The 92,073-nt window shown below is 61.6% G+C and carries 85 protein-coding genes and 2 pseudogenes (1 of these 87 only partly in view); 44 read left to right on the top strand and 43 right to left on the bottom strand.

Annotation, left to right across the window (positions count from 1 at the left end; translation table 11 throughout):
- Positions 1-172: 172 nt before the first annotated feature.
- Both AC0L24_RS25755 and AC0L24_RS25750 read right to left on the bottom strand, forming a co-directional pair.
- Positions 173-697, bottom strand: coding sequence for a YciE/YciF ferroxidase family protein (locus AC0L24_RS25755; protein WP_127807842.1), 525 nt, complete (start codon positions 695-697; stop codon positions 173-175).
- A 537-nt stretch (positions 698-1,234) separates the two neighbouring features.
- Positions 1,235-1,408: a hypothetical protein gene (locus AC0L24_RS25750; RefSeq protein ID WP_127395301.1), complete on the bottom strand. Its 174-nt coding sequence runs from the start codon at positions 1,406-1,408 to the stop codon at positions 1,235-1,237.
- A gap of 453 nt (positions 1,409-1,861) precedes the next feature.
- Here AC0L24_RS25750 and AC0L24_RS25745 point away from each other — a divergent pair, with 453 nt between their 5' ends.
- From AC0L24_RS25745 to AC0L24_RS25735, 3 genes are all read left to right on the top strand, one after another.
- Positions 1,862-2,359 (top strand): zinc-binding metallopeptidase family protein, encoded by a 498-nt coding sequence (locus tag AC0L24_RS25745; protein WP_292136836.1) that lies wholly within the window; start codon positions 1,862-1,864, stop codon positions 2,357-2,359.
- Positions 2,360-2,370: 11 nt separating this feature from the next.
- The gene (locus AC0L24_RS25740; protein ID WP_292630728.1) at positions 2,371-2,925 is read left to right on the top strand and encodes a M20/M25/M40 family metallo-hydrolase; all 555 of its coding nucleotides are present in this window, start codon (positions 2,371-2,373) and stop codon (positions 2,923-2,925) included.
- 98 nt (positions 2,926-3,023) lie between these two features.
- Entirely contained in the window at positions 3,024-3,992 is a 969-nt protein-coding gene (locus AC0L24_RS25735; protein WP_127395302.1) for a manganese catalase family protein, read from the top strand.
- Positions 3,993-4,242: 250 nt separating this feature from the next.
- Here the strand turns inward: AC0L24_RS25735 and AC0L24_RS25730 are convergent, their stop codons facing one another.
- Complete coding sequence (locus AC0L24_RS25730) at positions 4,243-4,428, bottom strand: hypothetical protein (protein ID WP_127332018.1); 186 nt, start codon at positions 4,426-4,428, stop codon at positions 4,243-4,245.
- Positions 4,429-5,008: 580 nt separating this feature from the next.
- On the opposite strand from AC0L24_RS25730, the gene AC0L24_RS25725 reads away from it, so the two are divergent.
- Together AC0L24_RS25725 and AC0L24_RS25720 are read left to right on the top strand one after the other, a co-directional pair.
- Complete coding sequence (locus AC0L24_RS25725; RefSeq protein WP_127807839.1) at positions 5,009-5,797, top strand: alpha/beta fold hydrolase; 789 nt, start codon at positions 5,009-5,011, stop codon at positions 5,795-5,797.
- Positions 5,798-5,804: 7 nt separating this feature from the next.
- Positions 5,805-6,911 (top strand): PAS domain-containing sensor histidine kinase, encoded by a 1,107-nt coding sequence (locus AC0L24_RS25720; protein WP_127807838.1) that lies wholly within the window; start codon positions 5,805-5,807, stop codon positions 6,909-6,911.
- A 1,159-nt stretch (positions 6,912-8,070) separates the two neighbouring features.
- Here AC0L24_RS25720 and AC0L24_RS25715 read toward each other — a convergent pair.
- Entirely contained in the window at positions 8,071-8,364 is a 294-nt protein-coding gene (locus tag AC0L24_RS25715; RefSeq protein ID WP_127319055.1) for a helix-turn-helix domain-containing protein, read from the bottom strand.
- Positions 8,365-10,045: 1,681 nt separating this feature from the next.
- Here AC0L24_RS25715 and AC0L24_RS25710 point away from each other — a divergent pair.
- Positions 10,046-10,921 (top strand): ATP-dependent DNA ligase, encoded by an 876-nt coding sequence (locus AC0L24_RS25710; protein WP_473564275.1) that lies wholly within the window; start codon positions 10,046-10,048, stop codon positions 10,919-10,921.
- Complete coding sequence (locus AC0L24_RS25705) at positions 10,905-11,240, top strand: ArsR/SmtB family transcription factor (RefSeq protein WP_245481790.1); 336 nt, start codon at positions 10,905-10,907, stop codon at positions 11,238-11,240. The genes AC0L24_RS25710 and AC0L24_RS25705 overlap by 17 nt, the downstream gene beginning before the upstream one ends.
- Before the next feature lie 386 nt (positions 11,241-11,626).
- Here the strand turns inward: AC0L24_RS25705 and AC0L24_RS25700 are convergent, their stop codons facing one another.
- A complete protein-coding gene (locus AC0L24_RS25700; RefSeq protein ID WP_245481789.1) occupies positions 11,627-12,217 on the bottom strand; it encodes an FAD-dependent oxidoreductase in 591 nt (196 codons plus the stop codon).
- Positions 12,218-13,442: 1,225 nt separating this feature from the next.
- A complete protein-coding gene (locus AC0L24_RS25695; protein ID WP_127807836.1) occupies positions 13,443-14,120 on the bottom strand; it encodes a GntR family transcriptional regulator in 678 nt (225 codons plus the stop codon).
- Between the two features lie 133 nt (positions 14,121-14,253).
- Here AC0L24_RS25695 and AC0L24_RS25690 point away from each other — a divergent pair, with 133 nt between their 5' ends.
- The 9 genes from AC0L24_RS25690 (at position 14,254) to AC0L24_RS25650 (ending at position 25,101) form a co-directional block, all read left to right on the top strand.
- Positions 14,254-14,841 (top strand): amino acid synthesis family protein, encoded by a 588-nt coding sequence (locus tag AC0L24_RS25690; protein WP_127268589.1) that lies wholly within the window; start codon positions 14,254-14,256, stop codon positions 14,839-14,841.
- Entirely contained in the window at positions 14,834-16,642 is a 1,809-nt protein-coding gene (locus AC0L24_RS25685; RefSeq protein WP_127807835.1) for an alpha/beta fold hydrolase, read from the top strand. Before AC0L24_RS25690 ends, AC0L24_RS25685 begins: the two co-directional genes overlap by 8 nt.
- Positions 16,639-17,676: an LLM class flavin-dependent oxidoreductase gene (locus tag AC0L24_RS25680; RefSeq protein ID WP_127397114.1), complete on the top strand. Its 1,038-nt coding sequence runs from the start codon at positions 16,639-16,641 to the stop codon at positions 17,674-17,676. The genes AC0L24_RS25685 and AC0L24_RS25680 overlap by 4 nt, the downstream gene beginning before the upstream one ends.
- A gap of 10 nt (positions 17,677-17,686) precedes the next feature.
- The gene (locus AC0L24_RS25675; protein WP_127397115.1) at positions 17,687-19,156 is read left to right on the top strand and encodes an aldehyde dehydrogenase; all 1,470 of its coding nucleotides are present in this window, start codon (positions 17,687-17,689) and stop codon (positions 19,154-19,156) included.
- Between the two features lie 59 nt (positions 19,157-19,215).
- On the top strand, positions 19,216-20,220 hold the full coding sequence (locus tag AC0L24_RS25670; RefSeq protein WP_127397116.1) for an ABC transporter substrate-binding protein: 1,005 nt from the start codon (positions 19,216-19,218) through the stop codon (positions 20,218-20,220).
- A 59-nt stretch (positions 20,221-20,279) separates the two neighbouring features.
- Positions 20,280-21,140 carry an ABC transporter permease gene (locus AC0L24_RS25665; RefSeq protein WP_127807834.1) on the top strand — a complete coding sequence of 287 codons (861 nt, stop codon included), beginning with the start codon at positions 20,280-20,282 and terminating at the stop codon, positions 21,138-21,140.
- A 1-nt stretch (position 21,141) separates the two neighbouring features.
- Entirely contained in the window at positions 21,142-21,942 is an 801-nt protein-coding gene (locus AC0L24_RS25660) for an ABC transporter permease (RefSeq protein WP_473564274.1), read from the top strand.
- Complete coding sequence (locus AC0L24_RS25655; RefSeq protein WP_473564273.1) at positions 21,939-23,015, top strand: ABC transporter ATP-binding protein; 1,077 nt, start codon at positions 21,939-21,941, stop codon at positions 23,013-23,015. Before AC0L24_RS25660 ends, AC0L24_RS25655 begins: the two co-directional genes overlap by 4 nt.
- A 313-nt stretch (positions 23,016-23,328) precedes the next feature.
- Positions 23,329-25,101 carry an SLC13 family permease gene (locus AC0L24_RS25650; RefSeq protein ID WP_127807832.1) on the top strand — a complete coding sequence of 591 codons (1,773 nt, stop codon included), beginning with the start codon at positions 23,329-23,331 and terminating at the stop codon, positions 25,099-25,101.
- A gap of 297 nt (positions 25,102-25,398) precedes the next feature.
- On the opposite strand, the gene AC0L24_RS25645 is transcribed toward AC0L24_RS25650, so the two are convergent.
- The 3 genes from AC0L24_RS25645 to AC0L24_RS25635 form a co-directional block, all read right to left on the bottom strand.
- Positions 25,399-25,995, bottom strand: a complete 597-nt coding sequence (locus tag AC0L24_RS25645) for a general stress protein (protein ID WP_127398531.1) — start codon at positions 25,993-25,995, stop codon at positions 25,399-25,401.
- A 22-nt stretch (positions 25,996-26,017) separates the two neighbouring features.
- Complete coding sequence (locus AC0L24_RS25640; RefSeq protein WP_127807831.1) at positions 26,018-26,761, bottom strand: DUF4142 domain-containing protein; 744 nt, start codon at positions 26,759-26,761, stop codon at positions 26,018-26,020.
- Positions 26,762-27,564: 803 nt separating this feature from the next.
- Positions 27,565-27,942 carry a low affinity iron permease family protein gene (locus AC0L24_RS25635; RefSeq protein WP_127320400.1) on the bottom strand — a complete coding sequence of 126 codons (378 nt, stop codon included), beginning with the start codon at positions 27,940-27,942 and terminating at the stop codon, positions 27,565-27,567.
- 510 nt (positions 27,943-28,452) lie between these two features.
- Here AC0L24_RS25635 and AC0L24_RS25630 point away from each other — a divergent pair.
- On the top strand, positions 28,453-28,752 hold the full coding sequence (locus tag AC0L24_RS25630; protein ID WP_127266845.1) for a DUF1236 domain-containing protein: 300 nt from the start codon (positions 28,453-28,455) through the stop codon (positions 28,750-28,752).
- Positions 28,753-28,940: 188 nt separating this feature from the next.
- Here the strand turns inward: AC0L24_RS25630 and AC0L24_RS25625 are convergent, their stop codons facing one another.
- Both AC0L24_RS25625 and AC0L24_RS25620 read right to left on the bottom strand, forming a co-directional pair.
- The gene (locus tag AC0L24_RS25625) at positions 28,941-29,258 is read right to left on the bottom strand and encodes an ArsR/SmtB family transcription factor (protein WP_164873700.1); all 318 of its coding nucleotides are present in this window, start codon (positions 29,256-29,258) and stop codon (positions 28,941-28,943) included.
- Positions 29,259-30,057: 799 nt separating this feature from the next.
- Positions 30,058-30,639, bottom strand: a complete 582-nt coding sequence (locus tag AC0L24_RS25620) for an amino acid synthesis family protein (RefSeq protein WP_128287425.1) — start codon at positions 30,637-30,639, stop codon at positions 30,058-30,060.
- Positions 30,640-30,802: 163 nt separating this feature from the next.
- Here AC0L24_RS25620 and AC0L24_RS25615 point away from each other — a divergent pair, with 163 nt between their 5' ends.
- The 10 genes and pseudogenes from AC0L24_RS25615 to AC0L24_RS25570 all read left to right on the top strand — a co-directional run bounded on the left by AC0L24_RS25615 (position 30,803) and on the right by AC0L24_RS25570 (position 42,896).
- On the top strand, positions 30,803-32,596 hold the full coding sequence (locus tag AC0L24_RS25615) for a helix-turn-helix domain-containing protein (protein WP_127807827.1): 1,794 nt from the start codon (positions 30,803-30,805) through the stop codon (positions 32,594-32,596).
- Between the two features lie 176 nt (positions 32,597-32,772).
- Positions 32,773-33,750: a flavin reductase family protein gene (locus tag AC0L24_RS25610; protein ID WP_127807826.1), complete on the top strand. Its 978-nt coding sequence runs from the start codon at positions 32,773-32,775 to the stop codon at positions 33,748-33,750.
- Between the two features lie 22 nt (positions 33,751-33,772).
- Positions 33,773-35,284, top strand: coding sequence for an aldehyde dehydrogenase (locus tag AC0L24_RS25605; RefSeq protein ID WP_127807825.1), 1,512 nt, complete (start codon positions 33,773-33,775; stop codon positions 35,282-35,284).
- A gap of 27 nt (positions 35,285-35,311) precedes the next feature.
- Positions 35,312-36,388: an LLM class flavin-dependent oxidoreductase gene (locus AC0L24_RS25600; protein WP_127807824.1), complete on the top strand. Its 1,077-nt coding sequence runs from the start codon at positions 35,312-35,314 to the stop codon at positions 36,386-36,388.
- Between the two features lie 2 nt (positions 36,389-36,390).
- The gene (locus AC0L24_RS25595; protein WP_127811247.1) at positions 36,391-37,218 is read left to right on the top strand and encodes an alpha/beta fold hydrolase; all 828 of its coding nucleotides are present in this window, start codon (positions 36,391-36,393) and stop codon (positions 37,216-37,218) included.
- 265 nt (positions 37,219-37,483) lie between these two features.
- Entirely contained in the window at positions 37,484-38,317 is an 834-nt protein-coding gene (locus AC0L24_RS25590) for a transporter substrate-binding domain-containing protein (protein WP_127332357.1), read from the top strand.
- A gap of 56 nt (positions 38,318-38,373) precedes the next feature.
- A complete protein-coding gene (locus AC0L24_RS25585) occupies positions 38,374-39,348 on the top strand; it encodes an amino acid ABC transporter permease (RefSeq protein ID WP_127332355.1) in 975 nt (324 codons plus the stop codon).
- Entirely contained in the window at positions 39,345-40,088 is a 744-nt protein-coding gene (locus tag AC0L24_RS25580; RefSeq protein WP_127807823.1) for an amino acid ABC transporter ATP-binding protein, read from the top strand. The genes AC0L24_RS25585 and AC0L24_RS25580 overlap by 4 nt, the downstream gene beginning before the upstream one ends.
- Positions 40,089-40,374: 286 nt before the next feature.
- Positions 40,375-41,860: pseudogene (locus AC0L24_RS25575) on the top strand (ATPase domain-containing protein).
- Positions 41,860-42,896 (top strand): annotated as a pseudogene (locus tag AC0L24_RS25570) (sensor histidine kinase). Before AC0L24_RS25575 ends, AC0L24_RS25570 begins: the two co-directional pseudogenes overlap by 1 nt.
- 86 nt (positions 42,897-42,982) lie before the next feature.
- Here AC0L24_RS25570 and AC0L24_RS25565 read toward each other — a convergent pair.
- Complete coding sequence (locus tag AC0L24_RS25565; protein WP_473564272.1) at positions 42,983-44,374, bottom strand: phospholipase D-like domain-containing protein; 1,392 nt, start codon at positions 44,372-44,374, stop codon at positions 42,983-42,985.
- 1,076 nt (positions 44,375-45,450) lie between these two features.
- Here AC0L24_RS25565 and AC0L24_RS25560 point away from each other — a divergent pair.
- A complete protein-coding gene (locus AC0L24_RS25560; protein ID WP_127807822.1) occupies positions 45,451-46,797 on the top strand; it encodes an NAD(P)/FAD-dependent oxidoreductase in 1,347 nt (448 codons plus the stop codon).
- A 57-nt stretch (positions 46,798-46,854) separates the two neighbouring features.
- Here the strand turns inward: AC0L24_RS25560 and AC0L24_RS25555 are convergent, their stop codons facing one another.
- The 6 genes from AC0L24_RS25555 to AC0L24_RS25530 form a co-directional block, all read right to left on the bottom strand.
- Positions 46,855-48,123: a D-tagatose-bisphosphate aldolase, class II, non-catalytic subunit gene (locus AC0L24_RS25555; RefSeq protein WP_127807821.1), complete on the bottom strand. Its 1,269-nt coding sequence runs from the start codon at positions 48,121-48,123 to the stop codon at positions 46,855-46,857.
- Positions 48,123-49,109: a tagatose kinase gene (locus tag AC0L24_RS25550; protein WP_127807820.1), complete on the bottom strand. Its 987-nt coding sequence runs from the start codon at positions 49,107-49,109 to the stop codon at positions 48,123-48,125. The genes AC0L24_RS25555 and AC0L24_RS25550 overlap by 1 nt, the downstream gene beginning before the upstream one ends.
- A 153-nt stretch (positions 49,110-49,262) precedes the next feature.
- Entirely contained in the window at positions 49,263-49,892 is a 630-nt protein-coding gene (locus AC0L24_RS25545) for an HAD family hydrolase (protein ID WP_127807819.1), read from the bottom strand.
- Complete coding sequence (locus tag AC0L24_RS25540; RefSeq protein ID WP_473564271.1) at positions 49,892-51,412, bottom strand: FGGY-family carbohydrate kinase; 1,521 nt, start codon at positions 51,410-51,412, stop codon at positions 49,892-49,894. Before AC0L24_RS25540 ends, AC0L24_RS25545 begins: the two co-directional genes overlap by 1 nt.
- Before the next feature lie 162 nt (positions 51,413-51,574).
- Positions 51,575-52,375: a BtpA/SgcQ family protein gene (locus AC0L24_RS25535; protein WP_023809131.1), complete on the bottom strand. Its 801-nt coding sequence runs from the start codon at positions 52,373-52,375 to the stop codon at positions 51,575-51,577.
- A 39-nt stretch (positions 52,376-52,414) separates the two neighbouring features.
- Positions 52,415-53,275: a DeoR/GlpR family DNA-binding transcription regulator gene (locus tag AC0L24_RS25530; protein ID WP_292679216.1), complete on the bottom strand. Its 861-nt coding sequence runs from the start codon at positions 53,273-53,275 to the stop codon at positions 52,415-52,417.
- A gap of 165 nt (positions 53,276-53,440) precedes the next feature.
- On the opposite strand from AC0L24_RS25530, the gene AC0L24_RS25525 reads away from it, so the two are divergent.
- The 6 genes from AC0L24_RS25525 (at position 53,441) to AC0L24_RS25500 (ending at position 59,422) form a co-directional block, all read left to right on the top strand.
- Positions 53,441-54,241 carry an SDR family NAD(P)-dependent oxidoreductase gene (locus AC0L24_RS25525; RefSeq protein WP_127318852.1) on the top strand — a complete coding sequence of 267 codons (801 nt, stop codon included), beginning with the start codon at positions 53,441-53,443 and terminating at the stop codon, positions 54,239-54,241.
- 174 nt (positions 54,242-54,415) lie between these two features.
- Positions 54,416-55,591 carry an ABC transporter ATP-binding protein gene (locus tag AC0L24_RS25520; protein ID WP_473564270.1) on the top strand — a complete coding sequence of 392 codons (1,176 nt, stop codon included), beginning with the start codon at positions 54,416-54,418 and terminating at the stop codon, positions 55,589-55,591.
- The gene (locus tag AC0L24_RS25515) at positions 55,588-56,418 is read left to right on the top strand and encodes a carbohydrate ABC transporter permease (RefSeq protein ID WP_013530271.1); all 831 of its coding nucleotides are present in this window, start codon (positions 55,588-55,590) and stop codon (positions 56,416-56,418) included. Before AC0L24_RS25520 ends, AC0L24_RS25515 begins: the two co-directional genes overlap by 4 nt.
- Before the next feature lie 95 nt (positions 56,419-56,513).
- Positions 56,514-57,809, top strand: coding sequence for an ABC transporter substrate-binding protein (locus tag AC0L24_RS25510; protein WP_128307608.1), 1,296 nt, complete (start codon positions 56,514-56,516; stop codon positions 57,807-57,809).
- A gap of 105 nt (positions 57,810-57,914) precedes the next feature.
- Positions 57,915-58,829, top strand: a complete 915-nt coding sequence (locus AC0L24_RS25505; protein ID WP_127395315.1) for a carbohydrate ABC transporter permease — start codon at positions 57,915-57,917, stop codon at positions 58,827-58,829.
- A 59-nt stretch (positions 58,830-58,888) separates the two neighbouring features.
- Positions 58,889-59,422, top strand: a complete 534-nt coding sequence (locus tag AC0L24_RS25500) for a hypothetical protein (protein WP_292136929.1) — start codon at positions 58,889-58,891, stop codon at positions 59,420-59,422.
- An 11-nt stretch (positions 59,423-59,433) separates the two neighbouring features.
- Here AC0L24_RS25500 and AC0L24_RS25495 read toward each other — a convergent pair whose 3' ends face one another.
- The 10 genes from AC0L24_RS25495 to AC0L24_RS25450 all read right to left on the bottom strand — a co-directional run bounded on the left by AC0L24_RS25495 (position 59,434) and on the right by AC0L24_RS25450 (position 67,590).
- Complete coding sequence (locus tag AC0L24_RS25495; RefSeq protein WP_473564268.1) at positions 59,434-60,027, bottom strand: hypothetical protein; 594 nt, start codon at positions 60,025-60,027, stop codon at positions 59,434-59,436.
- Positions 60,024-60,614 (bottom strand): L,D-transpeptidase, encoded by a 591-nt coding sequence (locus AC0L24_RS25490; protein ID WP_473564267.1) that lies wholly within the window; start codon positions 60,612-60,614, stop codon positions 60,024-60,026. The genes AC0L24_RS25495 and AC0L24_RS25490 overlap by 4 nt, the downstream gene beginning before the upstream one ends.
- Positions 60,598-61,761 carry a CpaE/TadZ family protein gene (locus AC0L24_RS25485; protein WP_473564266.1) on the bottom strand — a complete coding sequence of 388 codons (1,164 nt, stop codon included), beginning with the start codon at positions 61,759-61,761 and terminating at the stop codon, positions 60,598-60,600. The genes AC0L24_RS25490 and AC0L24_RS25485 overlap by 17 nt, the downstream gene beginning before the upstream one ends.
- Positions 61,758-62,354, bottom strand: coding sequence for a TadE family protein (locus AC0L24_RS25480; protein ID WP_473564265.1), 597 nt, complete (start codon positions 62,352-62,354; stop codon positions 61,758-61,760). Before AC0L24_RS25480 ends, AC0L24_RS25485 begins: the two co-directional genes overlap by 4 nt.
- A 41-nt stretch (positions 62,355-62,395) precedes the next feature.
- Positions 62,396-62,890 carry a TadE/TadG family type IV pilus assembly protein gene (locus AC0L24_RS25475; RefSeq protein ID WP_473564264.1) on the bottom strand — a complete coding sequence of 165 codons (495 nt, stop codon included), beginning with the start codon at positions 62,888-62,890 and terminating at the stop codon, positions 62,396-62,398.
- Positions 62,891-62,897: 7 nt separating this feature from the next.
- Positions 62,898-64,409 (bottom strand): TadE/TadG family type IV pilus assembly protein, encoded by a 1,512-nt coding sequence (locus tag AC0L24_RS25470; protein ID WP_292693896.1) that lies wholly within the window; start codon positions 64,407-64,409, stop codon positions 62,898-62,900.
- Positions 64,410-64,480: 71 nt separating this feature from the next.
- The gene (locus AC0L24_RS25465; RefSeq protein WP_245486495.1) at positions 64,481-64,753 is read right to left on the bottom strand and encodes a hypothetical protein; all 273 of its coding nucleotides are present in this window, start codon (positions 64,751-64,753) and stop codon (positions 64,481-64,483) included.
- Positions 64,754-64,757: 4 nt separating this feature from the next.
- Positions 64,758-66,203 (bottom strand): type II and III secretion system protein family protein, encoded by a 1,446-nt coding sequence (locus AC0L24_RS25460; RefSeq protein ID WP_473564262.1) that lies wholly within the window; start codon positions 66,201-66,203, stop codon positions 64,758-64,760.
- 50 nt (positions 66,204-66,253) lie between these two features.
- Positions 66,254-67,282 carry a Flp pilus assembly protein CpaB gene (cpaB, locus tag AC0L24_RS25455; RefSeq protein WP_473564261.1) on the bottom strand — a complete coding sequence of 343 codons (1,029 nt, stop codon included), beginning with the start codon at positions 67,280-67,282 and terminating at the stop codon, positions 66,254-66,256.
- Between the two features lie 92 nt (positions 67,283-67,374).
- The gene (locus tag AC0L24_RS25450) at positions 67,375-67,590 is read right to left on the bottom strand and encodes a Flp family type IVb pilin (RefSeq protein ID WP_473564260.1); all 216 of its coding nucleotides are present in this window, start codon (positions 67,588-67,590) and stop codon (positions 67,375-67,377) included.
- Between the two features lie 529 nt (positions 67,591-68,119).
- Between AC0L24_RS25450 and AC0L24_RS25445 the strand changes: the two genes are divergently transcribed.
- The 5 genes from AC0L24_RS25445 to AC0L24_RS25425 are packed head-to-tail and all read left to right on the top strand — an operon-like array spanning position 68,120 to position 72,583.
- Positions 68,120-69,508, top strand: a complete 1,389-nt coding sequence (locus tag AC0L24_RS25445) for a CpaF family protein (RefSeq protein WP_473564259.1) — start codon at positions 68,120-68,122, stop codon at positions 69,506-69,508.
- Positions 69,508-70,479 carry a type II secretion system F family protein gene (locus AC0L24_RS25440; RefSeq protein ID WP_473564258.1) on the top strand — a complete coding sequence of 324 codons (972 nt, stop codon included), beginning with the start codon at positions 69,508-69,510 and terminating at the stop codon, positions 70,477-70,479. The genes AC0L24_RS25445 and AC0L24_RS25440 overlap by 1 nt, the downstream gene beginning before the upstream one ends.
- Positions 70,480-70,497: 18 nt before the next feature.
- Positions 70,498-71,448, top strand: a complete 951-nt coding sequence (locus AC0L24_RS25435) for a type II secretion system F family protein (RefSeq protein ID WP_473564257.1) — start codon at positions 70,498-70,500, stop codon at positions 71,446-71,448.
- A 54-nt stretch (positions 71,449-71,502) separates the two neighbouring features.
- Positions 71,503-72,042, top strand: coding sequence for a tetratricopeptide repeat protein (locus tag AC0L24_RS25430; protein WP_128287470.1), 540 nt, complete (start codon positions 71,503-71,505; stop codon positions 72,040-72,042).
- 1 nt (position 72,043) lies between these two features.
- Positions 72,044-72,583, top strand: coding sequence for a prepilin peptidase (locus AC0L24_RS25425; RefSeq protein ID WP_473564256.1), 540 nt, complete (start codon positions 72,044-72,046; stop codon positions 72,581-72,583).
- Positions 72,584-72,769: 186 nt separating this feature from the next.
- Here AC0L24_RS25425 and AC0L24_RS25420 read toward each other — a convergent pair whose 3' ends face one another.
- The 6 genes from AC0L24_RS25420 to AC0L24_RS25395 all read right to left on the bottom strand — a co-directional run bounded on the left by AC0L24_RS25420 (position 72,770) and on the right by AC0L24_RS25395 (position 79,420).
- On the bottom strand, positions 72,770-73,705 hold the full coding sequence (locus tag AC0L24_RS25420) for a nucleoside hydrolase (protein ID WP_473564276.1): 936 nt from the start codon (positions 73,703-73,705) through the stop codon (positions 72,770-72,772).
- A gap of 8 nt (positions 73,706-73,713) precedes the next feature.
- On the bottom strand, positions 73,714-74,727 hold the full coding sequence (locus AC0L24_RS25415; protein WP_473564255.1) for a nucleoside hydrolase: 1,014 nt from the start codon (positions 74,725-74,727) through the stop codon (positions 73,714-73,716).
- 11 nt (positions 74,728-74,738) lie between these two features.
- On the bottom strand, positions 74,739-75,725 hold the full coding sequence (locus AC0L24_RS25410; RefSeq protein ID WP_473564254.1) for an ABC transporter permease: 987 nt from the start codon (positions 75,723-75,725) through the stop codon (positions 74,739-74,741).
- On the bottom strand, positions 75,713-76,753 hold the full coding sequence (locus AC0L24_RS25405) for an ABC transporter permease (RefSeq protein ID WP_127272241.1): 1,041 nt from the start codon (positions 76,751-76,753) through the stop codon (positions 75,713-75,715). Before AC0L24_RS25405 ends, AC0L24_RS25410 begins: the two co-directional genes overlap by 13 nt.
- Positions 76,750-78,279 carry an ABC transporter ATP-binding protein gene (locus AC0L24_RS25400; protein WP_292679279.1) on the bottom strand — a complete coding sequence of 510 codons (1,530 nt, stop codon included), beginning with the start codon at positions 78,277-78,279 and terminating at the stop codon, positions 76,750-76,752. The genes AC0L24_RS25405 and AC0L24_RS25400 overlap by 4 nt, the downstream gene beginning before the upstream one ends.
- Before the next feature lie 136 nt (positions 78,280-78,415).
- Positions 78,416-79,420, bottom strand: coding sequence for a BMP family lipoprotein (locus AC0L24_RS25395; RefSeq protein ID WP_292137832.1), 1,005 nt, complete (start codon positions 79,418-79,420; stop codon positions 78,416-78,418).
- A gap of 255 nt (positions 79,421-79,675) precedes the next feature.
- Here AC0L24_RS25395 and AC0L24_RS25390 point away from each other — a divergent pair, with 255 nt between their 5' ends.
- Both AC0L24_RS25390 and AC0L24_RS25385 read left to right on the top strand, forming a co-directional pair.
- Positions 79,676-80,260 carry an amino acid synthesis family protein gene (locus AC0L24_RS25390; protein ID WP_023809103.1) on the top strand — a complete coding sequence of 195 codons (585 nt, stop codon included), beginning with the start codon at positions 79,676-79,678 and terminating at the stop codon, positions 80,258-80,260.
- A complete protein-coding gene (locus AC0L24_RS25385) occupies positions 80,257-80,841 on the top strand; it encodes an amino acid synthesis family protein (RefSeq protein WP_127329177.1) in 585 nt (194 codons plus the stop codon). The genes AC0L24_RS25390 and AC0L24_RS25385 overlap by 4 nt, the downstream gene beginning before the upstream one ends.
- A 3-nt stretch (positions 80,842-80,844) precedes the next feature.
- Here AC0L24_RS25385 and AC0L24_RS25380 read toward each other — a convergent pair whose 3' ends face one another.
- From AC0L24_RS25380 to AC0L24_RS25370, 3 genes are read right to left on the bottom strand one after another with little or no spacing between them, the layout of a single operon-like run.
- The gene (locus AC0L24_RS25380) at positions 80,845-82,038 is read right to left on the bottom strand and encodes an amidohydrolase family protein (RefSeq protein WP_127399212.1); all 1,194 of its coding nucleotides are present in this window, start codon (positions 82,036-82,038) and stop codon (positions 80,845-80,847) included.
- 44 nt (positions 82,039-82,082) lie between these two features.
- Entirely contained in the window at positions 82,083-82,625 is a 543-nt protein-coding gene (locus AC0L24_RS25375; protein ID WP_127807798.1) for a MarR family winged helix-turn-helix transcriptional regulator, read from the bottom strand.
- Between the two features lie 48 nt (positions 82,626-82,673).
- On the bottom strand, positions 82,674-83,318 hold the full coding sequence (locus AC0L24_RS25370) for a cysteine hydrolase family protein (protein ID WP_127399136.1): 645 nt from the start codon (positions 83,316-83,318) through the stop codon (positions 82,674-82,676).
- Positions 83,319-83,550: 232 nt separating this feature from the next.
- Between AC0L24_RS25370 and AC0L24_RS25365 the strand changes: the two genes are divergently transcribed.
- Together AC0L24_RS25365 and AC0L24_RS25360 are read left to right on the top strand one after the other, a co-directional pair.
- The gene (locus AC0L24_RS25365) at positions 83,551-84,408 is read left to right on the top strand and encodes an NAD-dependent epimerase/dehydratase family protein (RefSeq protein WP_473564253.1); all 858 of its coding nucleotides are present in this window, start codon (positions 83,551-83,553) and stop codon (positions 84,406-84,408) included.
- Positions 84,405-85,211, top strand: coding sequence for an SDR family NAD(P)-dependent oxidoreductase (locus AC0L24_RS25360; protein WP_127397087.1), 807 nt, complete (start codon positions 84,405-84,407; stop codon positions 85,209-85,211). Before AC0L24_RS25365 ends, AC0L24_RS25360 begins: the two co-directional genes overlap by 4 nt.
- Here the strand turns inward: AC0L24_RS25360 and AC0L24_RS25355 are convergent.
- From AC0L24_RS25355 to AC0L24_RS25330, 6 genes are all read right to left on the bottom strand, one after another.
- The gene (locus tag AC0L24_RS25355; protein ID WP_127807796.1) at positions 85,208-86,278 is read right to left on the bottom strand and encodes a Gfo/Idh/MocA family oxidoreductase; all 1,071 of its coding nucleotides are present in this window, start codon (positions 86,276-86,278) and stop codon (positions 85,208-85,210) included. The genes AC0L24_RS25360 and AC0L24_RS25355 overlap by 4 nt on opposite strands.
- Position 86,279: 1 nt before the next feature.
- A complete protein-coding gene (locus tag AC0L24_RS25350; RefSeq protein ID WP_127397089.1) occupies positions 86,280-87,179 on the bottom strand; it encodes a carbohydrate ABC transporter permease in 900 nt (299 codons plus the stop codon).
- A complete protein-coding gene (locus AC0L24_RS25345; protein WP_127807795.1) occupies positions 87,179-88,114 on the bottom strand; it encodes a carbohydrate ABC transporter permease in 936 nt (311 codons plus the stop codon). The genes AC0L24_RS25350 and AC0L24_RS25345 overlap by 1 nt, the downstream gene beginning before the upstream one ends.
- The gene (locus AC0L24_RS25340) at positions 88,111-89,049 is read right to left on the bottom strand and encodes a sugar phosphate isomerase/epimerase family protein (RefSeq protein ID WP_127807794.1); all 939 of its coding nucleotides are present in this window, start codon (positions 89,047-89,049) and stop codon (positions 88,111-88,113) included. The genes AC0L24_RS25345 and AC0L24_RS25340 overlap by 4 nt, the downstream gene beginning before the upstream one ends.
- A 110-nt stretch (positions 89,050-89,159) precedes the next feature.
- Positions 89,160-90,512: an extracellular solute-binding protein gene (locus tag AC0L24_RS25335; RefSeq protein ID WP_473564252.1), complete on the bottom strand. Its 1,353-nt coding sequence runs from the start codon at positions 90,510-90,512 to the stop codon at positions 89,160-89,162.
- A 256-nt stretch (positions 90,513-90,768) separates the two neighbouring features.
- Complete coding sequence (locus AC0L24_RS25330; protein WP_127807792.1) at positions 90,769-91,554, bottom strand: SDR family NAD(P)-dependent oxidoreductase; 786 nt, start codon at positions 91,552-91,554, stop codon at positions 90,769-90,771.
- A gap of 98 nt (positions 91,555-91,652) precedes the next feature.
- Between AC0L24_RS25330 and uxuA the strand changes: the two genes are divergently transcribed.
- Positions 91,653-92,073: the beginning of a mannonate dehydratase gene (gene uxuA, locus AC0L24_RS25325; protein ID WP_127807791.1), read on the top strand. It continues 764 nt past the right edge of the window; the window shows 421 of its 1,185 coding nt (coding positions 1-421); its start codon is at positions 91,653-91,655; its stop codon lies off the right edge, out of view.

Below are 92,073 nucleotides of genomic sequence, written 5' to 3'. Positions count from 1 at the left end.
CCTACTAAGCTCACGGTTGCGTGCACTGGGGGGGGTTTTTGGGTTTTGGGGGTCTCGGGGGGGGGGGGGGGCGGCGCCGGGGGGGGGGGGGGGGGGGGGGCCCCGCCGGGGGGGGCCACGTTTCCGGCGATGTTCATGGACTGGGTCTCCCAGCAGACTGAAACGGGTCCAGCTAGGCGGCTTCCTGCAGCGCCCTTTCGTTTACGCCGGCTTGTCCGAGTTGAGTCAGCGCCTCGTCAGTTGCCTTCTCTTCCTCGAGCGTCTGCTGAAGCAGTTGGACGGCGTCATTCAAGCCGAGCAGCCCTGCCCAGGTCACAAGCGTGCCATAGCGGGCAATTTCATAATGCTCAACGGCCTGGGCCGCGGCGACAAGTCCGGCGTCGAGGGCCGGCGCCTCCTGGAACTCCTCCAGAATCTCCTGGCCTTCCTCAAGAATGCCGTCGATGGCCGGACAGGTCTTGCCCTGCGCGCGCTTGCCGAAAATTTCGAACACCTGCTGCAGCCGCTCGACCTGGCCCTCAGTCTCGTCGCGGTGCTTCTCGAACGCGGCGGTCAACTCTTGCGATTCGGCACCCCTGGCCATTTTCTTGAGGGCACTTAAGATCTTACGCTCGGCGTAGTATATGTCCTTCAAGGCTTCGTAAAAGAGATCTTCCAAGCCCTTTGTGCTGCTCTGGGCGCTTTTTTTCGTCGCCATCTCCATCTCCCACTTCGAGTTCAATGCGTCGCGGCATATGGGCTCTAACAACCAAGGCCATCCGTTGTTCCTCGCCCTCAAAGACATCGTGGGAAGCACGAGCAAGGACCCGTGGGCATCTCGCTCCGTTATGGTCGGCACAACCGGCGCCAAACGGCGCCATGTCGCCTCTGCGCTAGCCTAGCCTCGCGGCCGCTTGTTAAGCCGCCTGCCGCGCCTTAACGGCGTTCTCGCCTGGACGATCGAAGTCGATTGCAGGCCACGCTTTCGGCGATCATGTTGACAAGACGGTAGTCGGGGGGCCGCGGCGCCGGAACGACCTGCTCAGAGCTTTGTGGGCAACTGTTGTGAGAACCAGATCGCGCGGCTTTTCGGCACATATTGCATGCCGCAATGGTCGCTCGGCTGCCTCTGCCGGTCTAAACGGGACCCCGGCCTGCGCATCCGGATCGTTGAAGCGGATTGTCGAAAAGGTGTGTCGGGGGTGAAGTAGATCATGCGCTGCCATCGGTTGCGACGATCGAGCGACGATTTCTTCTACTGGTCGCCTGACCGCCGTTTCGCTTGTTCATCGATCCTGCGACACGCGTTCTTGAGAATCTTGAGTGCCTCGTCCTTGGTGAGGCCGCACTTTCGGGCAAAGTAGTTCGCTTCGATGGCCCGTTCGCGATCCGCCCGAGACCCGGTGTTCTGCTTGGCCTTCTTGCCCATCGAGCTATCGTCCCGATTATATCGCCTGCTGGTGATCGAGCGCCGGCGCCGTGGGAGGGCCACGCGCGATCGGGTCACAAATCTTGCAGCTCCACTGCCTGGCTGGAACTGTGGTTTGGCGCGATTGTTCCGAGATCGCAAAACTTTTCAAGAGATGCCTGGCGCCGGACTTAGCTGTGGCCATTCGGGATCTGTCATCCCATCGCTGTGACCTGCAGACGAATTCAGAGCCTCAGCAGTTTTTCGCCGCTTTCATCCCTGACCTCGACGAATAATTGCTGCCTAATCGCGCTCCTTCAGCGCCGCTCTCGCCAGATCTTTTCAAGCCTTCCAGGCCGGCGCGGCTCGCCTCCTCCAGGCCCGTGCAATCTGTCTTGCTGCTCCGATTGGAACCAACACATCGGGCGTGGATTAGCTCAGACAACATGTTCTTTCCAGCACCCGGAGGAAAACGTGCGCGCCCAGTCTTTTTCCTATCTGGAGGCGCTCATTGCGACGCCTTCCCCAAGCGGATTCGAACAGCCCGTCGCCAAGCTCTATCGGGACAACGTCCGCGAGTTTGCAGATAAGGTGACGACCGATGTGCTGGGCAATGTGAGCGCAATCCTGAACCCGGAAGCCGGCTTTCGCGTCATGTACGCTGGGCACATGGATGAAATCGGCTTCATTGTTCATTACATCGATGAAAATGGCTTCCTGTTCTTCAACACAATTGGTGGCACCGACGTCGCTACAGAGATCGGGCAGCGGGTCTGGATACACGGTGCTGAGCGGGTTGCGGGCGTGATTGGTCGCAAGGCCATACAGGCATTCAAATTGTCCGATAGCAGCCAGACTCCCAGCTTGAAGGATCTGTGGATCGATATTGGCGCCAGGTCGCGGGAGGAGGCGGAAAAAGTCGTGAAAATTGGCAGCCCGGTCACTCTGAATGCAAGCTTCACGATGCTTTAGGTGATCGCGCGATGGCACGCGCTTTCGACAATAAGGCGGGCCTCTTTATTGGCACGGAGATCGTAAGGCGGCTCAAACAGGATGGCGGCCTGCATCCCGAGGTGGGCGTATACGTGTTGGGGACGGTTCAGGAGGAGATAGGATCAAGAGGCGCCCAAACAGCAGCCTTCAATCTCGGCCCGCATGCTGCGCTAGCGGTAGACATGGGGGTGGCCATGGATTACCCGCTCGCCAGGGCAGAAGACCAAGGTAAGTTGGACCTTGGGAAAGGTCCCGGACTCTCGCAAGGCCCAAGCACCAACCCCTTAGTGTTCGACCTTCTCAAGGGAGCCGCGGATCGTAGGGGTCTTCCGTATCAGTTGCAGGCCTACGGAGACAAAAGCCCGACCGATGCCCGCCTCCTGCAAACTAGCCGCGGAGGTGCCGCCACGGGACTCTTGTCCGTGCCTCTACGCTACATGCATACCCCATCCGAGGTTTTGTGTCTCGCCGACATCGAAGCGACGATCGAACTAGTGTGCGCGTTTTGCCGCGATGTGCGTCCCGACACGGATTTCACCCCATAGCGCGCCATGGCCTCGCGGATCCACTGCGTCACTCGATGCAATGTGGAACAATCCTCGTAGGCGGATGTTGGGCAAGCCAACCCCCTGGAGGACTGCCGATGTTCATGCACAACAAGCGCCTGCAATACACCGTCCGCGTTTCGGAGCCTAATCCCCGCCTGGCCTGCATGATCATGGAACAATTCGGTGGCGCCGATGGTGAGCTTGCGGCGGCGATGCGGTATTTCACGCAAGGCCTTGGCGAGGATGATCTTGGCCGTCGCGACATGTTGCTCGACATAGCCACTGAAGAACTCAGCCACCTTGAGGTGGTGGGATCGATCGTCACCATGCTGAACAAGGGGCTCAAGGCACAACTTGCCGAGGGCCAGATGAAAGAAGCGGACCTTTATCTGATGATCGGCGCCAGCGGTACAACAGCCAAGGAATCGATCCTGTTCGGCGGTGCTCCCGCGCTGTGCGACTCAGCCGGCGTTCCCTGGACCGCGGCCTATGTCGACTCACGCGGTGAACCTACGGTGGATTTGCGGTCGAATATCGCCGCTGAAGCGCGCGCCAAGATCGTTTACGAACGCCTCATCAACATCACCGATGATCCGGGCATCAAGGACGCGCTCGGCTTCCTGATGACACGCGAGATCGCTCACCAAAAGTCGTTTGAGAAAGCACTCTACGCCATCGAAAACAATTTCCCGTCAGGCAAGCTCCCAGGCATCGAGAAGTACGCCAGCATGTACGTCAATACCTCTCAAGGTGACGGCGATACCAATGGTCCATGGAATTCCGGCGAAGAGTGGGATCGGATCGATGACCTTGAAGAGGTGATGCCCGTCGACGGCGGAGACGGCTTGGCAACCGTCAAGATGGGCGCCAGAGACATGAAGGTTGTGGCCAAGATGGCCGACCGTACTCTTTCTGATCCGGCCTCCGATCCGATCACAGGCGCTGATCTGGGCGCTGGCCCGGGAGCTGGCCGAACCAAGAACGCGGATTTTGGCGGCCCGGCAAGCATTCAGGAGGCCCCGGCCGTGGCAGAGGCTGCTGTCAAACGCGCACGTAAGCGTTAGTTTAGAGCAGCGATGGCGCGCCGAGCAGCGCGGCGGCAATGGCGAGTTTGGCCCGAGTGCCGAATGAATATTCGGAGATCGACCGCTCGATCCCAGCGCCCCAATTCAAGCCGTCCGACGACATCGGCGACAGGCCAGTCGTTCTCGGCGCAGCCGCGGATCGAGGCCACAGCTGGAGGTATTGCCGGCCGATCCGCGCCCCCGGCAGATCGAACGGATCGATGGCGGCTGTGGCGCTGGCCTCGCTCTCTCAGTTCTCCGCGTGACTAAAGACGACGGCGCCGTTGTCTTTACGAACTTCAACTGAAACGATCCCATCGTCACCCTTACGGGTCGGGAACATCGCGATGGCATGGTCTTTTGCCGCCTTCTCCGCGTCGAAGGACACTTTGTCGACGATGCCGCGTCTTCCATACCAGATGACAGTGAAGGGCATTGGCACTCACATGCTTTCCGCTAAGCATATAGGAGATCGGCCCGTCGTGCGACAGATAGGGCGGATAAACTTCAACCGAGACAGTGCCCGGCCTAGCAGGCGGGGTAATTGTTGAGCGATATGTTACCGGCAGACGTCTCGCTACCAATAGCATCCCCAGCTCTTTTGCGCTTCACGCCTCATGTCCAAGCGTGCCTCAAGCGGAGAAGGTATTTTCCCCATGGACGAACTCCACACCAATGCGCGTGAGCGAATTTTCCGCTATCCGTATCCTCGCATCGTCTCCCGACAGCATTCAAACCGATGGATGTTGTTCCAGAAGCAGAATCCTCGTCCGCACCGGCTGCCTCGTAATCGACGAACCCCTCATGCCCAAGGAAGTCGACGATATCGATCCGGATGAGTTCGTCGTCCTCGACAACGAGCACCGGAATGAGCTGCGCCATATGGTTATACGAACAACTTCATCAACTCCACGTGCAGACTAGAGATACGCTCCGAGTGCGGGCGTCATTTCGTTGCCATTTGAAGTTTTTTTCAGACGGGCTATTTAGGTGTCGATTTCCTCTGGTCTGAAGACATGTACGTTCTGAAGCGCAACAATGTTCTGGCTCATGGCACGGGACCTAAAACGATGGTGTTTGCCCACGGCTTCGGCTGTGATCAAAACATGTGGCGTTTTGTCGAGCCTGCATTCCGCCACGATTTTCGCACCGTACTTTTCGACCAGGTAGGGGCTGGGAAGTCCGACCTGTCTGCGTACGACAGCGCTAAATACGCCTCGCTGGACGGCTACGCGGATGACCTCATTGAAATCGGTCGGGCTCTCGAATTGCGGAAAACGGTATTCGTCGGGCATTCCGTCAGCGCAATGATCGGGGTGCTCGCATCCTTGAAGGCACCCGAAATATTCGAGACCCTTGTTTTGGTTGGTCCGTCTCCGCGCTATATAAACGATGACGGCTATGTCGGCGGCTTTTCAGAGGCTGATGTCGAGGGCCTGCTTTCATCTCTAGCCGACAACCACATGGGCTGGTCGGCCGCGATGGCGCCAGCAATCATGGGGAACGCGGATCGGCCGGAACTTGCTGAGGAGCTCACCAACAGCTTTTGTCGAACTGATCCCGACATCGCTCGTGAATTCGCGCGGGCCACATTCACATCCGACAACAGAGCCGACCTGCCGAAAGTCACCGCGCGGACGCTAGTGCTGCAGTGTTCCGACGACATCATTGCCGGCGATCAAGTCGGTGAGTACGTCCGCGACCACATCGCGGGCAGTAAATTGGTTCACCTCGACGCGGTCGGCCACTGCCCAAATCTCAGCTCGCCGCACGAAGTTGTTGCGGCGATACGGTCGTTCGTCTGACTACACAATGAACGCTGGTAACAGATACCTCGACCTTTTTGAGAACGCGCCTTGTGGCTACCTCGTTGTAGCTGCCGATGGGCGCATCGACGACGCAAACACTACTTTCTACAAATGGACCGGGTTTTCTAGGGAGGCAGTTGTCGGGAAACGCTTCCGTGACATCCTCAATATCGCCGGAAGAATGTTCTATGAGACACATTTCGCTCCCTTGTTGAGGATGCAGGGCTCCTTTGATGAGGTTGCGTTGGACGTGATGAAGTCGGATGGCGAGAGCCTGTCAGTCCTAGCCAACGCCTGGGAAAAGCGGACGCCCACTGGAGAATTAATTGAGACACGCGTGGCGCTCTTTCGCGCGACGCAGCGTCGACGCTACGAGCGAGAGCTGAGTGAGGCCAGACGCGAGCTGCAGATCGGCCTGAATTCCGCACAACAGACTGCGGAACTGCGCGAGCAGTTCATAGCGGTGCTTGGCCACGACCTTCGAAATCCCCTGGCTTCGATATCTGCTGGCGTCCACATGCTGGCCCGAAGCTCTGACACCAGCGACGAAAAAACCTCCCAAGTCCTGCGCCTCATGCTGGCCAGCGTTTCCCGGATGAGCGGTTTGATCGACAATGTCTTGGATTTCGCGAGAGGTCGACTTGGAGGGGGGCTCGGACTATCGAGGGACCGCGATAACCCGATCCAGCCCGCATTGCAGCAGGTGCTTGACGAGATAAGATCAAGCTACCCGGAGCGTCAGATCGAGGTGTCGTTCAATCTGGACGGACGCATGATCGATGCTGATCATGCGAGGATCGCGCAGCTTTTCTCGAACCTAATGGGAAACGCCATCGCCCATGGCGACCCTGAAACTCCGATCAAGGTAGCCGCGCAGGTTCAGGACGGCCTCTTTAGCCTGTCGGTTGCGAACGGCGGTAAGCCTATTCCGGAATCGGCGCTGCAACGCCTCTTTCAGCCATTTTATCGAGGAGAGGCAAAGAGCCGCCAACAGGGCCTGGGATTGGGGCTCTTCATCGCGTCAGAAATTGCCCGCGCCCATGGTGGAAGCTTGGACGTAGTCTCCGATGTGGAGCAAACGCGCTTTAGTCTCCGTATCCCCGCAAATTGATCGCACAACTATCTCATGGCTGCTCTCCACCCCCGCTGCCGGAAGGTGACGGGCTCTTTTGTGCGTTAGCGGAACTTGATAGTCGGAACAGGTTCGAAACGGCGGCAGCGTCCCCGCTGCCGGTCGAGGTCCCTCGGCCGAGTCCGCCTCTGCCTGCCAGTGGGGCGGACCCACTTTCGATTCAAGGCAACCTTGCTCCCAGGATGGAAGTTTGGATCGCGCTTGGTTTTCCTAGCCGAGCAGGACACCGGAAGGCCGTCACCCTCCTTCCTCACTGGCGGCCGCGAAGTCAGTCTACGATTGATGGGAAATTTTTTACCAAACTGTAAATTCAACGGTATTCTGGTAGGAGGCCAAACTGTCCAGGCGCGGATCCGCAAATATCGCCCTTGGCGTGCTACCATCCGAGGATTGGGCTGACTGGTCACTACAACCCGAGCCGCTGGCGAAGGCCATCATTGAGACCGTGGAGCGTCTGACGAGTAGACCGGCCGCTGAAGGCACGACTAGAGGGGGCCTTGGCTTTGAGACCTGCCCGAAGCCGAGCTGCAAACGGGTTCCAGCCTTACGAAAAGGTTGCATGGGTTTCTCCAGGTTGGCCCGCCGCTGAGGTCACAGCGACGGGCCCTGCACCAGAGCTTGGACTTGAGGGAGGGAGTTCTCACACCAAGCACGTTCCACAACTTAGATTCCGGATGCATGTTCCTAAGGCCGGCGCAAAAACTTTATGACCCACCAAATACAACAATGCCCCTGCCAGACTCCTGGCGATTCTGCGAAAGGCCGGCATCTCGATTGAGACGTCCGCGCAGGCGGCTAGGACTCGCCGTCACACGGCGCGATGTTATCTGAGCGCGTCAAGAATCGCCGGGAAACGCGGAGCTTCAGTTCGATGCGATGGGCCCGACACGAACGTCAGGGATCTGTAAGCCAGGTCCGAATACAGGGTGGCTGCGGCATATGCCCCAAGCGAGGGCTGGATGGGGTGACAGCGAGCCGTTCCGATAAAAGCGGTAACCAAAGCGGCATACAGAATTGTGGCGGCGATGCCGACCATGCCGAAGCGTGCCAGCAGCTTGAGCGCGTCGTCGCCGGCAGACCGATGCTCAGGCACGCGCACTAGACACATACTCTCTACGCGGATGAAGGACCCTTATCGTTATGCTTGTCTCTGCCGGCGGCGCCACATTCTATTGGTGGTGGCGAGACCGCTATGACCTTCAGGGCGGGCTAGCGACTGAGCGCCTTCGAAGGTGAAAGTAATTCCCGCGTCCTCAAACGCTTGGCGCATGGCCGCGATCTTGTGGGGACGCGGATTTCGAATACCGTTCTCAAAATCTCTGATCGCCATTTCGCTGAGACTGGCTTTTGCGGCAAGGCGCACCCGCGACCAGTTCAGCAGGGCGCGTGCTGTTCTCGATTGAGCTGCTGAGAGTTGGGTTCGGCTGTCCATAGGATGTGAACATTCGATAACTCTAAAATGTTCCTTCGATCTGTGCGACATCGGATGATCGATCTTCCCCGCGAGGGGACGGTCGTTACGAGCGATGTCTCAGCGATGCATGTGACAGGCTACAGGCGGCGCCGGGACGAGAGTGTGGGACAAGCAGCGGGCGGGTGAAACGAGGGCTGCCGCTTGGCGGCGTCCGCCCGCTATCGGGACCAACCCTGTCGCGGCTTGTTGACCTATGCTGGTTGGTCCCAGCACACTCCAGAACCTGCCCGCCATCTTCCCGGTGGGCTTTTTGTGAATCAGCGGAACCTGATATGCTGCGGCAGGTTGAAAAAGCGGCAGCGTCCCCCGCTGCCGGTCGAGGCCCCCAAGCCTCGGTCGGGTCCGCCTCTACCCGCAAGTGGGGGCGGACCCACTGAGTCTTGCGGACCAGGCAACCTGATTTCCGAAATCCATCATTGCTGGTCAGTGACGGGGCCTTCGCGCTGGCGCTGCTACACACCTTGCAGGCACTCTATCGTGTCTGGGCCCGACTGAAGCCCGACATGGACTCGCAAAGGTCCGACCCTGAAACAACGGAGCCTTTTCTACATTTGGAAATGTGACCGTCGATCATCGTCCCTTCGTCGGCGGTTGGCTGAGTACCCGCCACGGCTCGGTGGCGTGGTGGGTACTCATTCATGGAGAGCGCATGTGAGGTGCAGCGTGGTGAAGGCTGATGAGCCGCCTACCTTATCTAGATCGCCTGGACGATCTCGTTCAAGCAATTTCCCATCGAAGGGGAGATCCTGCGTGCGGAGTGCCAATTATTCGCTACGTCTTGGCGAAAATCGAAGAAGATCTACGGGAATGGTTGGCGGGGCCTGGGAGTTCCGAGTAGCGCGGCTTCGACTTATACTGTTTCCGGGATCCGGAAACTGGACTATCCTCCCACGGGTCTTGCGACTCCAGCCGCTCGGGCCAAGCCGTTCCTGTCCGAGGCAGCTAGTTTTTTCATGGCGACGAAAAATCACCGCAGCATAACAAGTACCCGCTTCAGCAAAAGCTAACGGAGCAATCTTCAGCAGCCAAGGTTCGGAACGCTGGAAGCCTCGTACTGGGTGGAAGCTTCCGCAGCCCGTCTCGCGGCATCGGCAAATGAGTGCGAGACGGCTGTTTCGCGTTCGATTTGAGCGCCCTAGGACCTGCGGCCCGCCGCCTATTGAGGCGCCGGCGGCGGACCCTGTATAAGCGGTCCATAGGGGATCGACCGCTCAGAGGGTCAATGTGCAAGATCGCTTAGCGAAGCTTCGCATTGTCTGCTCACCGCACGTCAGGCAGGTTAGAGCTATCCTGCATGCCGCTTGCCGGGATTACGGGCCCACGATCGGGTAGCTTCGTCCTCTCCATCGAACTTTCATCGTCTAGAAGCGTTCGGTCCGCTCGGTCAACAGTGTAACGATCAGGGAAGCGCAGAGGAAAGCACGTGCGGTAACGGTTGATTCAACCATTGCTGGTATATTAGGTGTGAGTGGCGGCTCCGGCATTCGGGCGGGCGCTTCAGTGCCGGAGCCGCCTGCGCAGTCCGGTTGGGTTTTGACCGCGCCGTCCTATAACGGGGCAGCGCGGTCAATGACTCGTTAAAATGCTACGAGACTAATTAAGCGTGTGCTAAATTGAATCGCAGTTTGCGAGTCAGTTCATGCGTTTGAAGTTCATCAAGCCGCAGGAGCCTGTCCTGGCGCTGAAGCCGCCGGTTAGCAACGGCTGGCTGTGCGAAATCAAAGATGATGGCTGTTGCACCCAGATCATTCTCGATTGGGCCGGCGCGCTCACCTTCACCCGCATGGGGATAGACCGGCTGAAACGTCACCGGCCTGTCGTCACTGCCGCCGAGCAGCTGAAAGCGAAATCCTTCATTCCCGGCGGCGAGATGATCGCGCCGCAGCCGGGCGGCCGGCCGAACTTTCACGCGATGCATTCGCGCATGGCGTGGAATGCCGAGCTGCTCGCCTTCGTCGCCTTCGATATCCTGCACAAAAGTGGCGAAGATCTGCGCTGGCGGCCAGCGGTCGAGCGCAAGGCAATCCTGCGGGAGCTCATCCAGCCGGCCGAAGGCATCGTCCAGTGCAGCCAGCATGTCGAAGGCGGTGTCGAGATCTACGAAGCGGCCGATCGGATGAGCCTCAAAAGTATCGTCTCGAAGCGCAAGGTCACCCCTTACCGCAGCGGGGCAAAGGATGCAGTCTGGCTGAAGTGCTGGGACATTGATTTTGAACTTATTGGGATCAAGCGGCAGCCCGGCGAGTGGACAGAGAGGCTGTTCGCACGACACGTCAAGAATGTCGGCAAGGCGGTGATCGCCAAAACCGATGCAATCAAGAACTGGCTCTGGACACGCGAGCAGAAGGCCAAGGCCGGGCCACCGAATGGCGTTCCCACGGCGCAGGTCACGCCTGAGGTCGAATGGGTGAAGCCGGACATCAACGCTCGCGTCCGGACGCTACGCGGCGAGCCCAAGCTGCGCAATGCTCCCGTGCAGGATCTGTGGGAGATCAACAGTGGTGGCGCTGGCTGAGGAAGACAGATCGGAAAAGTTGCCCAGTTATGCCGCATCCGCGGCCGGGCTCCTCGCGGCCATGGGCAACGAGAAGCGACTTCTGTCTCTGTTCATAATGGCCAAAGGCGAGATACGGGTCCGCGATCTGGCATTTCGGGTTGGACTGAGCCAACCCGCTCTCTCTCAGCATCTTGTCATGTTGCGGAAATTTGATTTGGTTGCCAAGAGACACGAAAGGAACACAACCTTTTATTCGTGCACCGACCGGGCTCTGAAGCTCATTCAGCTTTTGGAAAGATGGGTAGAAAACGACATGCTTTCTGACCTCAATCCGTGACAGCCAGTCGGTTCGGTGATGGCCTGTGGCAAGGGAGTTCGACTGTTCGTTTGCAAGTAGTTGGACCGCGCATTACGGCAGCGTATCAGTTTGAAATTTGACGCCGCGCTTATCGCGAACCGGGGCAGATCGTGGGCGCCCCGTCGCGACGACGTGTGCGCTCAACAGTGCACATTTTGACAGCGACGGATCGTCGGGGAGGCGCTATCGCGGAATGGCCGACGGGCTACCTAGACCATCAGGTTTAATTGCTGGATTCCTATTGTGCCGGTAGCGTAACTGAGCTGGGGCGTCCAGCACTGGCCGGCACGGCGTGATCCACCCCCAAATTCGCAACCGTGCCGGCCTTCGTTAGGTCAGACGCTACCCCATGGCAGGGTGGCCGGTCAGCTTCCCGGCCTAGACTGAAGTGCGTTGTCGATAGGTCTTGCTGCGGTGGCGGCATGACCAAACGCAACGGCAATTTGATTGAGGCCCTCAGCCACGTCTCCAATGGCATAGAGGCCCGCAGTGGACGTTTCGAGGTGTCGGCTGACCAGAACATATCCTTGCGCGTCACACCCTGCACCGAGTGCGACGGCAAGTTTCAGAGCGCACATCAGAGCCCATTGCGGGGTACACCACATCCACGTCCCGCATTGGCGCACCGTCGGCCATGACAACGTCGAACCCGGTTGCCCGAGCGACCAGATTCTCGACGGTGTCCCAGATTCGATGACGCCTGCCGAGGCCATGCCGCGAGCGTCCTCGGAAATATCCTCCGGATAGCTGGCGAGCAAGGTGACCTGACCCCTGTACTCCTTCAAGAACAGGGCCTCCTTGAGTGCCAGATGCACTGGGCCTACGACGCCGATGCGCTTGCCCACGGGCTCGTAGGCGTCGCAGACCGGACACAGTCGGACGGTGCCGGCCGCCACCGCCTCCTCCAGCTCTTCTATTGCCGGGGCCTTGTCCACAATCCCGGTTGCAAGAACCATGCGCTGTGCTCGGATGGTCCCGAAGGTGGTCGTCAGCAGAAAGGTCCCGTCGCGCTTCTCGGCGCCCGCTACACGACCGTCCACAACGCCTGCACCGTGCCTGGGCTTTGAGACGGCCGAGCAACTCTGGCGCGCCTACGCCGTCCGGGAAGCCAGGACAGTTATGCGATTTTGGAATGAGCTTGGCTCGTGCGTCGCCAGCGTCGACCAAGATCACCGAACGCAAGAATCTCGCCAGATACATGCCTGCCGCAAGTCCTGCGGGGCCGCCGCCGACAATCGCCACGTCAAACACATGACCGGAGGAAGAACTTGGCATTGCGCCTAACATTGCCCAAAGGATCTTGTTCCCTGCTTTGGCAGGGGGATGAGTAGCTGACGGTCAGGCCTTCAAGGTGGATTTTCGCGGCAACTCGTCGAGGTGTCTCTCACCGGGCGGCGGTGCGCGCCTCGATTTGATTTGCGCGGTCTGCGACACCGAGGGGTTCCAGCTTTTGCAAGGCTTCAATTCCAGGTGCCCGAAAATGCCGACATGGCATTTCACCGGCCAACTTGCCATTAGACGAGCGACCGTTCGCATTACCCGGGCCCACGCGATTGGACCGAATCGACCTAACGGGAAAACCTAGCCTGATAGTTCTGTCCTTCCGACTCGGAGTGGCGCGATGCCCACCGTCTGAAGGTCGCTCAGATTTTCTGACCAGTCGAGGTGCAGACTATCATAGTTGATTGTTGCTGCCGGTGACCTAGCGTAATCAAAGGCTCACGTAGCTTTCCAACAGAGGACGGTATGTTGTATCCAGGTGGATTTTTAGAACCGAGCGACATTGTGATGCTTGCCCGTGTTTGTGAGACGGTCTGCAAAGAGCGCGGCGTACCTGTTGCTTCGCGGGCGGGAGAGCGCACGGCTGCGCACGTACTCAGGCTGTTCATGAACGGTTTGAGTGGGGAGAATGAGCTGCTCGATGCTGAGAGGAACTGGGCTCGACGGAGTGATCTGGCTTTCGAGAAGTCTGCTGTCAGCTACGATGACACAAGAGAGGCCGCGTGATTAGCTTCCTGAGAATCGAAGTAGCGAAGAAAACCGCTCGCTCCACGCGACGAGCCCCAGAGGCACCCTCTGCATAGAGCGGGGTGTTGCTGCGGCACTCTTAAGGTGATGTAAAGCTTCCGCACGCAGCCCGATTCGTGGGCGATCGGCTCTGTTGGAAATTTGGTGGTGAGACTAAGGACAATCGACGCGTAGTGTGTTCCGGGCGATCTTCCAGGCGGACTCGACATGCCGCCGCGCTGCTGCTTCCGCCGCTTCCGGCTTGTGTGCGCGGATCGCATCCATGATCTCGTTCATCTCGGCGATCGCCGCTTCGCGCCGGTTGGTCGAGACGATTGTCATCGAACGAAGCTGGTTGATGCGGACATTCAGCCCGGAGACGATTTCCCAGGCGACACGCTTGTCGGCGGCCTCGAACAGTGCCTCGTAGAATTTGGTCGTCGCCCGCATCACCGCAGGCGGCGTCGCCGACGCCCACGCATCGAACAAATCCGCCAGCGCCCCTTCGAGCGTTGCCAACTGCTCGCCGGTGGCCGACAGGGCACAGGCTCGGGCCGCGATGCCTTCAAGCAGAGCCCGAAGCTCGTAGATCTCGTCGGTACGGCCGAGGTCCGGCCTGGCGACGGCCGGCCCATGCCCAGGGATCATCTGCACGAGCCCCTCTGCCTCCAGCTGCCGCAGTACCTCACGCACGACGGAACGGCTGACGCCGAGCTGGTCGCAAAGCGGCCGTTCGACAAGCCTTTCGCCAGGCTGGAAATGGAAATCCATGATCGCTTCGCGCATGCGCTCCAGCGCCAGCGTCCTCAAGGTCTTGGAGCTGCGGTCGATGCGAAGCGTGTCGTCTAGCATGTATGCCTCCTGCGCCGCTACGAAAACAGATTCGATGCCCGGTTGACAAGGCACTTGGCGCTCCATAGCATGGTATACCATAAGATGATAGCGGGATTGGATGTCCCGAGGCGCCACCTACCCGAGGAATTCCATGCAGCCCGCCATTCGTAAGATCGTTACCTATACCGAGAACACGCTGATCGAAGGCGGCAAGGCCGCCCCCCGGCCGCTGCGCCTTATCGGCGTCGCAGCGGTGCTGACCAATCCTTGGGCCGGTCGCGGCTTCACCGACGATCTGTCGCCCCAAATCCGAGCCTGTGCGCCGGTGCTGGGAGAGATCCTGACCCACGAGATCGTTGCCGCCGCCGGTTCCGGCGAGGCTATCGAGGGCTATGGCAAGGCCGCCATCTGCGGTACGTCGGGCGAGATCGAGCATGCGTCGGCGTTGATCCATACGCTGCACTTTGGCAACCACTATCGGCGTGCCGTAAGCGCCAAGACCTACCTTGCCTTCACCAATCTGCGCGGCGGGCCGAACACCCCGATCATCATTCCGCTGATGGACAAAAATGACGAAGGGCGGCGCTCGCATTACCTCACCGTGCATTTCCAGATCGGCGATGCACCGGCGCCCGACGAGCTGGTTGTGGCGCTCGGCGCCTCGATCGGCGGCCGCCCGCATCATCGAATCGGCGACCGCTACCAGGACCTCAAAGAGCTTGGGGACGTGCATGGCTGACGCTTCCGCATCGGCATGGGTTCGACGGGGTGCGGCGCCCGACGGCACCGGCTTCATCCGTGTCGGCGCGGGCGCACCGGTGCTTTTTATTCATGGCGTTGGTATGAACGCCGAGATCTGGCAGCCGCAGATCGAGCGGATGTCCGATAGCTTCGACGTCATCGCCATCGACATGCTCGGCCACGGTCAGTCGCCGCTGCCGCCGCAGAACCCAGAACTCGCCGACTATGCTGATCAGGCCATTCGCCTGCTCGACCATCTCGGCCTCGACAAAGTATCCGTCATCGGCCACTCGATGGGCGCGCTCGTTGCCCAGGAACTCGCGCTACGCGCAGCCGAGCGCGTCCGCCGCATCGTCTCGCTGAATGCCGTGTTCCGGCGGCCACCTGAACTGGCCGAAGCTGTTCGCCAGCGCGCGGTGGCGCTTACCGGCAAGAGTGACGTGACCGGCACGGCACAGACCATTGCCCGCTGGTTCGGAGATCCGGTGCCGGTCGAGCTCGAGGCGGCTGCACGGAAGACGGCCGCCGTACTGGGTGCCGTCGACCCGGAAGGTTATGCTCGCACCTATCGCCTGTTCGCTCGTGCCGACAGCGACCACGCTGACCGCCTGCCGAGGCTAGCCGTACCGGCCCTGTTCATGACCGGTTCCGAGGACAGGAATTCTTCGCCGGCAATGTCGGCCGCGATGGCGCGGCTGGCGCCGCATGGCCGCTGCACAGTGCTCTCAGGCGAGCGGCATATGATGGCGGTGGCGGATCCCGGCCTGACGACGCGCCATATCGTCGACTTCCTCAAAGAAGGCGAAGCGATCGAGCAAGACAGCGCTGCCGCGGCGAACACCGGGTTCGACGGCAGCGAGTTCCGCCGTGCGCTGGGTTCCTTCCTCACCGGCGTCACCATCGTCACCACCATCGGGCCCGAAGGCGAGCCGCGCGGCTTCACCGCCAACTCCTTCACCTCGGTGTCGCTTGATCCACCTTTGGTGCTGGTCTGCATCGCTCATAAGGCGGTTGGCCATCCTGTCTTTGCGACATCGAAAAGCTTCGCCATCAACGTCCTCAACGAGGATCAGAAGGCAGCGTCCGGCATATTCGCCTCGAAAGCGGCCGACAAGTTCGCCGCCGTTGCCTGGCGACCGGGACGAACGGGCAGCCCCGTGCTGGACGGCTCCGTCGCATCCTTCGACTGCGACATGGAGCGGCTGGTCGATGCCGGTGATCATTCGATCCTCATTGGCCGCGTCCGCGATTTCGAGCACAATTCCGCGCAGCCGCTCGGCTATTGCCGCGGCGCGTATGTCGCGCCCGGCCTCAGCCAGGACGCGCTGGCAGCCACCCAGCCCGGCACCGATGTCGGCGCCATCCTCGAGAATGGCGGCCGGATCCTGTTCCTGGACACGGCGGATGGTTTTGAACTGCCGCGCGGTCGGGGTCTGGGTGCGGCTGGCGATGGGAAAAGCCTGCGAGGGGTGCTTGCCGCGAGGGCCATCGAGGCCAAGCTGGGCTTCCTTTTCGCCGTCTGGGACGATGCCAGAGATGTTTCGCGCACACATGTCTACTATCGCGGCACGTTCGACGTGCCCGCTTCCAGCGATCGCGGCATCAGGCTGGTCGAGATCCACGCGATCGAGGAGTTGAAAATCGCCGATCCGGCGATCCGCTCGATGCTCGCACGCTATGTCAAGGAATGCTCAGTGGATGCATTCGGCGTCTATGTCGGCAACGATGTCGAAGGCGAGGTCCGGCCGCTCGCCAGGACCGCCGGTTCCACAGCACCCAACACAGGTGACCAGCGATGAAATTCTCGCTCTTCGTGCATATGGAACGGTCGGACCTCGCCAAGCCGCATTCCGAGCTCGTGACCGAGCTCGAGGAGTTGGTCCTGATGGCCGAACAGGCCGGATTCGAGACCGCCTGGATCGGCGAGCATCACGGCATGGAATTCACCATTTCGCCCAATCCTTTTATCAATATCGCTTATCTCGCGGCCAAAACCAGCCGGATCCGTCTCGGTACCGGAACCGTGATCGCGCCCTTCTGGCATCCGATCAAACTTGCCGGCGAAGCGGCGATGGCCGACGTCATTAGCGGTGGTCGGCTCGACATCGGCATCGCGCGCGGCGCCTACAGTTATGAATATCAGCGTATTTTTCCAGGCCTCGACGCCTGGGGCGCCGGCCAGCGCATGCGTGAGATCATACCGGCGATCCGCGGCCTCTGGGAAGGCGACTTCGAGCTCTCAGGCGAGTTCTGGCAGTTCCCGCCCACCACCTCCTCGCCCAAGCCGCTGCAGAAACCCTACCCCCCGATCTGGGTGGCGGCGCGCGATCCGAACTCGCACGATTTTGCCGTTTCCCATGGATGCAAGGTGCAGGTGACGCCGCTGGCTTCTGGCGACGACGAGGTGGCGACCCTGATGCAGCGCTTCAACGGAGCCTGCGCCGCGCATCCCGAGATCGAACGGCCGGAGATTATGCTTTTGATGCACACCTTCGTCGCCGAGGACGCAGCCGATGCCGATCGCCTCACCCAGGACCTGTCGGCCTTTTACTGCCAGTTCGGCGCCTGGTTCCAAAACAAGAAGCCGGTGCACCAAGGCATATTGGAACCGCTGACGGAGGACGAGATCGCGGCCATGCCGCAATACGCGCCGGACAGGATCAGGCAGAATCTGGTGATCGGCGAAGCCGACGAAGTCCTCGCTCGACTGAAGGCTTATGAGGCGCTCGGCTACGACCAGTATTCGATCTGGATCGACAGCGGGCTTTCGCATGAGCGCAAAACGAAATCGCTGAAACTGTTCATCGACCGGGTAATGCCGGCTTTCCTCTGATCGCGAGCCCATGACCGACGCTGTTTTCAGGAACTTCATCGACGGCCGCTTCGACGAGCCATCAGCCACGTTCGACAGCGTCGACCCGTCGACCGGCGCGGCCTGGGCCAGGATGCCGGTGGCGAGCGAAGCCGATGTCGACCGCGCCGTCGAGGCGGCGCACCGCGCATTGCGCTCAGACCCATGGCGAAGGATGACAGCGACAGAGCGTGGAAAGCTGCTTGTCAAGCTCGGTGACCTCGTCGCCGCCAATGCCGCGAGCCTTGCCCAACTCGAGACACGCGACACCGGCAAGATCATCCGCGAAACGCGCGCCCAGATCGCCTATGTCGGCGACTACTACCGCTATTATGGCGGGCTCGCCGACAAGCACGAAGGCGCGCATGTGCCGATCGACAAGCCGGATCTCGACGTCACCATTCGTCGCGAGCCGATCGGCGTCGTTGCCGCCGTCGTGCCGTGGAATTCGCAGCTGTTCCTTTCGGCCGTCAAGCTCGGCCCGGCGCTGGCCGCGGGCTGCACAATCGTGCTCAAGGCCTCCGAGGATGGTCCGGCGCCGCTGCTCGCTTTTGCCGAACTCGTCGAGGAAGCCGACTTTCCCTCCGGCGTCGTCAATATCCTCACCGGCTTCGGCCATGAGTGCGGCCAGCGCCTGACCAGCCACAAACTGGTCTCGCGCGTCGCCTTCACCGGCGGCCCCTCGACGGCGCGCGCCATTGTCAGGAATACGGCGGAGAACCTTGCCTACACGACGCTGGAGCTCGGCGGCAAAAGCCCGATCGTCGTCTTTGCCGACGCCGACCTCGACAGCGCCGCCAATGCGGTTGTCGCCGGCATTTTCGCCGCGACCGGCCAGAGCTGCGTCGCCGGGTCACGGTTGCTGATCGAGCGTTCGGTAAAAGATGAGTTCCTCGTCCGGCTGAAGCGCAAGGCCGAAGCGATCCGCATCGGCGACCCACAGGATCCGGCCACAGAAATGGGGCCGCTCGCCACGCTGCGCCAGCGAGACTGGATCGAGAAGGTGGTCGCGGAGAGCCTTGCCGCGGGCGGCAGACTGGTCACCGGTGGAACGCGGCCAACCGGCGACGGCTTCTACTACGCGCCGACTATCATCGACGCCGGCGGCAGCGACCTGCCTTGCGTGCGCGAGGAATTGTTCGGGCCGGTGCTCAGCGTGCTTGCCTTCGACAGCGAGGCGCAGGCACTGGCGCTCGCCAACGATACGCCCTTTGGCCTGGCTTCGGGCGTGTTCACCAGCAATCTCGGCAAGGCGCATCGCATGGCGCGTGACATCCATGCCGGTGTTGTCTGGGTCAACACCTATCGCGCCGTATCGCCGCTCGTTCCGTTTGGCGGTTACGGCCTGTCGGGTCTCGGCCGCGAAGGCGGGCTCGACGCCATCAGAGATTACACGCGCTCGAAATCCGTCTGGATCAAGACGTCGGACGAGCCGATCCCGGATCCCTTCGTCATGCGCTGAGGGATGTGGGGCGCAGGTGCATTGAGAAAAACAAGAACAGACCAACAGAGGAGAATATCATGAAATTGTTTCTGACCGGCTTGCTGGCCGGACTGCTCGCCGCCACCGCTGGCAAGGCCGATGAAATGGCCTTCACAAGTTGGGGTGGCACCACGCAAGAGGCGCAGACGAAATCCTGGGCAGCCCCCTTCGAGGACAACTCCGGCATCAAGGTCCTGCAAGACGGACCAACCGACTACGGCAAGCTCAAGGCCATGGTCGATGCCGGCAACGTTACCTGGGATGTCGTCGACGTGGAGATGGACTTCGCCATCAAGGCCGCCAAGGACGGGCTGCTGGAACCGATCGACTATTCCCTGGTGCCCAGGGCCGATCTCGACCCGCGCTTCAGCAATGAGCATGCCGTCGGCAGCTTCTATTATTCCTTCGTGCTCGCGTGGAACAAGAGTGCCGTAACGGGCGAACCGACCGGCTGGGCCGACATGTTCGACACCAAGAAGTTTCCCGGCAAGCGGACCTTCTACAAATGGTCGGCGCCCGGCGTCATCGAGATCGCGCTGCTCGCCGACGGCGTGCCGGCGGACAAGCTCTATCCGCTTGACCTCGACCGTGCCTTCAAGAAACTCGACACCATCAAGTCCGACATCGTCTGGTGGGGCGGCGGTGCTGAGTCACAGCAGCTGATCGCTTCCGGGGAGGCCGCCTTCGGGCAACTGTGGAACGGGCGCGTCTTTGCCCTTCAGCAGGATGGCACCGATGTCGGAGTCTCCTGGAACCAGAACCTCACCGCCGCCGACGTGCTCGTCGTGCCGAAAGGCGCCAAGAACAAGGGCAGTGCGATGAAGTTCCTTGCCGCTGCGTCCAGCCCGACCGGCCAGGCGAAATTCGCCGAGGCAAGCGGCTATGCGCCGATCAATACCAAGGCCAAGGCTGAGATGCCCGCCGATGCCGTCAAAGCACTCCCCGATGCCCATGTTGAGGGACAGATCAACCTCGACATGAACTACTGGGCCGAGCATCGAGATGAGATCGCCACGCGCTGGTATGCCTGGCAGACCAAGTAACGCCGTTGCAGGTGACGGGCGCGCGGCTTGCGCGCCCCGTTTCGGGACAGGACCGCTCGATGCAAGGAATTTCTTTCAGACGCAGCTCAGTCGCCGGCCTGCCGGCCGGCAGCGGCAGCGCCTTGCCGGCTCTGCTGCTGGTCGGCCTGTTCTTCATCATGCCGGTGGTGGCCCTGCTGCTGCGCAGCGTAACCGATCCTGAACCGGGCCTGCAGAACTACGCGACCCTGTTCGGCAGCGGCACCTATGTGCGGGTGTTCCTCAACACTTTCCTGGTCGCATCGGTCGTAACCGCCGTCACCATCCTGGTGGCCTTTCCCGTTGCCTGGATGCTGGCGATCATGCCGCCGGCCATGGGATCGATCGTCTTCGGCATCATCGTGCTGTCGATGTGGACCAACCTTCTCACCCGCACCTATGCATGGATGGTGCTGCTGCAGCGTACGGGGGTGATCAACCGGGCACTGATGGGGCTCGGCATCATCCACGAGCCGCTACCGCTTATCAATAATCTGGCCGGGGTCACCATTGGCATGGTCTACATCATGCTGCCCTTCATGATCCTGCCGCTGGTGGGCACTTTGCGCGCCATCGACCCTATGACGCTGCGCGCCGCCGCCCTTTGCGGCGCAAGCCCGTTCGAGGCCTTCCGCCGCATCCTCTTGCCGCTGTCTCTTCCGGGCGTCGCCGCCGGCGGTCTGATGGTCTTCGTCATGTCGCTCGGCTACTTCGTCACGCCGGCCCTGCTCGGCGGCACATCGAACATGATGCTGGCAGAGATGATCGCCCAGACGGTGCAGTCGCTACTCAACTGGGGGCTCGGCAGTGCGGCCGCCTTCGTCCTGCTTGTCTTCACCATGGCGCTCTACGCGATCCAGCTTCGCCTGGTTGGTGCCAGGCGCGCCGGGGGAGGGATCTGACATGCTGCTCGACTATGAACGGCTCGGATGGCTGCGGGTGGCGCTTGTCGGCTTCACGGCGGCCGTCGCGGCATTCCTGCTGCTGCCGGTGGTCTTCATCGTGCTCCTGTCGTTCGGTTCGTCGCGCTGGCTGGCCTTTCCGCCACCCGGCTGGACGCTGAGATGGTATCAGCAATTGCTGGGTGACCCGACCTGGATCGATGCCGCGCTGACCAGTGCCCGAATTGCCGCCATGGCCGCTATGCTGGCCGTCATCATCGGCCTGTTCGCCTCCTTCAGCCTGGTCAGGTGTGAGTTCCGGGGACGCCAGGTCCTGCGCGGATTGCTGTTGACGCCGATGGTGCTGCCGGTCGTCGTTTTCGCCATCGCCATCTACGCTTTCTTCCTGCGCATCGGCCTTGCCGGCACCACGGTCGGCTTCGTCATCGCCCACACCATCCTGGCGCTTCCCTTCGCCATCATCCCGATCACCGCTGCGCTCGAAGGTTTCGATAAATCCATCGAGGATGCAGCCATCGTCTGCGGCGCAAGTCCGTTTCAGGCGCGGCTGAGGATCACCTTGCCGTCGATCAGGATCGGCATCTTCTCGGCGGCGATCTTCTCGTTCCTGGCCTCGTGGGATGAGGTCGTGGTAGCGATTTTCATGGCAAGTCCGACCTTGCAGACCTTGCCGGTTAAGATCTGGGGCAGCCTGCGCGCAGACCTCAGCCCGGTGGTCGCCGCCGCCTCCAGCCTGCTCGTTGGCCTGACGTTTTGCCTGATGATCGTGACCGCACTCCTTCGCAGAAAATTGTCCAGATGACCCGATGCTTCCTGTCCATACGCGCGCTAAGAAAGACGTTCGGCGCCTTCGTCGCCGTCCACGACGTCACCATCAATGTGCCCAAAGGTGAATTCCTGACGTTCCTCGGCCCGTCCGGCTCCGGCAAGTCGACGACGCTCTACGCCATTGCCGGTTTCCAGGATCCGAGCTCAGGCGATGTGCTTCTGGAGGACATGTCGCTGCTTTCGGTGCCGTCGCACAAGCGCAACATCGGCATGGTTTTCCAGCGCTACACGCTTTTTCCGCATCTGAGCGTCGCCGAGAATGTCGCCTTTCCGCTGCGCGTGCGCCGCCGGCCGGATGCTGAGATCAAGCGCAAGGTTGCCGACATGCTGGCGCTGGTGCGTCTCGAAAACTTCGCCGACCGCCATCCGGGCGCGCTGTCTGGCGGCCAGCAGCAGCGCGTGGCGCTTGCCCGCGCGCTCGCCTACGACCCGCCGATCCTTTTGATGGACGAGCCGCTATCGGCGCTTGATAAGAAGCTGCGCCAGGAAATCCAGGCCGAGATCCGCCGCATCCACCGGGAGACAGGCGTCACCATCCTCTATGTCACCCACGACCAGGAGGAGGCGCTGCACCTATCCGATCGGATCGCGCTGTTCAGGGAAGGCCGCATCGAACAGATCGGCACCGGCGAGGATCTTTACCTCCGGCCGGCGAGCGAATTTGTTGCGGGCTTCATCGGCAACTCGAATTTTCTGCCGGCTGAGCATTTGCAAACCGCGCGTGGCGCATCCACGATCCGCCTGGCCGACGGCTCAATCGTGACCGGTATCAAAACGACAACATCGTTCGGCCAGGGTCAGAGGGTCCGGCTGATGGTGCGCCCGGAAGCCTTCCGCCTCGCGCCTGGAGCCACGAGCGCGGCGCTCGCCGTCGAGATCATCGACACGGCGTTCTTTGGCGACCGCCGGCGCGTCATGGCGCGCACGGCCGCCGGCGACGAAATTGATGTCAGGCCAGCCTCTGACGCGGAGGGAGCAGACAGCGCCACAACATCAGGCAAGCGTATCTTTTTTGATCCCGGATCGGCCTTCTTGTTTCCGGCCTGAAGGGCCGGATTGGTCAGGTCACGTCGATGTCTGTGAAGGCCCGAAGAACCGCTTCTTAAAATCCGTGTCTGAACGCTGCCGATCCGCTCCTGCCCAACGCCGCCGGACTGCTTTGCACCTCATGGTCGTAAGGTCGCTTTTGCCATCGCCTGAAAGCTGACGATCGCAGGCGACTGCGCTGGAAGCCGTGGGACAGTGGCCATCGCCCGATGGCGTTCAGGATCGTGCTGGCAAAGCCGCAATCAGCGAAGCAACAAAAGGGGCGGTTTGGCCGTTCTGATGAGTCGCATTGGCGGCTGGGGCATTCGAAGACATGACGACGCAGCAAATTTTGTCATTTGCCGTAACCTTCGTGATGATGGCAGCGTTCGTGTGGGGTCGCTATCGTTATGATCTGGTCGCGGCCGCGGCACTGTTGCTTGCTCTCGCGGTTGGCATTGTGCCTCTTGACGAAGCCTTCAGCGGGTTCAGCGACGATATCGTGGTTATTGTTGGCAGCGCTCTGCTGGTGAGCGCAGGGATATCGCGCTCGGGTATCATGGAGGCCGCCATCAAGCGCTTTGCTCCGAAATTATCGGGAGTTCGGTCGCAACTGGCGCTGCTGGTGATCGTGGTCACGATCCTCTCTGCCTTTGTAAAGAATATCGGGGCGCTCGCTATCATGATTCCGATCGCCTTCCAGTTCGCGCGCCGGTCTAACATTTCACCCTCGATATTTCTGATGCCTATGGCGTTCGGGTCACTGCTCGGCGGTCTCATGACGCAGGTGGGAACATCTCCCAACATCGTTGTGTCCCGAGTACGAGAGGAACTGACCGGAACCGCCTTCACAATGTTCGACTTCACACCCGTTGGAGTTGCCATAGCCGCTGCCGGAACGATCTTCCTTCTGTTTTTCTATTGGTTGTTGCCGGTGCGCGAAAAGCTTGGCGGATCACTGAACGAAGCCCTCGACATCAAGAACTACCTTACGGAGGCTCGAATTGTCGCCGACTCCACGGTGCTTGGGAAAACCGTCGCAGACCTCATGAAGCTCGCCGGCGGCGATGCAATCGTGACGTCGATTCTGCGCAATCGCACGATGCGGATGACGCCACTGCCCGACGCGATCCTCAAGGTGAATGACATCCTGTTGCTCGAGGGCGACCCAGAAGCGCTGGATCGCCTTGTCTCCCAGGGCAGGCTCAGCGTGACCGGGGATAGGGTTGGTGGTGACGACACCACCAACGAAATGGTCGCTATCGAAGCCGTAATCGGTGAAAGCTCCTCTTTGATCGGCTGGACCGCCCAGCGCCTTGCCCTTTACGATCGCTTCAATGTCAACCTCCTGGCTGTCAGCCGTCGCGGGGAGCGCCTCGACCGCAGGCTGGCCGAAGTCGAGCTGAGGCTCGGGGACGTTGTCGTTTTGCGGGGCATTGCAGCCAGGATGCCTGAGATACTTCGTGAACTCGGCTGCTTACCACTGGCAGAAAGGGCAATCCTTCTTGGTAGCGTCCGCAAGGGTATCGTGCCGGTAGTAATCCTTGCTCTCGCCATGGTGGCGACGGCGTTTGGGATGCTGCCAGTCTCCGTCGCTTTCTTCGCGGCCGCTGTCGCGGTTGTGCTTTTCAAGGTCATTCCGCTCCGCGACGTCTACCAATCGCTCGATGGGCCTATACTCGTGATGCTGGCCGTTATCATTCCAGTAAGCGATTCGCTACGCAGTACAGGGGCGACGGGAGTAGTTGCCGGCGAGCTTGCCAAACTAGGGACCATTCTTCCGGCGTCCGGCGCACTGATGCTCATCCTTGTCGCCGCCATGGCCGTTACGCCATTCCTCAACAATGCCGCCACCGTCCTTGTCATGGCGCCTATCGCCGCCGAATTTGCTAGTGATCTGGGCTACCGGCCGGAAGCATTTTTGATGGCTGTCGCCATTGGCGCCGGCTGTGACTTTCTCACCCCGATCGGACATCAGTGCAACACGCTTGTCATGGGGCCGGGTGGCTACCGCTTCAGCGACTATCCCCGTCTGGGACTGCCCCTATCTTTTCTCGTAGTCATTGTTGCCGTGCCGATGCTTATGATCGTTTGGCCAGTGGACTGACATCGATATTCGGATGCCCTCCTTGGAAATCCCACATGACACTACATTCCGGTTGGTGTCGCCAACGGTGGCCCTCTCGTCCCGCCCGCGGCGATAGACACTTTGTTCCAGCCGTTTATCGGGGCGAAGGGAAAGCAAGCAAAAGTCGGCACAAGGAGTGTTTTGCGCAGCGGCAGGGCCATGGTGAACTGCAAGCCGTCACAACGACATTCGATCTTGCCGCTAACCTGAGATACGAGCGTTGCACATCGCGCAGGGCGGACGAGGGCGGCCTGTTAGCCGCCCAGTCATTTCATCTCACACGTTGCGACGCCCTCTGGCCCCCTCCAGGTCATCACCTGTGTAGACATCAGCCGTTGGATCGAAGCCGGTCCAACCGCCTGCTTCGTATTCGTTTCGACGGCGGGCGATGTCGACGGAATTATATTGCTTCAGTATCTCTTCCGCGTCGGGGACTAGGTCGTCTTCGACCCTGGCTGTGACCATTGTTCCCCCACGCCGAACGCCTTCGGCATAAACATGTGCGTCGTTTTCCGGCACACCGGACTCTGTCATCGCGCCGATGATGCCACCAGCTGCGCCACCGACCACGGCACCGCCGACAGCGCCGACCGCAGTCGCTGCCAGCCAGCCCGCGGCAACCACGGGGCCGACACCAGGTATGGCCATCAGGCCGAGGCCGGTGAGCAGGCCGCCGGCCCCTCCGATAACGGCGCCGACACCAGCCCCCGCCGCCGCATCCTCGCCAGCCTCCGACGCTTCGCCCGTAAGCCGGCCGCTCGAATTGCTCGCCACGATGCTAATATCGTCGTGCGGAACGCCGGTGGCTTCAAGCTCACCCACAGCGTCGCTTGCTTGATCGTAATTGTCGAAGAGTCCTGTTACGGTTTTCATCTGATTTTTCCTTGCTTGGTGATCAATTCTTGCCGGCAACGACGTTGCCTTGAAAGTCGAGGGCGATGGGCGCTGCTTTGCCGTCCTTGCTGGCGGTTCCACGCCAGATCCCCTTGTCGTCCTTCGTCAGGGCGGAGACGTCCGAGTAACCCGCCTTCTCGATGGCGCTCTTGGCCTGGTCCTCGGTGAAGCTGTTGGCACCAGGCACCGGCGCCGCAGAATTTGTGGTGTCTGCATCGGAGGCGGCTGGCGCGGAACTGTCGGGGGCAGGAGCGGCAGCCGCGACCTTGCCGATCATCTCCTGATGCATCTTAAGTGTCGGCAACGTCTCGCTTGCAAACGACTTGAGAGCGGAATTGTCGCCATCCTTGGCGTAACTTTCAAACATGCTCACAGCGTCGGCATGCGCCGTCCTCTGCATGTCGGCATAGGGTGCATCGACTGGCGCCGCAGCTGACTGCAACTTGTCGACGTCGCTCTTGTGGGCAGCGTCGAGGTCGGCGGGCACCTGCAATTTCTGTTCGCCGGCAATACTCTCGAGCTTGGCGTTCGCAGTGCCATGGTCGGAGATCATCCTCTGGGCGAAATCCTTAAGGGTCGGATCTTGGAGCTTGTCTTGAGCGACCTTGCTGGACTGCACTTCGAACATCCCGCCGATCGCGGCCTTCGTGACGAAGTCCTGTGCCCTCTCTGCTGACAAGGCAGGCAGTACAGCGGTCATTACGGTCGCGATCGAGAGCGATGCCATGCGTAGTTTGGTTCTCATGCTGAGGTTCCTTGGTTGAGGAGGACGATGAACCCCAATCTCCTGGCGCTACCTTTGTTCCGGACGTTGACAAATGTCGGACATTTCGGGGCGCCGTTCCCGTCGTCGTGAAGCTGGCGGAGCGTCACCGATCCCATTGTCCGGGACCTCAGACCGATCGAAGAGTTGCCATTGCGCGCAGAGGGAGCCTGATGGCGAAAAATCCAACGGTGAAAAGTTCGGTGTGCGATCCGGCAAGAGCCTGAAGCAGACGCGCCCGGTCAGAAAAGCACCACAAAGGCGGAAAGACGTCGGTCGCGCCCCAGACTCCGCCTAACCGGCATGCCGGCGGGTAGGCAGGTCGACATGCGTGACCTCCGCCAAGTGATCGCGCGAACGGCCAAGGCACCCGGCGCTGCTCGTTTCTGATTATGAAAGCCCGCCGCCCCATTTGCGAAGCGGCGGGCTTCATCCGCCCCAACTTGTCAATGCAACTTTGATGCCAAACCTTTTTGGCTCTCTATAGGACAATGGGCCTGTCCGACAGCGATCAAACAGACATCCAAAATGCCAGCAGCAGGGCGCATATGGATGAGACGAAAGCAGCGGTGGCAAAAAGCACGCCCTGCCAATCTGGCGGTGGATCGGACACCAACTTGTCGGGGGGCGGATGATTGTCATTCATGATAAGCAATTTTGCGATGCCAAGTTTGGTCCCGATAATCCTTCAGGTTGTCGGCGGAAATGGCCGCCCTACCGAAGGCCAAAGAAACTCAAAATCGCCAAGACGACGACCACCGGACCGACTAGCCAAATGATATTGTTCATGATCTCTCTCCTGTTGCTTTCGAAAGTTCGCGCCTGGCAGCGCCGATCGTTCGGGACGCCTCTGCTTCGAGTTCTACAAGCTTGTCCCGGATCTCCTCCGGCTCGGCGTGCTCCAATCCGACAACGTCATTTCTGGTTTCATTCAGTGAAACGATGATCTCATCGAGTTTGGCGTGAATGGCGGCGGTGTCGCGATAGCCTTGTAGAAGGACAACACCAGTGATCACGATGGCGGCAACCGACAGGGCGTAGGTAACCGCACTTGTCAGACCAAAGGGCACCAGGGCGGTGCACAAAACCATTGCTATGAGAATGACATAGAAGCCCGGCGGCCGAGATAGGAAGTCGGAGGCCGCGAAAAGGAACCGATTCATATCCGGGCCAAAGTCATCAAGGCGACCAGTGCGGTAATGGCCACACAGATAGGCACTGCTGCCAGTAAGTCTGCCTCTAAGATCCGACTCTCTTTGTCGCGCAACATCAGGTCACCTACTCCAAGTTAAAGATATAGGGTTCGCGAGCAGCTGGGCGGCTCGCGAACCCTGCTATCGGCGTCGGAAGGGACGTTGCTGCGCCGATCCACCACATGTCAGCCAAGCACGAGTGCCATCACGAGAAAGGGGACAGCTGCCAATAACAGCGTGCTTGGCCAGCACTTTTATCCATCTGGGTTTATCCCAAATTCGAGAGACAACAGCCGCGGGGGGCAGGCGTTCCAGTCGCTGTCTCTGACAGGACCAATGCGTGTTCTAGGACCAGACTTAGGCCCCAAAGGGCCTAGACCTAAGTGCCTCAGGCGGAACGTTTAGGGCGGCTCCATGTTCAAGTTGCCGGGCGGCGCGGGACGATGATCGTGTTGCGCCCGTCCCCACGGGAGTGCAGATATGAACATGCTTCTAAAGAACACCGCAGCAGCGATGTTGCTCTTGGCTGGGATCGGCTCAGCCGCCGCGGACGACATCATTATCCAGCCGGAACAAGACACCGTCATCCGCGAATATGTGAAGCAGCAGCCCCTGGCGTCGGTCAAGCTCCCCGGCGTGGAACTGAATGTCGGGACAGCTCTGCCAGACACGGTTGAGATACATGAGGTCCCCAACGTCAAATACCGCTATGTGGTGGTCGACAACCGCACGGTGCTGGTGGACCCGGGCACCCGAAAAATCATCAAGGTTTACGACTGAACGAACCAATCCAACCCCGCCGCCATCGCTGGCGGCGGGGCTGAAGCTATAAATCTCCACGTCCGGACGAAGATGATGAGCCTTAAAGTCGCGACATCGCAAGCGTTCTTGGCACGCCTCTCCGGCACGAATGCGGAAAGCACGTTAGAGCGAAGGCCGAGAGGAAACCCCTCCAAAGGTCTCGGGCTTTATGGATGATGGTCGCGGCCAGGCAGAGTTTTCCGCTCAGCAAGCCAGTCCAGGAGTTCAAGGACCTTCAGGGCACGATCAGTGCACGAGTAATACGCTTTTTGACGCTCCTGCTTCCGCGTGACCAGCCCAAATTCTCGCATTATGCTAAGGTGTTGGGAGAGTGCGGAGTTGCTAAGCCCTAATCGCGACGCCAGATCAGAAACGGATATTTCTCCGTTGGCAAGAATGACTAGAGCGAGAAGGCGCTTTTCATTAGCCATGGCAGCGAGCAGCTCCGCGGACGGCGCATAAATGCTGTGGTTTTCGGGATCCATGATGTCTCCCTCACTCACGCGTCGAGCGGGCCTTGCGCAGGCCGAAATGTAAAGAACTCTGAACTCGCCTCCCATTTACCGCAGCGGCGGGCCAAGGATGACGTGCCGGGATCGTCGGGCGCTCCGGCGCGTTAGAACTATTAGCGTAGCGTAATGTTCCATCAGAAGGGCGTCGCTGTCTGACGGCCGGCGTCGGCGGCTAAGCGCCTTAGCTCCTGGATCGACCCTTCTTCGAAGCCTGGGAACCTTTGGCTTCGGCAGCAAGGCGTTGTTCTCGAAGTCGCGCAGTTTTTAAAAAACGCGCCTCTCTCTCGGCCGCGTTAGCAACTTTTGCCTCGCGGTCTGCGCGATCCAATCGGTCTTTGTCGATGCTTCGCTGGGACACTTTGGCCTCCTACCAGAAGACCGTTGAATTTACTTTTCGCTAAATTGTTCCCGTCAATTCGGCGACTGCCTTCCTGACGCTTGCGGCACCAACAAAGCAAAACACCGCCACCGGCGTAGCGGGCTCTTGAAGAGGCAGGCAATTGGAGGGTACTGACAAACTAGGTACCGCCACAGTGCTTCCGGCATCAAAGGTGCCGGATCGCAACGCCGCATGCCGACAGCATCGATGGGCCGGAGATGAACGGCAAGGACCCCTGTGCAGTTCGCCAAGCACCTTCGGGTCCGGAGAGCCTGCACTGCAGCCTAGCAAGCTCTTCGAAATAGGCCGCGAGATCGTCATCAGCATTCGCCGGCTCTGAACATTGGTGATGTTGTGGAACCCACGGTGATGTTGTGGAACCCAGCGCAAGCCTCACATCGCTGCTTCCTGCTCCATCTCTTTCATGTCCTGAAAGCGGTCCGCAATCCGTGGGTGAACCCGGCCGCCGTCCGCAGCACCGATGGCAACGACAATCTCGTCGGCAGCCGGGCCGTCGGCGATCTGGAAGTTGGCGGTGATGAAATGCGAGCGGCGACCGTTCTCGCTCTTGTGCATCATCGGCAGCGATAGCAGCGCGCCCGGCGCGTTGCGGGTGTTACAGAATTCGAGATAGGTCGTGCCGCCGACGGCGTCGCGGAAGACATTGCCGAAGCGCAGCGTATGGATCATGGCGGAGGCATGCTCGATCTCGCCGGCGGTTCCGACGGCGGCCGCCTTGCCGTAGCTTTCGACGCGTTCCGCCTGCATCAATCCAATCAGGCGGCTCGTGAGTTCCTGCCCCAGCCGGGGCGCTATGGCGACAATCTCCGGCTGCAAATCCTCGACGAAGCCGCGCCCGGCCCATGGGTTGCGCAGGACGGCTGCCACCACGATCGACGTTACCGGCCTTGCACCCGCTTTGCCGCCTTCGATGTGCACTTCCTCGATGAAGGTGCTGACTTTTCGCAATTCCATGATTTGGCCTCTCCAGGTGGAAGCTCAAGCTAATGCACGCCAACCATCGGGTATTCCTCCGGTTCGTAGGAAGAAACGGCGTGCGTCCCGCTTGGAAGCGGTGTAGCGTTCGTATATCCGCGACGGCTTAAATTCGCCCTTCGCGAGCGGCGGAAGATCAGGCGTGGACCACGAGTCGCAAATTCTCTCCTTGCGGGATGCCGCCAGCCTCATCAATTCGGGCGGCGATCTCCAGTCCGTGCTGCGCCATCTCGTGCTGGCGGCCTGTCGTCATGCCCAATGGACTCTAGGCTCGATCATGGGCATCGACGCCCCCCACGGCCACGCCTATGTCATCGTGCGCCACGACCCGACGCTCATTCACCGCACGTTGCCGGACCGTTGGGAGCTGGCCACCAGTCCCTCGATCGTCGCGCTCAACCGCAACGAGCCGGTCTACATCAGGGACGCGCGCGTATCGGAGGAGTTCCCGGGCTACCGCCGAGAAGCCTTCGAGCGCGACTACCGCAGTGTTCTGGTCATGCCGATGAACTGCGTCGACGAAGACGGCCGGCCGATGGTGCTGACCGTCGTTTCCCGCGAGATCACCGAAGTGACGGCGCAGGATATCGCCTTCATCGGCATGATCGTGCATCTGGGTGAGATCGCGGTCGAGAAGCAGCATCGGCTGCGCCAGGAGAAGCAGGCCGGCGAGCGTCTGCAGCGCGCCCTCTCGGCGCACACCTCGCTTCTCCAGCAAGCCTTGTCGGACGGATCGGTGGCCTCGCTCGCCGAAAAAGTCAGCGAGCTGCTACCCAATCCTGTGGTGGTGATCGATTTCCATGCCAATCTGGTTGTCGCCGGCCGTTCCCCGAGCGAGGCGCATTTCGACACCGCCTCCTGGCAGCAGGCGGTGAGCGGAACGCTCAGCCGGCAAATCTTCAAGATAGCTCGCGGCGCGTCCGACGGGCGTCACACCGAGACGCTGTTCGTCGATGACGGCAAGCGACAGCTCAAGCTTTCGGTGCGCATCGAGCCGCTTAGCATCGACGCCGAAGTGGTTGGCGCACTGATGATTTTCCCGACGCCTCACGAGTCTGGTCAACTCGATCAGATGCTGCTCGACAGCACCAAATTCGCCCTCAGTGTGCAGATGATGCGCAGCTTCGTGCGCTTCCGTTTCGAGACGCGCTCGCTGACCGAGCTTTTCCTGGAGGTGGCGGAGCGCCGCTGGCGCGACGAGGCCGATATCGTCAATCGCGCCCGCCGGCTGGGGCTCGACTTGACCGTTGCACAGAAGATGATCGTCGTCGACCTCGCCGAACAGGACGGTGCCATCGGCCTTGCCGATCCGCATCATGAGGTCATGCGTCTGCTGCAGCAGGCCGGCATTGCCGGCACGGCAATCGCGGTGGAGGATGGGCTTGTCTGTCTTGTCCCGGCCGATACCGGGCAGGATGGCGCGCGCTTCGCGAAATTGCCGCACAAGATTGCGGCCGGGCTTGGCCGCTATTTCGAAGGTGAGCCGGTGGTTGTGCTTTCCGAGGCCTGTGCCGCGCTGGTCGATTATCCCATCGCCTGGGAGCGGTGCCGCCGCATGATCCGGATCGGCCGTTCCTTCGGACGCACCGGCGTTTTTGCCGGCCAGGATTTCGGTCCGTTGCCGATATTGGTCGCCGCTGCCGACGCTCCGGACGTGCGCGGCTTCGTCGACGAAAGTGTCGGCGCCCTGATCGCGCATGACCGCGAGCACGGCACGCCCTATCTGGAGACGTTATTTGCCTATCTGCGCGAGGGCTGCCGCAGCCAGGCCTGCGCCGACGCCATCGGCCTGCATGTCACCACCTTACGCTATCGCCTGTCGCGCATGGAGGACCTGTTCGGCATCCGTCTCGACACGCCCGAACAGCGCTTCGCGGTTGAACTCGCGATCCGTCTCAGCGGCATCATCGACAGCCGCACGCCGACAGCCCGTTAGACTCTGTTGACCTCGCCACCACTGTTTCGACGCGGCAGCCGCCGCAAGTGCAGGCGCGCTGCGCCTGCACTTGCTCGGGATGGCAGCAGCACGCCCCGACATCTTTCCTACAGACCGGAGGAAGAAGGCCGGCCGTCTCTTGCCTAGCTTTCATCCGACACTATGGGAGGAAAGCAATGGCGGACGCGGTGGTACACAGGACGATCGACCCGATCGCCTTGCGTCGTGCCTTCGGCACCTTCGTCACCGGCGTGACCGTCATCACCACGCGCGACTGCGACGGCAATCCGCGCGGCATGACCGCGAACTCCTTTACCTCGGTCTCGCTTGACCCGCCGTTGCTCCTGGTCTGCGTCGCCAAGGCGGCGGCGAGCTTTCCCGCATTCAACGAAACACGGTCCTTCGCGGTCAATTTCCTCCATGAAGGCCAGGTCGACGTTTCTTCGGTGTTCGCATCCAAAGCGGCGGACAAATTCCAGTCGGTCAACTATGACCGCGCCCACACCGGCGCGCCGATCCTCACCGACAGCCTGACATGGTTCGACTGCACCGTTCACAACCGCATCGAGGCCGGCGACCACATCATCCTGATCGGCCAGGTCCAGGCTTTCGGAACCAGCCCATCGGCGCCGCTCGGGTTTTGCCGCGGCCGTTACGCCAGCGTAAAGGATCCGCTGCCTGCCGGCTGGCTGGCCTCGCAGGACATGATCATCGGCTATCTTGTCGAAGCCGGCGACCGCATCCTCTTGCGCACCGATGGCAAGGGAAGTTGGGTGCTGCCGACGGCGCGGCGCCGCAAGGCCGACAGTCAGCTCGTCCTCGATGGCGGCGAGGCGCTGACCCTCGTCCCTGAAAACACCTTCCTCTATTCGGTCTTCGACGTCGCCGACAGCGACCCGGGCTATCTCATCTACCGCGCCGAACTGAGCCGTGAGAGCGCTGAAGCAGCACTTCCGGATGGCCACGCCTTCTTTTCCGTCGACGTGCTGCCCTATGAGCGGGTCGCCACCCATGAATTGCGCGCCATGCTGCGCCGCTATGCGCGGGAGCGCCAGGACAAGCGCTTCGGCATTTACATCGACACCGGCGACGGCGGCCGCGTCGCCATGATCGACGGCCAGTCGCAATCGTGGACGCAAGCCGCATCCGAATGATGCTTCACCCAGGACAGACAGCATGAAAACGACGGTCGAATCGCTCGAAGGCTCACGCCAGAACCTGTTCATCAACGGCGCGTTCGTGGCGCCGAAAGGTAGCCAGTACATCGACAGTTTCGATCCGACCACCGGCAAGCCCTGGTACCAATTCGCAGAGGCCAATGCCGAGGATGTCGGCGCGGCCGTGGAGGCGGCGCGCCTAGCTTTTGCCAATCCAGTCTGGCGACGCATGACCCAGACCGACCGCGGCACGCTGGTGCGCCGTTTGGGGGAACTGGTGCTGGAGCACGCCGACGAGTTGGCGCTGATCGAGACCCGTGACAACGGCAAGCTGCTCAAGGAAATGCGGGCGCAGATGCGCGCCATGCCCGACAGCTACACCTATTTCGCAGGGATGGCCGACAAGCTGCTCGGCGACACCATTCCGGTCAACAAGCTCGACATGCTCAATTTCAACCTGCGCGAGCCGATCGGCGTCGTCGGCATGATCACGCCATGGAACTCGCCGCTGATGCTGCTCACCGGCACGCTGGCGCCATGCCTGGCGCTCGGCAACACGGTGGTCGTCAAGCCGTCCGAGCATGCCAGTGCCTCCACGCTCGCGCTGGCCGAGCTGATCATGGAGGCCGGCTTCCCGGCCGGCGTCGTCAATGTCGTGACCGGCACCGGCGCCGTGGCGGGGGACGCGCTGACCCGGCACCCTGGCATCGCGAAATTCGTCTTCACCGGTTCGACGGCGACGGGCCGGCGGATTGCCGCCAATGCGGCTGAGAACCTCATCCCCTGTTCGATGGAACTCGGCGGCAAGTCGCCACATGTCGTCTTCGACGACGTCGACATCGACCATGCCGTCAACGGCGTCGTGTCCGGTGTGTTCGCGGCGGCTGGGCAGACCTGCGTCGCCGGTTCGCGCTGTTTCGTCGAGGCCAGCGTCTACGATCGGTTCGTCGAGGCGCTGGTCGAACGCACGCGGCGCGTGCGGGTCGGGCTGCCGATGCTGGAGGAAACCGACGTCGGACCGCTGGCGCTGTCGGTGCAACTCGCCAAGGTGGAAGGCTACGTCGCCTCGGGCGTGCGCCAGGGCGCGCGGATTGCGGCCGGCGGCAAGCGGCCGCAGGCGGATGAGCTTGCAGGCGGCTGGTACTTCGAGCCGACCGTGATGACCGATGCCGACAACGGCATGGACTTCATGCAGGAGGAGCTGTTCGGTCCTGTCGTCGGCGTCATCCCGTTCTCGTCGGAAGACCAGATGATCCGTCTCGCCAACGACACCCGCTATGGCCTCGCCTCCGGCATCTGGACCCGGGACATCAACCGCGCGCTGCGTTTCGCCAGGAATGTCGAAGCCGGCACCGTCTGGATCAACACCTACCGCGCCTCGTCCTTCATGTCCGCCAATGGCGGCTTCAAGGAGAGCGGCTACGGGCGGCGCGGCGGCTTCGACGCCATGGAGGAGTTCTCGCGCCTGAAGAACGTCGTCATCGACTACTCGGGCGCCATGCAGGACCCCTTCATTATCCGCCTTCGCTGACCAACCCGACGCACTGGGGAGACCGACATGAAATTCGCCGTTTCGCTGACCATGGAACGCTTCTCGCCCGACATGCCGATGTCGAAGGTGAAGAGCAATCTCCTCGAGTTGGCGCGCCTGGCCGACGAGGGTGGCTTCGAGACGCTGTGGACGGCGGAGCATCACACGATCGAATGCACGATCTCGCCCAACCCCCTGATGACGCTGACCTGGCTTGCCCAGCATACCGAGCAGATCCGCCTCGGCACCTCGACGCTGGTCGCGCCCTACTGGAGCCCGATCCGGTTGGCAGGGGAGGCGGCACTTTGTGATCACCTGACCGGCGGGCGGCTGGAGTTCGGCATCGCGCGCGGTTCGTACCAATATGAGTTCGACCGCATGGCCGGCGGCATGCCGCAGCAGGAAGGCGTTGCCTATCTGAAGGAGCTGGTGCCGGCGGTGAAGAAGCTGTGGGCACAGGATTATGCCCATGACGGCGATTACTGGAAGTTCCCGCTCGCCGCCGGCGTGCCGAAGCCGCTGCAGACGCCGCATCCGCCGATCTGGGTGGCCGCGCGGGACCCGGGAACCTTCGACTGGGCGGTCGGCATCGGCGCTTCGATCCTGTCGACGCCCTTGTCGGCGCCGGCGGCCGAGATCGCCGTGCTCGGCGAGAAATTCCGCAAGGCCGTCGCCGATCATCCAGAGGTGCCGCGCCCGCGCCTGATGATGCAGCGGCGCACCTGCGTCTACGAACGAGCGCACGACTGGGAGATCGCGGTCGGGCATGCCATTGACTATGGCCGCGCGTTCGAGAACCTGTTCCAGAACATCGGCACCGTGCAAAACGGCTTTCCCGAAGCTATCCCCTACGAGAGCGTCAAGGGCAAAGACAATTACAATCCCGAGAACATCCGTCGCAACCTGATGTTCGGCACGCCCGACGAGGTGATCGAGAAGCTGCTCGACTATGAAGCCGCGGGCGTTGACCAGTACTGCCTCGGCCTGACGTTCAACCTGCCGTTCGAGCTGCAGAAGAAGACGATCAAGCTGTGGGTCGACGAGGTGATGCCGGTCTTCGCCGCGCGCGAGCGCGAAAGGGCGCGCCAGGCGGCGAGGGCGTGACCATGGCGCGCTCCGGCCAGCTCGATGTCGAGGGCGTACTGCTCAACTGGCGCCTTGAGGGTGAGGGTGGGTTGCCGCTGGTCTGCATCCATGGAGTCGGCTCCTATCTCGAAGCCTGGAGTGGCGTGGCGGGCCAACTGAAAGATCGCTTCTCGGTTCTCACCTTCGACCTGCGCGGCCATGGCCGCTCCAGCCGGATCAAGGGCCGTTACGAGATCGATGATTTCGTCAAGGAAACGCTGGCGCTGGCCGACCATGTCGGGTTTGCCACCTTCCATCTGGCCGGGTTTTCACTGGGTGGCCTGATCGCACAGCGCCTGTCGCTGACGCATGCCGAGCGCCTGAAAAAACTGGTGTTGCTGTCGACGGTCGCCGGCCGCACGCCCGAGGAACGGCACGCGGTGCGTGGCCGGCTGGCGGCGCTGATGGCGAGCGATGCCTCAGTGCATCATGCAGCCTCGCTGTCGCGCTGGCTGACGGAGGATTTTCAGGACAGCAACCCGGAGGTCATCGCCGAGTTGCGCCGGCGTGACGCTGAAAACGACCGCGACTGCTATGCGGCCGCCTATCGCGTTCTGGCCGAGACCGATTTCGGCGGCATTCTCGACCGCATCACCTGCCCGACGCTGATCGTGACCGGGGAGGACGATCAGGGCTCCAGCCCGCGGATGGCACGGCTGATGCACGAACAGGTGCAAGGGTCGCAACTCGCCATCCTGCCCGGACTTCGTCATTCGATCCTGATCGAGGCGCCGGCTCGGGTTGCCACCCTGATGGGCGATTTCCTGATGGACGCTGACCGCGGGAAAGGGGGCGGCGCCGATGAATAGCAGCCTTCGCGATGCGAAAGCGAACGCCGGACATCACTGGCTGCACGACACCTCGCAGGGAGCGGGCCGAGACCTTCCCTGTGATCGGGGGAATGGCGACGGCAAACATCCTCCGCGACATCGGAAGACCGGACCGGCCACGACGTCGCTAAATCGGCGGGCCTTTGGGAGAGGACGCCGACCAGGTCGGCACGAAATTGGGACGTCATGACCGGCTGAACGGAAGTGACTGCAAGGAACTGAACAACAACAGGGGAATACGGATATGACATTCTGGAACAGACCACAGCTGACGTTGGCCGCGATGGCGCTTGCGCTTGGCGCATATCCTGCTCACGCAGGCGCGGTGCTCGACCGCGTTTTGGCGGCCGGCACGCTCAAGGTGGCGACCGATGCCAACTGGGCGCCGCAGTCCTTCGTGAATTCCAGCAACGAGCTGGACGGCTTCGATGTCGACGTCGCCAAGGCCATCGGCAAGCACCTCGGCGTCAAGGTCGAGTTCATCACGCCCGGCTGGGACATCATCACCGCCGGCCATTGGGCGGGGCGCTGGGACATGCATGCCGGCTCGATGACGCCGACCAAGAAACGCGCCGAGATCTTCGATTTTCCGGCGGTCTACTATTACACGCCGGCGGCCGTTGCCGTGCACAAGGACAGCAAGGCCAAGACGCTGGCAGATCTCGACGGCAAGGTGGTCGGCGCCACCAGTACCTCCACCTTCGAGGCCTATGCCAAGAAGGATCTGACGCTCGACGCCGCCGGCGCGCCGCCATTCGAGTACAAGCTCAACCCGAAGGAGGTCCGCTCCTACGAGAATTCGACGACCGCCTTTGACGACCTCCGCCTCGGCGACGGCGTGCGCCTGGACGCGGTGGTCTCTTCGCTACCGTCGATCCTCGACGCCGAGAAGGCCGGCTACCCGATCAAGCAACTAGGCGATCCGGTGTTTTACGAGCCGCTGGCGATTGCCATCGAACGCGGCGATCCCGAACTCTCCGCCAAGATCGGCGACGCCGTGAAAGCGATGAAGGAGGATGGCACGCTGAGCAAGCTCTCCGAAAAGTGGTACGGGCAGGATTATTCGAAGACCAACTAGCCCCTTTCAAAGGCGGCCTGCCCCCCGGCAGGCCGCCGAACAGCCGGTGCTCAAAGATGCTCTATCCCGATACCGTCGAAGCCGAAATCCTCGTCCACAAACCCTGGTTCGTGGCTACGATGTTCGGCGTCGTTCTGCTTCTCTTCATGGCTTTCAACATGTCGAGCACCAGCTTTGCCGAACTAATGCGCCCCGTGATCGGCGAACCGTCGGTGAGTGGCTTCTACGGCCGCTTTGCCATTGCTTTCGCCATAGCGGTGATCTTCACCTTGAACGTCGTGCTGATCGGCTTCGCGCCGCTCAAGTTCCAGATCGGCATCGTCTGGCTCGAACTGCTGCTCCTGTTCATCGCCTTCTTCGAAACGTTCCATCTCAGCCTGCCCTTTATCAGGGAGAAGCTGCCGTTCCTGATTAGCCAGGGCGTTGTCACCACACTCTACGTCTCGGCCATTTCGATCGTTATCGCTTCCGTCATCGCCGTCGCCGGTGCGGTGGCCAAGCTTTCCAGCAATGGCTTCGCCTACGCCATCGCCAGCTTCTACACCTCCTTCTTCCGCGGCCTGCCGCTACTCATGCAGGTCTATCTGATCTATCTCGGGCTGCCGCAGCTCGGCTTTGTCATTGATGCGGTTCCGGCCGGCATCCTGGCGCTATCGCTCTGCTACGGCGCCTACATGACCGAGATCTTCCGCTCCGGCATACAGAGCATCGATCGCGGCCAGTGGGAGGCGTCGCGCTCCATGGGCTTCGGCTTCACGCTGACCATGCGTCGCATCATCCTGCCGCAGGCATTGCCGGTCATCATTCCGCCAACGGGCAACCAGTTCATCTCGATGCTGAAGGATTCCTCGCTGGTCTCGGTCATCGGCGTGTGGGAGCTGATGTTCCTGGCGCGCACCCTCGGACAGAAGACCTTCCAGCACATGGAGATGCTGATCTCGGCAGCCATGATCTACTGGATGCTGTCGATCTGCCTCGAACTGGTCCAATCGCGGATCGAACGGCATTACCACAGGAGCAAGGTGCGATGAGCGCTCCGGCCATCATTGAAGCCAAGTCCGTTTCCAAATGGTACGGCAAATTCCAGGCGCTGAAGAACATCAACCTGATCGTCCACAAGGGCGAGCGGATCGTGATCTGCGGGCCCTCGGGTTCCGGCAAATCAACGCTCATCCGCTGCTTCAATCGCCTGGAGGCGCATCAAGAGGGCGACATCGTCGTCAACGGCGTTGCCTTACATGGCAAGATGACCAACGTTGCCGCCGTGCGCTCCAACGTCGGCATGGTCTTCCAGCACTTCAACCTGTTTCCGCACATGACGGTGCTGATGAACTGCATGGCCGGCCCAATGTGGGTGAAGGGCGTATCGGAAAAGCAGGCGCGCAAGACCGCACTGAAGTTCCTTGAGCGGGTCCGCATTCCCGAGCAGGCGAACAAGTTCCCCATCCAGCTGTCCGGCGGACAGCAGCAGCGCGTGGCGATTGCCCGCAGCCTGTGCATGGAACCGGCTGTCATGCTGTTCGATGAGCCGACCTCCGCCCTCGATCCGGAAATGGTCTCCGAGGTGCTAGAGACGATGACGGGATTGGCTCGGGACGGCATGACCATGGTGTGTGTGACGCATGAGATGGGTTTTGCGCGTGCGGTTGCCGACCGGGTGATCTTCATGGACGCTGGGCAGATCGTCGAGGAGGGCACGCCCGACGGGTTTTTCGGCCACCCGCGCCATGATCGAACCAAGTTGTTCCTCAGCCAGATACTGAAGCATTAAACTTCCAGAAAAAAGCTGCGTGGATGCGCTGGACGAACGGCCCGTGCCTTTCCTCAACCAGCAGCGCGCGGGTGCCGCCGATCCTTGCGGATCGTGTCTGCCAGCGCGACGCTGACGTCGGACGCTTTGCTAGCCTCAATGCCAATCACCAAGCTGCTCAACAATATCGATGCGGTAGGCGCCGGATTTTGCGTACCCACAGTGTTGCCGATGCCTTGCAAGTCAGCCGGGGAACCATTGAAAATCCTGGCCGTTACGGTGGTCCTGGTCCGCGCGAGAGGGCACTTTGGAAACAGATGATGCATCACCGATCACTTCTGGCGTCGAGGGTCTCGATTACATCCTGAGAGGTGGTTATGCCAAATACCGGTCACACCTGATCGAGGGCAGGCCTGGATCCGGCAAGACGACGCTCGGGCTGCAGTTTCTGATCAACGGCGCACAGAACGGAGACAGGTGCCTTTACATCACACTCCGAGAGCAAGCGTGAACTTCTGTCGGTCGCCAATCGTCATGGGATGTCACTAGACGGCGTAGACATTCTGGAACTGGTACCCCCGGAGCTCAGCCTCGATCCGTCTCAACGCCAGACACTGGTGCACTCCTCCGACCTTGAACTGGGTGAAACGGTCCAATCCGCACTGGATGAAATAGGCCGTCTTAAGCCGGATCGTGTCGTTTTCGACTCCCTGTCGGAGATACGCCTCCTATCCCAGGGCTCCTTGCGCTACCGGCGGCAGGTGCTGGCGTTGAAGAGCTTCTTCCTTCTTAACGACGCAACGGTTCTGCTCCTTGACGACCTGACCGCCGAATTTGACGATTTGAACCTGCATTCTATCAGCCATGGGGTCATTCGCATGGAGCAGCTGTCACCCGTGTATGGGGGGGAACGCCGCCGCTTGCGGGTCATCAAGATGAGAGGTGTGGAAATTCGTGGCGGATACCATGACTTTGTCATCCGGCCAGGTGGGGTATCGGTCTTCCCCCGGCTCGTGGCCGGCGAACACGACGAAGGGAAGCAGGGCCCGCCAGCCATAAGTGGCACTTCCCTCGACAATCTATTGGGCGGCGGGCTGTCACGAGGCACCAGCACCTTGTTGATCGGGCCATCAGGTGTAGGCAAGTCTACGATTGCTTCAACATTCTGCCACGCCGCGCTTTTGCGCGGCGAGACGGTGCTGGTGCTTCTTTTCGATGAAACGAAGCGTATCTTCCTGGCGCGCGCAGCCGGGCTTGGATTGGACCTGGAACCGTTCATCAAGAGTGACATGCTTCTCCTGGAGAAAGTCGAGCCTGCTGAACTGTCACCCGGAGAGCTGTCGTCTCGGATCCAAGCCGCCGTGGACCATTCGAATGCGCGGCTTGTGGTGATCGACAGCCTAACCGGCTACTTGAATGCGATGTCCGAGGAACAGCATCTGGTGTTGCAAATGCACGAGATCCTTACCTACCTCAATCAAAAAGGCGTCGTCACAATCCTTCTGCTCGCCAACCACGGATTGCTCGGGCAAATGGTGGCGCCCGTGGACATGACATACCTCTGCGATTCGGTCATGTTGTTGCGCTTCTTTGAGAATGACGGGAGGTTGAGGCGCGCGATCTCAGTAGTGAAAAAGCGCGTCGGCGCCCATGAAGACACCATTCGCGAATTCAAGATCAGCCCCGCCGGCCTCGCCGTGGGGGAACCTCTTGAACAGTTCCGAGGCATCCTGACGGGGGTGCCCTCCTATCAGGGCAAGCAGGGCGATCTTCTCAAAGATAAATCATCGTGATGGCAACGGATCCCGGAGTGCTCATCCTCTCACCGACCGGCCGTGATGCAAAAATCGCGGCATCAATCCTCGCGTCGAAGGGCATTGTAACGCATATCTGCAGCACTCTTGCTGAGACGTTGCCGCTGCTGGATATGGCACAGTGCCTAGTCGTTGCAGAAGAAGCATTGCTCACTTCGGATCGCAATCCATTCGCCGCCTGGCTTGAAAGCCAGCCGGCCTGGTCTGATTTTCCGATCGTTCTGCTCACGAGCGTGGCGCTGAGTTCGACGAGCGGCTGAGATTTCTCGACCGCTATCTCATCGTTCTGGAGCGGCCGTTTCTGGCATCAAGTCTAGCCAACTCCGTGCGTTCCGCGCTGCGCGCCCGCACGCGGCAGCTCGAAGTCAAATCCTTGCTCGAGCACAAAGAGGAAGTGGCGCATCGTCAGAAGCTGTTGATCCGGGAGCTTCATCACCGCGTCAAGAATACTCTCGCTAATGTGAGAGCGATGATGGGGGCAACAGCCCGCTCAAGCAGCAATGTGGATGATTTCGTGCGCAATTTCTCGGCCAGGCTGGTATCTCTGGCTGACACCCATTCGATGCTGACAGATGATTATTGGCAGACCGCATTTCTGCACAAATTGCTGGAAACCGAGCTTCGGCATTACGACACGACGGACAGGTCACGCATTCTCTTGGAAGGGCCTGATGTCGCGCTTGTCGCGGATCTCGCAATACCCGTGGGCATGGCTTTCCATGAGCTGGCGTCGAATTCGTCGAAATTCGGAGCGTTGTCCTGGCCTCGGGGACGGCTTGAGGTACGCTGGTCGGTGGCGCAATTCAAAAATGCTCAAGTGGTTCATCTTGACTGGCGTGAACGCGATGGCCCTGAGGTGCACCCGCCCCAGCGAAGTGGTTTTGGCACAACCTTGCTAGAGAGGGTTGTCGCCGTGCAGTGCGACGCAAAGGTTGAGCTGCAATACCACCCCAAGGGGTTAAGATTTGCAATGGACTTGCCCCTTCGGGACACCAGGCTTGTCCCTGCCTACTAGTCTGCGCGGGCCGTTTCGGGGGCGCCCTATTGGCGGCAAAAGGCCTATCTGGCGAGCAATCGCGGGGACTTTGCATCTCCACACTATTAGAGCTGGGAGCGTAGCCTGCTGGCAAAGTAGTCGGTGACCTTTTCGCTCACCGGACGTGCTTGCCACTCTTCCAGCCTGACTTGCCTTGATCGTTTCAGGTCCTCGTTGAAGATGTCTATTTGCGTTCGCGCGAATTCCATGCCGTAGACGTTCAGACTGGCCTCATCGTTGAGGCGCAAGGAACGCTCATCCAGATTGGCCGAGCCAACGCTCACCCAGACATCGTCGACGATCAAAAGCTTGGGGTGGTACATTGTGGGTTGAAACTCAAAAATGCGCACACCGGCTTTGAGCAATTCGCCCCAGAAATAACGTGAACCCTTTCGCACTATGGGCACATCCGTCAGCCAATTGGGAACGATGACATCGACCGAGACGCCTCGCTTCCTTGCATCAAGAATCTGCTGCAGGGCTATGTCGTCGGGCACGAAGTAGGCCATGCCGATGCGCAGATGATCCTTGGCCGCGGCTAGTGCTGCCAACATCATCAACTCCATGTTCTCCGAGCCGTTTGGCTGCGAAGAAAGTATCAACTGGGCATCGAGCCCACCAGCGGGCGCAACTGCAGGGTAGAACTTTCCGCCCTGCAATGTCTCGCCGGTCGTCTCAAGCCAGTTTTCCGCGAACGCCGCTTGGAATGCGGACACGGCGGGTCCTTCGATCCGGTAGTGCGTGTCGCGCCATTCATTTGAGTTGCGTGCGTTCCCGCGCCAATTATCGGCAATGCCGGCGCCGCCAGTGAATGCTATCCGGCCATCGACGATCAGCAGCTTGCGATGAGTTCGGTTGTTTACACGGTCCAACGTATACCAGCGTAAAGGCCGATAGCGTTCGAACTTCACACCGGCAGTGGTCATGATGTGGATCAAGTCCTCGTCGAAGGGAAGGCTGCCAACCCAGTCGACGTTCACACGGACTTCGACGCCTTCGCTGGCCTTCGCCGCCAATGCGATCGCGAACTCGTAGCCGATGGCTCCTGACCAATAAATATATGTCTCCATGTCGACGCTGGATCGAGCCGTCCCGATTGCTTGCAGCATAGACGGAAATATTTCGTCTCCGTTGATGAGAGTTTGGACCGCATTGGAATCGAACATCTGCCCTTGCGAATAGCTGCTCATCGTCTCGGAAAATTGGGGATCCGTAGCGTCGAACCGATGGGGGACGATTGATCGTAGAACGCGCGGCTCTGGAGTAAGACTTATGATCAACACCGTGAGCAGGCTGGCCATGGTGGCGATGGCCAGATAGATGAGCACCTTTCGCCAAAGCTCAATGCCGGAGGTCTTCTTGCGGGCGCCTGACGCGACGGAACCGAAAGGCTGCACGTCAATCGCCCCGCTGCTGGCGATGGCGATGCTTTTCGATCTCCTCGGGCTCTTCATCATCGATCCGCGTGATTGCGGCTCCGTGCCAATCCAAGCTCTGTCGCTCGAAGATCATCCAAAGAATTGCGTAAGCCAACAAGATCAGGAACGCAGCGGGACGAGAGGTCAATGTGCCAATTGAGGTAAGCACGCTTGTGACCGTATGGTTTGCCATTCCAAAGAACTCGCGGCAGTGCCCCTGGTTCCCATGAGGCATCATACCGCCCCGCCGTGCCTACAGTGGCTTATGGGTAGGCCACTTGAGTACATCGCCTCTGGCCAGTCGTTACTTTCGATCGAGCACCTTTCGGACCTTCTCGGCCAACTAGTCGATCGTGTAGGGTTCGTCAAAAGCTCCGTTCCAAAATCGAGCGTGCCATTGTGACAGCGATACATTGTCCTGCCCATTCGTTCGAGCATCAAAAATCCCGGAGCATTCTGGCAGCCTGGAAAATGCGAAAATGAATTCGTGGTCCAATGCCGTCGGTATTTAACTTGGGCGATGCAGCTATGTTCCTGCTTTTGCAAAAATTGCGCAGCCTCGTACGCGATGCAAGGTGCGTCTGTCCGTGTCGCCGGCGGAATATCCGCTGCCGAGATCGTGTTACCTATTGTGATACGTATTGTGATACAAACGACACCCGGCAAGATGGAAAATGTAACAAAAACAGCTAGTGACGGGCTGAGTGATCCCAGCCAACGGTACCATCGGGTTTTTCCTGTAAGTAATTGATTGGTTGGACGAATTTACGAAATTGCTCTGGCCCTTGAGCCATTTTGGCGGTTTTGTGATACCTATTGCATTCCGGCCTTCGCGCTCAAGGTTCAGACCAGTTGGGCCGGCCTGCGAATAAGCATGCTCGCCAACGATTTCTCGGGAACTGCTTGCAACACTCGCCAGGCCGGCGGTTTCAGGACTCATTGTCCAGGGCTCTTCCAAACCCGCGATCTGCCGCCGTCCTTGTCGGCAAGCACTAGCTGACGATCAATCTCCTCGCGTGGTATCGACATTTCACGGCGGCCAGATATCGCTGCCCAGATCTCGCTGCCAGCGTGGACCGGATGTCGCCGCAGCATACCAAGAAGGACGGTGCTCTTTGACAATCTTCCCCTTCACCGAAGCCACCCCGATCCAGTTCCAGCAGCCCCTGCCGAAGACTTCGGACGTCGTGATCATCGGCGGCGGGGTCATTGGCGTGAGCACGGCACTGTTCCTGGCGCGACGGAACGTCTCGGTGACGCTGCTGGAAAAGGGCCGCATCGCCGCCGAGCAATCCTCGCGCAATTGGGGCTGGATCCGGCAGCAAGGCCGCGATGCCGACGAACTGCCGATCGTCATCGAAGCGCAGCGCCTCTGGCGGCAACTGGCGCAGGAATGTGGCGAGGACATAGGACTGAAGCAGACGGGCGTTACCTATCTTGCGCGGACAGACAAGGAGATGGCCGGTTTCGCCAAGTTTCTCGATATTGCCCAGGCTCATGGCGTCGACACGTGTCTCCTCGACCAAGGTGAGTTGGCAAGCCTGATCCCTGCCATGTCGCGACCGTTCAAAGGGGCAATGATCACCCCATCGGACATGCGGGCGGAACCTTGGGTCGCGGTGCCCGCGCTTGCTCGCCTGGCGGCCCGCGAAGGTGTGACGATCATCGAGAATTGCGCGGCACGTATGCTCGACATCTCCGCGGGACGCATCAGTGGCGTCTGGACCGAGAAAGGGCACATCGCGACCTCGAGCGTCGTCGTCGCCAGCGGCGCGTGGACGTCGCTCTTTCTGCGCGCCCACGGCATCTCGATTCCGCAGCTCAGCGTCAGGGCGACCGTCGCCGCGACAGCACCGATGCCGGAAATCCACACCGGTGCCGCCGCGGATGAATGCATCGCTTTCCGGCGCAGGCAGGATGGCGGGTATACGCTCGCATCGGGAGGCAGTAGCCAACTCTACATAGGGCCGGACGCATTTCGCCATGCGGGCAAATATTTCAGCGCCCTGATGGCCAATCCCTTCGGCACGCGCTACCTGCCGGCCGCGCCGCGAGGATACCCGGATGGCTGGTCGACGCCGCGCAGATGGAACGCGGATGAAGAAAGCCCTTTCGAACGGATGCGGGTCCTCAATCCCGCTCCCGAGACGTCGGCGCTTCGCGCCATCGACCGCGGGTTCAGGGAGCTTTTCCCTCAGTTCACGACTGTGCCGATCAAGGCGAGCTGGGCGGGCATGATCGATGCGATGCCTGATGTCGTGCCCATCGTCGATCGCGCCGCTGCGATCCCAGGTCTCGTCATAGCGACCGGGATGAGTGGTCACGGCTTCGGCATCGGACCCGGCATTGGCCGTGTGCTGTCCGACCTCGTCCAAGGCAACGAGACCGGGCACAATCTCTACAGGTTCCGTCAATCCCGTTTCAGCGACGGCAGTCCGATCCGATTGGGGCCATCGCTGTAAGCGTTCCTGCCGCCCGCCAGCCCATCCGCTCTGGCCTTGAACAACCGGACGAAGGGTTCAGGTGCCGCATGCCCCGGCGTAGGCCTCGATGCTCCGCCGGACGTGACCGATCGCGATCTCCTCGACGTCGCAGGCGCGGTCAGCCCATGTGACTGCAGAAGGCAGGTGCTGGAGAAACAGCGTCACCGGCACCTTGCGGCCGTTCAACGTATCGAAGAGACGGTTGCAGGCGGCACGGGCTTGCGGGATCGCCCAATAATATCGGATGCGATCGGAATAGGAGTAGTGGCGCAGCGTCCGCTTGTCGGCATCGCTTCCATGATAGTGGCTTGCCCAATTCTTGGGGGTGGCTTGCATCTGCTCTTCCATGGCGTGGTAAAGCGGCCGCTCGCCATAGCCAGGCACCAGGTCGGAAGCGATCAGGTCGAGCGCGTACAGCGCCTCGCGCAGTTTGAAGGTCAGCTCGGGGCCGACCTTGAGGATGGCGAAGCCGTCCTCGACGAGTTCACGCAGCGGCCTCTCGCCCTGATAGTCCGTCGAATGAGCTTCGAAAATGAGCGACGGCAATGTGCTCAGAGTTGCCGCCAGGTCGCTGGCCTTGGTCCGATCGTAGAAAATCACATTCTGGTTGCCGAACTCCACGCCCGGCTGCACGACAAGCCCGATGACGCGGGAAAATGCGCTTTCAAGCCCGGCGGTTTGGAATGCCTGGGCGTGAATGGCATGTGTCTGGCGAGCGGCCTCCGGACTGGTCGGGGTGATCGCATCCAAAGCGTGATCGGCGCCGCCGGGCGGCGGCACCTCCGTGCCGATGATGTAGACCGGGTTGGCCCCGCCGCTCTGCGCTGCCGCCTGCTCCGCGACGCCCGCCAGCCTGACCGCGCGCCCGGCCACCGTGTGGTCGTCTAGCGCCGCCGGTTCACCCGCGCAGCCCATCGAGGCATCGAGGTGGATCTTGCGGAAGCCGGCGCGGACATAGGCATCGATCATCGTCCCGGCCTGCGCCATCGCCTCCTCGGCGGGCCGGTCTCTCCAGGGATTGGGGCCGAGATGATCCCCGCCAAGCACGATCAGCTCTTGCGGGCACTGCTCGGCTGCCGCGAGCGCTTCCACCATCGCCGCGAAATCGGCCGGCGTCATGCCCGTATAACCACCCAGATGATTGACCTGATTACACGTCGCCTCGATCAGGACGGTGGTGCCGGTTTCCCGCCCGTGGCGCAGTGCGGCTTTCAGCACCAATGGGTGCGCCGAACACACCGAGGTCACCCCGATTTTCTTCCCGTCCCTGTGCAGGTCCGGCAAATCGTCGATCGCCACACGCATCAATTTCTTCTCGCCGTTCTTGCCATGAAATCTTCCAGCTCGGCCGGCGTGCCGGCTCCCTCCATGGGACCGAGGCGTGTGACGTTGCGCGCCCCTGCCGCGTTGGCGAATTCGAGCGCCGTCTGCAGCGCCATCCCCAGCCGCCGGCATGCGACATAGGCTCCCCCGAAACAGTCGCCGGCGCCGGTGGGGTCCGTTTCCTCGACGATGAGGCCGGGGCAATCGGCGCGGGCTCCGGTGCTTTGACGGGCTGACGCGCCATGTTCGCCGCGCTTCACGGCGATCTCCTTGACCCCTCGTCTGAACAGCGCCTCGATTGCGCGTTCCTCGCCGTCCATGCCGGCGGCCAGGAACAATTCATTGCCCGACGGCAGCAGCAGGTCCGCTTCGTCCACCAGGCCGGCGAATTTCTCCTCGGTCTGGCCGTGCGCCAGCAATTCCTTGCGCAGGTTCGGATCGAGCGACATCGTGCCGCCGCGTGCCTTGATCAGCGGGATCGCGCGTTCGGTGATCGCCCAGGCTGCGGGACTTGCGAACACCGTTCCCATGACGTGGATATGCCCGCAACGCGCGATCAGCGCCTCGACCTGCGGGGTCCATTCCAGCCGGGCGGCGGCGGATTTGGCGATGTTGTAGACAAAATCGCGGCTCCCGTCCGTGCGGTAGCGAACGAAGGCGCTGCCGGTCGGATAATCCGCGGAAACAGCGATGGCGGAAATGTCTACGCCGTCCCGCTTCAGGCGCTCCATGTTGACCACGCCGAAATCGTCGTCGCCCACCACGCCCACCATTGCCGCCGCTCCGCCCATACGCGCGCATTGATCGATGAAGATGGCGGGCGCGCCGCTCGGAAAGGGGCCAATGAGGTCGATCGGTTCCCGGAAACCGGTGCCGGTCTGCCTCGCGACGATCTCTACCAGGATTTCTCCAATCGTCACGGTTGGCCCGAGCGAGTCCGCTGCAAGTGTTTGGGGGAGGTCGTTCATCAAGCGTCCAATCCTGGGTGTGGTGTCGTTCGCGGTTTCACGACGCCGAGGCGCAAGAGGATTCCTACCGGATCGATGTGAATCGATCAGCTGCCATCACGCTACAAACCTGCATGCATGGTCAAGCGCACACTTGGAACGACGCGCAAACCCTCAGCTGGGAAACAGGTCCAGGATCGACGACAGGCGGTTGGTGCTGAGATCGACGTCGCCGAGCAGGACGCCACTGGGGAGATAGCCGACCACGAACAGACCAGCGGCCCGTGCTGCCTTGGTACCGGTGCGGCTGTCTTCCACGGCCACTACGGACCCTGGAGCTATGGCGAGCTGCCGGCAGGCCTCGCGATAGGGCGTTGGGTCGGGTTTGCCGACCGACACGTCGTCGAGGCTGATTGTGAGACTCATATGGTCGAGCACGCCGAGCGCATCGAGATTGGCATTGACGACTTGCCGGCCGGAATTCGAGACGCAGACCTGCGGGACGCCGCGGTCAGCCAGGGTCCGAATCGTCTCGACCGCCTCGGGGATCGGGACGGCGTTCGCCCGGTTCGCGACGTAGTGGGCATTGATAGCGGCGAGCCACTCCGCCTGGTCGAGCCCGACCGGGAGACGCGGACGCAGCGTTGTCCAGACGTCGCCCATATGGATGCCGCGAAAGGCTTGGTCGGGCAGGTCGTCAAGATCGACGTTCCAGTTGCGGCAGCCGGCGAGGAGGGATTGATGATGCAACGGCTCGCTGTCGATCAGCGTTCCGTCGATGTCCCAGGCGACGGCGCGATACATCACGATGACGATCCCGCTCTGGTCGCGCCAGGAGCCGACAGGCGCGCATAAAGATCGCGATAGCGGCGATAGCCGTCGCGGTAGATGTCAGCCTTGCGTGGGTCGGGATCGAGCCGGTCGGCGAAGCTGACGAAACCGGAAACGCCCGACCAGTCGTCGGTCAGGCCGACGCCGATCGCCGCCGTCCAGGCAGCGCCGATACAAGAGCCGGGGTGCCCGGTCAGGCGTTGGACCGGCTTTTGCAGGACATCCGCGACAATCTGCATCCAGACCTTGCTGCTTGAGCCGCCGTCGGAGGCGAGATAGCGCTCGGTCCGGTGGCCCATGTCGTTGAGCACCTCGATATGATGCGCGATGGCGAAGGCATAGGCCTCGAGCAAAGCGCGCCAGACATGGCCGATATCGTGCGACAGCGTCAGCCCATCGATCACGCCACGAGCCGCTGGATCATGGATCGGCGTCTTCTCGCCGAGGAAGTAGGGCAGGACGGTGAGGCCGTCGGCACCGGCGGGACGCTCTGCCGCCAGCGCATCGAGCCGCTGGTGTACCGAAATGCCATCGGCCTGTGCCGTGACCATCTCGCCGCCGGCGAAATTGCGTACGAACCAGTTGAGGCCCGAGCCGCCGGTCGACATACAGCCATTGGGCATGAACAGGCCCGGCACCAGGTGGTAATCGAGATACATGCGGGGATCTGGCTTGATCTGATCGGTGGCGATCAGGATATCGACCGAGCCGCCGAATTTCAGGAGGACATCGCCTGCTTTGGCAACTCCGGCGCCGAGCGCGGAAGCGATCATGTCGGCCGCACCACCGACGACAGGTGTTCCCGCCATCAGGCCGGTCTCATCCGCGGCCTTCGCCGAGACGGAGCCGAGGATCTCATGCGAGGCGATCTTTCGTGGCACGGCCGAGCGCGGTATGTGGGCGAGCGCCACCAGGTCGTCGTCGATCCGGTGCGTCGAAACATCGACGAAGCCGGCCTCCAGCGCCCAGTTCTGCTCGACCGCACGTTCACCGGTGAGGCGCCAGTTGATATAGTCATAGGAGCCGAAAACGGTGGCGATGCGGCTGAACACCTTCGGCTCGTGACGCTCTATCCAGCGCAGCTTTGCGGTGACCAGCTGTTGGTTGATGCCGTTGCCGGCCTTGGCGATGAAAGCCGCCTCATCGCATTCGGTCCGCAGTTCGGCCACTTCGGCGCCACAGCGGCCGTCGCTCTGCTGAATGCTCGGTCGCAGCACCTCGCCCTGCTCGTCCAGAAGAACGACCGCCGGCAGCATGCCGGTGGTGCCGATCGCCACGATCTCTTCGGCCTTGATGCCGCTGGTCCTCAGCAACTCCTGCACGATGTCGCGGACATTGGTCCACCATTGCGCGGGATCTTCCTCGGCCCAGCCCGCATGCTCGGAATGCAGCGTGACGGGGCGCGAGGCGAGGCCCAGCACCTGATCGGGAAGCCGGATCAGAATGCCGATCGTCGAGGTGGTGCCGATATCGAGACCGAGAACGAACGCCATGTCGAATCCATTGAAATGCCGGGAAGGGCAGGCGGGCGAACCTGTCTGCCTCGTCGTGTCCCGCTGCTCGATACCAGTCGATCATTCCGGACGCCGGCCCGCAACGATCGATATGATCACCGCGAGCCGGCGCGATGGCCGGCATCGCCGTGGAAGCCGTTCTCAGCGCAAAGTGGCGACAACGTCCATGAAGCGCTTGACCCGATCGCCGTCGACGGCGTTCCAGGTATTGCCATCGATCTTGAAATGGGTCCCGATCACGACCCCGCTCGCCAGCGAAAGGACATCGCGGACATTGTCGATGTTCACGCCGGTGTTGGCGAAGACCGGCACGTCCTTGATCGTCTCGCAGACGCTGCGCAGGTGGGACTGGTCGGCCGGCTGGCCAGTGATCGGACCGGAAACGAGGATGGCGTCGGCCATCGACGAGAACACCGCGCTCTTGGCGCGCAATTCAATAGGACGCTGGTCGAGCGAGTGTGCGAACTCTGCATTGATGTTGAAGAGAAGCTTCATGTCGTCGCGGCCAAGATTGTGCCGCAGGCGCGAGGCGGCGGCGCAATCGGGCTCCCACAGGCCCATGTCGGAAGCAAACAGGCCGGTGAAGATCTCGCGCACGAAACGGGCTCCGGTGGCCGCCCCGATCGCGACGCTGGCAGTCGGGTCCCAGAGATAATTGACGCCAAACGGCACCTTCAGCTCGGGTTTCACCGCCTGGACGATCGCGGTCATGGCGGCAATGCCTTCGGGCGGCGCCTTGAAGACATAGGGGCGGTCGTTCTCGTTGCCGAACATGATGGCATCGACGCCGCCGCTCTGCAGCTTGCGGATGTCGGAGAGCACGCCATCGATCAGCTTGTCGAGGCCGCCATCGGCATCATAGAGGGGCGTTCCCGGCAGGGCACCGATATGTGCCATCGAGATGACAGCCTTCTTCTTGTCGCCGAAAAATTCAAATACCATCGAGTCGTCTCCTTGGGGATAAAGTGAAAATGTTGCGCCTCAGTCGCGCGTCAGCGGCGGCGCGATGCGCAGGTCGACCTTGGCCGCGGCGAGCGCTGCGGCGATCTTGGCCGGCGGCTCGGCATCGGTGATGAGGATGTCGATGTCCGACAGTGGCGCTATCCGCACCAGCGACATGCGCAGGAATTTGGCGGAATCGCAGAGCACGATCTTGGTGCCTGAGCGTCTGAGATAGGCGCGCTTCATGTCGGTATCATCGAAGGAATAGTCGAAGAGGCCGTCCGCCGTGATGCCGGAGACGCCGATCACGGCGACGTCGAACCACAGCGCCTCGAACTGGGCGATGGCCGCGGGTCCGCCGGTCGACATCTCGTCGGCTCGTACGCGGCCGCCGGCAACATAGACTTCGGGCACACCGCCGTTCAGCGCCGCCGCGATCCTGAGGCTGTTGGTGAACACCTTGGCGTGCGGAAGGTCCTTGAGGTGCTCGGCCATCAGATAGGTGGTGGTGCCGACATCCAATGCGATCGTGCGGTATCCCGAAACCAAGGCGGCCGCGGCGGCGGCAATCGCGGCCTTCGGGTCACGGCGCTGGCGCAAGCGCGAATCGAAACTCGGCTCCTCACTGTCCATGGTGACCAGCGGCGGGTTGTCGGCCTCGATCGCGCCGCCATGGATTCGCACCAGCCTGCCCTCGCGTTCCAGTTCGACGAGATCGCGGCGGATCGTCATGTCGGAAACGGCGAGTTCGGCCGCTGCCGCAGCGACGGTGAGCGACCCCGTGCGGCGCAGGAAAGCCAGGATGCGTGCCTGTCGATCGTGCGCGAGAAGGCGCTGACGGTCGGCATCGCGCGGTGCGCCATGCGTGGACGATAGAGGAGAGGCGGTGTCGTCGGCCATCGATGTATCCGGTGGGTAAGCCGCTGACGAAGCGGTCTGCAACTTCAACTCTACCGTATGATCAAACATTTTCAAACAAAAATATGTTTGCAGTGTTCGAATTTATTGGTATGCATCTCCATATCAACAGAACGCATTCCGCCACCAAGCAGAGAGAATACGACCATGCCGGCTGCCTCCGTCATTCCTCCAGTGCTTGCCGAACTCGCGGGCAAGCGTGCCTTTGTGACGGGTGGCGGCGCGGGGATCGGTCGCGCGATCGCGACCGCCCTGACGCGGCAGGGTGTCGCCGTGGCGATCGGCGATCTGGATCCCGACGCGGCGCGCAAGGCGGCCGAGGAGATTGGCGGCGGTGCCGCCGCCGTCACGGTCGATGTTCGCCGTCGCGATTCCGTCGAGGCGGCCTTTGCCACTGTGCTGGAAGCGCTAGGCGGCTGCGATATCCTGATTGCCAATGCCGGCGTGTCCACCATGCAGCACGCGCTCGATCTGACCGACGAGGAGTGGGACTTCAACTTCTCGGTCAATGCGCGCGGGGTATTCCTCGCAAATCAGATCGCTGGACGGCATTTTGTCAAGCAAGGCACGGGCTGCATCGTCAACACCGCCTCGCTTGCCGCGAAGGTCGGTGCGCCGCTCCTGGCGCATTATTCGGCATCCAAGTTCGCCGTGCTCGGCTGGACGCAGGCCTTTGCCCGCGAGCTCGCGCCCAAGGGAATCCGCGTCAATGCCGTCTGCCCGGGGTTCGTCAAGACCGGCATGCAATCGCGCGAAGTCGAATGGGAGGCGCATCTGCGGCAGGTCACGCCCGAACGGGTGGTCGCCGACTATATCGCGCAGACGCCGCTCGGCCGGCTCGAACTGCCGGAGGATGTCGCCGACGTCGTCGTGTTCCTCTGCTCGGATCAAGCCCGCTTCATGACTGGCCAGGGCGTCAACGTGACCGGCGGCGTCTACATGACCTGACGGCTTTTGGCGGCTGTAACCGGATCCTGATGCTGGCACGCGCCATCGAAAAAAGTGAACACATATGATCAGAAGGCAGGCTTTCAATGTTACATTTTGTTCTCTAAGATGACCGTTCGCTCGACTTCGGCCTTCGGCGTTCAGCCGGGTCAGACGGGTTCATGAGGAAAGTCTATGGCGTCTATCGAGCTCGATCGCGTTTCCAAGCTCTACGGCAATGGCAATTACGGGGTGCATGAGGTCGATCTCACCATTCCCGATGGTGAATTCGTGATCTTTCTCGGCCCGTCGGGATGCGGCAAGTCGACGACGCTGCGGATGATTGCCGGCCTGGAGAGTATCTCCTCCGGCGATCTTCGCATCGGTGGCAAGAGCGTCGCCAATGTCGCGCCGCGCGACCGCAACGTCGCGGTGGTTTTCCAGAGCTACGCGCTCTATCCGCATATGTCGGTGCGGCAGAACATGGCTTTCGGGCTGAAGATGCGCGGCACCGACGCAGCAGTGATCGATGCCAAGATTGCCGACGCCGCGAACCTGCTCGGTTTGCAGAATCTTCTCGGCCGCAAGCCGGCAGCGCTTTCGGGCGGCCAGCGTCAGCGTGTCGCGCTCGGCCGGGCGATCGTTCGCGAACCGGCGGCCTTCCTGCTTGACGAACCGCTGTCCAACCTCGATGCGCAGCTGCGTGCCGAGATGCGGCTCGAACTCGTCAAGCTGCACCGACGCCTCGGCCGCACCATCGTCCATGTCACGCACGACCAGGTCGAGGCCATGACCATGGGCGATCGCATATGCATCATGCGCGATGGTCGCCTGGTCCAGGCCGGCCGGCCGCTTGAAGTCTATGCCGACCCGGTCAACACCTTCGTCGCGCGCTTCCTGGCGACGCCGCCGATGAACCTCATTCCGGCCACGCTCCAGGCCGCACCTGGCGAAGGGCTCTCCGTCCTGACCGATAGTGGTGCCGTGCTTGCCGTCCCTGCCCGCCACCGCAACGTCTATGGCGAGCGTGTCGGGCGCCGCGTCATTCTGGGCGTGCGGGCTGAGGATTTCCATGAAAGCCCCGACAAGCCGGACTGGCAGAAGATTGCCGTACGGGTCGTGGCCGTCGAGGCCCTCGGCGCCGAGAACGTCCTGATCGGCCAGATTGCCGGTCAGGCCACCGGCACGGACGATGCCCGCCCCGCCGGAGGCGACAAGCCGTTGGAGATCGCCGCCCGCCTGAGCCGTTATTTCACGGCGCCCGTCGGCTCGATCGTCGAACTCTACATCGACCCGCTGCCGATGCACCTGTTTGATCCCGAAACCGAACTGGTGATCGCGCGGCCGAGCCTCATGGGGGCCACTCGATGACCAGCATGGACAGAAACGAGCGGCCGGCCTTTCGTCGCCGCTTCGGCCTGCATTTCGGGCTGATTGTCGTTTGCGCCATCGTGCTGCTGCCGCCGCTCTGGGTGCTGCGGACGAGCTTCGTGCCCGAGCAGCTATCCTACAGCAACGAGCTGATGCCGGCCTTTACGACGGACAATTATTCGGCGCTCCTGTCGAGCCGCTTCGGTCAGTCCTACCTCAACAGCCTGATCGTCGCGCTCGGTTCGGTTCTGCTCGCATTGCCTTTTGCCGCCACCACCGGTTATGCCTTCGCCCGCTTCCGTACGGGCGGTCGGTGGGCGCGTTTTGCCGTTCTGGCGACGCAAATGCTGCCGCCCGTGGCGCTGGTGCTGCCGACCTTCACGCTGTTCCGAAGCCTGGAGCTCAGCAATTCGCTGACCGGGCTGATCATCGTCTATGCCGCGCTCAACCTGCCTTTCCTGACCTGGATCCTGATGGGCTTCTTCGAAGGCATTCCAGTCGATCTGGAGTGGGCGGCGATGACCGACGGCGCGACCGCCTGGGGCGCCTTCTGGCGCATTGTGCTGCCGGTGTCGATGCCCGGTATCGCGGCCGCCGGCGTCCTCGGCTTCATCCTGGCGTGGAATGAGTTTTTGTTTGCCCTGGTTTTGAGCGGGCCGAAGACGGCGACCATACCGGTTGCGCTCGCCGCGTTGCAGACCTCGAACGGCGTTCAGATCGCCAAGGTCTCTGCCGGCGTCGTCCTTGCCATCCTGCCGCTGGTCGTGGCGTCCCGCTTCATCCAGCGTTTCATCGTCCAGGGCTTGACGTTCGGCAGCGTGAAATAGGCCGGCCGCTCCGAGAGCCGACATGGCTCGCTAGTCGGTTATGAAATCGTGACGGGATCACCGCCGCGTCCAGAGGGAAAGAGGAGTAGAGAGTTATGACTTGGAACAAGCAGACCTTGATCAAAATGCTGATGACGGCCGTGAGCGGGGCAGCTGTTGTCAGCGCATCGCTTCCGGCCAGGGCGGCTGAGCCCATCACCTTGCACGCCTTGATGGAGGACGTGCCGGAAACCAAGATCATCGAAGCGCTGTTGCCCGAATTCGAGAAGCAGACCGGCATCAAGGTCGAGTTCGAGAAGATCGGCTATCCCGACATGCACGACAAGCTGGTGTCCCAGCTGACCGCGCCGCAGAGCTACTACAATGTGCTCGAGGTCGACTTCCTGTGGGCCGGCGAATTTCCGGCCGCCGGCTGGCTCGCCGATCTGAAACCCTTCGTCGAGAAATCCAAATACGATCTAGGCCCCTTCATTCCCTCGACGCTTGACCTGCTCGGCCGGACCAAGGATCAGCTGTTCCTGGTGCCCATGTACAACTACTCGATGGGCCTCCTCTACCGCACGGACCTGATCGGCGACGAGAAGCTCAAGGCCGCCTACAAGACGGCAACCGGCAAGGAACTCGCTTTGCCGACGACCCTCGAAGACTATGTGGCGATTTCCAAATTCATGAAGGCCAATGCCGGCGTCGCCGGAGCCGCGATGCAGGGCCAGCGCGGCGATCCCAACAGCATGGAATTCTCCAATTACCTGTTCTCCGCCGGCGGCAGCTATCTCAATGCCGACGGCAAGGCGAGCCTCGACACGGCAGAGGCCAAGAAGGCGCTCGATCTCTATGTCGACAACATCCAGCATGGCGCCCAGCAGGGTGCCATATCGGCGACACTCGATGACACCATGCGCCTGATGTGCAGCGGTTCCGCCTTCAGCATGGTCACCTATTGGTGGATGCTGCCGCAGATGGACGATGCCGTGAAGTGTCCGACGGTCGCCGGCAAGGTCGGCCTGTCGGTGATGCCGGGTGGCCATGGCGAAAGCGGCGGTTGGGGCTGGGGCATTCCCAAGAACACGTCGCCGGAAGAGCAGGAAGCCGCCTGGACCTTCATACAGTGGGTGCAGAGCAAGGATGTTTCGGTGAAGCGCGCGCTCGAGGGCCACGCGCCGGTGCGCAGCGATGTCTATGCCGATGCGGCGGTGCTGGCGAAATATCCCTTCTACAAGACCGCCGAGGATGTGGTGGCGACCGGCAAGTCGTTCCCGATCTTCACCTATTCGGCGCAATACGAGGATCTGCTCGGTACCCAGCTCTCGCTGGCGGCTGGCGGCCAGGCGACATCGGACGCGGCGCTGAAGGCGGCTTCCGACGGCTTGCAGGGGCTCCTCGACAAATAGCGGTCCGGCTCGGCAAGGAGATCCGGCGCGGCGGTGCCAGCCGCGCCGGATCTTGTCAGACCCCGGATCTTGACGAGATCAGCAACCGACCAAGGCTCGGCCACGATGCACAATGCGATCAAAAAAGGATGGGCTGCCCGTGGCCGCGAGTGGCGGACCGGCTGGGCCTTTGCCTTGCCCGGCCTGTTGCTGCTGGCGATCGTGATGGGCTTTCCGCTGGCCTATGCCTGCATCCTCTCGATTTCCTCGATGACCTTGATCAAGCCGCAGCTTCTGCCGCTTGTCGGGTTCAAGAATTTCGCCTCGATGATCGGTGATGAGCTGTTCTGGAACGCGCTCTGGCTCACCGTGCGCTATTCGGCGGTGACGGTGGTCGGCGAGTTCGTGATCGGGCTGGGCATCGCCCTGATGCTCAACCGGACGGTCCGGATGAAGCCGGTCTATTTCGCGGTTCTGACCATTCCCATGGCGATGTCGCCGATCAGCGTCGCCCTGATCTGGCGCATGCTGCTCCAGCCCAATCTCGGCATCGCCAATCATCTGATGGAAACGTTCGGCCTGCCGCGCCTCGACTGGCTAGGCACGCCAGGCATGGCGCTCTGGACGATGGCGGCGATCGACATCTGGCAGCAAATGTCCTTCGTCGTGCTGATCCTCGCCGCGGGGCTCGCAGCTTTGCCGCGAGATCCCTATGAGGCGGCTGAAGTGGACGGCGCACGCGGCTGGCAGCAATTCTTCTACATCACCCTGCCGATGCTGCGGCCGGTCGCGGCGATCACCATCATCATCCAGCTGATCAACGAGTTCCGGACCTACGATCTGCCCTATGTCCTGACCAAGGGCGGGCCTGGCAACGCGACCGAAGTGCTGAGCTTCTTTGCCTATCGCCGTGCCTTTCTCGGCCTTTCGCTCAACGAAGGCGCGGCCGCCGCGTTCGTGCTGCTGCTGATCGTCCTTCTGCTCACCGTGATCTTCTTTGCCGTCCTCGAACGCTCGCAATCGGGAGAGGGCCGTAAGTAGGCTGTTAAGCCTTGAGCAATCTATACGGCCTATCCTGGCTTGCAGATTGTCGAGGGAACATGAAACGCCAGCCGCTTCTGCTTTTCGCCTTTCCGTTTCTCATTCTGGCGGTCCTGGCAGGGGAGCGCATGGCGACCTTGTTGCTGGGCACCTATCCGGCCAGCCCCACCGCATGGTGGCTATGGCTTGAACTGCGCCCTCTGTCGACGGTGCTTTGGCAGCAGGTCGATGTCTGGCTGGGCGGCTCCATGGCTATCGACGCCGTCATTCTTGCCGCCGCAGCGATCGTCTGCTGGGTGGCGTGCCACGCCAAAAGATCGGCATCCTCGTTCCTCGCCAACCATGTCGCCCTGATTTTCGCTGGCCTGATGATCGCCGTCGGCAGCCATTCGGAAACGGCCAGCACGATTGCCGAATTCACCTCGCCCAAGGGTCTTCCGTATTCGCTGGCCGTCGATTTCACCTTGAAGAACAGCCTGGTGTTGCTTTTGGGCATCGTGGCCTGTGCCTACTGCCACATCGCCTTCCTCACTGAGGCGCGGGAGCGGTCCGTCCGGGCCATCCGCATCCTGGCGCTGCAGCGCGATCTCTAGAGCAATGGCGTCTAGTTGATCCGGCGGTAATAGACCTTGCCGTCGGGCTGCTGGATGCGCTGGTAGTTGGAGCTTGGGGCAGGGGGCGAGGCCGACGCGATTCTCCTCCGGGGTGCGGGCGCTTCGATGACGCCGGGCTCGCTCGCGCTCTCGCCGTCGAGCGCTTCGGGCGCTTGCGCCAGCGTGCTGGTGGCGATCTCGGACGGTTCTTCCGCACTCGACATGGCTTCGCCGCCGGCAGCCGGCACACTCTGTCCCAACCGGGCAATGCTGGCATCGATCTCGTTGAAGCTGCCTTGCAACTGGCTGTCCAGTTTCTCGAACCGGCTCTGAAAACCGTTGTTGACCGTGTCGAGCCGGGCCGCGATCCGCTGCTCGAACGCGCCGAGCTGCTCCAGCCGCGCTTCGACGAAACGCAGGTCGCTCATGCCCCGATAGAGATAGACCGCGGCCGCCATGTTGACCGCAGTGATAAGAAGCGCCCCACCGGCGACGATGACGCCGATCGTCTTTGCCTTGCTGAATTTCTCGGTGGCAACCGGTTCGCGCTGTTCCTGGTTTCCGATATCGATCGCCGGCATGTCCGGTTCGCTGATCATCGTCATTGGACCACCACCTTTGCGCCAACCGCGACGCGTTTGAAAAGATCGATCACATCCGTGTTGGTGAGACGAAAACAGCCCGATGTCCCGTCGAAGCCGACACCCGACGGGTCGTTGGTGCCGTGTATGCGGTAGAGCGTGTCGCGCCCGTCCCGCGACAGGTAGAGCGCCCTTGCGCCGAGCGGGTTGTAGGGGCCGGCGGGCACCATTTTCGGCAGCTCCGGCTGGCGGGCGCGCATTTCCTGCGGCGGGCGCCACTCCGGCCATTCGGTCTTCGCCCCGACCTTGACGATGCCCGTCCAGCCGAACCCGTCGCGCCCCACGCTGATCTGGTAGCGCAGCGCCTGGCCCTGGCGGGTCACCAGGTAAAGCGCCTTCTCGTCCTTGCGGATGACGATCGTGCCCGGCTGCTCGGCGGTTCTAAAGGCAACGGCCTTGCGCAGGCTGGGTCCCATCGCCGGCAGCGGCGGCCGCTCCGAAAGAGCCGACCGCGCCTCGGCGAAGTCGTGGACGGACAGCGCCAGCGCCACGCCGAGCACGCAGGCGCCGGCGAGCTTCGGGGCGATCCGATATCTATCGGGCAGCATCATCGAGCCGCTCTTTGAACATCCGCTTCAGATCCTTGTTGAAGCGCGCCCGCCCATCCACTTCGGAAGGCGGAATGGCCCTGTTCAGCGCATCGGTCAGAAGGGCGTTGTCGAGCGCGACCGACTTGATGTGCGGCGCCTTGAAGATCTTTTCGAGCTCGCTGCGCGAAAAATGGTTCCCGAACCATTTGCGCTTGTGCTTGTTGGCGACCAGCGTGATGCTGACCGCATTGCCGCGCAGCTCGCGGATCTTCTTGTAGAGCCGCTTGCCTTGCCGCAGCGACGCGACATTGAGTTCGAAGACGATGAAGATCTCGTCGCTCGTCGACAGCACGGAATTGTGCCAGGGCGTTTCGAGATTGGGCAGGTCGATGACGATGTCGTCGAAGCGGTAGGCGACGAGGTCGAGCAGCCGGAAGACGAAATCGCTGCCATGCGGCTCGAAGGGCAGTTGCGGCCGTTCGAATGCGTAAAGCGTGAGGCCGGACGGGCGCGACAGCTTGATGACGTCCATCAGCTCGACATCGAGCCGCTCCGGCTGGCCGATGATGCCGGCAAGGTCGAACTGGTTGAACAGATTGAGATAGGCGCCGCAATTGGCGCTCTGGAAATCCAGGTCGACGAGGCAGGTGGACGCCGCGCGCTCGGCCGATTTCGAGGCGAGATGTTCGGCCGCCGACAGCGCCAGCGTCGTGGCGCCGGCGCCGCCGCTGGCGCCGATGAAGGTGATGATCCGGCTCTTCGTTCCCTGGTTGCCGGTGTCGTGGAAGGTCACCGCATTGAGCAGCTCCTTGCCGTCGAGCGGCTTGTGCAGCCAGTCCGAGGCGTTCATGCGCACCAGCACGCGCGTTTGTTCCGAGCTCAGTTCGTCGGAAACCGCGATCAGCGGCACGCTGGCCCACAGCGCGCGCGCCTCGACGATGCCGGCCCTGCCGAGCAGCTCGCCATTGCCGAGATCGACGATGACGATGCCCGGGCGCGTATCGGCCGGCGGCCCCTTGAGGAAGTCGCTCGTCTCGGAAACCCTGACGTCGTAGATCGCCAGCGCATCGAGCCGCGTCGCCACATCGCGCTTGAAATTCGGATCCGACGAAAACAACGCGACTTGCTTGCGCTTGGTCGGCGTAACCTTGGTGTTGATGGCATTCATGACGCGGTACTCTTCAGATCTTCGCCCGTGACCGTGCTCAGCATGGAGGGCATGGTGATATTGTTGAAACCGAGCAAGGCGCCGAGAAAGAAGAATTGGAATGTCACGCCCTGCAAACTGACGGTTATTGTTGGCACCGGCCCGCCCGGACGGGTTTGATATCCCAATCCCGTGGCTGCGTATCGGACCACCACGTTGGCCGGCTGGAGCATCGGAAAGAAATGGCACATGCCCGGCCGCTGTCCTGCAGCAAGGGGCGGGCAGGTGCCGGTGCCCGTCGCGTCTCCGCGAAAGATCTTGCTGAAATTGGCGGCGGTGAATGTTGCTGTGCATCCGGTGCCGATACAACTGCAAGTGCTGGTGGAGCCATTGCACGTAAAGTCATAGTCGCCGATGGGGATCGGATCGCCTGGTGTTGTCGTCAGTCCAGCCGCCGCGATTTGGGGCGCGATCGGGTCTGAGATCTGCGCCAGCCTTGCGCCGGCTTGCACCGCTTTATTCCCTGCATTCCATTGGTAAAAGGCGTAGCCGAAATCGACGAAGCCAAGCAGAAGCGTTAACAGTAGCGGCATCACTATGGCCATTTCGACCATTGTTGCTCCGGACTGGCTAGCCCAAAACTTGATGCGCTCCGTCACCATCCAATGACTCGTTCCTGATGGGACACGCTGAGGGTCAGCGGACTAAAGCCAAGGTACGACAAGAATCCGGAGCCTGTATAGGAATAGGTGGTAGTGACGTCCACGACATCGACCGTGCTTTTGCTGCTAAGATAAAGCTGCGTGCCCGTGGCTACATCGACCGCGGGCGTGGACACCGCCGTGGTGATCAAAACTGCCGTTGGAAGCCACCCAGCCACTCTAGCGCTGCCGTTGGCGACCACCCCATTGGCTGCAAGGTTTTCGGCCCGGCCCTTGCAAGTCGCCCAATCGCTACTGCATCGTGCCATGTAGCGAGCCGCATCCTCAACGCCGGCTTCGAGAAGCAGGCGCGTGTTCAGGATGTTGGAGAACTCAAACACACCGGCCGATAACAGCAACACGAGGGGAATGGTGATCGCGGCTTCCACCAAAGCAGCGCCATTTTCATCGCCCTGGAACCGCCTGATGATTTTGCCGAACCTGGTCATGTCGACTCTACCGATACAACTGGGCTTCGTTGCGAAAGGCTTTGTCTAAAAGGGTGTTGTTCGCAAACCCTCCATCGACGTCGACGACCTCCAGGCTGATAGGCTTCTCCCCGGCCGTGGTGTCCTCATCGTCCTTGCTGTTGTCCTGCTTCTGGATCGGGCTGTTTATAAAGACACTGGCATAGCCATCAGGCTTGAGTTGGACATGGCCATTGATCTTGGCTTGGTTGGCGATGCAGTTGACGATCGCCATGTTAAGCAACCGCCGATCGGGATCTAGGGTCGGCGTCGCGCCTTTGAAGCATGCTGGAACGCCGGTTTCCTTTGTCGGCGCCAGGGACTTGTCCCCGACGAGCCCGTTCGCAATCTCGTACTTATAGACGTCATATCTGGAAGCCGGCACAGAAGCGCCGGTCGGGTTGGTGATGCTTGGGATGGAGGGATATGCGGCACCATGGTTGATCAGCCAATAATTGCTGCGATCCCACGTCGAATTCGTCATTCCTGTGGCGGAATCGAAGCCATCGCCCGGCGGCAGCGCCATCGCTGTTCCGTCTGTGTTCGGCTTGTATTTGTTGCAGTTCGCGGTCTTGTCTACGCCCTTGCGCACATTGCTCGCCGGCCGATATTGCCAATCGGTGTCATGGCTCTTCAGCGAAGTGCTGTAGATGTCGAAGCGTACATTGAGACCAGCGTTCACCTGGCCCAGGGTGACGCCGGTCTTGGTGGTGAGCTTATCGCGTTGATAGCAAGTGCCGGCGGTTCCGACAGCGAGCGCGTCCCGCAGTGACGCGAGACTGTTGTCGATCAGTCCGAAGTTGCCTGGGCCGGGGTTCGAGTCAACCTTGAGGATGCGGTATTCGCGGCTATAGGTGAGCCCGGCGGCGAACGCCTGCTGGATGGTCTTGCTGGTCAACGGGTCGGTCGTCTCGAACGGATTGCACATGAAGATTGGCACCGTTTCGCAGATCGACTGGACAAATCCGGCCACAGCCTGCGGCTTAATGTCGAAGGTGTTGTTGCCGCTGACAACGCTTGCCGGAAAGATCGCTTCGAAGGCCCCGGCACCATCCGCCGCCAACACGGACGGATTCACGGTCACCAAGGAGAACGACACGGCTTTGGGGTCGGTGCTCGCCCAGTTCACGCCATCGGCATCGACGCCTGCAGCCGTCAACGCCGTGCTGTCGCTGGCAGGGATTCCTGTCAAATACGTGATGGTGATGTCAGCCGGTGCCAGTGTGTGGTCACCCGCCGTCGAAAACTTGGTCTTGTTGGTGAGGAGGGTCGTCGCTGCCAGGTTGGCTCGTGTGATCGAATCTGCTCTGCCATCCAGTTCCGCAGCCGTCGCAAGCGCAAGCGCATCGACCCCTTTCTGCAGATCGTTATGCAGTCCGTTGGCCCGGCTCATATCGATTGCCAGCAGAGCAAAGCCGATAAGCACGGGCAGCATGATAGCCACGAGGATCATCGCGACGCCGCGTTGATCGTTCCAGAAGGCACGAATGGTCCCCAACATGACCTTACTCTCTGCTTTCTTGCGCCAGAGCCCCTCGCATGCCCGGCGCCCTCCGCATCCTTCCGTTCAGTTCACTGCGTCACACCCGACCCACCCACATTGACCGTGATCGCTGGTGGTGGCGGCGGTGGTGGTGGAATTTTGTAGTTATTTGCAACAGCGGCGGCGCGCGCGCCGTCGCCTTCGATATGTGTGTTCCGGGACGCCGGGTTGAGCGGGTCGACCGTTTGCAGCATCGAATTGAATTTCTGCGTGTCGCCGGCGGCCAGGGTCACCGAATCATAGTGGTTCAGATAGTCCGCGGCGCAGCCCGACAGCGCGCCGGCGCAGAGGATGAGGATCAAGCCGCTATTTCTTGACATAGAGCATCTTGTCCTTCGATTTGAAGTCGAGCATGTGGCCATAGGGGCCGGTGACGCCTTCGCCCAGTTCATATTTGCGGACCATGTCCTTGGTCACTTCAAGCTGGCCGAGCACGAAGAATTCCGGATCGTTGGCGGGCCGTGTCTTGTCGAACGGTGTCGCCAGCTGCTCGCCGGGCTTCACCGGTCGCACGATATGCGGCGTGACGATCACCACCAGCTCGGTTTCTTCCTTCTGGTTGCTCGAACTGCGAAACAGCGTGCCGATGACAGGCACCTGGCCGAGCCACGGCACCTGGTCCTGGAGCTTGGTCGTCTTGCTCGAAAGAAGCCCGCCGACGGCGAAGCTCTGGCCGTCGCGCAGTTCGACGACGGTTTCCAGCTTGCGGTTGGTGAAGATCGGGTCGCCGGCGGTGGTGAAGCCGGTCAGGTCGCTGACTTCCGGCGCCAGCCTCATATGGATCTTGCCGTCGTCGAGTACGACTGGCGTGAACAGCAGATTGACGCCGAATTGCTTGTACACGATGCTTATCTCGCCGTCTTTGTCGAGGGTGCGGATAGGCACTTCGCCGCCGGCGTTGAAGCTGGCCTGCTCGCCGGAAAGCGTGGTGAGGTTGGGGTTCGCGAGCATACGCACCGCGCCTTTGGACTCGAGCGCCTCGATGATCAGATCGACCTTGATGTTGCTGTCGATGACGCGCGTGATCAGCGCTCCGAAGGGCGCCGAGTTGGACAGGAGGCCGCTGAGCAGGCCACCCGGCCCGAGCACCAGTCCGTCCTCGTCGACGGCAGCAACACCGGTACCGGTACGGGTCGTGCCACTGCCGTTCGTGCTCTTGATCGACACGCCGAGGTCGCGGCCGGTGTTGCGCTTGGCTTCCAGCACGCGCACTTCGAGATTGACCTGCTGGCTGTCGTCGACGATGACGGAGTTGATGACGGCGTCGGGGCCATATTGCTGCGCAACCGCCAGGATAGCCGCCAGCGTGGCGCCGTCCTTGACATGACCGCCAAGCCTGACCCTGCCGTTGACCGAGCCGACCTCGATGCGCGACTTCGGCGCCACCTGGCGGATCGCCTGCGCCATGTCGCTGACATCGACGCCGACCTCGATCTGAAGTGCGCCGAGCGAGCGCTTGTCCGTCGAAAACAGGTTGACGGTGGTGGTGCCGGCGCCCTTGCCGATGACATAAAGCGTGCGGTCGGTCATCGGCTGGGCATCGGCGATCTTTTCGTCGCCGACGACGATGTCGCCGAGATTGGCACTCACCTGGATCGTTACCGATTGCGACATCGGCAGGAAAATACGATGGACGGCAGGGGTCGACACGTCGATGAAGCGATCAGCCGCAGAGGCCGCCAGGCTCGACAGCAACAGCGCCGCCATGCACGACAACGCGCCCGCCGCTATCTTTAACCAAGATCCCCGCATCCCCGTCCCCCACTCGCTGCCGGCGGCAGTTCGTTCCGTTTCGCCGCGCTTTATTGTTGTCGCGGCACGTCGTACGTTTCAAGCTTCACGCCCCGAAAAACGCCCACGGTAGCACGCGCCGGTGGTTCGGGTGTGACATATTTGACCACTTCCTTAACGACTTCCGGCGCCGCGACGGCCGGAGCCGGCTTGACCTTGCTCAACTGGTCGAGCTGAGTTCCCACCCGGTCCACGGCCTGTGCCAATCCCGCGAGCTTCTCTTCGGCTCTCTTGCGCTCGGCCGCGGCCTCAGCTTCCGCCGCAGCCTTCTTGTCGAGTTCGGCCTGCCTTGCGGCGACATCTGCCGGCGTCTCGCCGGTCAGGTCGGCAAGCGTCACCCGTTCCGTTGACTCGCCCTTGCTGGCAGCGGCCTGGCGAAGTGCCAGCGACAATTGCCCGGCGCCTGCCGCCAATGTCAGCTTCTGCGAGTCCCTGGTGCTGGCCTCCAGCGTCACGGACTTGACGACAGTCGGACTGTCCGTGCTTTCATCGGCCACCTGGTCGACGGCGAGCACCTTCATGCTCTGCAGCAGCACGTCGACAAAACTCCTGTCTTGTCCGTCATCACCCCGCACCGTGCGTGTCAGCAGCACATCGACGCGGTCGCCCGGGAAAACGAAGCCGGCCACACCGAGCACGTCATTGACCCGGATCGAAACGGCCTTCATGCCTTCGCCGAGCACCGCCGAAAGCGTGGCGCGCTGGCCGGGGCCGGTAATCTTGGTAGCAAGAATCGGCTCGTTGACGCCGATCGCTTGCAATGCCTGCTTGGCACCGTCGCCAGCTAACAGGTCTTTTGTTGACTTGAACGCCCCGGCTGGAACCGCTCCCGCAGGCCATGCGACTTCGCGCAATTTTTCTGTGCTCAGCGCGTCGCCAAATTTCAGAGGTACTGCCGCAACCACGACAGTGCTGCCCTGGACCGCGCCCGTTTGCGCCATGGCGCTACGCTGGCCGGCCAGCCAGATATTGACCAGCACAACTGCCAGAACGCCGAACACGCCGGCGAGCACGATCATGATAAGTGTGTTGGCGCGCATGTCCCAAGCCCCAAGCCCCAATGCGGGATTCGCCCGCTGCGATCGGATTCAGGCCCGGCTCGAACGATCCGGGCCTGAATGTAGTCAGGCGATCAGGAACCGGTGCCCGCAGCCGCGTCGCAGGTGCCAGGCCCCGCGTTGAGGGCGGTGCAGAGACCCGTGAACCTGGCGTTCACCCAGGCGCCGATGGCGACGACAGTAAGGATCGATGCAACGGCGATAATGCCGATAAGGATGGAATATTCGACCATGGCAGCGCCGTTCTCATCGTCGCGGAACTGCCGGGTCATCGTCATGAGCTTCTTCATGATAATTTCTCCCTTTGGAGGTTTGAACCCGACGAGACAGAGCCAAGGATGAAATCCATACCCAAGCATCCCCCGTCATCTCGATCCTAGGTCCCGAGAAAACGCAGAGTCAAACGAGATTAAGAGTTCCTTAACTTTCCTGTACATGATTCGGCAAGAAGATTACAGTTCCGAATGCTGCCAACAGGTTGATTCGTCTCATTTTTTGTCCTTCCTTAACCATTCGTTCACAATTTAGCCCCGGATGTGGCGGGATTGTGGAAGCATTAGCAATAGTGCATATTCCTTTATATCTAAAGGCTTAGCGGTGTCTCCGGGCGGTGTGGCGCTGAAAAGCAGACAGGCGTGGAAAGCCGGATTGATGCTCTCACCACGTGCGGGGATCGGTGTTAAATAAACACGTTATTTCAGGCTCATGATATTAACTATGGTGAAAGTATTGCGGATGCGCGAGCAGCCTGGGCGCTTGTGCCTCCCGTGGTTAACAGTTAGTTTCCGCTAATGAGGGGTTAAGGGGGTATAAGCGATTATGCTGGGGCGGTTCATCAAGGGGACAAGCGAACAGCAGGTGGCGTCAAAGACCGATCAGCTGGCGGTGCAGCCTGTTGCTCCGGCTCTTTCGCCAGCCGCTGATATTGAATCGCATGGCAATGATTTTCTGACGATCAAGGTCGAACTGCATCGCCACTTGATCGACCGGTTCAACCTGACCGCGCTTGAAAGTGCTTCCAAGGATGAGATCCTGAACGAGATCCGTCCGATCGTGCGCGAGTTCGTTCGCGCTCGTGCGGTGCCATTGAACGCACGCGAGCTTGATCAGCTGACCAGCGACACCGCCGACGAGATGCTGGGTCTCGGGCCGATTGAGCCATTGCTCAAGGACGATTCCATTACCGACATCATGATCAACACCCACAAGCGCGTCTTCATAGAGCGGCGTGGCATGATCGAAGAGACGGCAATCCGTTTCCGCGACGAGGCGCATCTGTTGCGGGTCATCAACAAGATCGTTTCGGCCATCGGCAGGCGTGTCGATGAATCTTCGCCGATGGTCGATGCGCGGCTGGAAGACGGTTCGCGCGTCAACATTGCGGTGCGGCCGGTCTCGGTCGACGGCCCTCTGGTGTCAATCCGCAAATTCTCCAAGAATCCCTATTCGCTCGAACGTTTGATGGCTTTCAATTCCATCCGGCCGCCGATGATCGAATTGCTGCGCATCGCCGTGCAGGCGCGCAAATCGATCCTGGTTTCTGGCGGCACCGGCAGCGGCAAGACCACCTTGCTCAATGCGCTGTCGAGCTACATTCCCTCGAAGGAGCGGCTGATCACCATCGAGGATGCGGCCGAGCTGCAATTGCAGCAGCCGCATGTCGGCCGGCTGGAGACACGCCCGCCCAATGTCGAGGGTCGGGGCGAGGTGCGCCAGCGCGAATTGCTGAAGAACGCGCTGCGCATGCGGCCGGATCGCATCATCGTCGGCGAGGTGCGCGGCGAGGAAGCTTTCGACATGCTGCAGGCCATGAACACCGGCCATGAAGGCTCGATGACGACAATCCATGCCAACACGCCCCGCGATGCGATCTCGCGGCTCGAACAGATGGTCGGCATGGCCGGCATGCCGATGACGCATGAGTCAATCCGGGCGCAGATCGCCTCGGCCATCGACATCATCGTGCAGACACAGCGTCTTTCGGATGGAGGCCGGCGTGTCACCTCAATATCGGAACTGACTGGCATGGAAGGCAATGTCGTGCAGCTCCAGGAAATCTACCATTTCGTCCGCCGTGAGGTCACGGCGGATGGCAAGGTCATCGGAGACTTTCGCGCAACCGGTGTCCGTCCGCGGTTTGCCCCGGAGGCGGCGACGCTTGGCCATCATTTTGCCAAGGACGCCTTCAACCCGCAGGTTGCCCTCTGATGCCAACGGGTCAAGCTCTGCTCTACTTCATCTACGTGCTGGCGGCGGCTTCACTCATTCTCGCCGGCGAAGCCTTTTATCTTTCCTTTGCCGGCCGCCGCTCCCGGTCTCTAGCAGTCAATCGCCGATTGAAGCGGCTCGCTGGCGAGGTCCCAGCCGAACAAACGTTACAGGGATTGTTGCGGGAGCGTGGCCTCACGGACTCCGGCGATTTTCTTTTCGGCATGGTCTGGTTGAACAGGCTCTATACCCAGTCCGGTATCACCGGAAATCCGTTGACCTTCGCCGCAACGTTCCTGGCTGCGGGGCTGGCGATGGCGTTGCTGCTGGCGATCTTTTTCCACTTCTCCACCCTTGCATCGCTCATTGTTTTTCTGATCGTTGGGTTTGTCTTGCCGCTTCTGGTCCTCCGGCGCGCCCGCAACAAACGAATTCGGAAATTTGCCAAACAGTTGCCGGATGCGCTCGACATGATCGTTCGTTCGCTGCGCGCCGGACACCCGGCTTCGATCGCGATCGGTCTGGTCGCGCGTGAAATGCCGGATCCGCTTGGCACCGAGTTCGGCATTGTCTCCGATGAGATAACCTTTGGCCTCAGCATCGAGCAGGCTGTGCGAAAGCTTTCGCAGCGCGTCGGCTTCGAGGGTCTTCAACTGCTGTCGGTGTCGCTGTCGATCCAGGCCAAGACGGGCGGCAATTTGACCGAAATTCTGGCCAATCTTTCCTCGGTTCTGCGTGAACGGCAGAAATTGCGAATGAAAATCAGGGCGCTTTCGGCCGAAGGTCGCGTCTCCGCGTGGATCATCTCCTTGTTCCCTGTTGTGATGTTCTTCACACTTCAAATCCTTGCCCCGGCCTATTACGGCGCCGTCTGGAGCAACCCGCTCGTCTTCCCGATATTTCTGCTTTTTGGGTTGTGGGCACTGCTTGGCGACTTCATCATGTACCGGATGGTTACTTTCGATTTCTGACTGGAGCGGCGGACGAAATTGCTTTCGAACATTCAGGACCTGGGCTTCTTGGTGTCCATTGCCGTCTTTGTGGCGGCGGTGTCCCTCTTCCTGTTCGGTGCGCTTATCTTTCTCCCGGCTCTGCAGACACGAAAGCTCGTCGCGCAGAGCCTGATGGGCGAAGGAATTACAGACCGCCGATCGATGCTCGGACAAGACCAGCTTGCCAAGCTTGCGGCGCAACGGCCGGTCGATGCCTACTTCAAGTCGATGGAGAAAGAGCGCGATGAGCCAAACGCTTTGGAAGCGAAGCTGTTTCGCGCCGGCTTTTATCAATCAAGCGCACCGCTGATTTATACGCTGTGCCGCCTTGCCGCGGTCTGCGTCGGTTTTCTGGCGATGTATGCACTCCTGTCACGGGTTCTGCCGCCGCACCTGCCAGGTTTCATCACCTTTGCTGGTTCTGCCCTGTTCGGCCTCGCCTGCATCGTGCTTCCCGCCATTCTGCTCGACCGTTTCGAGAGCAGCCAGAAACAGATCTATCGCCGGGCTTTCCCCGACTTCATGGACATGATGATCACCTGCGCCGATGCCGGCATGAGCCTGGAGGGGGCAGTCGAACGCGTCAGCCATGAAATGGCCGCCACCCACAAATGGCTGGGAATACAGCTGTCGATCATGAATCTGCAGTTGCGTGCTGGCAAGCCGTTGCGGGAAGCGCTGCGCGAACTCTCGGATCGCATCGGACTTGACGAGGCGCGGGCATTGGCTGTCCTGTTCCGTCAATCGGAAGAACTCGGCACCAGCCTCACCGATGCCTTGCGTGTTTATAGCGCCGAGATGCGTGGCCAGAGAATTCTGAGTGCGGAGGAACGCGCCAATTCTCTACCGGTAAAGATGATGATTCCGTTGGGGCTTTGTATCTTCCCTGTGGTTATGATGGTTATCATGCTACCGGTGATCATCCGCATGAGGGGCATTATCTTCTAATTGCGTGTATGATCTGATTCTAATATGAGGTCCGGGACCCTTGGGGGAATCTGTATGAAGAGGGCTATCGCGGCGGCGTTCTGCCTGTTGACGGTTTTGCTTGCCGGCTGCCAGACGGACGCCACTGACGGTGTCGTTCGCACCAACGAGCCGTCGAAGGGCGACGTGACGTCTTTTGGCGATGCTTTCGATGGGCTGAAAACGGTCAGCGACGTCGAATACTATGCCTCGGACCAGGCCGTTGCCGAAGCCAAGAATCAGTTCCGTGCCGAAAATTACGGCAATGCCGGCGCTCTGTTCTTCAAGGCGACGCAACTGGCCCCCAATGATGGTAACGCCTGGATGGGACTGGCCGCCTGCACCGACCGGATCCACCGCTTCGACTTGTCCGACAAGGCCTATGCCAAGGCCTTCAAGCTGGTAGGCGCGACGCCCGAATATTACAACAATGTCGGCTATTCCTACCTGCTGCGCGGCAAGCTGCAGGATGCCCGCTCCAACTTCCTCAAGGCTTACGAACTGGCGCCCAACGACCCGACCGTGGCCAACAATCTGAAGCTTTTGTCGTCAAGCGTGCAGAACGTCGAGCGCTAGCATGCTGCTCGTCGAAGCGCTGCTGCTGAAGGTGCTCGCCATCCCTCTGCTGGCAAGGATTGCCTGGGTCGATTTCACCACCCAGAAGATTTCCAACCGCGACGTGCTGCTGCTGCTCTGCCTGGGCGCCGGGGGCCTGCTGCTGCTGTCGCTCCAGTCCGGCTCGTGGTGGGACATGGGGCTGAGCGCTCTCGCCGGACTTCTGCTGTTCGTCGCACTCTTGCCCTTCTGGGTCTTGCGCAAGATCGGCGCCGGCGACGTCAAGCTGCTGGCAGTCGTGCCATTCCTGATCAGCGGCAGCGCTCTCGCGGTGTTTTCGGTGCTGCTCCTGGTTTTCGCCCTGGCCACCGCGGTTATCGTGAAAAACCCGTTCATGCTGCCCGCGGGTGCTTTTCGGCTTGTCGTCCAGCATCTGGACCGCAAGGGCGTGGTGCCGTTCGGCGTGCCGATCTCGCTGGCCGCGATCTGTACGCTGGCGTTCCTGATCTACAGGAGTTTGGTGGTCACGAGCAGCTCTGGAATCCTCAACCAGCTCAACTGACCCTGACATCTCACGCGGCTGAATTTGTTGTGCGGGAGATCTGACGCATCAAACGAAAAACCCGCCTGTGCGGCGGGTCACTGGCGCAAATCAGCACCATAGCCAAAAATGTACCATAGCTGAGTGCAGCGAGTCAAGAAAAAATTCCTATCGTTTAACGCTGCCTGCGCCGCTGCGGCGTTCCGTTCAGTCCCGCAGCAGATCGAACATCAGCTTGAAGAAGCGGTCCGCGTCGACCTCATGGGCGATGCGGGCATTGTCCTTTTCACCGCGTTCGCCCCAGTAATCGGCGATGGTCGCACCGAAGGCGTAGGTGCCGGACAGATCGACGCCGATATGGGCAGGGCGCGTGCGCACCAATGTCGGGTCGATGGCCAGCGCCAGCGCCAGCGGATCGTGCATGGCGCCGCCGACGCCCATCGAGTTGCGGTGCAGCTTCTCGTAGAACAGCAGCCAGTCGTTGACGAGCCGGCCGAGCGGCGTGTCGATGGTGGCGAGTTCGGCATATTGCGGCGCCTCGACCAGCACCTGCATGGTGACGTCGAGGCCGACCATCAGGATCGGCACGCCGCTGTCCAGAACGATCTTCAGCGCTTCGGGGTCGCAGAACGCATTGAACTCGGTCGGCGTGATGATCTCGCTCTTGCGGTAGAACACGCCGCCCATCCAGATCAGCTCCTTGATCTTGGGCAGCACGTCGCGATGCTTGAGGATCATCAGGCCGATATTGCTGAGCGGGCCGGTGGCAACGACCAGGATCGGTTCGGGCGCGGCGCGCAGTCTGTCGGCCAGGAAATCGACGGCATGCTGGTCAACCGGCTTGATCGTCGCCTGCGGCAGGTAGGGCGAGCCCTCGAGGCCGCTCGGGCCGTCGGCGGTGCCGAGCACCAGCGGGCGCGCCAGCGGACGGTGGCAGCCCTGCGCGACAGGCACGTCGCCGGCGCCGATATACTCCAGGATGCGCAAGGCATTGGCGGTCGTCTTCTCGACTTCCGCATTGCCGCAGGTCGTGGTGACGCCGAGGAGTTCGATGGCCGGCGAGCGATGCGCCATGACCAGCGCGATGGCGTCGTCGTGGCCGGGGTCGCAGTCGAACAGGATAGGAGTTGGCTTGATCATCATGTCGTCTTTCACGCCGCCCGCTCGTAGCGCGCTATGGTTTTCTTGAAGCCGTCGAGGAAACGCCGGCCGTCCAGGCCGGTGCAGATGCGGGTGGTCTTGGGCCCGCCGCCGGGCAGCAATTGCCGGCCGCGATAAGCGACGGTCTGGCCGCGCGCCAGCCTGCCGTCGAGCACGACGTCGGCGAACAGCGGCTCGGTCATCGTCGCCAGGCCGGGATCGAAAGCCAGCGCCACGGTGATCACGTCGTCCATAGGGAACCCGACGAGGTCGAAGAACTCGCGCCAGATGTCGATGTAGATCGGGAAGCTGTCGGCGATCATGTCCAGGACGGGATTGTCCCTGGCGACGGCCTGCATGTCGGCAATGTCGTCGCGTGTCAGCATCGAATCGGCGACGCGGTTGTCCTCGCAGATGTCGAGCGGCACGAGGATCTTCTCGACATCGGCGTTGAGCACGATGCGCGAGGCCTCCGGGTCGGCCCAGATGTTGTACTCCGACAGGGGTGTGATGTTGCCCGGCGTCTGGAAATTGCCGCCGAGCACGATCAGCCGCTTGAGTGCACCGGTCAGTCCCGGCTCCTGCAACAGCGCCATCGCCGCGTTGGTCAGCGGACCGGTCGTCACCAGCGTGATCTCGCCCGGATTGGCCATGACCGTGCCGATGATGAAATCGACCGCATGTCCCGACGTGGACTGCCGCACCGGCGTCGGCGCCGGCGGGTTGAACTTCTTCAGGCGATCGCCGAAACGGGCAACAAGCCGCTTTTCGAAATGCACCGGCGCCTCCATGTCGGCCTTGGCGTTGCCGACGATCGGCCGCCATGCACCGGCGTGAACCGGGATATCGTCACGCCCGGCGAGCGTCAGCGTGTTGAGGACGACGTTGGTGACCTGCTCGATCGGGCCGGCGGCACCGGTCACGGTGGTCACGCCCTCGAGCCGCAGCTTCGGATTGATCGCCGCAAACAGCACGGCGAGAATATCGTCGCCGGCCGAATCCACGTCGAGGATTATGCGTTCCATAAAGGCTTCCTTCACTGGGGATTTTTGCCGCCGGCTTCAGTGTTCTTGTCGACCGACAGCAGCTTACGCATCGATTCCAGCGTCTCCGCGATAATCCTCGGACGCGCCCGGTAGGACAGCGCGAACAATGCGATCAGCGCGACGACATAGGGCACGGTGAGAACCAGGTAGGAGGGATAGCCGAACGTCTGCAGGCGCAACGAAAAAGCATCGGCGAAGCCGAACAGCAGGCAGCCGGCCAGCACTTTCAGCGGATCGCCATTGGAGAAGATCAGGATTGCCACCGCCATGAAACCACGGCCCGACGACATGTTTTCCGTGAACATGGTGATGTAGCCGAGTGACAGGTGAGCGCCGGCGAGGCCCGCCAGCAATCCGCAAAGCAGCGATGCGATGTAGCGGACGCGGGTGATCGAGATGCCAAGCGCCTCGGCGGCTTCCGGCTTTTCGCCGACGACACGGATATAGAGGCCGAGCCGCGTCTTGGTATAGCAGACGACCAGCAGCGGCACCGCGATGAAGGCGACATAGACGAGCGGCGTGAAGCCGGAGATCAGCGGCGCCCACGAGCCGAGAAGGTCGCGGGCGCCGGGCAGCTGGACTTTCGGCAGGCCGACGATGCCGTGACCGACGATCGAGCCGCGCGTGCCGAAGATCGCTTTCATCAGCGAGATCGTCATGCCGCCGGCCAGGATGTTGAGCGCCAGCCCGACGACCACTTCATTGGCCTTGAAGCTCACCACCAGGACAGCAAAAACCAGGGCGAAGACGAGCGCCGCCGCGACGCCGCAGGCGACCCCCGCCAGCGCGGAACCGGTCCAGATCGACCCGAGGACGGCGAAGAAGGCGCCGATCAGCATCTGCCCCTCGAGGCCGATGTTGAAGATGCCGGCCTTGGTGGTGAACGAGCCGCCAAGCGCGACCAGAAGGATGGGCGCGGTGGTGCGAAGCGTCGCCGCGATCAGCGCGACGTTGATGAGCTTGTCTAGAATTTCCATCGCCGCTCCCCTGCCTGGCTGTCGCCACGCTTTCTCACCAGCACCTGGGCCGACACGCTGAGGATGATCAGCGCCTGGATCACGGTGATGATTTCGCGCGACGCGCTGGTGTCGACCTCGAGCAGCAGCGATCCGTTGCGCAGGGCGCCGAAGAACAGTGCGGTGAAGATGGTGGCGACAGGCGAGCCATTGGCAAGCAGGGCGGCGATCAGCCCATCGAAGCCGAAACCGGGAGCAAATCCTTCCATGAAGCGGTGATGGACGCCGAGCGTCTCGACGCCGCCGGCCAGCCCGCCGACGGCCCCCGAAAGCAGCAGGACCAGGAAACCCTGCCGTTTCACGTTGACGCCGCCATATTCGGCGAATTTCGGCGCCGACCCGACCATCGTGACGCCGTAACCCCATTTGGTGTAGCGGAAGACAAGGGCTGCGCCGACCGCCAGCACCAGGCCAATGACCAGGCCCCAGTTCAACCGCGAAAAGGTGAAGATCTCCGGCAGATAGGATGTCGCCAGGATCGGCGGCGTCTCCGACCAGCCACCCGGCCGCTTGAACAGGAAGATGGTGAAATAGGACGTGAGCAGCACCGCCACGTAGTTCGACAGGATCGTCGAGACGACTTCGTTGGTGTTGTAGCGGGCGCGGAAGTAGGCGGGGATGGCGACCCAGGCCGCGCCTGCCACCACCGCGAGCGCAAGTGCCGCCAGCGTGTGGATGCCTGCGGGCAGGGGCATGGCAAAGCCGACCCACGCGGCGGCGAAACCGCCGAGGAACAGCTGGCCCTCTATGCCGACGTTGAACATGCCGCCGCGCAAGCCGATGCAGGCGGCGACACCGCAGATCAGGATCGGCGTCGTCTGCAGCAAGGTCCCGGCGATCTTCTCCTGATCGCCGAAGGCGCCGCGCAACAGCGTCATGAACACACGCACCGGGCTTTCGCCGACCATGAGGATAATGATCGCGCCCATCAGCAGCGCCACGCCGATGGCGATCACCTGGCCGGAAACGGCACGCAAATGGTCTGTCATGATGCGGTCTCCGCGGCGAATTCCGGCGTGACCACGCCTGCCATCATCATGCCGATGCGCTCCTCGTCGGCCTCGTCGCCGGCGACCTCGCCCATGATCCGCCCGTTGAACATCACCAGGATGCGGTCGGCAAGGGCGGCCAGTTCGTCGAGCTGCACGGAAATCAGCAGGATTGCGCGGCCGGCGGCGCGCTGGCGCATGATCTCGTCATGAATGGCCTCCTGGGCGCCGATGTCGACGCCGCGCGTCGGCTGGTCGATCAGCAGGAAATCGGCGCCGTTGGTGAATTCGCGCGCCAGAACGACCTTCTGGATGTTTCCGCCCGAAAGCCGCTTGACCGCATCGCCCGGGCCGCGCGCTCGAATATCGAAGCTCTTGATCAGCGTTTCGGCGTTTTGATTTATGGCATTCCAGTTGAGCATGCCGGCGCGGCTCCATGGGGCGCGATGCTGGCGGCCCATCAGGGTGTTGGCTGCTATCGAAGCATTGCGATCGACCCCGCGCACCATGCGGTCGCCTGGAACATGGGCGAGGCCTGCCTGGCGGATCGCGGCGGGGGAGAGCGCGGCGAGATTCCGGCCCTTCAGCCACGCCCCGCCATGGCTTGCCGGTCGCAAGCCCGAAAGCACTTCCGCCAGCTCCGTCTGTCCATTGCCGGCCACACCCGCGATCCCCACCACCTCGCCGGAGCCGACGGTGAAACTGGCATCGCGAAGAGCCGGCAGCAGGCGGTCGTCGCGCGCCCACAGATCCTTGACTTCGAGCACCACGTCGCCGTGCAGCGAAGCGCGCGGCCGGCGGTCGAAGCTCACCTCGCGGCCGACCATCATGTGCACCAACTCGTCCTTGCTGAGCTCGGCCGTCGGCCGGGTCGCCACCTTCCTGCCATTGCGCAGCACCGTCACCGTGTCGGACACTTCCATCACCTCTTCCAGGTGATGCGAAATGAAGATCACCGTCATGCCTTCGGCCACGAAGCTGCGCAGTGTCTGGAACAGTTCACGGCTTTCCTGCGGCGTCAGCACGGCGGTCGGTTCATCGAGGATGATGGTGCGCGCGCCGCGCACCAGGACCTTAAGGATTTCGATGCGTTGCTCTATGCCGACCGAGAGCAGCCCGACGCGCTCGGTCGGATCGACCTGCAGGCCGAAGCGCTTCGACAGGTCACGCGTACGCGCAATTTGTGCGGCGTGGTCGATCAGCCCATGGCGACGGATTTCCATACCGAGAAAGACGTTGTCGGCAACCGAGAGCGAGGGAACCAGCTTGAAATGCTGGTGAACCATGCCGAGGCCGGCCTTTATCGCCACGGACGGATCGGCGATCACGATCTCTTCACCGTTCAGGCGGATCGAGCCTTCGTCCGGCTGCAAGAGGCCGAACAGGATGTTCATCAGCGTCGTCTTGCCGGCACCGTTCTCGCCGATGATGGCATGGATCTCGCCGCGGCGGACCGCAAGGTCGATGCCGTCATTGGCGACGAATGCGCCAAAACGCTTGGTGATGCCAGTCAACTCGACGGCCATCGCGGCATTGCTGTGGAGGGTCGGCGACCCCGGCGTGTTCGACAACGTGGCTCTCGCAGATTGGACACTGATCCGCCGCGGCAAGCCGCGGCGGATCAGTGTAGCGCTTTCTTGGGAGGGAGGCGCTGTTGTTGGCTTACTTTGCCTTGGCGATCACGATCTTGCCGTCGACGATGCCCTTTTTGATCTCGTCCAGCTTGGCGGTCACGTCAGCGGAGATCTTTGGGGCAATATCATCGCAGACCTTGACCTCGACACCGCCCGAGGCGAGGTCGAAAGTGCGGGTGCCGGCGGTGATCTTGCGGCCCTCGACCTCGTCCTTGATCAGCGTGTAGACGGCGATGTCGCCGCGCTTCAGCATGCTGGCGAGCACATTTCCGGGAGCCGAGCCGCACATGTCGATGTCGACGCCGATCGAATATTTGTCGACCGCGGCACTTGCCTGCATCACGCCTTCACCCGTCGGGCCGGCGACGTTGTAGACAATGTCGGAGCCTTGGCCGTAAAGCGCCTGGGCAAGTTCGCTTCCCTTGGCCGGGTCGTCGAAGGTTCCGGCGAAGACGGAGTTTACCTTGACGTCGGGCGCGGCATATTTGGCGCCTTGCTCGTAGCCGCCCAGGAAGTTGCGGATCACCGGAATATCGCGGCCGCCGACAAAGCCGATCGCCTTGCCGTCGCCGATCTTGTCGAAGGCGGTGCCCTTGGCTTCGATCATGCCGGCAAGTGCACCGGCCACGAAGGATCCCTGCTCCTCGGCGAAATTGGCGTAGATCATCTTGGGGTTGTCGAGGACGCCATCGATGAACACGAAGCGCTGGTCGGGATATTCGGCGCTGACCTTTTGCAGCGAGTCCACCAGCTCCCAGCCCATCACGAAGATGAGGTCGTACTGCTTGCCCTTGGCAAGATTCTCGAACTGCTGCTGGTAGTCGAGCGCGCGATTGCCGGTGTCGACAAGCTTGAGGTCGATGCCGAAATCGGTCTTGGCCTTGTTGAGGCCGTTGACGATCGAAACGCCAAAACCCTGTGCAAAATATCCCGAGATGGCGGCCACGGAAACCTTGGCCTGTGCGGCGGCCGGTCCGAACGAAATGGCAAGCATCGTGCCGGCCAGAAATAAACTCTTGAGCGCCCTTTTCATGTCATTCCCCTTCAGCTTTTTTCAGCTTTTGAAGCCGCGCTTTGACCATCCCCCACATGTCGCCGTAATAACGGCGAGTTCGTTGATGGTCATATGAGTTTAGGAGCGGCTTAACAGGCTGTCAATCGTCATCCGATGCAGTTTTCTTGGCCCTTCGCCCACGTGCTCGACGTCTGCGCTTGACAAATGTCGACGGGCATAATTGTTGATACTCTAATGAGTTTTCATGAACGACGGGATGAAGGAAGCGAAACAATGCCGGCTGTGGTGGTCAGGAAATTTCTGGTTCAGGTCGAAGAGATATTCCATGAGGGCGGACCCCACGCGGCACGCCCGCTCAAGCGAGGCGCGGTCGTCGCGGTCATCGCCAACCCTTTTGCCGGACGCTATGTCGAGGAGATCACCGGCTTCATGGAAGACCTGAAGCCGCTCGGTCTCGATATGGCCCGGCGCCTGATCGACGCCATTGGTGAAGGCGGCCAGGCCATCGAAGGCTATGGCAAGGGTGCCATAGTCGGCGCCGCCGGCGAGCTTGAACATGGCGCGCTCTGGCACAATCCGGGCGGCTATGCGATGCGCGAACTGCTCGGCAATGCCAAGGCGATCGTGCCTTCGACCAAGAAGGTCGGCGGCCCCGGAACGCGCATCGACATCCCGATCACGCACATAAACGCCTCCTATGTGCGCAGCCATTTCGATGCGATCGAGATAGGCATTGCCGATGCGCCGCGCGGCGACGAAATGGCGGTCATCCTGGCGATGACCACCGGCGCACGCGTCCATGCACGGGTCGGCGGCCTTGCTGCCGCCGACATCAAGGGCGAGGACGGATTGCGATGAGCCCGGAAATTCGCCGCATCATCACCATCGTCGAGGAAACCCGGATCGAAGGCGGACGGCCCGTCGATCCGCCGACGCGGCGTGCCGCAGCCATTGCGGTGATCCGCAACCCCTATGCGGGTACCTATGTCGAGGACCTGTCGGCACTGAGCGCCATAGGCGAAGCCTTGGGCGATATCTTGCCCAGGCGCGCGGTCGCTGCTCTGGGCATTGCCGGCGACCGGGTCGAGAGCTTCGGCAAGGCCGCCGCCGTCGGCGCCGATGGCGAGCTCGAACATGCCGCCGCCATCCTTCATCCAAAGCTCGGCGCCCCGTTCCGCGATGTGCTTGGCAAGGGCGCCGCGCTCATTCCTTCATCGAAGAAGCGCGGCGGCCTCGGCGTGTCGCTCGATATTCCGCTCGGTCACAAGGATGCGGCGCGGGTGCGCAGCCATTTCGACGGCATGGAGGTTCGTGTTCCCGACGCACCGCGTGCCGACGAGATCGTCGTCGCTATCGCCGTCACCGATTCCGGCAGGCCGCACCCGCGCGTCGGCGGGCTGACCAAGGACAAGATTGTCGGGATTGACGGCGTCGGCTGACCGTCAGGCCGCCAGGATTTCCGGCACCCGGAGCGCCGGAGGCGTATTTCTGCTCCGGCCGGTCCGCACCACGCCGTCGATGACGACCATTCCAATGCCTGGAAGATTGCCGAGCGCCACGCTGTCGAGCAGCCCGTCGCCGGCGCCGCCGATCGCCTGGTCCATGAAGATCAGGTCGGCGGCGCGACCGACCTCGATCAAACCGCGATCGTCCAGTCTGCGCACGCGCGCCGTGTTGCCGCTGGCAAGACAGAACGCCACTTCCGGCGCGATGCCGCCCAGCGAAGCCAGCATGGTGAGCGTCCGCAGGATGCCGAGCGGCTGCACGCCGGATCCGGCCGGGCTGTCGGTGCCGAGGATGACGCGCGAAAGTTCGCCGCGCTGCCGTGCCAGGTCGAGCACGAACAGTCCGGTGCGCAAATTGCCGTTATGGACGATTTCAAGCGCCCTCGAGCCCTTCTCGCAGATCTGCCGTATTTCCGCGTCGGGCAGGGCGGTTGGCCCGCCATTGACGTGGGCGACAATGTCGGCGTCGACCTCCAGCACGACATCCGCGCCGATGCGGCCGGAGCCGGGCAGCGACGGGCCGCCCGTGTGGGTCATCGAGGTCATGCCGTATTTGCGCGCCCAGGCGATCATCTGCCGGCCGGTCGGCCCATCCTTGACGCCGCCAAGCCCGACCTCGCCGACAAGCGTCACGCCGGCCTCGGCGAGACTGCGGAAGTCTTCCTCGGTAAGGCCGGGTTCCAGGATCGGTGCCCCGGCCAGGATCTTCATGCCGTTCGGACGGAAGTTGGAGAAGGTGCGTTGGGCAGCGATCGCCAGCGCCTTCAGCCCGACCAGGTCGCGCGGTCGGCCCGGCGTGTGGACTTCCCCCGCCGAGATCATGGTGGTGACGCCGCCATGCACGGTCGAATCCATCCAGCCGATCTGGTTCTGCCGAGGCGTCCAGTCGCCGGCCACCGGATGGGCGTGGTTGTCGATAAGACCCGGCGCGACCGCGCAGCCCATCGCATCGATGACCGTCGCCGCGCTGCCGCCATCAATGTCGCCTGCCTTGCCAATGCCGGTGATACGTCCATCGGTCACGACGATGGTGTCGGCGTCGATGATCGGTTGTGCTAGATCGCCACTCAGCATGAGACCGATATTGCGGACGACGAGCGTGTTGGCAGACGACTGGAGGTCGGACGACATCGGTTCTCACTTTTGCTGTTATGGAAAAAAGGACTGGACGCAGCTTATTTGCCGCCGTCGCCATTCGATGGGTCGTCGTCGTTGATGCGCTGGAGCAGGCGAAGCAGCGTCGCCTGCTCGGCCGGTGAGAGCGGCGACAGGAACCGCCGCCCGACCTCGACGCTGCGTTCGAGCCGCTCCAGCGTATAGTCGGTCCCTTTGCTGGTCAGCGCGATCATCGTCAGGCGTTGGTCGGTTTCGGAGGCGCTGCGCGTGATCAGCCCGTGTTTGAGCAGTTTGCGCATGACGATGCTGATGGTCGATGGGTCCATCGCCGTCAGCCGGCCGAGATGGTTCTGCGAAACTTCGCCATGCTTGAGGATCGTGGCGAGCGCCGCGAATTGCGTTGGCGAAAGGTCTTCGCCGGCCATGACCTGCTGGAAGCGCAACGTCGCGCGCTGATGCGCCCGGCGGATGACGTGCGCCGGGTGGCGGTCCAGTTCATAGCCGGTCCCGGCGTACTGCTGCAGCACCTGCTCGCGGCTCAGGGGTGCATCGCCTCCCGGCGTTTCGCCTTTTTTGGATTGCGGTTTCTTTTCAGTCGTCACACCGGACTCCTATCGCCGCTGTCTTGGATGTCGCCGGCCGGAAAAAGCTCAAGCCGCAACCCTCGCTGGTTGAAGCGATGTCCCGTCGCGGAGGGCTGCGACGACATCAGCCGAATCGCTGATCACGCCGAAATGGGTCGCTATGTCATACAGCGAGCTTTCCTGCTCGCGTGGTCCCGTTGCCGCGCAGCAATCGCTTGGCACTACCACCTCATAGCCCTCGAAAAAGGCATCGTGGACGGTCGAGCGCACACAGATATTGGTGACCACGCCGAAGATGATCAACTGATCGATCTGCATGTCTTTCAGCGTCAGGTCGAGGTCGGTTTGGAAGAAGGCCGAGTAGCGCCGCTTGATCACATGGATCTCATCATCGCGGGCGCCGAGATCCTCGATGATCTCCGGCCCCCAGCTTCCGTCCAGGCAATGCGGCGTGCGCTTCAGCCATTCGCGCTCGCGTCGCATGCCCGGCCGGTGGCTGTCATGGACCCAGATCACCGGCACGCCGGCGGCGCGCGCGGCCTCGATCACGGCCAGTTGCGGCCCGACCAGCGTCTCGTACCCAGGCAGGACCATGGCCCCGCCGGGCTTGCAGAATTCATTGATCATATCGATGACGACAACGGCTGCACGGCGTGAATCGAGACGCACCGCGTCATCGTGCCGATGTGAGGAAAAACTGTCCACGGACATGGCGAGCTCCTTTGACCGATCGTTGATGCTCATACAAAAAACCCTAGTGGATGCCAAGTCAATCCCGTTCGACGCAAAGCGTGCTGGTCGGCCTTGCGCACCGCGCTCCGACAAGCGTATGCGCTATTTGTCCATCGCGAAATGGCCTTGACAACGCTTGTCAGGCATGTGCTCGATTTGTATGACCATCAATGATATTCAAGCCGCTTAATTGCGGAGCCGAGGTCGAGATATGAAAACCATCGTCACCGGAGCCAGTGGCCTGCTTGGCCGCCATGTGGCCGAGGCTCTGGTTGCGGCCGGCCACGATGTGCTTGGTGTCGATGCCGTAGTGCCGGGTGAGGTCGCATGGCGCCACGCAACCGCCGATTTGACCGATCTGGGGTCGACGCTGCAGCTGGTGCGCGATTGCGATGCGGTTGTGCATGTCGCGGCCATTCCGCAAAAGCCGACCGGCCGGGCCGGCGGCGAGGTGTTCAAGACCAACATCGCGACCGCCTACAATGTGGTCGAGGCAGCTGCCATGGCCGGCGCCAGGCGCTTCGTCTATGCCTCGTCCTTCAGCGTTTTCGGCTATCCCTTTTTCGAGAAACCTGTTCGACCGCCCTATCTGCCGGTCGACCTGAACCATCCGGTCGGCGCGCAGGACCCGTACGGCCTGTCGAAATGGCTGGGCGAGGAAATCGTCGACGCGGCGGTGCGCCGCGGCGCCTTTTCGGCGGTCAGTATCCGCATGCCGTGGATCCAGACGCCGGGTTCTTTTTTCGAGGGCGTCGCGCCGCGCCGCGCCACTGCCGACAGTGCCCGTGACCTGTGGGCCTATCTTGATGGGCGCGACGCCGGTCAGGGCTTCCTGCGGGCGCTTGAATGGCAAGGCGACGGCCATCTGCGCGTCCTCCTCAGCGCCGCCGACACATTCATGGAAGAGGAAACCGAAGCGCTTTTGCGCCGGGTCTACCCTGATGTCCCCCTGTCACGGCCGATCGCCGGTTTCGGCGCCGTGCTCGACACGATCCATGCGCGCGAAACGATCGGCTTCGAGCCAAGCCATTCGTGGCGTTCCTATCCGAAGCCGGAGGCCGGACAATGAAACGGTTCGACAAACAGAATGTTCTCGTCACCGGCGGCGCGGGCGCGATCGGCAGCGCAGCGGTGCGGCGTTTCCTTGACGAAGGCGCACGGGTCGCCATTGTCGACCGCAATGGCGCGGCGGCGCAGCAACTGGCTCGCTCACTGGGTGAAAACGCCATTGCCATCGAAGCCGACGTCACCGACGAAGCGGATGTGCGGCGCGCCGTCGAGGCGATCGTTGAGACGTTCGGCGGCCTCGACGTGGTGTTCAACAATGCCGGCATTTCCGGCGTCGTCGCTCCCGTTCACGACCTGCCGGTCGAGGACTGGGATACGACCATCCGCATCAATCTGCGCGGCATCTTCCTCGTGCTGCAGGCTTCGCTTCGGGCGATGATCAAGGCCGGGACCGGTGGCTCGATCGTCAACATGGGCTCGTCCATGGCCGGTTGGGACGTCCTTTCGGGGGGAGCTGGCTATGTCGCTTCCAAACACGGCGTGGTCGGCCTGACGCGGGTCGCGGCGCTCGATGCCGCGCCCTATGGCATACGCGTCAATGCCATCTGCCCCGGCGTGATCGAGACGACGCTTGGCGTGCCGGCTTCCGGCGACGGCGAATTCAAGAGCAGCGTCCAGCATTTCGCCGACCGCATTCCGTTGCGCCGCATCGGCCAGCCGGACGATGTCGCGGCCGCCCTGGCTTTCCTGGCCTCCGACGAGGCGAAGCACGTCACAGGCGTGGATTGGCTGATCGACGGCGGCCAGACCTTGCAGAGCTGGGCCAACGCGCCGGCCGGCGGCGCGTTTCCGAAATTTCGCTAAAGTCTTTTCGGCGGCATTGCCTGGATGATCCGGACGGCAAGATCGAGATCGGCGAGCCCGCCCGAAAGCGGCGTGCGCGGCTTAACACCGGCAAGGATGCAATCGGCGAAATGCAGCCACTCGCGGCGGAACGACGTATCAGGAACGCCAGGCAGAACGCGTTCGGATGCAGCCTCGCCTGTCGTTTCACGTAGCCGGACAGTCGCCGAGGCATTGCGGAAATAGGGGTTCTGGAATTCGATCCGCACCTCGTCGCGCTCGCCATGCACATGGATCCACTCGTCCCACCATTCATACTGGGCAAGTGCCATGTCGAAGAGGCAAGGGACGCCGCCATAGTCGAGCACGGCCAGCAACTGGTTCGGGCCGGTCTGTTGCGCATGGACGACGCGGTCGGGCGTGCCGAAAGCACCGCGCATGACGGCAAGGTCGTGGCTGGCGAGGCTGAGCAGTACAAGATAGAGATCGCGATAGCCGGCATGGTCCACACCGAGCGCCGCCTCGATGCGCCGAGCGACCGTTTCGCGCCCCGCCGCCAACACATCGGCCGGCACGTCGGTGACCCTGGTCTGGGTGTAGAGTTGGCCATAACGGTCGAAGCGGCCCGCGAAATCGTGGACATGGATCGACTTCGGCCGGCCGATAGCGGCGATGCGCTCCAGCCCGGTCTCATAGCCGGGATCATAGAATTTCATGTAGCCGACAAGGGCGACGAGGCCGCTCCGCTCGGCCTGCTCGACAAGCGGGCGCGCCTCCTGCGGCGTGAAGGCAAGCGGCTTCTCGACGATCAGGTGTTTGCCGGCTCGGATTGCATCGGCGACCATCTCGCCATGATCGTAGGTGCAGATCACGACCGCATCGACATTCGGGTCGGCAAGCAGCGCGCGATGGTCGGTATATCTGGCAGTGACGCCATAATGTTCCGCGACCTTGTCGACCGTGCCGGGAGAGATGTCGCACAAGGCGGCGATGCGAAACGCCGGTAATTCCATGAGATAGGGCAAGTGCATCAGCTGGGCGATCTCGCCGCAGCCGATGACGCCGACGCCAATAACGCGATCCTGCATGTCAACCCTTCACGGCGCCGGCTGTCAGGCCGGCGATGAACTGCCGTTGCATGGCGACAAAGACGACGATCACCGGCAGTGTCGTGATCGTCAACGCGGCGAAATAGAGCGTCCAGAGCGAGTCGTATTGCTGGAAGAAGCTGACCAGTCCTAGCGGGATGGTCTGCACCAAAGGGTCGCGCAACAGCAGGAAGGCCAGGAAGAAATCGTTCCAGATCTCGATGAAGCCGAAGATGAGGATCAGCGCCACGCCCGGCCGCACCAGGGGCAGCATGATGTGGATCAGGATCTCGAGCCGGCTGGCGCCATCGATGCGCGCGGCATCTTCGAGGTCGGCCGGCAATGTGATGAAGAAGCTGCGCAGGATGAAGACCGAAAGCGGCAGCGACGTCGCGGCATAGATGAAGGCAATGCCGAGCCGGCTGTTTATCAGGCCGAGATCGCGCGCCACCAGGAACAGCGGAATGGCCATCACCTGCGGCGGCACCAGCATGGCCGCAACCGCGACTGCGATCACAAGACCGCGTCCGGGGAAACGAAGACGCGCCACCGCATAGGCGCACGGCGTCGCGACGGCCACCAGGATGATCAATGCCGAGCCGGTGACGAAGATGCTGTTGACGATGCGCGATCCCATGCCGGCGATCCGCCAGGCATCGGCATAGTTCTGCAGCACCAGGCTCGATGGCGGACCCCAGACATTGCTGAGCATTTCCTGCTTGGTTTTGAGCGAACCGAACAGCACCCAAAGCAGCGGATAAAGGGTCTCGAAGAGCACGAGAATGAGCGCGGCATAGATGCCGCCAATTTCGAGGATGCCGCGCATGCCGAGGCGCTGCATGAGCCCGCGACGGCGAGAGCCGGCGGCGCCATCGTTCAGCGAAAGGTTGGCGGCTCTCATCAGACGTCGAGCCTTTGCCGCTGCATCAGGGCCAGCAGGCCGACACTGGCCAGCCCGACGATCATGAACAGCACATAGCCGATCGCCGCGGCGTAGCTCATGGCGCCGTCCTGGAAGGCCTTGCTCATCATGTAGGTGAGCACCACTTCGGTGGCGTGGTTCGGGCCGCCCTTGGTCAGGACATAGACGATGTCGAAATTGCGCACGAAGGCGCCGGAGAGGCCGAGGATGGTGTTGATGAAGATGATCGGCATCATCATCGGAACGGTGACGTGCCGGAAGCGCTGCAAGGGGCCGGCGCCGTCCATCTTCGCCGATTCATAAAGCTCCGAGGGAATCGTCTGCAGCCCGGCCAGATAGATGACGGCATGGAAGCCAAGCCATTTCCAGACATCGACGACGATGATCGAGTAGAGCGCGATGTCGGCGTCGCCAAGCCATGATCGTTTCAGCCCGGCGAGGCCAATGAGATCGAGCCCGCTGTTGAGCAGGCCGAAGACCGGATTGTAGATCCAGGACCAGAGCAGGCCGACGGCGACGAAGGACATCGTCACCGGGACGAAGGCGGCGGCGCGGAAGAAGGTGCGGCCAAGCAGCGCCCGGTTCAGAAGCAGCGCCAGCCCGAGGCCGAGCACGTTCTTCAGGACGACGACGGCAAAGACGAAAATCAAATTGTTGCGCAGCGCACCGAGGAAGATCCGATCGTGCACGAGCCGCTTGTAGTTGGAAATACCTGCCCAGGTCGGGTCGGAAAACCCGTCCCAATTGTGCAGGCTGAGCCAGAAGCCGTTGACGAACGGCCAGAGGTAGAAAAGACCGAAGAGGATCGCGGCGGGCAGGATCATGACGAATGCGACCGCCCCGTCCCCGGCATTGAAGCGCCAGGTGCCGGATCGGCTCGAAACAGGAGCCGCCTCTTGCGGTCGCGTGCTCATGTGGCCTTCGCGCCTTGCGGGGTCAGCACCAGCCCGAGCGTGTCCCTGACATAGGCGATGCTCTCGAGCGTGCTTTGCTCTGCCGTTTTCTTGGACGCATCCAGCTCGATGATGGCGAGGCCATCGTAGTTTGCATCCAGCAGGACGTCGACGATGCCAGCGAGATCGACGACCCCGGCGCCGAGCTCGCAAAAGGCGCCATAGCGGTCATAGCCCTTCAGCGCCGGATCGACCCTGGTGTCCTTGAAATGCATGTAGCGCACGGCTGAAATGTAGGTCTTGACCGCGTCGACCGGATCGGAATTGGTGTGGGCAAGATGCGCCGGATCGATGCACAGGCCGGCCAGACCGGTATCCAGTTCATCCATCATGCGATCGAGCTGGTCGCGACGCTCGATGAAGGTGTCGAGATGCGGGTGATAGACCGTCTCGATGCCAAGGTCCTTCGTCCGCTTGCCGATATCCTCGAGCGCCCGGCAAAAGGCCCGGTAGTCGTCGGCCGTGTGCGCCCCGGCAGCGGCTTCCGATGGACCGCCGCCGAGAACCAGCACCGGTGAGCCGAACCCCTTCAGCAGCCTGGCCAGCGCGACGAGAACGTCCCGTTCATAGGTCCAGGCGACAGGGTTGGTGAAAATCGCATTGACGTAGAAGGAGGAGAGCTTGATGCCATACTCGCTCTGGCCTTCCGACAGCAGCGCATAGCGCCGCAAGATGTCGGTGTCGGTGGTCACTCCCATCGGCGCCTGGTTGCCGAGCTGCATGTACTTGCGAGCGTACTGGTCCGACAGGCTGGTGAAGGCGAGGATTTCGAACCAGCCGAAGCCCTGGTCGGCGAGAAACTTGATGGCCGGCCTGAGCGGAAGGCCGGTCAGGTCCCAGCTGTTCAGATGATAGCCGATCGAGAAGCGCTGCCGTTCGGCGCGATGTGTCATCATGTGTTTTCTCCGATGGGCGAGGCTGCCCGAAGCAGGCAGCCTCTGTTTTTCTTGCCTGGCACATCAGCCCGGCTGGATGGGCGCTCGCTTGCAGGCGCTACTTCAGGGCCTCATTTGGGCGGCCAGTTGCCCTGGGCGTTGAGGTCATCGAAGATGGTCTGGATCGATGCGGCGGCGTCTTCGGGCGTCGTGGTGCCGCCGACGATGCCGGCGATTGCCGAAGACGTGGCGCTCGCGACCTCGGATGGCCAGATCCAGTCGAGGAACTTGATCGTGTTCGGGAAGGCTTGCTTGCGCAATTCGACGGCATAGGCATCGTCCACCTGCGGCACGCCCTTGATCGAGGCCGCGATCGGCTGTTCCGGCGCGAGGTAGAGCGTCGCGACTTCAGGCCGTGTCAGATATTCGATGAATTTGACCGCGGCATCGAGCTTCTCGGGCGGGATCGAGGAGGCGACGCACATGCCGTTGTCGGCGCCGCCGCCATGGCCAGGCGCGCCCGGCGTTCCGTCCATTTTCGGAAAGGCGAAGACGCCCCATTTGAAGTCCTTGACGCTCGACTGGAGCGACGGGATTTCCCAGGTGCCGCCATAATACATGGCGCTCTTGCCGGCGGCGAACGCCGCACGCATGCCGTCCTGGTCGACGGAAAGCGAATCCTTGGAAAGGATGCCGTCATCGACCCACTGCTTGATCAGCTTGAATCCCTCGACATCGGGCGCGTCGGTGAATTTCGCCGTGCCTTCGAGGTTCTTCTGCGTCTTGCCGACCGGGTCGCCCGATGCCTGCGAAAAGGTCTCGAAGTACCACATCGGCCACATCACGGTGTTCGAGCCCTGATGCAGCAGAGGGATCACGCCCGCGGCCTTGAACTTCGGCACGGCTGCCTTCAGATCGTCATAGGTTGGCGGGACAGGAATGGCGAGCTTCTGAAAGAGATCGACATTGTAGAAGATCGTCGATGTCGACAGCGTCGAGATCGGCACCCCGTAGACTTGGCCGTTGACCGTGAAGGCGCCAAGTGCAGCGGCGTCGATCCTGTCCTGGAACGGCTTGATCTTGTCGGTAATCGGCATCACCAGTTTGCGCCTGACATAGGCGCCATTGGTGTAGAAGGCCGGGCAGGCGATCAGATCCATTTCCTGGTTTGCAAGCTTGGCTGTCATCACGCGTTGAATGGAATCGGTTTGCGGCCCCTGGGCATCCCACTCGACGGCGGCGACGTCGGGGTTGGCCTTGAGGAAACCGTCGATGACCTGCTGCTGGATTTTCTTCTGCTCGTCCGGCGGTTGACGCGGCGCGAGTTCGTCGAGCGCCGAGCCGCCGAAAATCTTGAGCGTGATCCCTTCGGCGTGGCCGATGCCGGGCAGTGTAATCAGGCCGAGGCCTAGCAGTGCGGTGGCAAGGATGGGAGCGGCGGGACATTGTTTCGGACGGTGGGTCACTCTCTGCTGAAGGGGCATCTGGCTCTCCTTTACGCCAATGCCGAGGGGCAACCTCGGGACCAATATCGTTGATGGTCATATGATCTTGGTCGCCTGTTGATGTTTTTGTCAATCGGCAAGAATGCCTATTAATTCATCGATCGAACGCCCCTTTCATGTCGGCGTGGCCCGTGCGGTGTTCAATTTGCTTGGGCATTGATCTGCAAGAAGATCGGCAAACCAATGGTCGGATGCTGGCTGCTCCCGGTAACGGACAAGCCCCAATCTTCGCGATCTACTTCACGCCGATGCCGGCGGTCAGGCCGCCATCGATCTTGTAGTCCGCGCCAGTGCAGAAGCCGGCCTTCGACGAACACAGGAAAGCGATGAGTTCGGCCACTTCCTCCGGCTCGCCGATGCGCCCGATGGGGTGCGCTTCGCCGAAGCGCTTGTAGGCGGCCTCGACATCGGCATCCGTGCCGTTCTCGCCGCGGGCGGCCTTCTCCAGGATCGGGGTGCGGATCGAGCCGGGGCTGACGGAATTGACGCGGATGCCGGAGCGCGCATGGTCGAGGGCCAGGGCACGCGTCAGCGTGTGGATGGCGCCCTTGGTGGTGGCATAGGCGGCGACGTTTTGCTGGCAGGCAAAGCCCTGCACCGAAGCGACGTTGACGATGGCGCCGCCGCCCCTGCGGACCATTTCCGGAATGCCGAAATGCGCGGTCAGATAGATGGACCCGACATTGACCGACATCGCCCTGTTCCAGGTCTCGAAATCGGTGCTGGTCGCGGTTCCGTACGGATGCACCGCCGCCGAATTGACGATGATATCGAGGCCGCCGAACCGCTCCACGCCGGCCGCGACCGCGTCGCGAACCTGATCGGGCACGGAGACGTCGGCGTCTATGACCAGCGCCCCGGCTCCGGAGCTTTCCAGTTCCGCTTTCAGCGCAGCGTTGGCCGCGCGGTCGATGCCGCAGGCGACGATCGCAGCACCCCCTGCAGCGAGGCGTCTGGCGGTTGCGAGGCCAATCCCGGTCGTCCCCGTCACCAAAGCCACCTTGCCGTCGAAATCCTTCATTGGGAAAACTCCTTCATTCGCTGTCCGAAACCGTTCCTAGTTTGACACCCATTGTGGTCCAACAATAGGTTGCCGTTCTCTCGCAGAAGGAAGCGGCAATGGAACAGTGCTGGCGCTGGTATGGACCGAACGATCCGGTAACGCTCGATCATGTCAGGCAGGCCGGTGCGACCGGCGTGGTGAGCGCCTTGCACGATATCTATGACGGGCGCGCCTGGCCGCTCGAGAGCATTCTGGAGCGCAAGCGTGTCATCGAGGCCGCCGGCCTGACATGGTCGGTGGTCGAGAGCATTCCGGTCCACAATTCATTCAAGATCGGCGCGCCGGAACGCGAGCGCTATGCCGGCTATTATCGTGACTCAATTCGCGCGCTCGCCAAGGCCGGCATTGCGACGGTCTGCTACAATTTCATGCCGGTGGTCGACTGGACGCGCACGGATCTCGCCTATCGGCTGCCAACGACAGGTTATGCGTTGCGTTTCGACGCGATCGATTTCGCGGCCTACGATTTGTTTGTGC

The sequence above is a fragment of the Mesorhizobium sp. WSM4809 genome (assembly GCF_055811655.1).
The sequence above is the reverse complement of the archived record's forward strand: the minus strand, read 5'-3'. Positions and strand labels throughout refer to the sequence as shown.

Excerpts from the sequence above, each read along its gene's own strand:
- AC0L24_RS25750 (WP_127395301.1), bottom strand. The coding sequence starts at position 1,408 with ATGGGCAAGAAGGCCAAGCAGAACACCGGGTCTCGGGCGGATCGCGAA.
- AC0L24_RS25670 (WP_127397116.1), top strand. The coding sequence starts at position 19,216 with ATGAAATTGTTTCTGACCGGCTTGCTGGCCGGACTGCTCGCCGCCACC.
- AC0L24_RS25540 (WP_473564271.1), bottom strand. The coding sequence starts at position 51,412 with ATGGCGTTCGTTCTCGGTCTCGATATCGGCACCACCTCGACGATCGGC.
- AC0L24_RS25405 (WP_127272241.1), bottom strand. The coding sequence starts at position 76,753 with ATGACAGACCATTTGCGTGCCGTTTCCGGCCAGGTGATCGCCATCGGC.
- AC0L24_RS25695 (WP_127807836.1), bottom strand. The coding sequence starts at position 14,120 with ATGCTAGACGACACGCTTCGCATCGACCGCAGCTCCAAGACCTTGAGG.
- AC0L24_RS25755 (WP_127807842.1), bottom strand. The coding sequence starts at position 697 with ATGGCGACGAAAAAAAGCGCCCAGAGCAGCACAAAGGGCTTGGAAGAT.
- AC0L24_RS25365 (WP_473564253.1), top strand. The coding sequence starts at position 83,551 with ATGAAAACCATCGTCACCGGAGCCAGTGGCCTGCTTGGCCGCCATGTG.
- AC0L24_RS25510 (WP_128307608.1), top strand. The coding sequence starts at position 56,514 with ATGACTTGGAACAAGCAGACCTTGATCAAAATGCTGATGACGGCCGTG.
- AC0L24_RS25430 (WP_128287470.1), top strand. The coding sequence starts at position 71,503 with ATGAAGAGGGCTATCGCGGCGGCGTTCTGCCTGTTGACGGTTTTGCTT.
- AC0L24_RS25525 (WP_127318852.1), top strand. The coding sequence starts at position 53,441 with ATGCCGGCTGCCTCCGTCATTCCTCCAGTGCTTGCCGAACTCGCGGGC.
- AC0L24_RS25390 (WP_023809103.1), top strand. The coding sequence starts at position 79,676 with ATGCCGGCTGTGGTGGTCAGGAAATTTCTGGTTCAGGTCGAAGAGATA.
- AC0L24_RS25330 (WP_127807792.1), bottom strand. The coding sequence starts at position 91,554 with ATGAAGGATTTCGACGGCAAGGTGGCTTTGGTGACGGGGACGACCGGG.
- AC0L24_RS25340 (WP_127807794.1), bottom strand. The coding sequence starts at position 89,049 with ATGATGACACATCGCGCCGAACGGCAGCGCTTCTCGATCGGCTATCAT.
- AC0L24_RS25485 (WP_473564266.1), bottom strand. The coding sequence starts at position 61,761 with ATGAATGCCATCAACACCAAGGTTACGCCGACCAAGCGCAAGCAAGTC.
- AC0L24_RS25630 (WP_127266845.1), top strand. The coding sequence starts at position 28,453 with ATGAACATGCTTCTAAAGAACACCGCAGCAGCGATGTTGCTCTTGGCT.
- AC0L24_RS25585 (WP_127332355.1), top strand. The coding sequence starts at position 38,374 with ATGCTCTATCCCGATACCGTCGAAGCCGAAATCCTCGTCCACAAACCC.
- AC0L24_RS25620 (WP_128287425.1), bottom strand. The coding sequence starts at position 30,639 with ATGGAATTGCGAAAAGTCAGCACCTTCATCGAGGAAGTGCACATCGAA.
- AC0L24_RS25345 (WP_127807795.1), bottom strand. The coding sequence starts at position 88,114 with ATGAGCACGCGACCGCAAGAGGCGGCTCCTGTTTCGAGCCGATCCGGC.
- AC0L24_RS25415 (WP_473564255.1), bottom strand. The coding sequence starts at position 74,727 with ATGGAACGCATAATCCTCGACGTGGATTCGGCCGGCGACGATATTCTC.
- AC0L24_RS25650 (WP_127807832.1), top strand. The coding sequence starts at position 23,329 with ATGACGACGCAGCAAATTTTGTCATTTGCCGTAACCTTCGTGATGATG.
- AC0L24_RS25635 (WP_127320400.1), bottom strand. The coding sequence starts at position 27,942 with ATGAATCGGTTCCTTTTCGCGGCCTCCGACTTCCTATCTCGGCCGCCG.
- AC0L24_RS25685 (WP_127807835.1), top strand. The coding sequence starts at position 14,834 with ATGGCTGACGCTTCCGCATCGGCATGGGTTCGACGGGGTGCGGCGCCC.
- AC0L24_RS25515 (WP_013530271.1), top strand. The coding sequence starts at position 55,588 with ATGACCAGCATGGACAGAAACGAGCGGCCGGCCTTTCGTCGCCGCTTC.
- AC0L24_RS25495 (WP_473564268.1), bottom strand. The coding sequence starts at position 60,027 with ATGACGATGATCAGCGAACCGGACATGCCGGCGATCGATATCGGAAAC.
- AC0L24_RS25360 (WP_127397087.1), top strand. The coding sequence starts at position 84,405 with ATGAAACGGTTCGACAAACAGAATGTTCTCGTCACCGGCGGCGCGGGC.
- AC0L24_RS25520 (WP_473564270.1), top strand. The coding sequence starts at position 54,416 with ATGGCGTCTATCGAGCTCGATCGCGTTTCCAAGCTCTACGGCAATGGC.
- AC0L24_RS25535 (WP_023809131.1), bottom strand. The coding sequence starts at position 52,375 with ATGGTATTTGAATTTTTCGGCGACAAGAAGAAGGCTGTCATCTCGATG.
- AC0L24_RS25370 (WP_127399136.1), bottom strand. The coding sequence starts at position 83,318 with ATGTCCGTGGACAGTTTTTCCTCACATCGGCACGATGACGCGGTGCGT.
- AC0L24_RS25740 (WP_292630728.1), top strand. The coding sequence starts at position 2,371 with ATGGCACGCGCTTTCGACAATAAGGCGGGCCTCTTTATTGGCACGGAG.
- AC0L24_RS25555 (WP_127807821.1), bottom strand. The coding sequence starts at position 48,123 with ATGCGTGTGGCGATCGACGATTTGCCGGACCTGCACAGGGACGGGAAG.
- AC0L24_RS25690 (WP_127268589.1), top strand. The coding sequence starts at position 14,254 with ATGCAGCCCGCCATTCGTAAGATCGTTACCTATACCGAGAACACGCTG.
- AC0L24_RS25420 (WP_473564276.1), bottom strand. The coding sequence starts at position 73,705 with ATGATGATCAAGCCAACTCCTATCCTGTTCGACTGCGACCCCGGCCAC.
- AC0L24_RS25735 (WP_127395302.1), top strand. The coding sequence starts at position 3,024 with ATGTTCATGCACAACAAGCGCCTGCAATACACCGTCCGCGTTTCGGAG.
- AC0L24_RS25425 (WP_473564256.1), top strand. The coding sequence starts at position 72,044 with ATGCTGCTCGTCGAAGCGCTGCTGCTGAAGGTGCTCGCCATCCCTCTG.
- AC0L24_RS25450 (WP_473564260.1), bottom strand. The coding sequence starts at position 67,590 with ATGAAGAAGCTCATGACGATGACCCGGCAGTTCCGCGACGATGAGAAC.
- AC0L24_RS25730 (WP_127332018.1), bottom strand. The coding sequence starts at position 4,428 with ATGCCCTTCACTGTCATCTGGTATGGAAGACGCGGCATCGTCGACAAA.
- AC0L24_RS25385 (WP_127329177.1), top strand. The coding sequence starts at position 80,257 with ATGAGCCCGGAAATTCGCCGCATCATCACCATCGTCGAGGAAACCCGG.
- AC0L24_RS25440 (WP_473564258.1), top strand. The coding sequence starts at position 69,508 with ATGCCAACGGGTCAAGCTCTGCTCTACTTCATCTACGTGCTGGCGGCG.
- AC0L24_RS25680 (WP_127397114.1), top strand. The coding sequence starts at position 16,639 with ATGAAATTCTCGCTCTTCGTGCATATGGAACGGTCGGACCTCGCCAAG.
- cpaB (WP_473564261.1), bottom strand. The coding sequence starts at position 67,282 with ATGCGCGCCAACACACTTATCATGATCGTGCTCGCCGGCGTGTTCGGC.
- AC0L24_RS25480 (WP_473564265.1), bottom strand. The coding sequence starts at position 62,354 with ATGGTCGAAATGGCCATAGTGATGCCGCTACTGTTAACGCTTCTGCTT.
- AC0L24_RS25605 (WP_127807825.1), top strand. The coding sequence starts at position 33,773 with ATGAAAACGACGGTCGAATCGCTCGAAGGCTCACGCCAGAACCTGTTC.
- AC0L24_RS25710 (WP_473564275.1), top strand. The coding sequence starts at position 10,046 with ATGCGTTTGAAGTTCATCAAGCCGCAGGAGCCTGTCCTGGCGCTGAAG.
- AC0L24_RS25490 (WP_473564267.1), bottom strand. The coding sequence starts at position 60,614 with ATGATGCTGCCCGATAGATATCGGATCGCCCCGAAGCTCGCCGGCGCC.
- AC0L24_RS25715 (WP_127319055.1), bottom strand. The coding sequence starts at position 8,364 with ATGGACAGCCGAACCCAACTCTCAGCAGCTCAATCGAGAACAGCACGC.
- AC0L24_RS25595 (WP_127811247.1), top strand. The coding sequence starts at position 36,391 with ATGGCGCGCTCCGGCCAGCTCGATGTCGAGGGCGTACTGCTCAACTGG.
- AC0L24_RS25460 (WP_473564262.1), bottom strand. The coding sequence starts at position 66,203 with ATGCGGGGATCTTGGTTAAAGATAGCGGCGGGCGCGTTGTCGTGCATG.
- AC0L24_RS25530 (WP_292679216.1), bottom strand. The coding sequence starts at position 53,275 with ATGGCCGACGACACCGCCTCTCCTCTATCGTCCACGCATGGCGCACCG.
- AC0L24_RS25610 (WP_127807826.1), top strand. The coding sequence starts at position 32,773 with ATGGCGGACGCGGTGGTACACAGGACGATCGACCCGATCGCCTTGCGT.
- AC0L24_RS25395 (WP_292137832.1), bottom strand. The coding sequence starts at position 79,420 with ATGAAAAGGGCGCTCAAGAGTTTATTTCTGGCCGGCACGATGCTTGCC.
- AC0L24_RS25470 (WP_292693896.1), bottom strand. The coding sequence starts at position 64,409 with ATGTTGGGGACCATTCGTGCCTTCTGGAACGATCAACGCGGCGTCGCG.
- AC0L24_RS25600 (WP_127807824.1), top strand. The coding sequence starts at position 35,312 with ATGAAATTCGCCGTTTCGCTGACCATGGAACGCTTCTCGCCCGACATG.
- AC0L24_RS25380 (WP_127399212.1), bottom strand. The coding sequence starts at position 82,038 with ATGTCGTCCGACCTCCAGTCGTCTGCCAACACGCTCGTCGTCCGCAAT.
- AC0L24_RS25410 (WP_473564254.1), bottom strand. The coding sequence starts at position 75,725 with ATGGAAATTCTAGACAAGCTCATCAACGTCGCGCTGATCGCGGCGACG.
- AC0L24_RS25505 (WP_127395315.1), top strand. The coding sequence starts at position 57,915 with ATGCACAATGCGATCAAAAAAGGATGGGCTGCCCGTGGCCGCGAGTGG.
- AC0L24_RS25640 (WP_127807831.1), bottom strand. The coding sequence starts at position 26,761 with ATGAGAACCAAACTACGCATGGCATCGCTCTCGATCGCGACCGTAATG.
- AC0L24_RS25350 (WP_127397089.1), bottom strand. The coding sequence starts at position 87,179 with ATGAGAGCCGCCAACCTTTCGCTGAACGATGGCGCCGCCGGCTCTCGC.
- AC0L24_RS25625 (WP_164873700.1), bottom strand. The coding sequence starts at position 29,258 with ATGGATCCCGAAAACCACAGCATTTATGCGCCGTCCGCGGAGCTGCTC.
- AC0L24_RS25500 (WP_292136929.1), top strand. The coding sequence starts at position 58,889 with ATGAAACGCCAGCCGCTTCTGCTTTTCGCCTTTCCGTTTCTCATTCTG.
- AC0L24_RS25590 (WP_127332357.1), top strand. The coding sequence starts at position 37,484 with ATGACATTCTGGAACAGACCACAGCTGACGTTGGCCGCGATGGCGCTT.
- AC0L24_RS25400 (WP_292679279.1), bottom strand. The coding sequence starts at position 78,279 with ATGGCCGTCGAGTTGACTGGCATCACCAAGCGTTTTGGCGCATTCGTC.
- AC0L24_RS25665 (WP_127807834.1), top strand. The coding sequence starts at position 20,280 with ATGCAAGGAATTTCTTTCAGACGCAGCTCAGTCGCCGGCCTGCCGGCC.
- AC0L24_RS25660 (WP_473564274.1), top strand. The coding sequence starts at position 21,142 with ATGCTGCTCGACTATGAACGGCTCGGATGGCTGCGGGTGGCGCTTGTC.
- AC0L24_RS25675 (WP_127397115.1), top strand. The coding sequence starts at position 17,687 with ATGACCGACGCTGTTTTCAGGAACTTCATCGACGGCCGCTTCGACGAG.
- AC0L24_RS25720 (WP_127807838.1), top strand. The coding sequence starts at position 5,805 with ATGAACGCTGGTAACAGATACCTCGACCTTTTTGAGAACGCGCCTTGT.
- AC0L24_RS25655 (WP_473564273.1), top strand. The coding sequence starts at position 21,939 with ATGACCCGATGCTTCCTGTCCATACGCGCGCTAAGAAAGACGTTCGGC.
- AC0L24_RS25565 (WP_473564272.1), bottom strand. The coding sequence starts at position 44,374 with ATGATGAAGAGCCCGAGGAGATCGAAAAGCATCGCCATCGCCAGCAGC.
- AC0L24_RS25355 (WP_127807796.1), bottom strand. The coding sequence starts at position 86,278 with ATGCAGGATCGCGTTATTGGCGTCGGCGTCATCGGCTGCGGCGAGATC.
- AC0L24_RS25475 (WP_473564264.1), bottom strand. The coding sequence starts at position 62,890 with ATGACCAGGTTCGGCAAAATCATCAGGCGGTTCCAGGGCGATGAAAAT.
- AC0L24_RS25335 (WP_473564252.1), bottom strand. The coding sequence starts at position 90,512 with ATGCCCCTTCAGCAGAGAGTGACCCACCGTCCGAAACAATGTCCCGCC.
- AC0L24_RS25645 (WP_127398531.1), bottom strand. The coding sequence starts at position 25,995 with ATGAAAACCGTAACAGGACTCTTCGACAATTACGATCAAGCAAGCGAC.
- AC0L24_RS25700 (WP_245481789.1), bottom strand. The coding sequence starts at position 12,217 with ATGGTTCTTGCAACCGGGATTGTGGACAAGGCCCCGGCAATAGAAGAG.
- AC0L24_RS25545 (WP_127807819.1), bottom strand. The coding sequence starts at position 49,892 with ATGTATCGCGCCGTCGCCTGGGACATCGACGGAACGCTGATCGACAGC.
- AC0L24_RS25550 (WP_127807820.1), bottom strand. The coding sequence starts at position 49,109 with ATGAACGACCTCCCCCAAACACTTGCAGCGGACTCGCTCGGGCCAACC.
- AC0L24_RS25580 (WP_127807823.1), top strand. The coding sequence starts at position 39,345 with ATGAGCGCTCCGGCCATCATTGAAGCCAAGTCCGTTTCCAAATGGTAC.
- AC0L24_RS25445 (WP_473564259.1), top strand. The coding sequence starts at position 68,120 with ATGCTGGGGCGGTTCATCAAGGGGACAAGCGAACAGCAGGTGGCGTCA.
- AC0L24_RS25725 (WP_127807839.1), top strand. The coding sequence starts at position 5,009 with ATGTACGTTCTGAAGCGCAACAATGTTCTGGCTCATGGCACGGGACCT.